The organism is Sunxiuqinia sp. (genome assembly GCF_055140945.1).
In genome coordinates this window covers 1-95,378 of the sequence record NZ_JBSQYS010000017.1, presented here as the reverse complement: position 1 = coordinate 95,378, position 95,378 = coordinate 1, and the positions used below count along the sequence as shown (strand labels likewise).

Here is a 95,378-nt window from a genome sequence, read left to right as displayed (position 1 = left end):
ACGAAGGGCATTAATCAGTTCAACTTCATTAAGAGTGGCATAATCAACCGATTTTCGAGATGGTTTATCTTCAACAGCCGGTTTTTCAGCAAGCTCTTCTTTTTGTTCTTCAGAAGTTTCTTCTACTTTTTGAACTCCCTGATCCTCTTTTTCGCTCGCAACTGGTTCTTCTTCTTTAACCTCCGGAGTTTCCTTTTCTTCGGAAACAACATCTTTTTCTTCAGCTTCTGTTTCTAAAGGTTCGGGATCATCGTTGGGCTGAACGACTTGATCCTCGATAGAAGACTCTGCCTTCTCCGCTTCTTCATCCTGATCATTTTCATCTGATGCAGTGTGATCGGGCTTTTCAGCTGAAGTTTTTTCCGTTTTATCACTTTCCTTTGCTTCAGCTTTTTCTTCAGCAACGGGAGACTCCTTTTTCTTGTCCTCAATATCAGCTTTTTTCTCTGATGGTTGCGGCTTTTCAGTATGGGTCTCCGGGGTCTTTTCAGGCGTATTAGCAGCATCCGAACTATCAGATGTTGCTTTTAACTCATCATTTGAGTTTTTCAGGTCTTCGGGTTTCATGTGTTCAAAATTTAAATTACAAAGTAATTATCAGAGATTTAGGCTCCCTGTAGATGTACGAAAATATAATATTAAGTACGAATACTCAAGGAAAACAGCAATAAAGTAAGAAAAACAAACCGTCAGAAACAACAAATGCCGTTGAAATCAACGGCATTTGTTTATTATCTTCTGAAAATCAGTTTTATCCGATTTCAATTTGGCGTTTTACCGGAACGGCTTCTTCTTTCTTCGCAATCGTAATCCGAAGCACCCCATTGTTCGCTTCAGCTTTAATTTGGTCTTGATTGAGTTTTTCAGAGAGTCTAAATTTTTTCTCAAAATTCTTCTTTTCAAACTCAATACGAGAATACCTTAATTCTTCAGCTTCTTTTTCGTCAGCCTTTGGCTCAACCCCTTCGCTTTCTATCAACAAGATATTATTCTCGACCGATAGCTTAATCTGATCTTTTGAATAACCCGGAACTAAAAGCTCCAGCGTGATATCAGTGTCGGTTTCAAAAACATTCGCTGAAGGAGTGTATTTTAACTCTTCTTTTTCGTAACGATCAGTTGCTGTTTTAGGATTGAAAAAGTCTTTTAACAGTGCATCAACTGGATTGTTGTAATAAGCCGGACGGTTAACATTTACAAGTTTCATAATTTATTTCCTCCTGAAATTTAATTGTTTGTATTTTTAATTGTTTTTAAAATTATTGTTTCTGACCCTCCATTTTCAACTTCCATTCCAAGAAAAGAAATAAGACAAAAAAACCATTACCCAACCATTGAGCATGTCATTGTTTCCGGATTAGGCTACATTGAAATGCCGTATTGGCATCTTATCTAAATTAATGGATATATTTCTGGCTTTTTATTCCTATTCAAATTGCAAAAACTTGTTACTTTTGCAGCACAAATTTCACAACCATGCGCATCGATATTTTAACAGTTGTTCCTGAATTATTGGAAAGTCCGTTTAACCACTCCATCATCAAAAGAGGTCGAGACAAAGGAATGGTAGAAATTTACGTGCACAACATTCGTGATTTTTCAACCGACAAACACAAAAAAACTGACGACTATGCTTTCAGCGGTGGTGCTGGCATGGTGATGACCATTCAACCCGTTGAAGCTGCGATTGAACATTTAAAATCTCAACGGGAGTACGATGAGATCATTTACACGAGCCCCGATGGAGAGCAATTTGCACAAGGAATCGCGAATCAACTGTCACTTAAAAATAACATCATGATTCTTTGTGGGCACTACAAGGGAGTTGATCAGCGGATTCGCGATCATTTTATTACCCGGGAAATTTCAATTGGCGATTATGTACTCACAGGAGGAGAACTGGCCGCCGCTGTCATGACGGACAGCATCGTGCGCTTAATTCCTGGAGTTATTTCGGATGAAACCTCTGCCCTCACCGACTCATTCCAGGATAATTTGCTCAGCCCTCCGGTTTATACCCGACCGGCAGATTATAAAGGACTGAAAGTTCCTGACGTACTTTTGAGTGGCAATGACAAAAAAATAAACGAGTGGAAAGAGAAACAAGCTTACGACCGCACCAAAAAGCTACGTCCGGACTTACTCGATGAAAAGAATTAACCCCGTCGGCAAATGACGTTATATGGGCAGGTTCGGCATTTCCGATCATCTTCTGTTTGTTTATAAACATGATCAGCACCGAACATCTCACTCAATAGTTCATTTAAACTTTGCTGAAAGGGCTCTGCAATCTGCTGATAACTCAGGCGTTCGGCACCATAAATCACTTCGGGATGAAATTCGTCATCAAAGAAATCATCAATCTTATAAATGGCAGGCAATAAATTATTTTTTCCTGTCGATCGTTGAAAAATCTCAGAGTAAATCAGCGTTTGAAAAATTTCTTTCGGACGGCTTGATTTATCGCGCTGGTAAAACTGTTCAACACCTTTGAAATTCAACTTTAAATTGCGGCCGGTTTTATAGTCAATGATACGTGTTCCGCCATCCGTTTCATCAATCCGGTCGATTGTTCCACCAAGCAAAATTTGCTTTTCACCCTCAGGCAAGTCAATGTTAAAGGGGGCTTCGTACTGGCCCTCCAATGCAACAACCTTAAAGGGAGCAAACGCCAAATCGTTCTTCAACAATTGTGTTAAGTATGTTTCCAGATGATCTTTCACCAAAATATTTTTGCCCGATATTTTAATTTCATTCAGGTCTTTGTCTTTATAATACTCCTTTGCAAAAGCAGCTTTCACCACCTGCTCCAACTTGTGTTTATTTAGCAACAGGGCTTTTATATGATCTTTTTGCACTTCAGTGCCAATAAAATCGGCGTACAGCAACTCCATGGCATAGTGAAATAAGTTCCCAAACAGCCGTGGATCAACGTCTTCCGACACTTCCTCCGATTCCTTAATAAATGCAATGTGTTTGAAATAGAACTTTAACTTGCAATCCAAATAGGTATTTAGCGCGCTGGGACTTAATCTTCTGGAACTGTAATTATCCAATAGCTTTTGCTGATGTTCTTTGGTGGCAGAAACCGATATCGGCGCATTTTCAGACGATTTAAAGTTGAAGTCGAAGTAAAACTCTTTAGGGCGAACCTCTGAATCATATTTTAGTTGAAATAAATAGCGGCTCATTTCTCCCGAATTTAACCCATCGCTAGCCGAATTATAAACCAGCACTACTTCTTCAGCACGATGCAGCAACCGATAGAAATAATAGGCGTACATGGCATCGTGTTCTTCGTAGGCGGGCAAACCAAATGCTTTTCGCAAATGATATGGGATAAACGAATGAACGGGCGTAGACTTGGGCATTTTGCCTTCGTTGACCGAAAAGAGCACCACTTTCTTAAAATCCAGAATCCGAGTTTCCAGAAAACCCATCACCTGCAATCCGGTTAAAGGTTCGCCTTCAAAAGGAATGGATACCCGCTGCAAATGCTGAATAAGCAGCCGAAAAAATAATGCAAGAGACAACTTGCCGGTGCTCAGTTTTTCTAATGTGTCGCTCAGCCGCTGAATAGCCAGGTAGGCCTGATACAAATACTCCCCTTCCAGGTTTACAGGAGCATCTTCGTGGCTGGCAAATTGCAATCCGAGCTGCCGAATAACGGCCATCACATATTCAGCACAAGATTTCCAATCCGGCTGAGGTGTGAATATCAAGCGAAGCAATTCGTTCTGTACCAAATCACTTTGACGGACGTGGATCTTGTTTTTGCTCAAAATTTCGACAACCAAGGCTTTGGTTTCGGTGCTGGATATTAATTGATGTTTCAATAAAGCCAATACCGGCCGATGATAAAAAGCAATATGACCATCAAGCTTTCGGATATTTTTTTGTAAATCGATCAGCAAAGAGATTAAGCTGTAAACAGGCGTATCCTGCAAGGCGTAACCCATGGTGATGTTGATTTGCTTAAACTGCGAACCGGCAGCAGAAATAACAGGCACCAGCAAGCTTTCGTCTGATAAAACCAAGGCTGTATCATCAAAACGATCAGCTTTAATTTCATTTTCGAACAACTCCTTATAATTAATCACCTGCGCTTGAGCCACCTGACCGGGAACAGAAACCAAGGTTATTTTCTGCTCTTTTTGCTCTCCGGCATCCAGCTCAAAATGCTTGGGGGCTGGGAATTCAATCCGATTGCGACGGATAAAAAGCCCGGCCTCCATGATCGGATCGTTTAAAAACTGTTCGTCGTAATCCCAAAAGAACAACGCCTTTTCAGCTGTCTGAAAGAAGTTAAACAGCTTGTTTTCACATTTATTCAGGGCATTGAAACCGACAAAAACAAATTGATCGGCATTCAGTTTTTCTATTTTTCCCGCTGTCAAGCCTTCAATCAATTTACGATAAACCAAGCCTGTGTAACCGGCATTCTCCGTCAACAACTCGTTTCGAAAACGCTGATAAATAGCCGGCAGCTTGTTCCACATGGCCATAAATTTATCCTTATTCTCCGATCCGCTTGCTTTCCCAATATTTCCCCAAAATGCTTCAATCGCTTTCTTCTGCTCTGCACTTAAATAATCAAACCGCGTCTCAACTTCTTTTATATCTTTTATATTCTGAAACAGATCACTGGCATCCAATTGATATTTGTCGATATCATTGAAGTCGTTAAGTAGAATTTCGCCCCAAAAGAAAAAATCATCCAAGGACTCATCATGCCCTGTTTCGCTGACATAAACCTGATGCAAATGCAAAATCAGGCTAATCTGGTCTGATATTTGCATTCCCGACATCCGTGCAACTAATTCGTCGATGGTTATTGTTTCGGGTCCAATAATGGGTGATTTTACCAGTTCGTTTAAATAGGCGTTAAAAAACACACTGGCGCGCCGACTTGGAAAAACCAACGCAATGCGATTTAATTCATCGCCAAAAGTACGATACAAATATTGAGCAACCTGAGTTAAAAAAGGGGTCATGAAAAATATTTTTGATAAAGATAATACTTAAATTAAGGGCCTTGTAAAAAGAGTTATCAACGTTCAAAATAAATCAATAAAAAATGAAAACAATACATACAAAGATTAATCCGATGAAAACATTTTTTTTATTCTTTGCCCTGGCACTGGTCTCAACATCAGGCATGGCACAAAGCGAGCTAAACCCATTAAATTCGACCCCGTATATTGAAGTTACCGGAGAAGGTGAAATGGAAGTTATTCCTGATCAAATTTTCCTGCGCTTCACGCTAAAAGAACGCTACGATGGCAAGAAAAAATTCAATATCGAGGATCTGGAAAAGAAAATGAAACAACACCTGAAGGTGAATGATTTTGACTTGAGCAAGCTGTCGCTGGCTGATGCTGACGCTGATTATGTAACAATCAAGCGGAAAAACAAAGACGTACTCGCTTCGAAAGACTATGTGCTTGAAGTAGGCACAACCAACGAATTGGCCGACACGTGGGAGATTTTGGATGAAATTGATGTCTTGAATGCATACATCGAGCGTGTTGACCACACAAAAATGGAAGCATTCAAAAAAGAAGTAAAAATAAAAGCAATACAAGCAGCGAAAGACAAAGCCGGCTATTTACTGGAAGCGGTTGGACAAAATGTGGGATCTGCTTTATTCATTCAGGAACGGGAGAATTATGGACAACCCTATGCCAAAAACATCAGAGTGAGAGGAATGGCTGAGCTACAGGATGTAGCCACAACCGAAGCATCAGAACCTGTAATATCATTTCAGAAAATAAAACTGACTTACAAAGTTTTTGCACGATTTGCGATCAACTAGCACACAAATAAAAACACACCGAGCAGGTTTTTCCCAGACTCGGAAGAAGGAATTGCGAACAAAGACAGTAAAGGTCAAATTTGAATCTCAATTTGCCAGATACAACAAGGCGTTGAGCAACAGCTTTCGATAATTGGGATTTTCATAACTTGATTTGCCATGACCAGGTTGCATATAAATAATTCTTGATGATCGATATGTATGCTCCCAGCCTATGATTTTCGTACTCTCTGGATGATTGGTTCCTAATAGTGGGGTTACTTCGGGCGACACCCAGGTGTTTCCGTATACTTCATCAAACAAGGAAAAATCTGTCAACCCAGCAGTAATCGGATGCGCAGTGGCTAGCAACTGTACGGAAATGTCGGTGTCGTGTAAATAAGTGGAAAAACCATTTGCCGGCGTTTTCGTGTATCTTTTAGAGTCATAATACCGGCCGCCCAAGATATTTTGAAACTCACCCCAAGCTTGATAAGAAACAAGCGCATGATGCAGGAAGAGCATCGGCTTACCCTTTTCAAGTAATTGTAAAAATGCGATCTGCTCGTCTTTCGATATTTCCTGAAACATGTCATAAAATACCAATACGTCATATTTTTCCAGGCCATTTTCTAGCATCACCTTATTCGCTTTGGGCTGAGCAAGTTCCTCCCAAGCTATTTGCTCCATCGAATCAAATAGTTCCGCAAAAGCCTCCCTATCGAAATCATGACCTCCGGTCACCACCAAAACTTGAATTTTCTGACTAAAACCAGTCAAGCTAGTCAGCAAAAGCACACCAACCATTACTATTTTGTTCATGGTACGACTAAAAAAATTAGGATGAAATCTGAAATCGCAAAAAACACCCCACATGAAATCCAAGGTCATTAAATTGAATTTTCCGATCCGTTTCATCATTAGTTTTAGTTTATTCGGACTCAAAAGTAAAAAAAATGAGTTTTAGGATTATTCTAATTAATGCGTTATAAAACACTTTTCATTTTTATCCGTCAGGAAATGAATCAAAAGGAAAGAGCCACGTCCTTAGGGTATTTGCATGTTAAAAGCATACTAAAACGTTCAATATTCTCCATCAATAATTCTTATCAAACTACAAAAAGTTGAATTCGGAAAGTCTATGACCATGCTCTGAGAACGCGGGTTTTCAATTTCCATCAGATTTTACTTTGATTACGCAACTATTTTCACAAAATTGGTCTCTATTATTATTGATACCTGAAATCAGAATCCACATTGAATGACAAAAGAAAGAAAACAGATAGTGAAACACCTGATTAAATGGACACTGCTTGCTTTGTTCGCTTTGATTGTTGTTTTTATTATACTCTCGTTTTTCTTTGCTGAAACACTGATAAAAGATGAATTAGAAAAGCAATTCGCAAAAAAAACGAATGGCGCATACTCACTGAGCTTTGAAGATTTGTCGGTTGACATCTTCAGCCAAAGCCTATCGATTTCACATATCGGTATTCATGATAATAATTCATCGAAAGCTGAATATTTAATAAAGGCTGATTTAATAAAAATAAATAAGGTGCGGCTTTATAAATTATTAGCTAAAAGAAAACTGAAGATTAGAAAACTAAAGATTGAATCGCCTTCATGGGAACTAAAAACAGATACGCTTCAACAAGAAAAGTCGGAAGATCCATTTGCATTTATCCAAAAAATCTCACCGCTTTTTAACAGGTACTTAAGAACAATTTCGATTGAAGAAATTGAGCTTTCGAATGCAGGATTCCTCACCGGTCAACTTCCCATAAACTCGGCAAACAGGTTGACTAACCTGAATTTTAATATCGGAATTTCAAATTTTTACACTGATTCTGTTCACATTAATAGCGAGAAGGATTTTTTTAAAGCTGATGATGTCTACTTTGGTATTGACAATTACCAAAAATCGTTGCCCGACAGCATTCACGAACTGTCTATTCAAAAGATACAATATTCGCTAAAAAATAAAGATATCGTTGGAACTGATATTCAACTTACCCCGGTTGATTCAAGCCAGGTAAAAGGAACACGCTATCATGTTGAAGTTCCAGAGATCAAAATCAAGTCTAATCAATTAAGAGAAATTTTTCAGAATGACAGTGTTCAGATTGATTCGCTATTTTTGATAGATGCACAAATACAAGTATTTCCATTAGAGGGTGCACCAGAGATTAACCTGAAAAAAATTAAAGAGTTTGATTTGTATCAACTCGTAAAAGGCGAAATCGGGCAACTGAAGATAAACCACTTGTCGATGAACGCCGAAAAGCTTAAAATTGAGCGAAAGAAGGAAAACAAAACCGGAATTCAGGAATTCTATGACCTTGACGTTCAATTGGACAGCTTGCTGCTTAGCGAAGATTCGTACACCGATCCGAACAGAATTCTATATTCCACAAACCTATACTTAGAGATTGATAATTACTATTTGCTGATGAATGATGAAATCCATCGATTCGACGCAACAAGTATCATCGTGTGCAGCGAAAATAGCTTTTTAAGTGCCGACCACCTGCAGCTAAAACCAAACCAAAATCCGTCAACCGAAATGACGACAGTTGACATGGAATGTGATAGCATCCGACTAATTGACATCGACCTGAAAAAATTATTTCACAAGCGGGAAATGCCGCTGCAATCAATTTTAGCCTATCGGCCAACATTAATAATTAACAAGGGCGATACCAAACGCAAGACTCAAAAAGAAACAAACAGCCTGCTTTATTTTTTCATCCGTAACTACATTAAGGGTATCTATGCCAACTTGGTTGAATTCGACCAGGGAAAATTCACCATTAACGCCGAAGACAATCCGCAGCAGTCCGGCGTAATCTCATCAGATTTTTCGTTTAGGTTAACCGATTTCTCGCTGGATTCAACAAGTGCAAACAGAACCGACAAACTATTTTTTGCAACGAACATTGATTTAAATTTTTCGAACTACGAAATGAAGCTGGTGGATCAAATCCACCGATTAAAAATTGAGCAGATCAATGTGTCAACCTATCAAAACAGAGCGACTATTCGGAATCTGGAATTGTCGCCCGACAAACCTGAGATGAACGCCCGATTACTCAAAAAACTAAACCGCTCACAGATTTATGATATTCGTGTTCCCTACATGCGCTTGAACAACACAAATATTCACCAGGCATTTTTCAATAAAAAACTACGAATCAATCGTTTCTCTATCGTTGAACCCAACATTTACCTGGAAGTTTTTTCGAGACCAGAAAAACAGAGCGAAAACAAATACTCGTCTCAAGAATTCTACGATCTGTTAAGTAACTATATTGAGAATATTTCGATAAAAAAAATTACGACTACCAACGGTAATATTCAGCTAATTGCGCATAGCAAGAAAGGAAAGACGATTTCGTTCAATAATAAATTTAGTCTTGAACTTGAGAACTTTGCTTTAAGCGAAGTCGAGATCAAAAAGCATAAACTGTTATTTGCCGATGACTTTGAATTGAAAATTGAAGATCATCTTTTTCAATTATCAGACGATGTGCACTACCTGCAAGCCACAGAAATCAACATATCTTCAAAGCAATCAGAAATATTTATTCGAAATGCGATCCTGTACCCCGACATAACGAGCAAAACCAAGGGAGATCTTCCTGTGCATTTTCATATCAACATCCCCGAAATTAAGCTTCGAGGAGTTGACTTGGAAGAAGCCTATTTTAAACAGCGGCTAGCTGTCGACCAATTTGTAATACAAAAGCCAGTAATTGATTTATACCGTACAAGGGGAGCTAAAAGTCAGGTGAATTTTGACAAAGTTGCTGTTCCATTACCAAAAGAAATGCACACGCTTGTCATCAAAAATTTTGATTTAAGTAATGGTCAAATCAATGTCATTGAAACTGATCAGCTTTCCGAAAAGAAAATACTCACAGCCAGCATATCGATGCAGGGAACCAACAATAGCTTAATCAGTCCGGGCGCCAACAAGCCTGCGAACTTCAATTCTGATAATATTTCAACAACACTCAATCAAATTACATTTAAGCCACAAAAAGGGACCGTTAACTTTACAGCAGGACAAGTAAAATTCTCGACTCACAGCCAACAGCTGGAAGTGTTAAATTTGTTATTAAGAAACAGATCTGCATTAAAAAATCGAGGGTTTCAGCAACTACTCGTTCCCAAACTGGTATTCGAACAACTGGATATTGAGCAAGTTATAAACAACAAAAATCTTCATTTTAAATCTATTGTGGCTGAAAATCCGGTTATGACAATCAATTCAGATAAAACCAGTCAAGATAAGCTCAATCTATATCAACTTAAAATTCCGGAAACAATCTCCCCTCTGATTAACCGAATTTCGGCACAAAATATCAAACTAAACCAAGCACAACTAATTCGGTTAATTGACGAAAAAATAAAAGACTACCCCAAAGCGCAGGTAGAACTAACTAATTTTGAATTAGACACAATAGCTTCCAACGATCTACTGGGAGCAAAATCGGTTCGGTTAAATCTACAGAATTACGCATTCACAGGTCCTGATAAATACTATAATTTTCATTTGGGAGACATCAATTTTGACAATCAAGATAATCATTTGACGATATCTGACATTCAAATTATTCCGCGATACTCGAAAGCACAATTTCAGAAAACCATTTCTTTTGAGGCTGATCATTACCAAGGGGATATTGATCGGTTAACCATGCGAAACATTGACCTGAAAAGGTGGTATAACCAAGGGGAATTAGCGGCTTCATCGATTATAGCCAGCGGAGGACAACTTTCAATCTATCGGGATAAAACAACTGCAGATAATCCAAACAGCAAATCGAAACTTCCGCAGGAAATGATTAAGAACGTTGACTTACCTTTTTATTTTGATTCGATAAAGTTAGAGGACTACAACATTTATTACACCGAACAAGCAGAAGAAATGCCTTTACCCGGAAAGGTCGAATTTGAGAAGCTAAATATCAGTGCTCATCCGGTTACCAACCTACCCGATATGCTGAATTCCAATTCAACATTAACCATAAATGCAAACGGCCTACTAATGGGAAAAGCATTGTTGGAAACCACTATGAAATACAACATGCGGTCAGCTGAAAATAGATTTTCAGTAACTGGAAAGCTATCTCCTTTTGATTTAACAATTTTAAACCCAGTTGTGGAGAACACCGCAGGAGTTTCAGTGAGATCGGGACAATTAGATCGTTTTGAATTTGAATTTGAAGCAAATCAGATACACGCGCAAGGTCAGCTCCGATTTGCCTATGACAACTTAAAAGTATCGATACTCGCAACAAAAGACGGAGACACCAGAGAAGCCAAATTTGCCAGTTTTATAGCCAACAGTTTAATGCTAAAATCAAAACATCCGCGAAACCGAATTTTACTACCTGACGAAATTAGTTTTAATCGTGATCCTCAAAAATCGATTGTGAATTATTGGTGGAAATCAATCTTCAGTGGAGCCAAAAATACGTTTGGTATAAAAGAATGAAAAATAAGCTGAGTTTCCATTTTAGTTTGGTCTAAAAAAACTATTTTTACGTGCCATTTGACTAAATAATCTTACCCTAAAATTATACGGTGCAAAAAATAACGACATATTTTATTCTGAGTTTCTTATTATTCACAGTTAGTTATGCGCTAGGTCAAGCGTCTTCAAAAAAAATATTAGTCATTTATTCATACGATGCCACTTTTCATATTTATCAAAAATCAGTGAAAGCTTTGCATGATGTATTTCCGCAGTCAGACAATATTATTGATATTGAATTTCTCGATTCAAAGCGCTATCCCAATAGACAACTAAATACCAGCACCTATGAACAGATTCAGATAAAGCAAAAGGAACATCGTAATTACGACATAGTAATTGCCTGTAACGACAACGCTTTCGAATTTTGTTTGGAGTATCAAACAACGTTATTCCCGGAAATACCCATTGTTTTTTGGGGTGTAAATGATTTAGAGAAAGCATTCGACCAAGATCAAAACGAATGGGTAACAGGCATTGCTCAAAATATTTCTCTCGAAAAAACCTTGCGATTAGTGCAGAAACTACATCCAGAAAGAAATTACCTTCACATGATTACTGATAGTACAACAACCGCTATTGCCGATTTTAAAGTTTTTGAAAAAGCGATTTCCTTATTTCCGACCCTGAATTACGAAACAATAAATGCCAGCAATTACACACGAGAAGAATACCGACAAAAAATCCAACAAATTCCTTCCAATCAAATAATCTTTCTACTGGCCTCTTATCGACTTAAGGACGACTACCTATCTCTTGACCAGATCGCAGAATTGTTATCAACCAATTCGAATAGTCCAATTTACTATGCCTATGATATAGGGGTTGGAAGTGGATACATCGCAGGAACAGCAATCTGTTATTATGAACAAATGTATTCAGCCTGTTTAATCGCAAAACAAATACTGAACGGCACCCCTCTTCAGTCCATAAGAGTAAGATTAGATGTGTCATCAAACAGCATTGTTGATTACAACTTGGTTAAAAAGTTTCACATCAACCCGGAGCTAATTCCTGAATCTGCAATTGTTTTAAATGATCCGAATCGGGAAATCGAAATCTCGACGCATGAATTCTACGAAATATCCAGCGTTATTGTCGGGGTGTTCGTTATTCTTTCTCTTGCTATCTTTTTTATCAATTTAAAACGAAAACGAGAGAAACGCTATCGAATTTTTGCAGAAAACTACTTAAATATTTTTAATGAGAACCATTCGATGATGCTGCTCATTGATGCCAAGTCGCAGGTAATAAAAAATGCGAATAAGGCAGCTGCCAGATTTTACGGCTATTCGCAAACCCAGTTAAAAGGACTGAATTTTAGTGAATTATGTCAGTTACCACAAATCGATCTTGACGCATTTTTTACTCAGTCAGAAAAACAGAATAGTCATTTTGAACAAAAGCATTTGCTAAAAAGCGGACAAATAAAAGATGTTGAGATTCATAGTGGAAAGATTAACATCGATAAAGGTATTTACATTTATGCAATTGTACATGATATTTCGAAACGAATAAAAGCTGAACAAGAATTGATTGATGCAAAAAGGAGAGCAGAGGAAAGCGATCGACTGAAATCTTCATTTTTAGCGAATATGAGTCATGAAATTAGAACTCCGATGAATAGCATTCTTGGCTTTTCGTCGCTATTGGAGGTAGATGATATGGAATTGCCCACACGCAAAGAGTATATCCGGCATATTAACAATAGCGGAGAGCACTTATTGACACTAATCAACGACATTATTGACTTGAGTAAGATTGAGGCCAATCAACTGAAAATTTATAAAACCAACTGCAAAATCAACTTCTTAATGGATGATTTGCAGGTCATGATTAAAAGTCAATTAGAACGTGCCGGAAAAGATATACAGCTGAAACTCGACAAGGGGATTAAAGACAATAGCTTCAATATCAAAACTGATGAAGTCCGGCTGAAGCAAATCTTAATCAACCTACTAAGCAACGCCATAAAATTCACAGAATCAGGCCACATTGAATTTGGCTACAAATATCGCGAGGACAGTGTCTTACAGTTTTTTGTAAAAGACTCGGGGATCGGCATCCATCCTGATAAACAAAAAGACATCTTTTCAGCCTTTAAGCAAGTTGAAGAGTATTCGTCACGCACCTATGGAGGAAATGGTCTTGGATTGTCAATCACCAAATCGCTGGTCGAAAAATTGGGTGGTCATATTTGGGTCATGTCCGAACCAGGTCAGGGGTCGCGTTTCTACTTCACTCTTCCGGCTGAAAACAACCAGCTTGAACTGTAAATTAATACTCGTTGGTCGGTTTTATCTTTTTCACGCGATAAGGCTTTTTATCCTGTCCTTCATAATATGTTCTCATTAGTATTTCAGCCATAATACCAATGGTAATAAACTGAATACCTCCCATTACCAGGATCATTCCAAGAATAAGAATTGGTTTCCCCCAAATGTCGTGACCAAATATTTTCAACATCAGCAAATAAAAATTGATCAGAAAACCCAGTCCTAAGGTTACAATACCAATTCCTCCAAAGAAGTGCATCGGTCGTTGCATGTACTTTTTTAAGAAAACCATCAAAATCAAATCACTAAAAACACGGGTTGTGCGACTCAAGTTATACTTTGATTTTCCGAACTCGCGAGCCCGGTGGTTGACATCAACCTGAGTTAATTTTGTCGAACCTTCCAAGGCTAACAACGCCGGAATAAAACGATGAAGCTCACCGTAAATGTGGATGCTTTTAATAGATTCGTTTGTAAACACCTTCAACGTACAGCCAAGGTCTTTCATTCGAATCCCTGTAGCCTCGCGGATTAAATAGTTCGCAATTTTACTTGGTATTTTTCGCAAGAACGCGCCATCTTTGCGGTTGGCTCGAACACCGGCAACCATGTCCCACGATTCGTCTTTTGCCATTTTCATCATCATCGGAATATCTGCCGGATCATTTTGCAAATCTCCATCAATCAACGCCACATACTCACCAGAAGCTGCATCAATGCCAGCCTGTAATGCCGAACTTTGGCCATAATTCTTCTTCAATTCCAGAAGGAAAAAACGCTCATCATTAATCGCTTTAATTTCTTCCCGTGTTCGGTCGGTTGATCCATCATCTACAAAAATGGCTTCGAAATCAATATCTTTGAGGGCGGCTTTTATTTGTACGCTAAGTGGTTTGATGTTCAACTCTTCGTTGTAAACACAAATGACCAAACTTAATTGCTTCATGATTCTCTGTTTAAGGATATTTTGCCTAAAATTTCGTTATTTAGCGGTGCGAAATTAAGAAAAAGGCTGAAAGTAATCTAATACAATTATCATTAAATAGCAATTTTAGCTCATGCTCAAACGATTAAATAATCCCACCCTTTACCCATGGTTCATCTTTATTTTTGCGATGGGTATTTATACGATCAATCTGGGGGGCAGCAGCATCTATATTTTGGATGAAGCCAAAAATGCCACCTGTGCGTCCGAAATGTTTGAACGTGGCGATTGGATTGTACCAACTTTTAATCAAGAATTGAGAACAGACAAACCTCCCCTACACTACTTTTTTATGATGCTGAGTTATTCTGTTTTCGGAGTAAATGCATTTGCTGCCCGTTTTTTTTCTGCGCTGTTTGGTGCACTCACTATTTTAATCAGTTTTTTATTTGTTCGGAAGTTTCATTCTGAAAAACTCGCTCTATGGACCAGCTTTATCTTGCTGGCCTCTATTCACCTCAGTATTCAATTTCATTTGGCCGTTCCTGACCCGTACCTGATCTTTTTCTTTACGGCAAGTATCTTTAGTTTTTATGCCGCTATTAAAGAGAAAAGAACAATTTATTTGATTCTGCTCTATGTTTCTGTCGGATTAGGCACTTTGTCAAAAGGACCGGTTGCTATTGGTTTGCCCGGCTTAATCTTTCTTTTATTCCTGATTTTCAGTAAACGTTTTAACTGGAAAGCGATTAAACAACTGAAACCTTTTTTAGGTGCTTTAATTGTTGTGGCTATTGCTTTGCCCTGGTATGTTCTGGTTCATCTAAAAACGAACGGACAATGGACTGAGGGGTTCTTTTTCAAACACAACCTGGGACGTTTCTCAAGTGAAATGGAAGGTCATGGAGGTATTTTTTTAATCACCATCTTGTTTGTTTTAATTGGTCTTTTCCCCTTTTCAGTATTTATTGTTCAAGCATTAAAAAACGCATTTAACAATCGAAAAAATCACTTCGTATTGATTAACCTGGTTGCAGGGCTAACAATCGTAACTTTCTTTGCCATATCGAGAACCAAACTTCCCAACTATACTGTTCCGGCATATCCTTACTTTGCAATTTTAATTGGGCTTTGGTTAAGCAATATCGATTTGCAAAAAGCAAAGCCAAAAGTCAGTTTAATTGTACTTCTGGCGATCGGAGTTATTCTGATTCCAGCACTGTATTTTGGTATTAAGTTCGATCCGGCACTGGCTCATCTTAACTATTTGGCTTTGTATTTTCTACCCATCCCCGTAGGCTTTATTATTGCCTATGTTCTATACCACAAAGGTCGATTGAGGCAATCGCTTCAAACAACTGGCCTTGCAACTATTTTAGGTAGCTTGTGTTTTATGGTTTTCGTTTTTCCGAGAATTGATGGGGAAAATCCGGTAGCTCAAAGCCTTCATTTGCTAGCAGGAAAGGAAGTTCGTTATTTCGAAAAATTCAATCCTTCCTATTCGTTCTATTTGCAAAAAGAACTCACGGAAATTAAACCCGACCAATTCAATAGTTTTTTTGAAGAGAATCCGGAAGGCTTAATTATTTCAACAAAAAGAAGGCTTGAAGATGTGCAACTTCCCTCGAATGCTGAAATTTCCTTCTCGGCGAGAGATATTTTCGAAACACCTACAACGGTTTTAATTACACGAAAAAACAACTAGAATATCCGTAAGTTTATCGAATGTCATTTAGTTGTTGTGAAACGATCAATGGCAATACGATGAAACAATTGACGGCTTTGAAGAAGTAGATACTGATGCAGCAATAACGATCAATAAACCGACTACCCTCTACTTAAATTGAATCTGATAGACTGGTTTGTCAAACCATGAGAATCGGTGCAAACGAAGCAATCCATTCAGGACTAAAATAGCTAAAAAAGTGCTAATTATACCAAAAACAGATCCTACGTAAACATCAAGAAAAAAGTGCTGAAGAAGATAAATACGCGAAAAACCAACCACCAGCGCAATCAGAAAAAATAGTATTCCAACCGTCTTTTTTCCAAACATAATTGCTAAGACGCTCATAACCGAAAAAATTGTCATGGTGTGACCTGAAGGAAAGCTAAAATGGTAATTCAACTCGGCAGTATAAATGAAGCGTTGAAAATCGTCGTAATAGAAGTAGTTAAATGGACGCATCCGTTCGGAAAATACTTGTCTCTTTAAAACATTCGTGAAAATTCCGACAAATCCGAGACTAATTAGACCGGTCAGCCCGGCACGAACCTTCCAGAATAGCAAAGCAACCATTAACGAAGCAGCAAAAACACCTGATCCCAAGTCGGTTATCAACCCAACCAAACGATCAAACTCTTCTATCGAATACCGATTAACAAATAATACGACATCGCCATGTTTCGTGCTTGCAAGCACCCAAATGCCAATCAGTAAAAATCCTACACATGCCCATAAAAACGCAACAATTCCTGAATTTGCAAACAGATTTTTAAAAGATCTTTTTATTTCCATCGCCATAAGTAAGCCAGTTTTATGGTTTGATATTCGTAATCCTGAATTCCTTTAATATATTCAAATTTGATGGCATTTTTTTTGATATTTCGCTTTAACGACAGCGTATAAATCATCGGCTGATCCCGTTCATTCTTATAACCGGAGTACCCGCTTAAGGAATTGGAAAGCTCCCAATTATCATTTTCCAGTTGGATCCCAAGACTATACATAAATGCATCATTCTGCAAATTATCTAAATCATTGGTTTGCCAAGAATAAAAGCCAAAGCTCCAGAAAGGCAATCCCCGTAAATTCCCAATGAATTCGGGAATCTCCTTTGAAAAACTCAGATCAAAATAGTAGCCCGGACTATCGGAGTAACGTGCAGCATCGAACCGACCACCGGAAGCTGTTTTTCCGGCCATGCGAAGCATCGTATTCGGAAATTTCCGTCCTTTCACCAACTGCACATAGGTCGCAAAATACAGATCTCCAACAGCAAGTCCTTCCCCATCCCGATCACGGGCCGCACGCTCATCTCTAATCGAGTCAGACATGGAATAGTGTTCCACTATAACACCATACAGTTCTATCGCAATTTTATCTGAAAATGGAAAATAAAATTGTCCTGAGAGGTTTTGCGTTTGATCTCCGGTTCTGATATGAAAATCACTGCTAAGCTCAATGGTTTTGTTTTGTTCGACTATGCCTTTTGCAACCTCCGGAACCGGCAATGCATTGGGACCAAGAAACCCCGGACTGACTGTAATAAAGCTACGCCAATTAGGCATTCCGGCCTCCCAGCCATGCAAATCGTTCCACCATCCCCAATCTTCCTGAGCATGAGATAAACTGTAACTAAACAACAATATAAAACAAAAAATTAGTCGTTTCATTCGCATTGAATCAACGAGAAGCTAAAAATGAAAGCCCAACGTTTATTTATGATGCCAAAGATAAACAGGCAAATCGAATCGATAAGTAAAAGACAAAAAAAAACTCCTCGAGCGGGAGTTTTTTTAAATTATTATAAATTTAATTTCTTTCTTATACTTTTAGGAATCGCATCCTTATGCACCATAATGCTCATGGTCTTATAACCGATATAAGGTTTCGATGCAAAAAAGAAACCATCGTAGTCATTGTATTCTCCCCACGAGTTCTTTACCTTATAATAACTGGTTCCGTTTTGATCTTTTGCCTTACCAACAATTAGCATCCCATGATCATCAGTCGTGGAATAGTTATCGAAAGCCTCTTGCCGAATTTCCTGAGTTATTTCCTTTTCAGGACCTGGTTTTTCTAACTTATATATTTCTTCAACTTTTTCTTTTTCCGATAGATTTTCCCACTTCGCAATTTCAGCATCATCAAAGTATACATCTTTCTCAGGAGTCATATTGCCTCGCTGCCTGTTCTTGGTCAGATTACTGACCGCTGTATCTGCAGACGCTACCAACTCTTGCTCTTTCGTTTCAATCCAATCTACATCGGGAACAACAGCCACCCCCTTCTTGGAAGTACTAAATCCTTTTTCACTTACATCGGCTGCCCAGGCAACAGTATATCCAATTTCAATTGCATTGTCAATAATGGCTTGTAAATCATTCAAGGGCACGTTGTATACCTTATCCCACATCCAATTATCAGGAACCTCAATAATAAACTCAGAATAGTAAGGATGGTGAGAATATGAGCTAATTTCAACATAGTCATCCATATCAAGCCCCACATACTCCTGAGCAAAACTCATGGGTGTATAGGTATTTCCTTCGTATTCAAAAGTTGTTGGAATTTCACCCAGATATGAATCCAATGTTCCTCGGATTGATTCTCGCCAGGCCATACTTAACTTCTTATTTTTATTTTCAATAACACCCTCAACCTGACTTTTCAATAGCCGATCCATCTCGCCATGTACATGCTTGGGCTCGCCGTAGTTCAGGCCATCGTAAACTGTTTCAGGTACAATTCCATAGTTTTTAATCACGTGAGTGACATCATGAAACGCACCCCCTGCAGAAAAATTTAAATTCCCATGTAGGCGAACATATTTCATGGCCTTTTCATCGTAGGTATGCCACACGATAAACATCTCGGAAAGATCAACACTTGGAACGCCTTTTCTTATCATTTCAGCTTCGAGAAAACCTAAACCTGAAAATGACCAACATGTACCGGATCTAAATTGATCCTTCACTGACGTCGTTGGAATTTCTTTTACTATAGAAAAATGATAACCTTCTTTCTTCCCCTTCTCCTGGGCGCTAACCATCTCTACAAAAAGTACAACAACTAGTGTCAGCACCACATTCAATCTAATTCTATTCATAAGTATTTTAAAATATGATCTATAATGGTTTCCAAAGATAATAAAAGATCAATTTACTGTTAAGTGATGATCGTCAACCAGCCTGTTAAAATTAGTTAATAATAACAAATACAATTGAATGGACAAAAAGAAACCCCACAGCTAAACACCTACACAACTGATCTTTAAACAGAAATGTAAGCGTTTGTAGTTTTTTAATGAGAGTGATGATAGAATTAAGAATGAATAGCTAATTTATAAAGAATTCAAATACGACTAGCCTTTGCCTGAACTTCAATAAATAGAAACTGAGCAGCATGGCATGAGTCAGGAAACAGGATTAACAAATGAGCCCGTTATTTTTAACAAACCACCCATTCATTTAACAAATCGCTCCTAACTTTAGGAATCAGATATCATACTAATTATTTCAATTTGAAGTAATTTTGCTTTCATCGAATCGCATGGAAAAACTAAACCAACAATGAAAAAATTCAAATACTACTTTAACGGCCTGATACTACTATTTCTTTTTATTTCGTGTCAATCAGTTGACAAAACACCAAGGGAAATCATCCGATTTACAACAAACTGGAAATTCACACTTTCGGATAATCAAATCTATAAAAGCCGCGATTACATTGACAACCAGTGGCGGTCTCTAAATCTACCTCACGACTGGAGTATTGAAGGTGAATTTAGCGAAGATAATTCGGCAACTCCCGGAGGTGGAGCACTGCCAGGAGGAATAGCCTGGTACCGAAAAACATTTGATGCAGATGCTGCCGATAGCACTAAAAAGTTTTATATCGATTTCGATGGCGTGTACATGAACAGCGAAGTTTATTTGAATGGAAACCTGCTAGGCAAACGCCCGAATGGCTATATTTCGTTTCGATATGATTTGACGCCCTTCCTTAATTTTGGCACAAAAAACACCTTGGCAGTTCGAGTTGACAATAGCAAACAGCCCAATTCACGGTGGTATTCGGGTTCTGGCATCTATCGAAATGTATGGTTGGTCAAAACCAATGCCATTCATGTTGCTCAATGGGGAACCTATATCACAACCCCTGCTGTAACAAAAACCGAAGCTTCCATAAATATCGAAACGACCGTTGAAAACAAGAGCAAGTCCGACGCCTCCATCATTCTTATTACCCGAATTATTGATCAGCATAACAAGGAGGTTCTTCGGGAATCACGAGAGATCGAAATTCATGCGGGAGATACAAACCAGCATATCCAAAAGCTGGACATTAAAAATCCCAACCTTTGGTCAATGGAGGAACCATATCTGTATAAAGCAATTTCCGAAATTACGCAAGACGGAATACTGATCGACCAGTATGAAACAGACTTTGGAATCCGCTCTTTTGAGTTCACTGCCGACAAAGGTTTTTTCCTGAATGGAAAACCGACAAAAATACTTGGAGTCTGCAATCATCACGACTTAGGTTGTTTGGGAACTGCAATAAACAAACGAGCGCTGGAACGTCAATTGGAAATACTCAAAGAGATGGGCTGCAATGCCATCCGCACCTCGCACAATCCGCCAGCTCCCGAACTTTTGCAATTGTGCGATCAAATGGGTTTCATCGTTCAGGATGAAACATTTGATATGTGGCGAAAAAAGAAATCTCCTTACGACTATGCTCGCTATTTTCCGGATTGGCACGAAAGAGACCTAACAGACCACATCAAGCGAGACCGGAACCACGCCTCCGTCTTTATGTGGAGCATTGGCAACGAAGTATTGGAACAATGGACAGATGCGAATGCCGACACCTTGGATTTGAAAGCGGCAAACCTACTACTCAACTTTAAACGAGATACCAGTGCATTGGCGCAAAGTGGGAACGAATTAAGTGTGAACTCTCTGCTTACGCAAAAATTAGCCCGCATTGTTCGCAATCTCGATCCTACACGGCCAATTACCACAGGCAATAACGAGCCTGATCCGAACAATCATATTTATAAAGCCAACACGCTGGATTTAATTGGCTACAATTATCACGATCAGTGGTTCGACGATGTCCCAAAAAACTTTCCCGGCAAGCCTTTCATCGTCACAGAGAGTACTTCGGGATTAATGACTCGCGGCTATTACCGGATGCCGAGCGATAGCATGTTTATCTGGCCTGTTCGCTGGGACGTTCCCTTCCACGATGAATCGCAGGCCTGTTCGTCCTACGACAACTGCCATGTTCCATGGGGAACCACCCACGAGAAAAGTTGGAAAATGGTCAGAGACCGCGACTTTATTTCAGGGCTTTTTGTTTGGACCGGGTTTGATTATCTGGGAGAACCAACGCCTTACTGGTGGCCGTCGCGCAGTTCGTACTTCGGCATTATCGACTTAGCGGGTTTTCCAAAGGATGTTTACTACATGTACCAAAGCGAATGGACCGATAAAGATGTTTTGCACATTTTGCCACACTGGAATTGGGAAGAAGGCCAGAACGTCGATATCTGGGCTTACACCAATGCAGAAGAGGTCGAACTATTCCTGAATGGGAAATCATTGGGAACAAAACAAAGAGGTGCAGACAATCTTCATCTGATGTGGCGGGTTCCTTTTGAACCGGGCACGCTCAAAGCAGTCTCACGAACAGACGGTCATGTTGTGTTGGAAAAAGAAGTTAGAACAGCCGGGGAACCCACTAAAATCAAACTAACTGCTGATCGTTCACAAATAAAAGCAGATGAATACGACCTCTCTTTTATAACTGTAGAAATTTTCGACAAGGATGGAAATTTAGTTCCCAATGCTGATAATCTGGTTCATTTTAAATTGGAAGGGAATGCAGCACTTGCAGGTGTTGACAACGGCGACCAAACAAGCCATTTGTCGTTTAAAGGTTCCAAAATGAATGCTTTCCACGGTAAATGCCTGGCAGTTATTCAGGCAGGCGAACATGCTGACACCATTTCTTTAATTGCTAAATCGGAGGGATTAATCCCTGCATCAATACAAATTCAACTAATTAAGTAAGCTTTTCAAGTTTACAAATCATACGGATTAAACAAACTCATTAAAATGAAAAAGATCTTATTTTTTATGGTGCTGGCTGTTGTAAGCCAGATAGTTTCTGCACAACAGCAAACAGACGCTGCAACAGAACGTAAAATTGACAAAATTATAGAACAGTTGACTTTAAAAGAAAAAGTCAGCATGTGTCATGCTCAATCTAAATTTAGCTCTCCCGGAGTACCTCGATTGGGAATTCCGGAAATCTGGATGTCAGACGGGCCTCACGGGGTTCGTGGCGAAATCAATTGGGACAACTGGGGCTATGCCGGATGGACAAACGATTCGATTACCGCCTTTCCTGCCCTAACTGCTTTAGCAGCCAGTTTCAACCCGGAGTTAGCTTACGAATATGGATTTGCACTGGGAGAAGAAGCTCGCTACCGCAAAAAGGAAATCCTTCTCGGACCTGGGGTCAACATTTATCGCACGCCAATGAATGGCCGGAATTTTGAGTACATGGGCGAAGATCCTTACCTGGCTTCAAAAATGGTTGTTCCATACATCAAAGGTGTTCAAAAAAACGGTGTCGCTGCCTGTGTAAAGCATTATGCATTAAATAATCAGGAAAAATGGCGTGGTCATATCAATGTGAAAGTTGACGACCGGACACTGCATGAGATTTACCTGCCAGCCTTTAAAGCTGCCGTTCAAGAAGGTGATGTGTGGGCATTAATGGGTGCCTACAACAAATACGACGGACAGCACGCCACAACGAACAAGGTTTTAATGAACGACATTTTAAAAGGTGATTGGGGATTTGACGGTGTTGTTGTTAGCGATTGGGGAAGTGCCCATGACACCGATGAATCAGCCCTGAACGGACTTGATATTGAGATGGGTAGCTGGACCAACGGATTAACTGCATCACGTGACTTTGCCTACGATGAGTATTACCTGGCCAATGCCTTTTACAATAAACTGAAAAGCGGTGAAATTGACGAATCGGTTGTCGATGATAAAGTTCGTCGCATTCTTCGGTTGATGTTTCGGACCAACATGAATCCTGAACGTCCAATGGGACGAATGAATAATAAGGAGCACCATGATATCGCCCGCAAAGTAGCAGCAGAAGGAATTGTACTACTAAAAAACGAGGACAACTTCTTCCCGATCGATCCGGAAAAGGGAATTACCATTGCCGTGATTGGAGAAAATGCAACCAAGCAAATGACTATCGGAGGAGGTTCGTCAGAACTAAAAGCACAGTACGAAATTTCACCATTAAAAGGCATCCAAAATCGTTTTACAAACGCCACAATTCTGCATTCCATGGGATATGCCTCCGGTCCGTCAACCTACGGACGAGTAGTTCCTTCGACTTTGAATCAGGACAGTCTGCACCAAGCTGCCGTAGAAACTGCTAGGAAAGCTGACATCGTATTATTTATTGGTGGGTTAAACAAAAACCATCATCAGGATTGTGAGGGTGGAGACCGCCTATCATTTAACCTGCCTTACAACCAGAATAAATTACTGCAAGACGTAACAGAAGCAAACCCAAACACGGGAGTGATTTTGGTAAGTGGCAATGCCGTTGCCATGCCTTGGCTGAAAGACATTAAAGGTTTGATGCAAGCCTGGTATTTGGGCAGTGATGCCGGTTATGCATTGGCGGATGTCATTAGTGGCGATGTGAATCCTTCCGGCAAGCTACCATTTAGTTTTCCAGTTAAATTAGATGATAATGCGGCACATCATTTTGGCGAACTATCCTACCCTGGAGATAGCACTAACCAGTATTACAAAGAAGGAATTCTGGTAGGTTACCGCTGGCACGACACAAAAAATATAAAACCTCTATTTCCTTTTGGCTACGGATTGTCTTATACAACATTCGAATACCGCGATTTGACAACCGACCAGAAATCCTATACGCAAACAGACAAGATCACGCTTACATTCAGTTTAAAAAATACCGGAAATACCGGCGGAGCTGAAGTTGCTCAGCTATATGTATCCGATCCTAAAAGCTCGGTCATGCGTCCAGCAAAAGAGCTCAAAGGGTTCAAAAAAGTATTTCTGCAAGCTGGCGAGTCTACAAAAGTATCAATCACAGTTCCGGTGAATAGCTTCGCCTTTTATTCCGAAGAAGAACAAAACTGGGTAGTCGAACCTGGAAAATTCAACTTGTTAGTCAACAGTTCGTCTGCCGACAACCAGCTATCTCAAATAATTACCGTAAACCAATAAATATTGAATGATGCGCCAACAACTTTTCAGACAAACTTTAAAAACAATGGCAATGCTGATTTTCCTAGCCGGAAGTTGGCAATCCAATGCACAGATGCCTTATGCCAGTGGAGCTTCCAACCAGTATTTACTGAACCAGCCCATTGACATTAGTGAGGATTTCATGAATTTTACCAACACCTATTTTGTTGCTGACCAACTAAATTCATTCGATCCGCAAACCGGATCAGGCCAAGTGACCTGGAAACGACATGTTTACCAAACTCGTCAGGCTTTCAACAATATGCTGGCTTTTTTACAACCTGTCAATGGCAATGAGTTTCCCGGGGTTGAATATGAAGCGGATCCAACACTCCCATTCAGTATTGAATTTGTTTCACCCAAAGCATTCCGTATTCAAATGAAGACAGGTAAAGAATTAAACGAAGACGAACCGTCGTTGATGCTGGTTGATGGCTTTGCTCCAAAAGACGATTCATGGGAATATTCGAAAATGGAAGGTGGTCACCAGTATAAAAGTGAATTTGGAGTGGTTATTATTCGTGAGAATCCCTGGCATCTTGAAATTTACGATGCTGATGGGAAGCTGCTGACCAAAACGCTAAACCGTGAAGACAATGATGTTACCTACACTCCCATCATGCCATTCTCGTATGTCCGTCGTTCTTCTGATTATTCCAGAAGTATGTCAGCGACATTCAGTCTTTCGCCCGGAGAAAAAATATTTGGTTGTGGCGAATCATTTAAAGGACTAAACAAGCGCGGACAAAAAGTGGTTTTGTGGACCGATGATGCTAACGGTGTACAAAACGAAAGCATGTACAAACCCATTCCGTTTTTTATGAGTAGCCGTGGATATGGTATGTTTATGCACACGTCAACCCCAATCACCTGCGACTTTGGGAAATATTACAATGCCGCCACCAACCTGATGATTGGCGACGAAAAACTGGATCTGTTTGTGTTTTTAGGAGAACCAAAAGATATTTTAGATGAATATACGAACCTCACCGGAAAACCCAGTATGCCACCACTTTGGTCGTTTGGATTGTGGATGAGCCGGATTACCTATTTCTCGGAAGAAGATGGCCGACAAGTAGCCAATCAACTGCGCGAAAATAAAATCCCAAGCGATGTGATTCATTTCGATACCGGCTGGTTTGAAAATGATTGGCGTTGTGATTACCAATTTTCAAAATCGCGCTTTGACGACCCTGTTGATATGATTTCAGATTTAAAAGAACAGGGCTTTCAAACTTGCTTATGGCAGCTACCTTATTTTGTTCCAAAAAATGAATTGTTTCAGGAGATTTTGGATAAAGGACTATTTGTGAAAAATGCCAAAGGAAACTTACCTTACGAAGATGCTGTGCTTGACTTCTCAAACCCGGCAACTGTCGACTGGTATCAGGAGAAAATTGCCGGCCTGCTCAAGCAAGGTGTTAGTGTAATTAAAGTTGATTTTGGCGAAGCAGCTCCTGCCAGCGGCATTTACGCATCAGGAAAAACAGGCTTTTACGAACACAACCTTTACCCGCTGCGCTACAACAAAGCTGTAGCAGAAATTACCAAAGAAGTGACTGGCGATGCGATTATTTGGGCACGTTCGACCTGGGCAGGCAGCCAGCGTTACCCACTCCACTGGGGTGGCGATGCTGCCAACACAAACACAGCCATGGCCGGAACGCTTCGCGCCGGCTTAAGCATGGGATTGTCCGGATTTTCGTTTTGGAGTCACGATATTGGCGGTTTTGTGCTCAAAACTCCGGAAGAACTTTATCGCCGATGGACTCCATTCGGCATGTTAACTTCTCACTCTCGTACACACGGAGCTCCGCCAAAAGAGCCCTGGGAATATGGTAAGGATTTTCAGGATGAATTTCGCAAGAGCGTGAATTTGAAATACACCTTGATGCCATACATTATTGCTCAGGCAAAAGAATGCACAGAAAAAGGATTGCCCATGATGCGAGCATTGTTTGTGGAGTACCCGGATGACGCCGGATCGTGGTTGGTTGACAATGAATATCTCTTTGGCTCTGATATCCTTGTTGCACCGCTTTTTGAAGAAATTGCTCCTCGCGATGTTTATTTGCCTGACGGCGAATGGATCGATTACCAAACCGGAGAAACGTACACAAAAGGCTGGCACACCATTGCTCCGGGAGAACTACCCGTTGTTATGCTCGTAAAAAAGGGGACTGTCATTCCGCACATTAAATTAGCCCAATCAACAAAGGACATGGATTGGAGCACCATCGAATTGAAGGTGTTTGGAAAATCTGCGGAGCGCATTCAAACTAAATTATACTTGCCGAATGAAGATTCAATAAAAGCAATAGCATTAAAACGTGATGGCGACACCTATAAAGTTGCTGAAAATCCATACTTGAACGTCAAATTCAAAATTTCATTGGTTGAATAATTGCAATTAGAAGTGAAACGCATTTGTGCTAGTACAAATGCAAAAGAGCTAACTCCATGAGGGGGTTAGCTCTTTCTATTTAGTCGAAAATTAAACTCACAACTTGGGTTCCCAACCTGGTTCGTACTCGCGATCCCAAAGTTTCATCGCATCTCGGTCGTAGATTTTTCCACTTTTAATATCTACGTCATACGATTTTCCAATACGGTAGCCAATGTTGGCATAATGAGTCAACATCTGGCTTTTAGCCCCCATATCGATTGGTGAATTCAACAGGCTCGATTTACCGCGAATATTATCAAAGAAGTTAACAATGTGTGCATCAGTCATATCGCCACCACCACCAAGTGCAGTTCCGGCTTCGTTGCTAGCTGATTTACTGTCGCGGACTAGCTTTCCTCCGCGATCGAATAGTTTATAACCTCCACGATCAACAAACACAGAACCTTCGGTACCGTAAATAATTGTTCCTCGTCCCGAGCCATAAGTGTTATATCCATTACGACTTTTCCCATCCCAAACAATTATTTTATTGTCAGGAAATCGGAAACTGGCATCCATCGTATCGTACATTTCCCAACCATCATCCAGATAATGACGCTTGGCTGCTTGGACTTCAACATGCTCCGGATAATCAACCTGTAAAGCCCAACGAGCAATATCCAGTTCGTGAGTAGCATTATTACCGGTTTCGGCTGTTCCCCATTTCCATCCATACCAGTGCCAGTTATAATCCCAGGTATCATGACGATATTCTTCATGAGGAGCAGGCCCCTGCCACAAATTCCAATCCAGCCCTTCGGGCACCGGTGCAATCTTAGGTACTGGAACTACGCCTCGTGTATTCGAATAAAAAGCAACTGCGCGATAAACATCGCCAATCGCACCTTCATGAATATCCTTTATAATTTCGATTGATTCGGCTGATGAGCGTTGCTGATTTCCCATTTGCACCACCTTGCCATATTTTTTCTGAAAGGCAACAAGCAACTCCCCCTCACGCGGGCTATGACTACATGGTTTTTCAATGTATACATGTTTGCCAGCATCCATCGCCATCCAGGTTCCGGGTGCATGCCAGTGATCTGGTGTTGCATTAAAAACAGCATCTACTTTCTGATCTGCAAATACTTCACGAATGTCATTAATCAGCGCTGCTTTTCCTGTTACTTTGCCGGCTAAATCTTTCGCAACTTTTTCACGCTGACTTTTCATCACATCGCAAATGTATGCCAGATCCACATTATTGTTTTTATCTTTTATTGCGTTATAGTAGGCGCCAACACGCCGTCCGCAGCCCATAATAGCTACGTTTAAACGGTCGTTTGCTCCAATAATCCGCGAATAACTTTTTGCTGACATTCCCATTGCTGATCCGCCCAATGTTATTCCAGCAGTACCGACTGCGGCTTTTCTTAAAAAATCTCTTCTAGTTGTGCTCATATCATTTAGTTTGTTGGTTTATTCAATTGTTGATAATATACCTTTCACATATCCCATCGACTCAGCCATTCCAATGAAAGGGCTATCTCCGTCTTTCTCGAATTCAAGAGCTAACACACCATCATATCCCAGCTCAACTAAGTCATTTAAAAACTGATTAAAATTGATTACACCACGGCCTATTTCACAAGTAGATCCATCAGGAGCTGCTTTAGTCACATCTTTTATGTGGATATCAAATACCCGCTCGAAGTAGTTTTGAACGTCTTCAGACGGATTTCTTCCAATTCGTTTGGTGTGACCAATATCAATGCATAGTCCCATTCGGGGATCCATTTCTTTAATTAAATCATAGGCACTCTCGGCACTCGGATATAGCTTATCGCCGGGACCATGATTGTGGATCGCCAATTTGATATCATATTCTTTTACTTTGCTCTCGACATAAGGAAGCAACTCGTGGTCCGGAACACCAACAATGATATCCATGCCTGCTTTTTGTGCATAATCGAAAGCCTGATCAACCTCTGCCTTTGTGCGCATATAAATCACACCTCCGGCGTATAAATCGAGACCAGCTTCTTTTGTCTTTTTGACCGCTTCTGCAATCTCATTATCGCTGGCATCTAATTTCAAATGAAAGCTTTTAAATGCAATGTAATCAGCTCCTAACTGTTTGGTAAATTCCAAGGTCGTGTCTAAGTCAAACTTTCGTAGCGAGTAGGATGCAACGCCAAGTTTAAACTTCACCTCCTTTTTCTGAACAGGAACAAGGGGTTTCTGCTCAGTTTGGCAAGCACAAAAAATGCTAACCAAAACAAATCCTGCTATTAATTTCCCGATTAGTTTCATAAACTCTAAAGCTTGCGGATTTTAATACTTCTGAAATGAACTTCATTTCCATGATCTTGCAACAGGATATGACCGGATTCCCATCCTCCAAAACCATCCCATTTTGCATATTTACTGCGAGCAACCAAGGCATAAAAGGCTTGTGTTCCACGCTCATATTCAAGTACTTTTCTATTATTCAACCAATGTTCAACACTAGCACCAACAAAATCAGTTGCAATAAAATTGTTACTCTTCAACCATTCTTCATGGCGTGTTCCTTTTACGACTAATCTAGCTTGGTTCCACTCGCCTGGCTTATGAACAATTTTATTTTTGTGAGCAGGAATTAAATCGTACAATGAACCGATTGTCCGGTTGCCATCTGTTCCTTTTTTGGCGTCGGGATGTCTTTCGTCATCCAATATTTGATATTCCAGGCCGATAGCTGACATATCGGAGCCATATTTTTCAGTTATGAAATATTTAATCCCGCTATTTGCTCCTTCTGTTATTTTGAAATCAACTTTGAACTCGAAGGTACTGTATTCATCCAAGGTAACAATATCTCCACCATTTCCAGACTCAGCTCCATCAGCTGATTCAACAATCAATTCGCCATTTTCAACATGCCATCCTTTTTCGGGGAAAGCTTCTTTTCCAACACCACGCCAACCACTGGTTGTTTCACCATTGAATAAAAGTCTCCAACCCTGAGCGCGTTCTTGCGGCGAGAGGTAATTGGGGATTAAATTAACAACAGGGATATCGGTCCACGGTCTGCGTTGCAAATTCTCCGTTTTAATTCGAAGATTGCGCCATTTAATTTGCTTGCCGGCTTCTGACTCATCATGAATACTATGGACTTGCAAGGCGATGAAACCTTTTGCTGTCTCATCATCAATCAAATCAGCACAAGGAATACCATTTACCCATGTGCGAATTGAGTTTCCAATCGCTTCAATATGATAATGATTCCATTCTCCCCGGCGAAAAGCTTCCCGCCCCTTAGGATTCATTTCTAATGGATAAAGCCAACCACGGCGAGCCTCATCATAAATACCGCCGCTCCAAGCTCTGGCTGAAGGATCCACTTCACACTGATAACCATGAACACGGCCATCCATATCGTTCGGATCACTTAAACTACGAAACTGAATACCCGAATTCATCTCGTTGTCAACGAGCAGATCAACTTCAAAAATAAAGTCACCATACACTTTGTCAGTGGTTAAAAAGGAATTTGGCGTATTGGCAACTGTTGTTCCCACAATTTCGCCATCAACTACTTCGTACTTGGCTTTCCCGTTAAGTTGTTTCCAGCCCGACAAATCTTTCCCGTTAAAGAGATCGTTCCATCCATCTGCTTCATTTGCAAATAAAAAAGTAGAAATAAATAAAAAAAGAAAAGAAGTTAGAATTTTCATAGTTCTATTATTCAATTAGGATTAATAATTTAAATTCATTCGTTCGCCTAACGAAGTTATCAAATTACACATATTTGGGTATATTTGCCAGAGCCAAACTCGTTTTATAACTGTTATAAGCTCGCTATAAAACCTAAAATGAATACAAATAAAGCCTTAATCGATAGATATTTGCATAAAGTAATTTCGAGTAAGCAATTCTCTAAGTCGAAAATAAGCTGCGACCTTTTAAGCTACTTGGTTAATGCTTCATTAGAAGGAAAAAAGCCGAAAGAATATACGATTGGAGTTGAATTGTTTGGCAAAAAGTATTCGGATACCGAGAAGCAGGATTCGAATATCCGGGTATATATTCACAATGTTCGAAAAAAACTGACCGAGTATTACGAACATGAAGGAAGTAGAGATCCGGTTGTTTTTGTCGTCGAAAAGGGTAAATATAAAGTCCGGTTTGATTCAGCCAAAGATCACCGAAAACCAAAACCAAAGCCGTATTTAATCCCTTTTATTATTTCTTTGATGGCCTTAGTTGGCGTAGTTTATTTGTTGTTGTCAAACACCAAGCGAACTGAAAATCCATGGAAAGACCTTCCTGTATGGCAAGAATTTGCTGAGAACGAAAAGCCCACCCTGCTGGTTTTAGGAGACTATTTTGTGTTTAATGGGCAAATCCCGACCGGAGAAAACGGAATATTTCGGGATTTCAGTATCAACTCGGAAGTTGATTATGAACATTTACTGGATAAAAATCCGGACTTAGTTAAAACGATCTCAAAGTCGAGCCTAACCTATTTATCGAAAATGGCCGTATTTTGTCAAAGCGAAATTTACAAGGTATTTGCACAAACCGGAGCCTCGATCGATGTCAAATTATCGTCTGATCTTCAACCTGATGATTTGAAAAACAATAACATCATTTTTATCGGAAATTATAAGAATATGGGCTTGTTCGAAAATCTGGTCAAAGAAATGACTTTTTCTTTTGGAGTTTCAAGTGCTTCCAATCAGTTAATTTATTCTTCTGATCCGTGTACTGAAATATTTCGACCGGAAAGTGATAACACCAAGCAGAAAGACTATGCGCTGATGATTAAAACTAAAGAGTTTTCAGGAAATCATATCTTACTATTTCTATCAGCCATGGATATTGGCAATATTTCAATTGTTAATCAGATGACGAATCCTGCATACCTGAAAGATTTCCAGGAAGAACAGCTTCAAAAAGTCGAATCGGAAGATTTCAAAGCTCTTTTCAAAGTCGACGGTATTAACAAAACTGATTTGTCTTTTGAACTCATTAAGGCCGAATAATTTTATGCAAATTGTCATACTGATTATCTACTTTTCTTTCATTATAGGGTTGGGAATTTACTCTTGGTGGAAAATTAAAAAACCGATCGATTATTTTATTGCCGGCAAGCAAACAGGCTTTTGGCAGGTTGCCGGTAGCTTGATGGCTACAATCCTTGGAGGATCAGCGATTCTGGGAACCGTAAACCTCACAAAAGATCAGGGTTGGGCTGCTGCCTGGTATATTTTGGCGGCCTCGCTGGGCTTGTGGTTGTTGGTTCCGCTGGTGGGGAAAGTGAACCGAATGGGAAAATTTACATTGACAAACCTAATCGGGCAATTTTACGGCGAAGCAGCCCGAAAGACCGCATCGGTAATTATTCCATTAGCTTGGATTGGTATTGTTGCCGCCCAAATAATCGCCTCAGCCAAAATCTTGTTTAGTTTCTTTGATCTTCCTTACGAATCTGGCGTGCTGATTTCGGGTGCTGTTTTCATTTTATACACTTTGCTTGGCGGGCAAATGTCAATCATAAAAACTGATTTCTTACAGTCGTTTGTCATCCTGCTGGGAGTTATTCTAACTGCCCTGTTTATATGGGGAACGCCGGAGCACGTTCCTGAATTTAGCAATAGTTTCCCGTTCAACGATCATTTTTCAGGAACCGACCTATTTGTACTAATCCTGACTTTTTCGAGCACCTTTGTCGTTGGTCCCGATATTTATTCACGCGTATTTTGTGCCAGAGATGAAAAGACCGCTAAAAAAAGTGTGCAGTTGGTCGCTTCAATTCTGATTCCTTTTGCCTTTCTTTTGGCGTACGTCGGGGTCTTCGCATTTAGTCATTTATCAAAAGAGAGTTTGGAAGGTTCGGCCGCATTAATCGAAGTCATCAATTTTTATTTGCCTGAATGGATTTCCGGAATTATGGCAGCTGCACTTTTATCGGCCGTTTTATCATCAGCCGACACCACTCTGCTTACTTCATCGATGATTTTAAGCGAACTAATCACTCCGGATATTAATAATGATCGATCGCTGAAAAATACCCGCTATTTCATTGTGGCTTGTGGAATAGTCAGTGTGCTTCTCGCGCTAAAAGTTACTTCGATAATTGGCACATTACTCTTGGCTTTGGCCTTCTATTCCGGAGCTTTTATTGTTCCACTAATCGCTGCACTAACTAACGTGAGAGTAAATAAGCAACTCAGCATTTTAGCGATGTTAGTTGGAGGATTCGTTGCTTTGGGAGGCAAAATATGGGCCAGTTACGCTGAAGCCAATTTCGCCAACTGGCTGATTATTTTAGCGTTTATCATCAATGGGCTCATTCTTTCCATTCCGGAAAAGAAATTGAATGCTTAGTCAGCAACTCCCAGACTCCAATTTGGAACTTGAAACTTTAAACTTGCTACTCACCACCTAACTCAGTTCAACAATGGTAATTCCGGCACCGCCAAATTGAACATGCTCATCGCGGTAAAATTTTACAACCGGATCAGCTCCCAAAAAACTACGGATCATCTCGCGTAAAATACCATTTCCTTTGCCGTGAAGTATGCGAAGCTCCCGCACATCAAGCATTATAGCTTCATCCAGAAATGCTTGAATATTGGTGATCGCCTCTTCTGCACGCTGCCCTCGAACATCAATCTCCGATTTAAATGTATTTCGTTTTTCAAATAGCTTTCGATGTACATTGGGCAATGTCCGGTTCGTTCCGCGCAATTCCTTTTTCGCCTCATTATTGCTTACTTTTTGCAGCTTTTTGCGGCTAATCGAGGTGCGTAGTTGGCCAAATGCCACGACCGCATTTTTTTCTCCCAACTCCAAAATTTCACCAATCGTATTTTGTCCGTCTATTTTTACTTTATCTCCGGGCTCCAGTTCTTCCTTCTTCTTTTTTGGAGGGGCTTTTTGCTTTTCGGGTTTCTCCGGACGACGCTTATCACGACGCTGTTCTTTTTCCTTCAGCTTTTGAATCTTCTTGTTGATCCATTCGTCATCCTCTTTTTCAACCTCTTCAACTTGCTCCTTATAAGTTGAGAGTTGCTTCCGGATTTCCTTTGTCTTTTCCTTATCAGCTTGACTTTCACGAATTTCCCGAATCGTATTCTCCACCTTCTTGTTGGCTTCAGCTAAAACACGGGCAGCTTCTTCTTTGGCTTCGGCCATGATCTGCTTACGCTGTTTCGATAAATCGCCCAAATCATGCTCATACTTTTCGGCCAGCTCATCCAGGCTGCGCTCTACCTTACGAATTCGCTGTCGTTTCGACTCCCAATAACGTTTATCGCGAACAATATCGCGCAAGTGTTTGTCGAAGTTGATATGATCCTTCCCAACCTTATTGGTTGCCTCCTCCAAAATGGATTCGGGCATGCCAATCTTACGGGCTATTTCGAAAGCAAAGGAGCTACCGGGTTTTCCAATCTGCAACTGAAATAAGGGCTCCATCCGGTGATTATCATATAGCATCGCTCCGTTTTCAATTCCATCGGCTGACGAGGCAAAGTGTTTCAGGTTCGTGTAGTGCGTTGTAATCACTCCAAACGTTCGTTCCTGATTTAATTGATCCAAAATGGCTTCCGCAATTGCCCCGCCAATCATAGGCTCAGTTCCGGTTCCAAATTCATCAATCAGCACCAACGTTTTATCATTGGTAAATTTTAGAAAGTGCTTCATGTTCATCAGGTGTGAACTGTAGGTACTCAAATCATTTTCAATCGACTGTTCATCCCCAATATCGATAAACAGCTGATCGAAAATACCTACCCGGCTGGTTTCGTCAATCGGAATCAACAATCCGCATTGAAGCATATACTGCAACAGTCCCACCGTCTTTAAACAAACCGATTTACCGCCTGCATTTGGCCCCGAAATTAGCAAGAGGTGTTTCTCCTCGCTTAATTCAATGTTGAGTGGAGTAACTTTTCTTTTTTCCCGATCCAGCGCAATTTTCAACAGTGGGTGCACTGCTTTTTCCCAAAATAGCAGTGGTTTTCCTTCCATCGCAGGTTTGATTGCCTCCATCTGAATAGCAAGGCGCGCTTTGGCCCGTATAAAATCAATCATTCCCAGGAAATCGTACAAACCAAAAAGCTCATCCAGATAAGGACGAATATCATCGGAAAACTCGATCAATATGCGGACAACTTCACGCTTTTCGGCATACTCCAGCTCTCTAATTTCATTGTTGATTTCGACAACTTCAGCAGGCTCAACATAAGCTGTTTTCCCGGTTGCCGACTCATCGTGCACAATACCATTCAATCGTCGTTTCATTGCCGAAGAGACCGGAATTACAGGCCTTCCATCGCGAATTGAAACCGTTGTATCTTCATCAACCAACCCATCTCGCTGTGCTTGTCTTAAAATACTGTGCAACCGTTTTGAAACATTATTCTGCTTATTGAGCAACTCGCGTCTGATCCGCCCAAGCTCCGGCGAAGCCTGGTCTTTGATCTTTCCATGTTGCGAAATAATCTGGTCGATACGATCCTTGATATACGGGAATACCTGAACAGCTTGCACTAGTTTTTTCAGGTTCGGATAAAGTTCTTCCTTTTGATTGCCTAAAAACCGAACGATAGCGGTAATGGTTTCCAATGATCGTTTCAGGTCAAACAGTTCAAGCACCTCTAAAAAACGACCTTCGGTTTTTATTTTTGATAGTGACTGGCGTAAATCGAAATAATAATTGGTAGGAAAGGCATCGTTCTCTTGAGTCAATTTGGCAAACTCATCAGCATAGGCCAATTCTAATTGAATCGCTTTAAAATCAGTTAGAAATGAAACTTCATCTACACGAGCTTTTCCAAGTTCGCCCAAACAATTGCTTTTTAATAAAGCACGAACCCGATCAAATCCAATCTTCGATTCAAAATTTTGAGGATATATTTTCACCATTATTTTTCAATTGTTCGGCAAAAATAGGAAGTTGCGGGGTGAAATAACAACGATCAACTAAATTCTTTCAGAATATCCAAAAATTGGGTCAACCGAAATGGCTTCAATAGTGAAGCGTTCATTCCTGAATCGATGCAATTTCGTGATTCTTCATCAGTATCACTCCCTGTTAGAGCAATGATCGTAGATTTCTTGTCAATACCTTTTTCAATCTCAAATTGTCTGATCTTCCGGGTTGATTCATATCCATCCATTACCGGCATACGGCCATCCATTATGATGACATCGTATTGCTTTGCACAATATTTTTCAAATGCTTCCAATCCATCATTTGCAACATCAATATCTTCTATGGTATTTCGTAATGATATCGCGACAACCCGTTGATTAATTGAGCTGTCATCAACAACCAGGAGTGATATTTTTTTAAGGTCAGTTTCCATATTTCATTTAAAGAGTAACAAATATAAATAAGTTAAATCAAGAATACTTCTTATCTTCATTAAAAAATTCAGCATATTCTTTCCAGAAGCTTTTTACTTCAGATTTCATCTCTTTGCGCAATAGCAAGATTCCGATTAGGTTAGGAACAGTCATAATGACAATCGTAATCCCTGAAATCGTCCAAATAAGTGTGGTATCAGTAAACGAAGCAAAGAAAAATCCAATAACATAGATGATGCGAAAATAAATTTCACCTTTCATTCCAAATAGAAAGTTGACGGCCCGGTCTCCGTAATATGACCAGGAAATTGCCGTAGAAAAAGCAAAAAGTAATAGTCCAATGGACACGATATAACGTCCGTACGATCCAAACCAACTTTTTGTAAAAGCTTCAGTGGTTAGTGGCGCACTGTGAATAAGTGATTTCCCGTTGAGCACAACCTCTTCAGCGTTCGCAATATTTCCATTAACAACCGCAACAGTTCCTGTAAACTGACTACCATCCTTTGACACCTGAACATCATCGGCAACCGAACGGGAATGCAAAATGGTAACATCGCTTTGAATAACACCATCAGTTACCTCAATACTTCCTGAATACAATGGCAGGTCAGCTTTCTCCTGCAGAAAGTTAGCCAACTTCTCACGATCAGCTATATCATGTTCATTGTATTGACCAGCTAATATCTGAATATCGGCATCCTGAAATTGATTATCGATTTTCTTGCTCCAAACGCCTGACGAAAGAATGACCAAGCCGGTAAGTGTGCAAATAATAATGGTATCAATAAAAGGCCCCAACAAAGCAACTAGTCCTTCGGAAATCGGTTCGTGAGCACGTGCTGTAGCATGAGCAATAGGCGCCGACCCCTGCCCTGCTTCATTTGAAAATAAGCCACGATTTACTCCGCGATTAAATGCAAACGAGAAACCTGCACCCAAAAATCCTCCGGCGGCAGACGTACCTGTAAACAAATCGCTAAAGATTGAGACAAATGAAGGAATGATATTTTCGTAGTTGAAAAGAATAACAGCCATGGCACCCAGAAAATAAACGATGGCCATTAAAGGCACCAAACGGGATGTTACTTTTGCGATTCGTTTTATGCCACCAATAATTACAAAGCCCAGTAGAATAGATAAAACAGCTCCGGTAAGTATCTTATTAATTCCGAACGTAGCGAAAATGGAATTTGAAATGGAATTTATCTGAGGTAGATTCCCTGTTCCGAAAGATGAAAAGATAGTGGCAACCGCGAAAATGACAGCCAACCACTTCATATTTAAGCGGTTTTTCATATAATACATCGGGCCGCCGGCAATTGTGCCATCTTCGGCCTTCTCTCTGTATTTGTGTGAAATACTGACTTCAACAAATTTAAGCGTCATTCCGAGCAAGGCCGTTACCCACATCCAGAAAAGAGCAGCAGGCCCGCCAAGGTGAATCGCCAAGGCTACACCGGCAATATTACCCGTTCCAACCGTTCCCGACAAAGCAGTCATCAGTGCCTGAAAGTGGGAAGTGTCACCAACATCTCCTTCGCGATCGAATTTTCCGCGAACAATGCGGAGAGCAGGTTTTAAATACCGGAATTGTGGAAACCGTAAATAGATGGTGAAAAAGAGTCCTGTGCCTAATAATAAAAACACAAACCACTGACTACCCCCAATATAGCCGTCAATCTGGGTCAGAACCTCGTTAAGTTTATTCATTTTAGCTGCTTATATGAGCAAGCTAAAATAACACTTCAAATCCTTTTGTTAAAATTAAAAAGCAGAATTGCCGCATATTTTTCAAATTGACAGCAGAATGGCAGAATTTCTTTCAAATAATTTAATTGCAAAAACTATTGGGATTCAGCATTTAAATCAGTTTTTTCCATAAATTTGCCATGAAACAATTTAACAGGAAAAGCTATGTTACCAAAATTCTTACTTGCCGACAATTCTCAGGAAACTCCCGACACCATTTTTGTTGTTCACAATGAAGAACCAAAATTTATTGTTGAAAGCGATATTGAAGATTTCTGGTCGAACCAGGTTGTTCACTGGTACAGTGAAAAGCCGGATTCTGACGCGTTAATTAAGCAACTATTAGAAGATGCTGAAGAATACCTGGAAGCTGAATTTGAAAATCAGGAAAATTTGTTTGACGACGAAGAGAACGACTAATGGAAAATTCACCATCTACAAAAAAGCGATTAACGAGATCATCGAATAAGATGATTGCGGGAATTGTTGCCGGATTTGCTGAGTACTTCAACATGGACGCAACTCTTTTGAGGGTTATTTATGTGGTACTATCTGTTGTAAGTGCTGGTTTCCCGGGGCTTCTTGTCTATCTTATTTGCTGGGCGGTTATTCCTGAAAAAAGAGCCTGATTCTTAAGCAACGATTCTGCGTTTTCGTGCCTTTTTGGTTCCCTTTACTTGTTTTTTGAACAAGCAGCTCTCGTAAGCTGTTTTCAACTGCGTCAAAGCTGGAAACCCGAACAGTCATGCACTGTCACGCCGTCATTCCGGACTCGCTTCGGAATCTGCCTGACACATACTCCAATTAAAATACAACCCCGGAAACAAGTTCCGGAAATTGTTTTTATTCTGATCTTCACCACTAATATTGAATCGTTAGGAATTGCTCTTATTCCATAGCGCAGAGGCTTTCTGACACAGCGCAGCAAGACTATTCCATGTAGCAGCAAGACCATTCCAAAGGTCAGCAAGACTATTCTCTTTGGAACCATAGACATTCTCTATGGAATAACTCCAATTCCATAGAGAATGTCTATTATTCTAAGTGGAATTGCTCTTCAGCACAATGGAATTGTCTTTCGGCACGATGGCAGCACGCTTATTCCTTATGGAATTAGGCCTCGGCACGATGGGATCAGGCTTCAGCGCTATACAAAAAGGACGCTGAAATGCCTCTAAATAAAGAAGACTGAGAAAAAGTACTACAAAACTTGTATTCTTTCTCCGATTAAACGAATCCCACTTCAGCCTACTCAACATCTTTCAAGCTCAACTGAATTCGTTTGCGAGCGATATCAACCTCTGTTACCTTCACCTTAACATGCTCGTGTAATTTAACAACCTCATTGGGATCGCTCACAAAACGATTGGCTAATTGCGAAATATGAACCAATCCGTCTTGTTTAACTCCCACATCGACAAAAGCCCCAAACTTGGTAATATTGGTCACAATTCCGGGAAGCACCATGCCCTCCTGCAGGTCTTCCATTTTATAAATCCCCGGGGCAAATTCGAACACTTTGATATTTTTACGAGGATCACGTCCCGGCTTAGCCAGTTCTTTCTGAATATCTTTCAAAGTAGGTAAACCAACCGATTCAGAAATATATTTTTCAAGCACAATCTCTTTTTGCTTCTCTTCGGTTGTGATTAATTCGGCTACCGAACAATTCAGATCTTTAGCCATTTGTTTTACCACGTGGTACGATTCGGGGTGTACAGCGGTGTTATCCAGCGGATTTTTCGCATCAGAAATACGCAGGAAACCGGCGGCTTGTTCAAACGCTTTTGCTCCCATGCGCGGAACTTTCATTAACTCTTTTCTGGAATTGAACGCACCATTTTCTTTGCGGTAATCGACCACATTCTGCGCCAATTGCGGTCCCAAGCCCGAAATGTAGGTCAATAAATGTTTGGACGCTGTATTTACATTTACCCCAACCGAGTTAACAGCCGATTCAACAACCGTATCCAAACTATTTTTGAGTAACTTTTGATCAACATCATGCTGGTACTGCCCCACTCCAATCGATTTCGGGTCAATCTTCACCAGTTCAGCCAGCGGATCCATTAAACGACGGCCAATAGAAACTGACCCGCGCACGGTGACATCGTAACTCGGAAACTCTTCGCGGGCAACTTTTGAAGCAGAATAAACCGATGCTCCATCTTCAGAAACAACAAATACTTTAATATCGCGATCATAACGCAATTTTTTAATGAAGTGCTCGGTCTCGCGACTAGCCGTTCCGTTACCGATGGCAACCGCCTCTATTTGGTAAGCACCCACCAGCGAAGTAATTTTCCGGGCTGCTTGCTTGGTTTGCTCCTGCGGTTTATGCGGATAGATGGTTTCGTTGTGCAACAGGTTTCCCTGTTCATCTAAACAGACCACTTTACAACCGGTACGATATCCGGGATCGACGGCCAATACTCGTTTTTGACCAAGTGGAGCAGCCAACAGCAATTGGCGTAAGTTTTCTGCAAACACCTGAATGGCATCCTGATCGGCTTTCAGCCTGGAGGCTTGTGCAAATTCGGTTTCAATGGCCGACGATAGCAAGCGCTTGTAACTATCTTTTGCGGCTAACTGAATTTGCTCCCCACATTCATTTTGCGAACGTACAAAAAAACGGTTCAACCGCTCCAAAATATCCTCTTCACTTGGAGCAATCGAAATGCGCAAAAAGCCCTCGTGTTCGCCTCTTCGCATAGCGAGCAACCGGTGCGAAGGACATCTTCTCAGTGGTTCTTCCCAATCAAAATAGTCGCGGTATTTTTCACCTTCAAGCTCTTTGCCTTTAACCAGTTTACTCCTGATCGTTGCACCCAATTCGAAAGCCCGGCGCACCATATTCCGGGCCTTTTCATTTTCATTCACCCACTCGGCAATAATATCACGGGCACCGGCCAGCGCATCGTCTACCGAATCGACTTCATCATTAACAAAAGCATTTGCCCGACTCTCTATGTCCCGCTCCTGTTGTTTCATAATGATTTTTGCCAGTGATTCCAACCCTTTTTCGCGAGCCACCGAAGCCTTCGTTTTCCGCTTGGGTTTATAGGGCAAATAAATATCTTCCAACTCGGTTGCATCAAAGCAATTGTCAATCCGGTCTTTCAATTCCGAGCTTAGCAAATCCTGCTCATCAATCGTTTTCAGAATCGTCTCTTTTCGTTTGATCAACTCCTCCAGCCGAGCCTTTTCGTCTTTTATATCACCAATCTGTACTTCATCTAAACTTCCCGTCATCTCTTTCCGGTAGCGCGAAATAAAAGGTACAGTTGCCCCTTCATCCAACAACTTGATGGTGTTTTCTACTTGATTAACCCGAATTTGAAGTTGATCAGCAATACGCTGTATAAGTTGTGCATTCATGTCCTGAAAATTTGGCTAACGAAGATAGTAGTTTTATCCAATTTTGACTGATTTGTGTCCAATGTAATCTTATTCATCAAGGGGTAAACATTAAAGTTTGAATAAATTTTCACCTTCCTGACAGAAAATGATTTTATATCTCGTGGAAATATTGAATTTTTAAGAAACAAAAAACTAAAACACCATGGCTATTAACAATGCAATGAAATTTATCCGCGAGTCGCAGGTTGATCCGGAGCTTCGAAAAGTGGTAAACAAAACCCCTGGAAATAAATTGATTCAGCAATTAACTGAGCTTGGCTACGAGTTTGATGTCGAAGAGTTTGAGGAATCAGTAAACATGATGCATGTGAAATGCCAGTTTGAAGAAGAAGCCAACCGTTTGATGCAGACGGCTATGTGGTTTCGCATGTCATTAAATCAATAACTCTCGTTGGCTTTGAAGCCCGACAAGGCTTTATAAATAAGGCTTTACCAGTTCCCAGTTCAGTCCGTCGTCAACAAATACGGCTTCAACTCCCATGGAGCGAATATCGCTGACATTGCGGTATTCATCATCAAAAAACACGACATCTTTCTTGTGCGTATTCGTCTGTTTCAGAATCCGGGAGAGATGCTTGAATTTATCTCCGGGGTATATCTCCCGGGCATCAAAATAGTGGTCAATACTGAATAAATGAAGTAGTTGCGCTGCCCAATCCGGCGCTTCTGTTCTTGATGCAGCGGCAATCATCCTTCCGCTGCCTTTTAGCTTGTTCAAAATGTCTGGCACATCCTCATACAAACGCAACCTACGCCCCGCCTGATCCAACAAATTACCGTTGCTCCAATAATACGGTGGATTTGTACAGTCGCACCACGTATCGCCGGCATTCCAAAGTGTATAATCTAAATCGAACACGAAAAGTTTCATAAACTCTCTTTTGAGCTGCAAAAATAGTAAAGCTTAACAAACAACAACTTCCCAAACTGATCGTGCGAGTTCCTCCTTGAAAAAGAGAATAATTGGGAACCTTGCAACTACGCTTGCTTCAATATTTTATTCTCCGCTTTAATTCTGATGAACAACATAATTGCATTCAGCACCGAAAAAACGATTGCTGTCACATATAAATGAAAAATCAAAGGTATAACAGCAATTTCGCTTATTACAATGAAGTAGTTTGGGTGTTTAAAATATTTATAAAGTCCTTTTCGAACCAATGGAACGCCGGATATGTGAAGTATTTTGGTATTCCAGTACCTACCCAGGGAATAGATGATGTGCATTTTAACTGCTATCAGTGCCAGAAATAAAGCTAGCAAGAAGTAATCAGGCGTTTCTGTCGGTTTTAACAGATACTCGATGACCAACGACAACATAAACCCAAGGTGAAGCAGCACAATAAATGGATAATGCTTTTTACCGTATTCAACCGCTCCATTTGCCCGAAGCCAGATTTCATTCCTCCTGGCTATCAGTAATTCACTCAGGCGCAACAGGATCAGAAAAGATATGAAGAGGACGAAGGACATGGCTTAAGGATTATTCATTTCAAACAATACCATTTCGCTTGAGAAACCCGGCCCCAATGCCAGCATGAGGCCATAACCGTCTTTAAAACCATCATTTATAAATTTATCCAAGACATACAAAACGGTAGTGCTCGACATATTGCCACAATCGTTCATTATTTCGCGGGTATTTTTCAGAAAATCGCCTTCTAAGGCTAATGCTTCTTTATATGCGGTCAACACTTTTTTACCCCCCGGATGAAAAATGAAATTCTTGATATCACTCAATTCCAGATCATATTTTGCTAAAAAAGCCGATACATCTTCTTTTACATTTTGGTGGATGATGGTCGGAATATCAGAAGAAAAAAGAACCTTGAAACCGGTGTCCAGAAATTCCCACCCCATTACATCCAACGAATCGTAATACAATTTACTTCCTGATCCAACGAATTTAATCTTCTGCTCAGTTTTATGATTGTCGCCTTTGATGATGCAAGCCGCGATCCCGTCAGAAAAAAGGCTCGATGCAATAAAATTACTTTTACTGAAGTCAGTACTCAAAAAAGTCAAGGAACACAACTCGACGGCAACAAGTAGAACGTTGGCATCAGGATTTGCCTGTGCCAGGACACTTGCTTTAGCCATCCCTGAAACTCCTCCGGCACAACCTAATCCGAAAATAGACATGCGGTTGATGTGAGGATTAAGCCTTAACTGATTAACGATTAATGCATCGATACTTGGAGTGGCAAGCCCGGTAGAAGAAACGAAAATTATATCTGTAAGCTCTTCTTTCTTTAGGTTCGCCTTTGTCAGGCATTCTTCAATGGCCTGGATCGAATATTCCAGTGCACAACGAACAAATTCCGTGTTCCTTTTCTGAAAAGTATTGTGTGATACATAGGTTTCTAACGGCTTGCAAAAATTTCGGAACTTGATCTCCGTATTATCGAAAACGCTCATCAATCGTTCTGCCTGAGGGAAGTGAGGCAAGAAAAACTCTTTCGCATATTCTTTCACTTTTTGCTGATCAACTTTATGGGGGAAATCTATTTTGGATACGGTTTCAACAAAAGGCATAATTTTCTCTTTTAAGGTTATTTGAATCTGGCGAAATTTTCCGGTTTCCAGACACTTTTCATCTGAATTTCTTCCGATGTTATTGCTTCTTATCCAACACCCGGACAGGTTAATTGTTTGAGAATTCCATGTTTCGCAGGCAGCAAACGGATATTGTAAAAGAAATTTTGAGATGTAAAACGAAAAGAATTGTGCGTTTCGCCAAGAGGTTAAATTTTCCATCCTTCCCGAGCTGAACTGGGCAGCTAAAACTAAAACCGGACAGACTTTTGCTATTGCTTTTATCACCAGTCATTCCGGTAAAAGCGGGAACTTTTTAGTGTAATAACTCAACTTCTTTTGATTTCAGACTCATCTGAATTGAAAAACCTTGCCGACAAGACAACTTGCTTAACCCGTGACAGATCGTTTTTTTGTCCATTCGTTTTTTACTAACGAGACAATATTCTTCTTATTTCAGACTTATAGATTTCACTATCTGTCATACCATTATGTCCTTGACCGCTTAATGTAATTAAAGTGTCTGATTCCTTAAATTCTCGTTTAAGTTTCAGTGAAGATCCATAATAAATAACCCGGTCTTGATCTCCATGGAAAATAACAACAGGCATTTGACAATCTTTCAAATATTTGTTGGTTTCAAGCTTATATTTTAAAAGAAACCCAGGAATAATCGGATAGGTATACTTCATCATATCTACCAAACTATAATAAGGTGCTTGTAAGATTAAAAGGTTGGGGTTGTTTATCGAGGCAATTTTAGACGCAAGACCTGTTCCAATCGAATATCCCAATACAATTATTTTGTCTTCAGTGTATTGTTTTGTCAGTTCACTATAAACTTCTTTTATATCCTCAAAAAGTTGTTCTTGTCCGTTTATTTTCCCTTCACTTTTACCGTATCCGCGATAATCAATGATAAAAATGTCATAATTTAAATCGGTATAAGTTTTTGCAACACCACCCCATGACCTTAATGAACCAGCATTTCCGTGTAGATAAAAAATCAGTCCTTTCGTACTATCCGCTTTAAACAACAGGCCATTTAAGATCGTTCCATCTGCAGTCTCAATATTTTTTTCTTCATATTTCTGACGAAACTGAAATTGATTACTATAGTAGAGTACATCATATTTTCATATCAAAAACTCTTGTAATATTGAGCATATTCTTATAATAAACTTCTACATTTATGGCTTGTTAAAAAAATTAGAAAAAGTAAAACATATGGATAAAAGCTTAGTGTTGGGAGCCGAAGCCATTGCTTTGGGAGCCATTGATGAAGGTATTTCAGGAGTATATGCTTATCCGGGTACACCCTCAACCGAAATCACAGAATTCATTCAAAAATCAAAAGAAGCTACCGAAATAAAAATACGTTCACAGTGGTCTGTTAATGAAAAAACAGCTTACGAGGCAGCCTTAGGAATGTCGTATGCGGGAAAACGATCGATGGTATGTATGAAGCATGTTGGACTTAATGTAGCAGCCGATGCCTTTATAAACTCAGCGATTACGGGCATAAATGGCGGGTTAGTTTTAGTCGTTGCAGATGATCCTTCCATGCATTCTTCCCAAAATGAGCAAGACACTCGTTTTTATGGAAAATTTTCGTTTCTACCCCTGCTCGAACCTTCGAACCAACAAGAGGCATACGATTGTGTTCGGTATGGCTTCAACTTGTCGGAACAGGTAAAACTTCCTGTCATCATCAGAATAACAACGCGTTTATCACATTCGCGTTCGATTGTTTTACGCCAAACGATGACTGAGCAAAATGAGTATCGTGCCGAAACCGATCAATCAAAGTGGATTTTGCTACCCCATAATGCACGCAAACGTTATTCGGCATTGCTTGACATACAAAAAAAATTAGTTGCTATTTCCGAAGCATCTCCTTATAACCGCATTGAAAAGGGAGAGGGAAAAAATGGGATTATTGCCTGTGGTTTAGCATACAACTATGTTAAAGAAACCCTCAATGCCTATAATCTTAATTATCCAATACTAAAAATTTCGCACTATCCCTTACCCGATTCGCTATTGCGTGAGTTCTTCGCTACCTGCGACAATATTCTTATTGCCGAAGAGGGGTATCCTATTTACGAGGAATTGTTACATGGCTATTTCAAAAATAAAAAGCTTAAAGGTCGATTAGACGGCTCTCTGCCCCGAACAGGTGAACTTACTCCCGATATAATTGCCAGAGCACTGGGACTTAAACCTAATGAATCTGCCAAAACTCCTGAAATTGTTGTTGGCCGCCCACCCGAATTGTGCACAGGATGTAGCCATCGCGATTTGTTTGATGCCATGAACGCTATCTTAAACGAACAGAGCGAGAAACACGTTTTTTCTGATATTGGATGTTATGCCCTTGGTGCTTTGCCACCCTACAATACAATAAATACCTGCGTAGACATGGGAGCTTCAATAACTATGGCCAAAGGAGCGTCTGATGCCGGAATGCATCCTTCTATTGCAGTTATTGGCGATTCAACATTTACCCATTCGGGTATTACAGGCTTGCTCGATGCTGTGAACGACAAGAATGCCGTAACCATAATTATTTCCGACAATGGCACTACCGCTATGACTGGCGGACAAAAATCTGGAGGAACCGGTCGCTTAAAGGAAATTTGTATCGGATTGGGTGTTGATCCTAAGCATTTGAGAAGCATTGTTCCTTTAAAGAAAGATTTCGAGAAAAATGTTAAGATTCTTCGCGAAGAATTTAATTATCAGGGAGTGTCGGTAATTTTAGCCTGTCGTGAATGTATTCAAACCCTTAAACAAAAAAAATAATCGATTTACGAATAGCATGATTAACAGTCAAAATTTCTAAAGAACAATGACAAAAAATATAATTCTTGCAGGTGTTGGAGGACAAGGTATATTGACCATTGCAGCCATTATCGATCAGGCGGCCATGTTTAATAATTTATTTATAAAGCAGGCTGAAGTCCATGGCATGAGCCAACGTGGTGGTGCGGTACAGTCGCATCTTCGAATTTCTGATACTGAAATCTATTCTGACCTTATTTCAATGGGTACAGCCGATATGATTATCTCTCTCGAACCCATGGAAGCACTACGCTATATGCCGTTTTTAAGCGACAAGGGTACTATCATCACCGCTACCAAACCTTTTATCAATATTGGGAATTATCCCGATGAAAACAAGGTAATAGATGAAATCAAGAATAGTGGAACTAATTATCAATTATTAGATATCGAATCCTTAGCTCAAAAAGCAGGAAATTTGCGGACAAGAAATGTAGTGATGGTCGGTGCCGCTTACAAATATTTAGGTATTCCGCAAGATTTGCTCGAAAAAAGTATTCGCCAATTGTTTGCTGCAAAAGGAGATGAAATAGTCAGTCAAAATTTAAAAGCTTTTAAATTAGGACTCGGTGCAAACGCGTAAACATAAACTTATACCTAAATACGATTAGAAGTATCACATAAAATAACGATAACCTATTTATGATTTGGAATGAACATATCGAAGCCGCAAGTCGTGATGAGCTTACAAACATTCAGAATGAGCGGTTGGTAAAAATGATTGAACGCATATACTATAATGTGCCTTTTTATCGTAAAAAATTACAAGAACAAGGTGTTAAACCCGGAGATATTAAAAGCATCGATCAATTAAAGGATTTGCCTTTTACCAATAAAACCGATTTGCGCGACAATTACCCTTTCGGTCTTTTTACAGTGCCTCAAAGCGATATTGTTCGCTTGCATGCTTCGAGTGGAACAACTGGCAAACCAACGGTTGTGGGTTATACACGTGCAGATATTAGCCTCTGGAGTGAGGTGGTAGCTCGTTCGCTATCGATGGCCAATGTAGGCAAAAACGATATAATTCAAATTGCTTACGGTTATGGCTTATTTACCGGAGGATTAGGAGTTCATTACGGAGCTGAAAAAGTTGGTGCTTCGGTGATTCCTATTTCTGGTGGTAATACAAAAAAACAATTACAGCTTATGCAAGATTTTGGTTCAACTGTAATTGCATGTACACCTTCGTATGCCGCTTTTTTAGGCGAAAGCATCCAAAAAGGAGACATTGATAAAAACAACATTAAACTAAAAGCAGGAATATTTGGCGCCGAACCCTGGACCAAAGAATTGCGTTTTCAGGTTGAAGAAATGCTCGGATTAAAAGCCTTTGATATCTACGGACTTAGCGAAATTATTGGGCCAGGGGTTTCTATGGAATGTGAACATCAATGTGGGATGCATATTTTTGAAGATCATTTTATTCCGGAAATCATCAATCCTAAAACCCTCGAAGTATTGCCTTACGGTAAAGTTGGAGAGCTTGTATTTACAACAGTAACCAAAGAAGCAATGCCCTTGTTGCGATACCGGACTCGCGACCTTACTCGTTTGTATACTGATAAATGCGAATGCGGACGCACAATTGTACGAATGGAGAAATGTTTAGGCCGCTCAGATGATATGCTTATTATTCGTGGCGTAAATATTTTCCCTTCTCAAGTTGAGGCTGCTTTGCTTGAAGTAAGCAATACAACCTCGCATTACCAGTTGGTTGTAAATCGCGAGGGTAACCTCGATACCCTTGAAGTGAATGTTGAAGTAGACGAGCAGTTTTGGTCTGATGAGGTAAAAGTACTTGAAGGATTGCGTACTCGTATTCGTAACAGTATGGCCAGCACACTAGGTATTAGTGTAAAAATTAATTTAGTCGAGCCCATGTCTATTGCCAGATCGGAAGGTAAAGCAGTAAGAGTAATCGATAACAGAAAAAAACAATCATCATGATAATAGAACAATTATCCGTTTTTATAGAAGACAAAACTGGTCGTTTAACCGAAATGACTAAAATTTTAGCCGAAAACAATATTAATATCTCGGCATTTAGTATTGCCGATGCAGCCGATTTTGGTATTGTGCGTATGATTGTAAATAATCCGATCAAGGCCAAACAGGTTCTGAAAGAGAACAAGTTTTCAGTGAATATCACTGAAGTAGTTTGTTTGGTAGTTCCTCATGAGTCGGGAGGATTATATAAAGCACTTCAAATATTATCTAAAAACAACGTACCTGTCGACTACATGTATGCTTTTGCATTGGAAAATAAAGCTTCTGTAATTATTCGCTCCCCTTCTAACGATACGATAATAAAAGTTTTGCAAGAACATAAAATAGAATTACTTAAAGCCAGCGACATTTATTCTATATAATATTAAAAAGGTATCTGCGTATCCGTTTTCATGCATAATTGAGCCAATTCTATTCATAAATTTGAAATAGAAATTAAATACGTACTGAATTTTAAGTATTTAAAGCTATGATACTCTATCGCATTTCTAGATTAAAATCCGATATGACAGTTAACGGACATTCGATTTTATAAATCTGTTTTTAAATATTGCGTCATTTTGCTATGTTATTGGTTTTATGGTGGCTATCATTATGATCCAACTAGCTATAAACTGTCAACACCAATTTGCGAGAGCCTCCATGGTCGCGATATTCGCCCAGGTAAATGCCCTGCCAGGTTCCAAGATTCAACCGGCCGTTGGTAATCGGAATCGTCAGTTCAGCACCAATAATTGAGGATTTAAGGTGCGCCGGCATATCATCAGCGCCTTCGTAAGTGTGGGTGTACACGGGATGATTTTCGGGAATAAGTTTATTCACAAACGACTCAAAATCGGCCCGGACTGATGGATCGGCATTTTCATTTAAGGTAATTCCCGCCGAGGTATGCTTGATTAAAACATGTAGCAATCCTTTATCGGGTAAATCAGGCAACTCACGGGTAACTATATCTGTTATCAAGTGAAAGCCTCTTCTAAATTTTGGTAATTGTATTTCTTTCTGTTCAATCATAATTTTTTGGATATTTTGCACCGGATGCTGGATTATTTTGTCTTCTTTACTTCCACATAATCAAGAGGATTGCAGAAGGCTCCCCACCCTGTTTTCACTTGCTGCTCGCTGTGCTATTTTTGCTACCACGCAAGCAATCAATCGAAACACAAATTTACAAAAACAATTAGAAATCCTTAAACCTATTCCGTTTGAAGCCATCTTTTAATATCTTGCGGTGCGCAACCAAATCATCCGGAATAGATTTAGTTGAACCCCTGTTGCTATGAAAGGAAGACGAACTAAGTACCTACTGCTTTTGGCTTTATTTTTTACGTTCCTTGGATTACTGAGTGAATCAGTACAGGCCAAACGAGCACACCTTGTCCGAAATCAAGGATTTTTTTACAGCATTGAAGGAATTTACGGGACTAACTATAAGCTAACGACCAACTACTTAATTGATACGGAAGCTTACAATCCATCGTCCTTTGGCTTAAAATCAACCGTCAATTGGTTTATCAATTATCATCTTTCGGCAGGCGCAGGGCTCGGGTTTCTGCAGTATCAAAGTCCGAGAATGTACACGCTGCCAATTTTTGTCAACACGCAAGCCTATCTGAGCAAAGGCTCAAACACACCTTTTGCTTATGTAGAGGGAGGCTATGGGTTCCGGTTCAATGACGATACACAGGATAAAGGTTTTCTATACGAATATGGACTCGGATTTCGTTACCGCATCAAATGGAATAGTTTTCTGGTTTTTAAGGTTGGCTACCACAACTACAAAAACAACGAATGGCAATGGCAATGGAAGCCGTTGGAAGAACGCACTGCCGAAGATCCTTATCAGTGGTACAATTTAAGAAGGCAAACCATCACCTTCACGTTGGCGCTGTACTTTTCGACCCGTTACTGAGAAACTTCCGGTATAACCTTGCCAATGCAATAGTCGGGAATATCGAACCCCAATAAATTTAGCAGGGTTGGCACAACATCCACCCCGTCAACGGGGTTAATGGTTATTCGCTTTTGAATTCCTTTACCAAACCAAATCAAGGGAATACGGGCATTGTCAGTATAAATCGTTCGTTTGAATTTATATTCTGGCTGCCAACCATCTTCCAGCATAAAAAGCACATCGCCCGATCGCTTCAAATTATACGAATCGGCAATCGTTGCCAGCTGACTTCTTAAGTAGTCACCCCGCTCAAAATCAACCGAGGGCAGCGAAAGTTTTATTCCTTCGAACTGGTTAATAAAGGAGGCTGCTTTTCGCTGAACATCACCCAACTCAAGTCCGTTTTTTTCAATCAGCTCACGATTTAGGTAGATTTGCTGATCGGTAACAAACTCAACCCATTCGCCCTGTCCATAGCTAATATTTAAAAATGATTTTAAAAGAGCTATCATGCTTTCGGGAGCAACAAAACCAACCGGCATATTAAATTCTTCTTTTAAATAAGCAACCGGATAACTTGTTGAACACGCCGAACTCAATACAACCAGATATTGGTCTCTGCCTACTTTTTTATCGAGAAAGTTTAACAGGTGTTCCAGATTTCTATCCAAGCGTAAGTACAAGTCTTCAATTTCAACAGAGTTGGGGCTAAACGAACCTTGCTCATAGTCCATCGATGAAAAATTAAGAGCCAGCAAATCCGGAACATAGTCTTGGCCAAGCCGCTCAGCATCGATTAAAGATAAAGCAAAATCTTTCACCATGGTATTTCCGAATGGTGTTGTCTTCAATACCTTATAATTTCCTGCACGATTTTTTAATTTCTTGAGGTTATACGGAAAAGTGTTCCACTTTTGATAATAGCCGGGCTCCAGGATGTAATCATCTTCCAGACTTTCGGTGTAGCTCGTTGCCGGAAGCAAAGTTGCCCAATCGCGATCCAGATAGAGGTCGGCAAATCGCTTATCGTTGAATGTGCGTGCCCAACCCGGAAATTGATCAACAAAATAAGACGTGCTGATCATGTGGCCGGTTAATTCATCCATCCAGTAAGCACCGTCGGCTGCATGACCAGCTGAAAGAACAGCGCTGCTGGCATTAAGCGCAACAGAAAATACCTTAGCTTCATTTTGCGAATTGAGTTTGAGTACGTCCCCGATGGTTGGCATTAACAGGTTGGCCGACGAAATCTGACCTTCTTCCGAGTCACTTCCTACTGTAATATAATAGTTGTCTTCAAGGGCACTCACTTCCTTTTCGCGCAAGCGGTCGTACCAGCTATCGTTTACAATTCCATGGCGAGCCGGGTACACGCCGGTAAAAAGTGTTGGCACCCCGGTAATGTTCTTTTTGATGTGCAGGTCCATCGATGTATTACTACAAACCGTTCCTTCGTTCATCAACCTGCGAAATCCGCCTTGCTGAAACTGATTCCAAAACCGACTGATGTAATCGGTACGCATTTGCTCCACATTAATCACAACAACCAATCGAGTCTGGTCGGATTGATTAACAGGAATTTTTTGCGAAAAAACAGGAAATGAGCTCAGTATAAAAACCAGTATTAAAAGCGTCTGCAATCGATTCAGCATAGTAAAATTTTTAGGAACCCAAAAATATAAAAAACTTAGCAACACACGAATTAAACGAAGAAGGATCGAAATAATTTCGACGGATAAAAAATTGACTGGGAGAATCGTACGAGAACTCACCGGAACATTGAAAAACAAGTTTTATAGAAAGTACGGATTCATGTAATTTGTGCCAACAAGGTGCGGTTGTCAATTCGTCGATCACTCTGTATTTTGTTTGTTTATTTGTTTCGATGAATGGCGCTCCATAGTGGACAATCTTTTGAGATGATCTGCCCTTTCCGATAACTGTTAAGCAACTGAACTGACCGCTGAGCAAGCTCTCGTCGTACTGCACGCCGCTCCCCTTTTATGCGGGCAATTTTCATGTTATCGTAAGCAGTAGTTTGATGGCGCATCCATGCAATAACAGCGCGTGCAGCACGCTCTTCAACCGGAATGCGCTGTGTGCGGGCAACAGTGCCACTGCCAACAGGAATCGCATGATCAGTAATAGCCTGAGCCATTTTTTGCTCTACTTCTTGGTAAGTTGAATGAAAATTGAGATAGCGAACTACGGCTTCGAAAAACTCACCTTGGTAAACCACTTGCTTTTTCTCGCGGCGAATAATTTCCGACGTCCTTTTCTTCTGATAACGATCTGTTTGTCGGACAGCAGTAACCGTTTGCTTTGCATTTGCAATTGTAGCTGCCGGCGCCCACACTCCTTTCGACATTGTCCGTCGGCCTTTCTTTACCTGAACCCGCCAGTACTTCCCTTGTGCTGTTACTTTGCGGGTAATTCCAGCATCTCCAGCCGGCAAAAACTCCCAACCTTTAGGTGGCGTAAGAGGCTCACCGTACTCGCTGGTCACTTGCCCGTTCTTTCCCGGACTTACGATCAGTATATTTTGGTTACTCATTCTGCTATTTCTTTTTTCGGTTTACCCCACGAACTGCTTTCTCAGCCCATGGATCTTCGGGCCAGGCATGTTTCGGATAACGACGCTTCAGTTCTTTTTTAACTTCAAAATAGATATTGTCCCAAAAACTTCGCAGGTCGGAAGTAATTTGTACTGGTTTAAAACCCGGCGACAGCAAATGCATCAGCACATTCACCTTTCCATCATTTACAGTTGGCGTATCAGTCATTCCAAAAACTTCCTGTAAACGAACGGCCAACACGGGAGCAGCACCGTTGGGTTGATACTCCAAACGGATTGAAGAACCGCTTGGCACTTCGACTTTTTCGGGAGCGAAACGGTTTAGTTGGGTTTGTTGCTCCACAGTCAAATGATAATGAAGAGCTGATTTTAAGTCGATTTTCTTCAGATCAGCAGGTTTGCGAACGCCCTGCAGGTAAGGTGCAAGCCACTCTTCATTGGTCATTAATAGATTGCCTGTTGAAACGTCAGGCCAACTCCCCGTCGGTTGCCACTTTCGCATACTCAGCACCCTGTTTTGCCACTGCTCGACCTGTTTATTGAAGTCAAGCAACTGCTCTCCTTCTTTTTGGACAGCATCAACAATAGCTTGCTGCAAATGACTTTGATCGGGGTTAGGTAGTGGTTTTGATTGTAAAATAATGGAGCCAACACGCAACTCTCGAACTGCATTTAACCCGCCATTTCGGGTATCCCAGGTAATTAGGTCTCGTTCTTTTACCAAAGGAGCCAAATCTCGTGGGTTCAGAGGTGAAGCCAAAAAGATCTTTCCCATTCCTTCGCGTGCATTTAGGTGAGCAACTGCTAACCAGGCTTCATGTGCCAGCTCATCCTGATGACCTGCCATTACTAAACTGCCATTTGACAATTGAAATTGGGCATTATTGCCAACACGTGCATGTCCAATGCGCTCGGGGTAAGCAAATACCAATAACAGCCCTGTTTCGTATGGGTCAACAACTTCATTGCTTTCATCGCAGCCGATCAGTCGGCGATACGACTCAGCAACCTTATCGATGCGACTCATTTTTTTGCTCATCCGGTTTTCAGCGCGCTGCTTTCGCAATGCTTCAATCCGAAGATTTATATCGATACCGGCCTCGCGTCCGAGTGGGTCACGCTCTTCAAGAATGGCTGCCAGATCGGTAGCAAGTTCCAAATTGCCATGTTGCTTTGCCATCAGAAGCATGTGTGCAATGCGCGGGTGGCAGGGCAACCGATGCATGGCTTTCCCATGTTCCGTAATCCGACCGCTGTCCAACGCTTCCAATTGATGTAAGAGTTCTGTGGCCTGCAAATAAGCGCCCTTGGGTGGTGATGTGAGCCAGGAGAGTTGACTTGGATCTGTAATTCCCCATTGAGCTAAATCCAGCACCAGATCAGCAAGATCGGCCTCCATAATTTCTGGCACTCGATGCTCGGCCAATTGATCCTGCGTTGCCCGGGTCCACATCCGAAAGCAGGTTCCGGGTCCCAAACGTCCGGCGCGACCAGCTCGCTGATCAGCTGAGTCGATTGATATCTGCACTGTTTCCAAACGCGAGAGTCCATTGCCCGGATCGAACCGGGAGGTGCGCGCATAGCCACAATCAATCACGACCTGCACTCCTTCAATCGTTAAGCTGGTTTCGGCAATTGAAGTAGCCAAAATGATTTTTCGTTTGCCTTTAGGATTTGGAAAGATGGCTGCTAATTGCTTGTTTTTAGGAAGCATCCCAAACAGCGGATGAATCTCGAAAGGTAAGTTCTCCTTCTTCAACAAACCCTCACATTTTCGAATTTCTCCTTCACCCGGAAGAAATACAAGGATATCGCCTTTCGTTTCCTTAATCGCACGCAATACGGTTTGTGCGGTTAAATCGGGGAGCATGCGAACATCATTTCCTCCAGTATATTGAATATCTACCGGATACTGGCGCCCACTGCATGTAACAGAAGGAGCCTGCAATAAGTCAACCAGCTGGGGCAAATTTAAGGTAGCCGACATCACCACAATGCGCAAATCAGGACGGAGAATTTGCTGGGCTTCGCGGCACAAAGCCAAGGCTACATCGGCATGAATACTGCGCTCGTGAAATTCATCAAAAAAGACTGTCGATATCCCCTCCAGCGAATTGTCGGAGTGCAGCATTCGCGTCAGAATTCCTTCGGTAACCACTTCAATCCGTGTCTTTTCACTCACCCTGTTTTCGAAGCGAATGCGATAGCCAACCGTCTCTCCTACTTTTTCGCCAAGCAACGAAGCCATTCGTTCAGCAATAGAACGCGCTGCCAATCGCCGTGGTTCCAGCACGATGATCTTTCCGGTGCCACTTTCATCCAGCAATGCAAGAGGAACCAAAGTACTTTTACCAGCTCCCGGAGGCGCCTGTATAATAAGAGTATTTTGAAGAGCCAGTTGCTTTTTAATCTCATCCAGGATGGAAACAACCGGCAAATCAATAGTTTCAAAATTTATATTCAACATTAAAATGCTTTTCAGAACACCCTTTAATAGGCAATTCTTAAGAGCGCAAAAGTAGGAAATAAGTTTCACCTAAGCCCCACCCTTAAAGTGAATGGAAGATAAATAGGGAGTCATTGGATTGTTTCTGAAATCTTTTTTCGTTTCCAGTAGTTAGCCAGTATCGAACCTGATATATTCATCCAGGGACTAAAGACAGCTGATGCTAAACCGATTGTAGCCAATTTCCCCATAACGCCAGCTAATCCGGAAGCCATTCCTCCATTTTGGAGACCAACTTCTAACGCCACCGTGCGGCACGAATCTTTATCGAGTCCTAACAAGCGACTGATCGAATAACCAAATGTATATCCCAGTGAATTGTGAATAATCGAAGCCATTAAAATAAAGATTCCGACAGTAAGAATATTTTCGCGGCTGGCAGCTGTTGTAACTGTTGTGAAGTACACAATTCCGAACATTGATATTTTAGGCATAAACCCCTGTATCTTGGGAAGTATTTCAGTCAAATGAAAATACAATTTGCCAACAATTACAGCCCCTAACAAAAAGTTCATCAACTCCATCACCAGCATTGAATCGTTGGATAAAAAGCTAGCCAGAAAGTCCCAAAGAAAGATGTAGGAAGCCAATAGCCATCCAATAGAAATGTAAAAAGCCCAGTTTATTTTCCTGCGGATTGAAGACGAATAGTTTTTATAGGCATCAAACAGCAAAGCGGCACCAACCGGCACAATTACTATTTTTATGATCTGCATGCACATTTCCAAAAAGTTGATTTGCACGTAAGTACTGGCTAGCATTTTCATCAAAAACGGAGTCATTATTGGAGCAACAAGAGTTGCCAAAGTGGTCAGTGTTACCGACAAAGCCAGGTTCGCTTTAGCAATGTAAACCATTACGTTAGAGGCCAAGCCGCTGGAACACGACCCAATTAAAATAATTCCTGCTGCTATTTCGGGGTCAAAATCAAAAATGCGCGTTAGAGCATAGCCTGTCAGGGGCATAATTGAAAACTGACAAATGATTCCGACCAATACGCCTCGCCCCATTGTTCGCAGTCCTGCAAAATCTTTAAGGCTCATTTGAGTTCCCATTCCGAACATGACCAGCTGAACCACGATCAGGATTAGCCATTTGTTTCTTAAATCGAAGCTCCCCCACTGCAAAAAGGCCGAAGGATAAATCATACCACAAACAAAGGCAAGCATGATCCAGGCTGTGTATTGATAGCTTTTTAAAAGAGGAATAGAACCAATGCCAATTGTAATACTAACAGCCGCGATTACGGTCAATGGAGAAATTAAGTTCCCATAACCTGCGCTTAACGAAACGACCAATAAAAGCGCTGCAAGCAACCCCAACCAAAGCATATACCTCTGCAGTTTTTGCATTGGTTATAGAATTTTGGCTAAATATTCCATGGCTATTTTCGGACTTGCCAGAATCGGCACCTTTTTATCTTCTTCCGAAAGTTGGCTCACGACTCGTGCCATGGAGGCCTGAGCCAATAAAATAACATCGACCTGACTCGACAATTCTTTCAAGGCCGAAGCCACCATTTCGTCATGCACTTCAGGTTTTCCTCCCATCAACGCATCAAATGCTCCTTCGCAGAGTTTCGCAGTCAATTCAATTTTCTTTCCCGCAGCTTGGGCTCTTCGCAACACCAGGTCGCTTGTTGGATCCAAAGTTGTAGAAAGTGTGGCGACAACTCCAATCTTGCTGCCCATTTGCACTGCTTGGTCTGCCATTGGTTGATCAACTCGTAATACCGGAACTTTGGTAAGCGATGCAGATGTTTCAACTGCAGATCCAATTGAAGAGCAGGTTACCAAAATATAATCGGCACCCGCTGCTTCAGCAGAACCTATGTAATCAACTACTCTGCGCGAAGTGTCAGCAGTAAGCTCGCCACGTTCAATTGTGTTTTTGATTAAACTATCATCCACGATGTTGAACACTTGAATATCTTTTCCTTTGAGATATTGATCGATTAATTCCTGAAATACCGGAACCAGTGTTGCTGAAGTATGTACTAAACCTAATTTTTTTCCCATAATCGTTTTTCGTTATTGTCGTTAGATTTTCTTTCTGTTTAATTTATATCCTGCCCTTTTGTAAAGCGCCAAAGTAAGTTTCGTCACCGACCTGCCCACCTTTCAAATTCACTTCAATTTGGTCGACCGGGAAACCGGGAGCAAAAGCTCGACACATCGGCGCTCCTGGAAACACTGGTGCAATCATTTCTACCGCTTTAATGCCTAATTCGCGAGCCACATAGCTGGACGTATCTCCCCCTGCAATAATCAATCGCTTTACAGGTACTTGTTTCAATGCTTCGTTGGCTGATTGTCCCAATAGTCGACCAAAACATTTTGCTGTTTGCGAACGAATCATCAATTCATCCCAGCCTTTTTGCCCAAAGAAATTTTTTGTTTCCTGATAACGTGGATCAGTTGGTCCTTTAGAGGTATGTAAAATTACACTCTTTCCTTTTTTCAGAAATTGAACAATTTGTTGCTGATATTCAGCAATTAGTTTTGACTCCTGATCTCCCTCCTCCAATACTTCAGGAGAAATTGCTATTTCTTCAAAACCGTTTTGAACGGCCCAATCGATTTGAGCTCCTGTTATTGGCGACACACTCCCCGAGAGCACCAACATTGGGCTACATTCTTCCAGCCCGATCCATTGGTCTCTGATTTGAAGCACACCAGTCGATGTCCAAAAATCGCCGAGCGCTTTCTCAATGCCTGATGAACCCACCGAGAAAAGTGGCTTTTTAGTATTTGCTTTTGAGTCCAACAATTCACCGATACGAACCATTTGGTTTTCGTACATCGCATCGATAAAGATTATTTTATGTCCTCTGGCAATTTCGCTATTCAGTTTGTCGCTTAATTCATTGCTTGATTTATTTACATCCAACAGATCAACCAACCCCATAGGCTCGTCAATCTGTTTGGTCAAATGATGCCGCAAATCACTTTCGGCAGACGGTGTAATTGGATGTGTCATCATCGAAGGATGTCTGTCCAGCCGATAAATGGAGCCTGCGCTTCCGATTCCCATTCGGGCATAAAGATTTCCAAAGGCCGAATACCGTCCCAAGTTAGGCGCAGCAACCAATATTGGAGTAAAATCATTTTGAAACGACTGGCGACCAGCAACTATTGCGGTGCCAATATTTCCAATTTCGGGTGACGAGTCGAAGGTTGAACATACTTTGTAATGGACATGACGTGGCGACAGCACGTTTAATGAGTTAAAGGCCTCATGCAAGGTTTGAGCCATCTCCTCCGGCTCCATTGCACGGGTCATTCCGGCAACTCCAACGGCATCCAAATCACGAAATTGATCGAGTAAGTCAGCGCTGGGATTTTCTAAAAAAAGAATCGTTTTAGCTCCGGCACGACTTAAAAACTCCAGCGCATCGGTTGATCCGGTGAAATCATCGCCATAAAAAGCAATCAATGTTTTGTTTGTATGCTTCATCGTTACTTAGCTCCCAAACTTTACAACCGACTCGCCAAACTCTTTGTATTGTTTTGCCGCCTCTTCCATCGTCATTCCGTCAACTGCACCTTTCCAGGCCTGATGAAGTGCTTTAACACCACCTTGCGGGCCGGAAGGGTGAGCCATAATTCCGCCACCTGCCATATAAAGCAGATCGGTCGTTTGCGTCCGCCGGTACGTTTCAAAGGCCTGCCCTCCCCACTGCCCGGAGGACACCACCGGAATAACCGATTCATTATTAAGAAATGGAGTACGACACGATTTAATTGAGCGTACTACAGAATCGTCAGATTCCCAGAATTTATTTTTGATGCCGTTTACGTGCATTTGATCAACACCAGCTAACCGCCATATTTTATTGTACGCCGGAAAATTAATGCCCAGCAGCGGATGACGATTGAGCATTCCCCAGCCATTTCGGTGACCATGGATAGAGAGTTCGCCCCAATCGCACACTTGTTTTACACCAGTCCATCCCACGCTGTTAATACTAACCATGGCACAAGTTCCACCGGCTTTTACAACGGTTTCGTAATTTGCTTTCATGGTTTCCAAGTCACCGGTGATATTGAACGCATACATGATTTTTTTACCGGTTTTATTTGCAAATTCATTGATCACTTTCATGATCTTTTCAACACGAATATTGAAGGGAGAGTTTGCTGCTGAGCCCAATAGCTCATCGTCTTTTACAAAATCAATTCCAGCTTCGGCTAATGATTTTACCAAGTTTGCAGTGTATTCGGGAGTCAAACCAACACTCGGCTTTATAATTGTTCCAATCATTGGGCGTTCAGCTTCAACGCCCGCAAGTTGTTTGGTTCCTTTCATTCCGAAATACGGTCCCCTAAAATGGCTGGCAAATGACTCCGGCACTTCAAAATCATCTAGTTTAAGTCCGGTAAACTGTCTTAATTCATAGAGATTCCCTTGCAATGTTGAAATCATTGCTGGAATATTATATCCGAAATTTTCGATAGACCACGAAACCTTGACTTTAGCTCGTTGGTAGTTTTTATTCTCAATAATTTCACCCGGCATGCTTGGTTCCGGCACTTGGTCTAGTAACTCAATATTTTCAACACGAGCTGCAAAGCGGGTCTTTAGTTCATCTGTTTCACCAGGCACCGACACAAAAGTACCGCTGGATTGTTCGCCGGCTAGCACCGCAGCGGCTTTTTCAATCTCAAAGGGGCTTTCGATGAGATAAGTAGCATGAATTCGTTCCATAGCTCGCTAATTTATTAAAATTATTAATGGTAGAACGAACTCTTATTCGGAAAAATGAGTGTTTTATAAACGAAAAAATGCCTTGAAAGATTGTAAATAGTTTGATTTAGAAGATTAGGTTAATATTTCTCCTCTTGCAATTCGAATCCGAAAATGATTATTTCTTGCTTGAAATAACACCAATTATAAAATGAAAATAATCAAGCCTGAATTACATTTCCAAATCAAAAACAAACTCGCAATTTGGATATTCTGATTGAATATTCGTGTGGGTATATTCTTTGATAAGGTCAAGTTGTTTCAGGAAATCAGCGGTTGGTTCCCCGTTAAATTTGGTGATATTCAAAATAATCTTAAATCTCAACCCTTGGTGTTTCTGAACGTTATTAACAGTGTCAAAAATCAATCGTTCTATATCGTGCAACAAGCGCTCTTCATTAAGGTTACCAATGATAAAAACAATGCTTTTACCACCTTCAATTTGCTCATCGGTCTCCATGGCACTGCTGGTGCTTTCTTCAAAGTCGGGAGCCGTGACCGAGAAAAAAACATTTTCCTCGAGGTTGCTGAACTGTAATTCTCCAGTGGGCTCTGAAGTCTCTTCGTTGACAGCCTGAAACCAAACCAATCCTTTTTCAATTTCGCTATGATAGCCTTTGTACAGGAAATAAGTCAGCTTTTGATCTTTGATCATCGTGGCAGCCAAATCAGTAAAAACAAAAGCCTTTGAATTTTTATTTTCTTCGAGTATTGTTTGAAGAAATTCGTTAGAAAACTCCTTCATTTTTATTTCGTGCTGTTCACCACCATCTGATTTCAGCACGATAAAATTTCGTTCTTTCAGAACAGGACAATTCTTATTCAGACACAGCTCGTTTGTTTGTTCTATCAGCTTTTTGAGTTCTATGGAGGCTTTCAGGTACTTCATTTTCGATGTGGTTTTCTACAAAAATATCTAAAAGTTGTCCATTATTATCGAATCAGACAGCTTTCGGAATAAGAGAAAATCAAGAGTTAACATACGCCGGAATAGTAATAATCCAAGTCAGGTATTCTGTGGAGCTAAAACAACATAGGTGTAGAGCAAAGTCCCTTCATTGTTGAATGAGTGGGTCAGCAATTCAACTGATTAAAGGGGGTTTGAATCAAACAACTATTATGGCATGGTTTTTTTAGCTAACGAGGTACAAAATCTATCTGTCATGACTAATCAAGGAAATTCAACAAATAAAAATAAAGTCAATCAAAAAAAACATCCGCAGCATGAAAAATTACCCCACAAACAGCAACATGCCCAGCATGGAAACCAGTCCGATTCGTCAAAAGAATCACCGCAAAAACACGACGATGATCATCCCAAGCATGATCATCAGCAACAAACATCTAAATCCTCCAATCACAAGGAGAAACAACAGGAAGAAGAGAAGCAACACCTTCATTCTCATTCCCACAATAAAAAAGATGATGATCATAGCGGTCATCACGAGCATGACCATGGCTCACATGATCACTCCGGTCATCATGCAATGATGATCAAGGATTTCAGAAAGCGCTTTTGGATTTCCATGGTGTTGACATTACCAGTTCTGGTTTTGTCACCTATGATTCAAGATCTGCTGGATTATAATTTTTCCTTTGGGCAAGACAATTACCTGCTATTTGCTCTTTCAACAGTCATTTTCTTGTATGGAGGCTGGCCATTTTTAACTGGCTTAGCCAATGAGCTAAAGAAAAAGCAGCCCGGAATGATGACCCTAATTGCAGTGGCGATCACTGTTGCCTGGGGATACAGCTCGGCAACGACATTTGGTTTAGAAGGAAAAACATTTTTCTGGGAGCTGGCTACCCTGATTGACATTATGCTTTTAGGACATTGGATTGAGATGAAGTCAGTTATGGGTGCATCCAATTCGTTACAGGAACTGGTTGCCCTCATGCCATCCGAAGCTCACCGCCTGACTGACGGTGATGTGGAAGATGTGAAAGTTGATCAACTTGAAAAAGACGATCTCGTATTGGTTCGCCCGGGAGAGAAAATTCCGGTTGATGGTTTTATTGTTGAAGGAGAAAGCAACATTAACCAATCGATGGTAACAGGAGAATCGCAGCCCGTTAAGAAGTCAAAAAACGATGAAGTTATCGGCGGTACTATTAACGGCAACAGTTCGCTAAAACTTAAAGTGAAAGAAGTTGGCGAAGATGCCTATTTAAATAAGGTCGTGAACATGGTGCGTGAAGCTCAAAATAAAAAATCGAAAACACAACATTTAGCCGATCGCATTGCTTTATGGTTAACGGTTATTGCGCTAACCATTGGTTTTGGTACCCTGGCCGCATGGTTAGCTGTCGGAAAAGATTTTGCCTTTGCACTCGAACGAATGGCAAGCGTCATGGTGATCACCTGTCCTCATGCATTAGGATTAGCGGTACCTTTAGTTGTTGCAATTTCAACCTCCATTTCGGCACAAAACGGGTTACTGATTCGAAACAGAACTGCTTTTGAAAACTCGCGTAAAGTGACACTACTTGCATTTGACAAAACCGGCACACTTACCAAAGGAAACTTCGGAGTCACACGCTATCAATCGGTAACTAAGGATTATGATGACGAGGCTGTTTTAAGACTTGCGGGAGCAGTTGAATCAGAATCGGAACACCCATTAGCAGCCGGAATTATGAAGAAGGTAAATCAGGAAAAAATTGATCTGCCTGAAATAAAAGACTTCAATGCGATAACCGGAAAAGGTATTGAAGCAAAAGTAGAAGACAAACAGGTGAAAGTCGTGAGCCCCGGATATTTAAAAGAAAATGATTTAGGAATACCGGAAGAGGCAAACAAAAATGAACAGGAAACCGTTGTTTATGTTGTCATTAATGAACATTTGATTGGTTTTATTGCCATGGCAGATGAAATTAGAGAAGAATCATACGAGGCAGTAAAAACACTGAAAGAAACTGGATTGAAACTCTATATGATGACCGGGGATAATGAAAAAGTAGCAAAGAGCGTGAGTGATGAACTGAAGCTTGATGGTTACTTTGCAAATATTTTACCCGATGAAAAGCAGGCAAAAGTGAAAGAATTTCAGGAAAATGGAGAATTTGTAGCCATGACTGGTGATGGTATTAACGATGCACCGGCTCTGGCAACTGCCGATGTTGGGATTGCCGTTGGTTCTGGTACCGATGTGGCAGCAGAAACCGCAGATATTATTTTGGTCAACAGTAATCCGAAAGATATCGCGTCTTTAATTTTATTTGGAAAAGAGACATACAAGAAGATGATTCAGAATTTCATATGGGCGACAGCGTATAATGTTGTCGCTATTCCGCTGGCTGCGGGTGTCCTATATCAATCCGGAGTTATTATCAGCCCTGCGCTTGGTGCTGTATTAATGACTTTCAGTACCATTGTCGTTGCCATTAATGCTCAATTACTAAAGAAAAAGCTCAATATAAATAACCACTAATAAAAAAAAATCATGAAGTACTACATTGAAAAAGTAACCGACTACACCTTTGACGAAGCCATTGAAAAAGTAACAGAAGAACTCAAAAAAGAAGGTTTTGGCGTACTGACCACAATTAATATCCAAGAAAAGCTAAAGGAAAAACTGGATGTTGACTTTCGAAAATACACGATACTCGGAGCTTGCAACCCTCCGGCCGCATATCAAGCGTTGCAAGCCGAAGACAAAATTGGAACAATGCTGCCGTGTAATGTCATCGTTCAGGAAACCAGCGACAATAAAGTTGAAGTTGCAGCTGTAAATCCGATAGCCTCGATGATGGCAATTGAAAATAAGGATTTGGGTGGTATCGCCACAGATATTAAAAACAGGCTGGAAAAAGCAATTCAAGCTGTTTAACACATTACACACATGTAAAAAATGAAAGTACATTCTCCAAAATGAGCCTGACGTCGATTGGTAGTTGAAATAAACAACACCAATTCTTTCTTAATTAAAAGAGTATTATTTACTATATTGTGGGCTACAAAGAAGTTTGAGTATTTTAATTCACTCAAAAGTCATGTTAATGCATAAATAATATTCATCCTAACGAATAGAAATAGCTCATTATGGAAAAGAAAATAATCTTGGTTGTGGACGATTCTTTGGTTATGCGTCTGAAAATTGAAGATATTTTAAATGATTTCCCCAACGTTGATGTGATTCAGGCGAAAGATGGAGAGGAGGCACTTCTAATGATTGAAAAAGAGCAACCCGATGGTATGGTCTTAGATTCACTAATGCCCAAACTGGATGGCTATGGTGTTATGGAAAAGCTAAAACTCACCAATAAACACATTCCCGTAATTCTATTAACTGCTGATATTCAGCCTACAACCAGACAGAAATACATTGATCTTGGGGTAAGCCACGTGATGCACAAACCTTTTGGCAATCAAGATTTTATAAAATCGGCATCAACGATTTTTCAATTGTCATCTAAAAATTAGGTTATGGAAGTTAGCGAAAAGCACAAGGATGCTCTGCTTGAGATCATCAATATTGGAATTGGGAGAGGCGCGAATGTGTTGAATCAGATTGTTGAACACCATGTAACTCTCGAAACGCCCAGTTTAGATATATTCGATGAAAAAAGTTTGATGAAATTCTTAGCAACATGGACCGATAAAGATTACGCTGCTGTAGAGATGGGTTTTTCATCAACGTTCTCAGGTTCAGGATTACTTATTTTCCCTACCGAAAAGGCCAATAAATTAGTTAAGTTATTTGTTCGGGATCTTCACTTAAACAACAGCAGTGACATCCTAAATATCAGTGCTCTTACTGAGATTAGCAACATCATCATTAATTCTGTTTTTTCTACCTTAAGCGAACAATTTGAAATTGAATTGAAATATGCCATTCCGGAATATCGGCATGGTTTGATTGACGATATTATTAAGTTTGAACCTGACGAGTATGGTAAAGTTGTCTTGTTATGCAAAACTAGTTTTAAAGTAATCGAACTTGACATTAGTGGCAATTTACTATTAGTCTTTTCAATCAAAACGTTTAATGAACTTTTGTCCATGATTGATCAATACTACGCCAACTTATTTCAAAAAAAATAAAAGCTAAATGACTCGTAAAAAGCTTTTAAATTTTGATGCATTTAATTATATATTCAACGGCATATTCATTGTTGACAAAAGACAAAAAGTAGTTTTTTGGAATAAAACAATGAAAGATTGGACCGGCTATGATTTAGAAGATGTTTATACCAAAAAGCTGGATGAAATTTTTCCATCCTTTATTCAGTTTATCTACCAACACCAAATCAATACAGTTCTCAAATTTGGTACAACGGCTATTTTCTCATCACATCTACATCGAAATCTTTACACGGGTGAAAGAAAGATTGAGAGATATCTCCACACAACGGTCAATTTTCTTCCGATGGAAGACTCACAAGAGCCTTACGCCATTTTTTGCATTGAAGACCAAACACAGCTCACTGAACTCATTTTAGAAAGTAAAAGAAATCAAGATAGGCTTATTACACAAGAAGAACAATTGAGAAATGCTAATTTGGTATTGGAAGAGCGAGTTTTAGAGCGAACGGCCGACCTTGTAACCGCAAATGCAGCATTGAAAAAGGAGATTGAAGAACGCTCGAAGAATGCCCGGCAATTGAAAGAAAGCCGTGAGAAATTAAGCCGACAAAATATTGAGCTTTCACATTTGAACTTAAAATTAACCGAAATAAACAACAAACTAAACCAAACGAACGAAGAATTAAACAAATCCAAGATAAAAGCAGAAGAGAGTGACCAGCTGAAATCGGCATTTTTAGCCAACATGAGCCATGAAATACGGACTCCGATGAATAGTATTCTCGGTTTCTCAGAACTTCTTCAAGACGAGCAACTTTCTGAAGAAACGAGAAGGGTTTATTTAAATATGGTATTGAAATCAGGAAAACAGCTTTTAGCATTGATCAATGACGTTCTGGATATTTCGAAAATTGAATCCGGCCAAATAGTAATTACGAAGAAACTGTTTGTTATCCAACATATATTGGAGGAAATTAGGCTAACGTTTAAACCTGAGATTGAAAATAAATCTCTGACTTTTCATATTTACAATGAGCTTCCGGACAAGTTCGAAGCGTCAATAGATTATGTACGTACCAAACAAGTTTTAAGCAATTTCATAAGCAATGCTATCAAATTCACAGACATTGGGAGCATCGAGATTCGGACCAAGCTACAAGATCAGATGCTTTATTTTCATGTAAAAGATACCGGTATCGGAATTCCAAAAGAATTCCATCATAAAGTGTTCAAACGATTTCATCAGGCAAATCAAGACCTGGTTAAATTATACGGAGGAACCGGCCTTGGATTAGCAATTTCAAAAAACTTAGCGCAGCTTATGGGAGGTGAAGTTTTCATGAAGTCAGAACCGGGTGTTGGATCTACTTTTGGAATGCAATTACCGACCAAATAAGTTTCATTTTTTTTAAGGGGGTGCAAAATATCTGTGTAACTTCGCCTTTTTAAAACAAACACGTTGAAAAGTAAAAAATTAATTCGCGCAGAAGAAATAGCAAATACCATTTCTCATGGAATTGGTATTGCCTTGGCGGTTGCCGGAGTGACGCTTTTAACCGTATTTGGTGCTATTTATGGAAATGTCTGGCACATTATAAGCTTTGCCGTATTTGGGGTGAGTATGATTATTCTTTACCTGGCCTCTACCCTTTATCACAGTGCTAAAAAACCGCGTTTAAAAATCAAATTAAATAAGTTCGACCACTCGGCCATTTATATTTTGATTGCTGGCTCATACACACCCATTTCCTTAATTTCGCTTCGAGGATGGATTGGATGGAGTATTTTTGGTTTGATCTGGACACTTGCCATTGCCGGTATTGTCTTCAAAGTTTGGTTTTACCGTTCGAAATGGCGAAGCCTTTCGGCCTGGCTTTACATCGCCATGGGATGGCTGGTTTTATTGGCTATTGTACCTGTCATTCAGCGAGTACCCAATACTTCGCTCTGGTTTTTGTTGGCGGGAGGACTAAGTTACACCGCCGGTGCGGTATTTTATCTATTTCCTAAAGTGCCATTTTTTCATTTGGTTTTTCACGTATTCATTTTGGGCGGATCAGTTTGCCACTTTTTTGCGTTTTTGTACTTGCTGCCTATTTAGCAGCTACAACCTGCAGCAATTGGTCAAAGTCGCCGGGTAATTCTGCTTCAAATGATAGTCGCTCCCCACTTACCGGATGTGTGAAAGATAGTTTTGAAGCATGCAACATCAATCTTCTAAATCCCCATTCGGCTGTTATCAATTTATTTAAAGTAAAGTCGCCGTGATGCGAATCGCCAACAATGTCGTGTCTGTTTTTGGCAAAGTGCTGGCGAATTTGATGCCAACGTCCGGTTTCCGGAAAAACCTGAGCCAGACTCAGGCAAACATTGGTATGCTCTTTATACGATATGTTTGTTTGAATAAGTCGTTCTCTTTTGTACCGAGTCAGCGCATTCTTTTTAAACTTGCTTTTCTTTTTCACGACAACTTTTTCATCGAATACACCTTCTTCAGGAAGTTCGCCCAGTACAATGGCTGCGTATTGCTTGTCAACTTCTTTTCGCTCGAACTGAAGGGCAAGTTCGTGAGCCACTTCCTTTGAAAAAGCTAACACGATCACTCCCGAAGTTTTGGAGTCCAGCCGATGAACATTGTGTACCCATTGATCATATTGATTTCCAATTAATTTGGTCAAGTACGGAGCATCGTTAGGCATAAAGTCGTTTTTATGCACTGGCAGGTCAACAGGCTTGTTAACCACAATCAAATGTTCATCTTTATATATCGTTGGTATGTCCATGATTTCTGAAAAATTAATGTTCGCAAGATACAGTTCTTTTCAAACAAATCTCCTTACTGGCTGTCTTTAAAAATACGGGCATTTAATAATAGAAAACAATTAAAATTAAGAAGCCATGAAATTCAATCCATTAGATCAATTTGAAGAATATGTTATTCTGAATAAAGGAACTGAGCCGGCATTTTCCGGTAAGTATTATCAGAATAAAGAAAAAGGAACATACCATTGTAAACGTTGCAACGCCCCACTCTATCGGTCATCCGACAAATTTGATTCCGGCTGTGGCTGGCCAAGTTTCGATGATGAAATTGAAGGTGCGATAAAACGAACAACAGATGCTGATGGCCGACGAACTGAAATTACCTGTGCCAATTGTGGTGGCCATTTAGGGCATGTGTTTATTGGTGAAGGATTAACCGATAAAAATACCAGGCATTGCGTGAATTCGGTGTCATTAAGTTTCGATCCGGAAGAAAAATAGCATACAAACCTATTGGAATTCATACAAATGACCGGATTCTTTTTAACGCTATTTCATATCGTTTCTATTAAGAAATGATACGATTTTACTTTTTTTCTTCTCTATTCACACTATTTGATCATTTGTTCACTATATTTGTATTGTAATTTAAATAACAAAACGATGAACATAATTGCAATACCAACAAAAGACAACAAGGTTGATGATCATTTTGGACACTGTGATTTCTTCACGATTATCCGGGTAGACAGTTCAAAAAGAGTAGTTTCAAGAACAAACATGGAATCGTCGAAAGCCTGTGGCTGCAAAACCAACTTAGCCGAAGATTTAGCAAAAGCCGGTGTCAGCATCCTTTTAGCCGGAGGAATTGGACAAGGAGCCATCAATAAATTAAAGGGTCAAAATATTCAAGTATTAGCCGGATTCAAGGGATCGGTTGAAGAAGCTATTGAAAACTGGAAAAACAACAATTTCTTTTTGGATATTCCCATTTGTACCGATCATCACGATTGCGAAAATTAATACTCTGTGTCACCGACAAACTGAGAATGGGTGCTGATTATTTGATATACATCTTCATAAGAGTTGGCACCCATTAATTTTGCTCTCAACTGCGCTGCCCCCTCAAACCCACTGGCATATATTTTATAAAAGCGTTTTAAAATATTGAAATTCTTAACGCCTCCCCAATTTCGTTCAAATAGCTTAGTGTGATTTACCAGCTGTTCCAGTTTCTCATCTCTCCTGGATACTTTCTTTGCCGAATTAAAAAACCAGGGATCATGAAAGATGCCGCGCCCGATCATTACTCCATCTACACCATATTTATTGCAATACTCGACTGATTGAGCATACGACAGAATATCACCATTTCCTAAAACAGGAATTGACGGGTTCAGTTCATTTCTGATAACAACAGCTTTGGCTATTTCATTCCAATCGGCTTCACCATCCGACTGTTGTTTCTGAATACGACCGTGCAGCGTAATGGCAGCCGGTTCTGTTTCAAGCAGCTGAGTCATCCATCGCTCCGTTTCGTGCTGCCGGATTCCGGTTCTTGTTTTTACTGAAACAGGTAAATGAGTGGCCTCTTTCGAAGCTATTATAATCTCCTGAGCTAGTTTCGGCTGATCAATCAGCGCACTGCACGAACCTTGCTTTACCACGTTTTTCACAGGGCAGCCCATGTTGATATCGATCCCGTCAAAATCGTATTCTTCGGTAATCTCACGAGTAATCCGATGAAATACCTCCGGCTTATTGCCCCAAATTTGAGCAACCAACTTGATGCCTTTCTCTTTAAGTAATCGACGTTCAGACTCGCTTACAATCAACCGCTCTGACACCCGCTTCTTCCCTACCGGGTGATTCATTCCATCAACTGCTGTAAACTCAGTAAACAGCAAGTGCAAACATCCGGGCTCCGATATTTGAGCCACCAACTCACGAAAAGAAGTGTCGGTCACATCTTCCATAGGAGCCAATGCCATTATTGGTGTTGCTATTTCCGTCCAAAAATCACTCATTTTAAACTTCTAATTCCCGTTTATCAATCTTAAGTTTGCTGTCTATTCCTTTTCTGAAACTTTTTCGGTTACCAAATTTACGCTTGAAATCCTGAATATACAACAGGCGATCTTCCTCGGGCGCATGGAGTACCGTTTTGCATTCAGCGGTACAGCATCCATCGTATTGTTCAGCGCACTCGCTACATTGAATAAAAAGAATGTGACATAAATCGTTCGCACAATTGGTATGTGTGTCGCATCGTCGCCCGCACTGGTGGCAGCTCGAAATAACTTCACCGTTAACTCTTTCGCCCAACCGCTGGTCGAAAACGAAATTTTTCCCAACAAATTTAGAGTCCAATTTCAATTGTTTAATTTGTTGCGCATATTCAATAATCCCTCCATGCAGTTGGTTGACATCCATAAATCCGTGATGTTTCAAATATGCACTGGCTTTTTCGCAACGTATTCCTCCGGTACAATAAAGTAGGATTTTACGGTCTTTCTGATCTTTCAGATCATTAACCACCATTTCAATTTCTTCGCGAAAAGTATCAGCTTCAGGACAAATGGCGCCTTTGAAGTGACCGATTTCACTTTCATAGTGGTTGCGCATATCAATCACCAAGGTTTCAGGAATATCGACCAAATCGTGAAATTCTCTTGCTGATAAGTGATTCCCAACATTGGTTACATCAAAAGCATCATCCTTTAATCCATCAGCAACAATTTTAGGACGTACTTTTATTGTCAGTTTGTAAAATGATTTACCATCATCTTCAATAGCATATTTGATTGGCATATCCTTTAATTCCTGCATTTCATCCAGTTGTTGCAGGAAGGTTGCCAGATTCTGCTCAGGAACGCTCATTTGAGCGTTAATGCCTTCTCGTGCTACGTAGATTCGGCCAAAGCAATTTAATTCAAACCACTTTTGGTAAAGAGAATTTCGAAATTCACTGGGCTCATCCAGATTTACATATCGGTAGAAAGATATTGTTTTACGCTTAAAAGTCTCACACATGAGGCTTTCCTTTAGCTCATCCTTGCTCAATCGGTTGTACAACTGCATCGTAATATTTTTGTGCAAAGATAAAAAATAACCAATAATAGGAATAGAAGATATCAATATCGTTATAAAGAGGGAGAGATTACGAAATATAACTATCAATTTGAAGTGTTTTCGAATACAGCCCTTTCAAATTCGAACATATTCTATAACATATCTTTATTTTCTATACACTGATTAACAATTATTTACATTTATGCAAAACCGGTGTTATTTCTATTCGTTAAGATTTTTTAAGGTTTTTTTAATATTGGATAAAAATATGCACTATATTAGCAGTGCTTTTGAAAAACAAACGCTTTATAATGAAATAATTATCGATACCTTTTCTCTTTTTAAACCAATATTTATTTTCTGGTCTAACTAAACTAAATTATGAACAACGGGTTATCACGACAGTGATAACCCTTTTTTTTGTATAAATATTCACGTTATCCGGTTCTTGAAAAAGCCTCTTTGTTGTCATACTTAAAAGTCAGTGAAATTCAGCAGGCTCGATCCACGGGAAATACCAGAGGACATGCACAGGCATATTCTGATTGATGAATAATTGAACTTCGCCCAATGCTGTATTAAACTACCTCGCAGCAAAGTTGAGGAGGTCGTTTATTTGCTAGTCTATTCTGATAATATTGAATTCAGTCCAAATCAAATCGATCCAGGTTCATCACCTTGTCCCACGCTGCAACAAAGTCATTCACAAACTTCTCCTGAGCGTCTGCACAAGCGTAAACTTCAGCAAGCGCCCTTAGCTCGGCATTCGATCCAAAAATAAGATCAACACGAGTTCCTGTCCACTTAAGTTCACCAGATGAGCGATCGTGACCTTCAAACAAGTCTTCCTCTTTCGAAGTTGCTTTCCACTTTGTACTCAAATCAAGTAGATTCACAAAAAAATCGTTTGAGAGAGCTTCTTGCTTTTTGGTGAATACGCCATGGTTAGACCGATCGGAATTGGTATTCAGAGCACGCATACCTCCAACGAGAACGGTCATCTCTGGTGCAGTTAGTGTGAGTAACTGTGCCCGGTCAACCAGCATTTCTTCTGCCGTTACCGTATACTTTTTCTTCAGATAATTGCGAAAACCATCAGCTTCCGGCTCAAGATAGGTGAAGCCTTCCACATCCGTTTGCTCCTCCGACGCATCAGTTCTGCCTGGTGTAAACGGCACCTTCACATCATGACCAGCATTCCTAGCAGCTTTTTCAACACCGGCACATCCTGCCAGAATGATCAAGTCGGCTAGTGACACTTTCTTATCATCAGACTGTGCGTTGTTAAAATCTTTTTGGAGCGCTTCGAGTTTTCCGAGTACCTGAGCCAGTTCTGCCGGATTGTTTACCTCCCAATCTTTTTGAGGTGCCAACCGAATCCGAGCACCATTAGCTCCTCCACGTTTATCGGAACCTCGGAATGTTGATGCCGAAGCCCAAGCAGTAGATACCAGTTGGAAAACTGACAATCCAGAATCCAAAACCTTACGCTTCAATTCCCCGATATCCTGATCATCAATCAACTCATGTGTAACCGCTGGGACCGGATCTTGCCAAATCAATTCTTCTTTTGGCACTTCAGGTCCAAGATAGCGACTAATCGGCCCCATATCGCGATGAGTAAGCTTAAACCAAGCCTTTGAGAAGGCTTCAGCAAATTCATCCGGATTTTCATAGAAGTGACGCGATATTTTTTCATATTCAGGATCGAATCGCAGGGAAAGGTCAGTTGTCAACATACTCGGCTGGATACGTTTTTCGGGATCGTGGGCATGAGGAACGCTGCCGGCACCGGCTTGCCCTCTGGGTTTCCATTGGTTAGCGCCAGCTGGGCTTTTGGTCAACTCCCACTCATAATCAAACAAATTCTCGAAAAAGTTATTGCTCCACTTCGTGGGTGACTTAGTCCAGGTAACTTCCAATCCACTACCAATCGTATCTCCTCCTTTGCCGGTTCCATATGTATTTTTCCAGCCCAAGCCTTGTTCTTCAATACTTGCACCTGCTGGTTCCGGACCTACATACTTGTCTGGATCAGCTGCGCCATGAGTCTTTCCAAAAGTATGTCCGCCGGCGATTAGAGCAACTGTTTCATAATCATTCATTGCCATGCGCCCGAATGTCTCCCGAATATCTTTGGCTGCAGCTATTGGATCAGGATTTCCATCAGGACCTTCCGGATTTACATAAATCAACCCCATTTGAACAGCTGCCAGTGGATTTTCCAAATCACGATCGCCTTTGTAACGTTTATCAGCTAGCCACTCTCCTTCCGACCCCCAATATATATCTTGCTCCGGCTCCCAAATATCATCTCGACCTCCGCCAAAACCGAAAGTTTTGAGTCCCATAGAGTCTAACGCACAATTACCGGCAAGTATCATCAGGTCAGCCCAGGAAATTTTTCTGCCATATTTTTGTTTGATTGGCCAGAGCAACAGACGAGCCTTATCCAGGTTTACATTATCAGGCCAGCTGTTCAGCGGCGCAAATCGCTGCGAACCAGAACCGCCTCCTCCGCGTCCATCGGCAACGCGATAAGTACCAGCACTATGCCAAGCCATTCGAATAAAAAATGGACCGTAATGTCCAAAGTCAGCCGGCCACCAGTCTTGTGAGTCAGTCATTAAATCGTAAAGGTCTTTCTTAACCGCTTTCAGGTCAAGCGACTTAAATTCCTCAGCGTAGTTAAATGCTTCTCCCATCGGGTCAGATAAAGAAGAATGCTGACGTAGAATATTTAAATTTAATTGTTTTGGCCACCAATCACTATTTGACGAGCCACCACCCGCACCATGTTGTGCACTATGCCCTGTGAACGGACATTTTCCCTCTTTATTGGTATTGTAAACTGAGGAGCTTGAATGTTTCTTATTTTCCATGTTTAATTAATTTTATCAAGTTAGGATATTAAAGTTACGCCAATCTTTTTGATGTATTTTATAGATACTATTTACGCATTCATTTGACCATGTCTATTTGTGAATGAGTTATCAGTTGTAGTGATAGACAATTTTTCACCCCTTTTTCAATGAATTATTATAAAACCCATCTATAAATTTCTAACGTATAGTAATGCTGAATTGTTGGTTTGTCTTATTGATTCGTTAATTCTGATATTTTCAGCTTGGATTAGGATTTTTTTAAACGTAGAATATTTTTTCTGATTAGTTTTGTACTCCTAAAGGGATACTTATCCCAAAAACAATCGCAATTTTGATGCGTTACTAGCAGTTGAAGGATTTTTTTATGAAAATAGATAAATTTAAAAATTTACGTTACCGTCTCATGGAGACCGAGACATGGCCATTGAAATACATGTTTAAGTTTATTACACCAAACAATGGCGGCAAAGTGGACGAGATTACAGCACTGTTACCAAGCGATGGAGAAATAACCTATAAACACACGGCCAACTTAAAGCATGTTGCCATTACCTGTATTGCCGAAATGGAAAATGCTGACCAAATCATACAGATTACCGAAAAGGTTAATGAAATTGAAGGGGTCATTATTTTATAGTGGACAGTTTGATTGCCTCTGCCAATAAAAACCAGCAACGATAAACTGCCTACAGATCACTATAAAAGACAAAACCCAAAAATTCCTCAGCTTGTTTTCCGGTAGCGCCAAATCGCCAAACTCAGGAACGAAATTCCGATTGCAGTAAGCGAAAAAAATTCTTGAATCAGGTCGCCAAAACCGGAACCTTTGAGGGAAACCATGCGCATGATGCGGATAAAATAATAGATTGGATTGATCCGGTTGAGTTGCTGCGCCCAATGTGGCATACTTTCAACTGGTGTAAATACCCCCCCCATCAAAATAAAAACCATCATAAAAAAGAAGGTAATAAACATGACCTGTTGCTGGGTTTCGGTTACGGTAGAAATAAACAGCCCCAATCCGAGTACTCCAACAAGGTAAAGAGCTCCAAAACCGAACAGCAATACCAGACTCCCTTCAATCGGTAAATTGAAAACCACTCGGGCAATCACGAGGCCAAAAGCCAGATCGAGCAGTGCAATAACGAGGAAAGGCAACAACTTACCAACAATGAACTGCCATTTTTTGATTGGCGTAACATTCAACTGCTCAATGGTTCCCATCTCCTTCTCACGCACCAAGTTCATCCCCGACAGGAACATGCCAATAATTGTGACCAATATCGAAAGAATTCCGGGAGCCATGTACCATTTGTAATCCAGCTCGGGATTAAACCAGTAGCTATCGGAAAATTCAACACGCATGGGTGGGTTAAATTCGGGCAAGCTTTTCCATTTCATAATAACTTCCTTGTTATAGCCCGAAATAATACTGCGGGTGTACTGATAAATCAGCGAAGCTTTATTTCCGTCAATCGCATTAATTAATAACTGTACACCAACTTTATCATCCCGAACCAGTGAACGCTCAAAATCAGGCGGTATAACAAGAATGAAATCCGATTCTTCCTTTTTGAGTTGATTCATGCCATCTTCCAGATCGAATGATGCATCATGAATATTAAAGAAAGGCGACGCCTCGAAATGGTTAACCAATCCGCGACTGGCATCAGACAGATCCTGATCGACCACATAAACATCAACGTCCTTCAGATCATAGGTTGCAGCAAACACCAGCACCAACATCTGCATCAATGGCAGCATGATGATCATCCGCAACATGGTTTTGTTCCGCAAAACCTGAATGAATTCCTTTTGAAGTATGTATTTTATTGTTCTCATTTTCAAGCTACGATTTTTAGCTACAAGCCTCAAGCATTGGCTTTTAGTTTCGATTGTTGATACTGCGTTGAAGTCCGGTAATCATTTTCTGTTCTTCCTGTGAAAAGGATTTTGAAGTTTTATAAATATCAACGACCATCTCAATTCCTTTTTGCCAAATTTTCAATTCCTTTAAATTTTTCATAGAGTCTATTTTGAGGTTAATACGATTCTTTATTCTTGAGGCTTGTATCTCGGAGCCTTAAGCTACTCAAGTCTCGTTTTAAACTTCTTAACCGCAACAGTTACAAACAGTAGTGCCATAAAAACCAGCACCAGTGTTTCTTTCCAGACATAAGCTATGCCCACGCCTTTCAGCATAATATTCCGCAGGATGACGATAAACCAACGTGGCGGAATGATGTGCGAAACCACTTGCAAAGGGAGCGGCATATTCTCGATGGAAAAAATAAACCCCGACAGCAAGATAGTCGGCAACATCAAGGCGATGACAGAAATAAACATCGCCACCATTTGTGTTTTCGACAGCGACGAAATCATGATTCCCAAACACAGTGCCATCAGGATAAACAGCACACTTTCACCCATCAGTAAAACCCAGCTCCCCTTTATTGGCACCCCAAAAATGAAATGCCCAATCCCCAAAATCACAAAGGCATTGATGATCGACAACAGTAGGTAAGGTGTTACTTTTCCAAGGATAATTTGAACCGGGCGTAGTGGTGATACCAGCAAAATCTCCATGGTGCCGAGTTCTTTTTCGCGGGTGATGGAAATCGAGGTCATCATGGCTGAAATCAACATCAGGATCATGGCCATAATGCCCGGTACAAACATGTAAACAGATTGCAAATTTTCATTGTAAATCATCCGCACTTCCGGCTCAATTTGCATGGGAAGATGCAAATCGCCCATTTCCTTAAAAATATAATCGTTGATAATTCCCGTGGTGTACGAAGTCAACATTTTTGCCAGATTTGGATCAGATGCATCGGCAATAATCTGAATATCAGCCTTTCCTTCCCGCTTCAGCTTGCGGCTGAAATCACTACCAAATACCAGAACCTCCTTCACTCTTCCCTTTTTGAGAATGGCTTCAATATCATTGGTCGTTTGTAAGTTCTGATCGAGCAAGAAATAACCTGATGACAACAACTTGGAGGTTATTTCCTGGGTCATCTCATCTTTTGACTGGTCGTAAATAGCAATGCGGGCATCTTTTATCTCGTTGGTAATCACCGTTCCAAACAACATCAATTGAATGATCGGTATTCCGAACAGGATAATCATTGTCCGCCTATCGCGAAAAATGTGAAAGAATTCCTTTTTAACAAAACCGAGGAAACGATCCATAAATTGAATTTTTATATCTTTTAAAATAATTTACCACAGAGTGAAACAGAATTTATCGCAGTGCAACTATGTGATTAAATCAATCGGTTCGAGTCGCTGAACGAGCCAATTGTAAAAATACCCCGTTCATATCGTCTGCATTGAACTGTTTTTTCAAGGCGTCTGGTGTATCCAACGCGGCAATTCGACCATCCACCATAATTGAAACCCGGTTACAATATTCTGCTTCATCCATATAGTGAGTAGTTACAAAAATGGTTTTACCTTCGGCAGCGGCTTCGTAAATCAAGTCCCAAAATTGGCGACGGGTAATCGGGTCAACACCACCAGTTGGCTCATCAAGAAAAATAATCTTTGGATCATGAAGAAGCGCAATTGAAAAAGCTAATTTTTGCTTCCATCCCAATGGTAAAGAAGCAATCAGTTTATCTCGTACCGACTCCAGATTTAGTTTCTGAAGCATCACATGTTCTTTTCCCTTGCGCTGCCTGACCGAGAGCCCATAAATGCCGGCATAGAATCGAATATTTTCCGCAACAGTCATGTCCTCGTACAACGAAAATTTCTGACTCATATAGCCAATGTTTCGTTTGATGAGCTCAGCTTGTTTATAAACATCGTACCCACTAACCATCAATTCTCCCGACGTGGGGCTACTTAACCCACAAAGAATGCGCATCGCGGTCGTCTTTCCGGCACCATTGGCTCCCAGAAATCCAAAGATTTCGCCCTTAAACACATCGAAAGTCAGGTGGTCATTCGCAACGAAGTTCCCAAACTTTTTGACTAAATTTTTAACTGATATGACAGGAGTGCGCTCTGCGGACAAGTTTTCAGTCGCAGTCACAGTATCCGGTTCGCTATTCTCAATTTTTCCTTGTTTCATCAATCTTCTCCTTTACAACCATATTTTGCGGAATGTTGAATCTGTATCTGAACGCCTTTTTATAAACCAATAATTCCTTGAAATCCATAGGTAAACTTTTAACACTTTTTACTGAGCTGTTCACTACGACTGATCCCGGCTCATCAGTGCCATAAAAACATCTTCAATGCCGGGTGCAATTTCGTGTACCTGCAGGTTATTATGCTTTTTACGCATCAGATATTGCTCCAATTCCACAGCTTCCATCTCATCATCTTTGGGAGTCACGTGAGCAAATTGTCCGAAGGCATACGCCGAGTCAATCTTCTCCCAATGACGCAAGTCCACAATCAATCGGTGCATCTCGTCGGAGCGGGCAGCCAACAAGGTACTCGAATAGTTTTCAACAATTCGCGCAGGAGTATCGATGCTTAGCACCTCTCCTTCCTGCATCAGCGCCACCCGATCGCAAAGGCCTGCTTCATCCATATAAGGAGTAGAAACCAGTATCGTAATTCCCTGCTTCTGAAGTTTTTTTAGCATGTCCCAAAACTCTTTGCGCGACACAGCGTCAACTCCGGTAGTTGGCTCATCCAACACCAAAATCTCAGGTTTATGAATCAAAGCACACGACAGCGCCAGTTTTTGTTTCATTCCTCCTGAAAGCTTTCCGGCCAGTCGATTTTTGAAAGGTTCAATCTGAACGTAAATATCCTGGATGAGCTCGTAGTTCTCTTCAATCGTTGTTCCGAACACCGTTGCAAAAAACGATAGGTTCTCCTCCACGGTCAAATCCTGATACAACGAAAAACGCCCGGGCATATAGCCCACCAGTTGTCGAATTTTTTTGTAGTCTTTAACGACATCCAGCCCATTCATTTCCGCCTGTCCTTCATCCTGAATCAACAATGTCATCAGAATCCGCATCAAGGTTGTCTTTCCTGCTCCATCCGGACCAATTAGCCCAAACAACTCGCCATCATTTACCTCTAGTGAGATGCCTTGTAGAGCTTGGGTATTGTTATAGGACTTGCATATGTTGGCTATTTTAATCATCGCTCTATTATTTTAAGTTTTCAGTCGCAGTCACAGTCACAGTTTTTAGAGTTTCTTTCAGTTCAAGTTGACAGTTGTCAAGACAGATTACTGTAATTATTTAACCCGGTAGACCTGAGCCAAATTTACTAGGATTGCTAATCATGTAGTTAATCAGTTTTCCAATTTCAATGCGCTTTTCATGAAGTGGTTGATATTGATTTTCAGTCAAATACCCACATGCTTTCGCGAAATCCAGCCAAACGTCAGTCTCACTATTTTCTCCATCAGAATAAGTCAACTTGGTAATAAAATGTTTAGGGTAAATTCGTTTGCGATACGCTTCAGCAAGATTGGCACAAGTTGAGCGAGATGACCTGCGAATTTGATCTGTTAGAGAATACTTTTCCTCTTTTGGAAACGACTTTGATATCTTAAAAATCTCCATCGCCAACTGAAAAGCTTTTTGATAAGCTATTAATTTTTTAAAATCCATAGTCTTTTTATTTAACTCGTCCTTTATTATTCCGCTTAACTATTCACTGCGACTGTGACTGAAAACTATTCACTGACCAACGCTAAAACCTCACTTCCCCCGGCATCCCTATTTTCAGTCTACCATCGTTTTTCACCTGAACTTTCACGGCATAAACCAGTTTTACCCGTTCTTCTTTGGTTTGAATGATCTTGGGGGTAAACTCAGCTTCAGAAGAAATCCAGGATACCTTTCCCGTTAGTGACTGATTTTCATCCTTATTCTTATCAATCAAAACTTCTACTTGCTGACCAAGTTTGATGTTTGGCAATTGTTCGCCACTAACGAAAACTCGCAAATCGAGCATTGACAAATCACCTAATTTCACAAGAGCTTTCCCCGGAGCAGCCAACTCGCCCAACTCCAGATACTTTTCAAGAACTACTCCATTCATCAAGCTAGAGATAAAACATTTACCCAATTTATCTTTTGCAATAGCCAGCTGCACATCCAATACTCCCAGCTCACTATTTACGGATACAAACCGGCTTTGAGTACTGGTCAATTGCTTTTCCATAATACGCACCTTCCCATCAAGGTCATCTACCTGCTGCTGTGTGGCCGCTTTACCGGCAAACATCTGATGTATCCTTTTCTGTTCTGTCTTCAGGGTTTCAATTTGTTCTTTTTGCACGTCAATCTGAGCATTCAAATTCACTTTTTTACTGGCTACAGCTTTCTTCTGAGCCTCCAGTTGTTTGATTTGTAAGCTCAGCTGAGTGGTATCCACCAAAGCCAGTAATTGCCCTTGTTTTACCTCATCTCCCAGCTCTAACTTACAATTGATAAGCTTTCCGGCTATCTCCGACGAAACAATGATTTCTTCGATTTCGAAATTTCCAAAAGCATCCGATTGATCATCGTTTCCGTTACACGACACTAATGCAATTAATGTCAATATGAATAAGTATTGAAGTTTCATCTCATTAAAATTTTTAGTTTTCAATTGCATTTGATGGAACTCACGATGAATTTTAATATGCTTGTTTACGAATTTTTGCATCTTAAAATTCATGTTCGTTTCATATTATCTGTTTTTATTGTTATTCCCTTTAATTGTTTGGTAATTGATTTTCGCTGCTTCCACTTGTATTTTATGTGTTTCTAAAGTGATTCGGGCAGCTATTTCTGCATTCAAGTCCTGAATATAATCTGATGATGTTAGTGTTCCGTTTTCGAGCTTTGAGGCAGAACTCCGCGTAATGCGTTCCTGCAGTTCAATGAGCTCCCGATCACTTTCAAGGATATTCTCTAGTTGTTTGATCTTGCGATATTCGCCATCCAATGCAACATTCACATTACGCTCAAAATGTTGCTGTTGCGCATTGATCAATTGCTGTTGCAACTGAATTACTTCTCGTTCACGCCGCGTATTTTTCCAATCAAACACTGCCCAGTTCAGGCCAACGCCAACTAATCCGTAAACACCAAAGTCGTTATTAAGCATGTTTAATCCCGGTCGCCCGTAACCTGCTTGCCCGAAACCAAATAACTTAGGATTGCGTTTTTTTCGAAGCAAATCGGATGATGCAGCCAATAAATCCGTTTGTGTTTCAAACAGCTTCAGTTCCGGTCGATGCAAGTCATTGTCAGGACTAAACTCAACGGTTTCAATGGTAAGATTTTGCAAATCATCCAACGGCTTTCCCGTTAAAATTGACAGGGCTGAAAGTACCGTTTCTCGATGTGACCGCAATTCGATTTGCTGCTGCTTTACTTTAATTCGTTCAGCCAAGATCTGATCTAACTCAGAAGCCAGCAGCATACCCTGTTCCACAGCAGTTTCCATTTGGCTCTTACGCGAATCCAGCGCTTCTTGCTTTTTAAGCAGCAACTCCAGGTTTTGCTGAATCAGGAAGCTGGTAAAGAACAAACGATTGACTTGCTCCCTTACTTTATAGAGCTCCACTTCAACCCCTTGAATATTTGCCTTTTCCTTAGCTCGTTCCAGTATTTCATTTGCCTTGGTTAACCCACCATCCCAAATTGTCTGCTTCACATCCAGGTACATTTTATACTGATCTTTCGAAATCTCCGGAATGCTCATATTGGGTAAAGAGATACCAATTTTTGTCACCTCTGATTGATAAGTAGCTTGTGCTTTCAGATCAATTTGTGGCAAATAATTGGTTACATTATTTTCCAATTTCAATGCCGACATTTTTTGGTAAATCTCCTGTTGCTTCAACAACGGATGAAAATCGCGAGCCCACTGCTGACATTGCTCTATCGTCGCCGGTTCCTGCGCCAACAATAATTGAGTTGGCAATAAAAACCAAAGTAAAATAACTAATTTCCTAATTCTCATAACACACTTGTTTATTGTGGTTGAATAGCTCTTATTATAAATTCCTTTACTTCAGATCTGCGCTGTTTTAAAAACTCATTCAGCAAATCATCTTGCCCGTTCAAGACTACATTCTTAATCATCGGCCTCGCTGCAAAGGGAAAAACACACATCCCAAGCACATTTACCACCAAATGCTCCGGCTTCATTTGAATGACTTCTCCCCGATCCATTGCATTCTGGATTTCTTTTAATATTGGCTGAATCGCAAAATATTGCTTTTCTATGAATTTAAATAGCAGAGATCCTTCCCGATTCATTTCTTTAATTAAGAATGCCGGCAACTGTGGATGTTTCAACAAGAGCGTAATGTAAATATCTATGACTTGCTCAACCCGTTCCAGAAAGGGAAGATCAGAAAAGAAAACCTTGCCGATTTGTGGAAACGCCAAGTTCAGCATCTTGGTTAGTATCGCGTCAAACAACTTATCCTTACTTCGAAAATAGTAATGCAATAATGCCTTGTTGATACTTGCTTTATCAGCAATTTCCTGCATTCGTGCTCCTTCCATTCCTTTTACCATAAAGATGTCAGTCGCCGCAGCTAAAATTTTTTCTTCCGTATTATCTTTTTGCGTATTCATTTAATCTTCCAGTTTAACTATTTGGTTAAATCAGTTGGTAAAAATATGACAACCTAAACCAATATCCAAATAAACCAACCAAAAAATTTAACCAATTGGTTAATATAGAATCTATTCTCGATGATTAGGCAAATAATAGAGAAAAAATATTAATTCTAATAACGCCCACACAGAATTATTCAAATTCAAAAAAAGCATTAATTTAACAGGCCATTAAATCACTTATTATGGAAAACATTCAAGTCAGGCTAAAAATCTTCGCGATGTCCTTTATCGCTACCCTACTGTTTTGTTCTTTTCAACCCAAAGAAGAAAAGGGATGGATTCAACTTTTCAACGGAGAAGACTTAAATGATTGGCAAGTAAAAATTACAAAGTATGAGTTAGGAAAAAATTATAAAAATACGTTTCGGGTTGAAGATGGCCTGTTGAAGGTTAGATACGATGAGTACGATACCTTTGATGGCGAATTTGGACACCTATTTTACAAGCACAACTTTTCGCATTATAAAATGCGTGTTGAGTATCGGTTTGTTGGTAAACAGGCTCCTGGAGGACCGCAATGGGCCAATAGAAACAGTGGAATCATGATACACGGACAAAGTCCTGAAAGCATGGAAAAAGACCAGCAATTCCCCGTATGTATCGAAGTTCAACTACTTGGAAGTACTAAAACAGAAGAGCGATCAAACTTAAACCTTTGTACTCCGGGAACCAATGTCGTAATGGACGGAAAACTCGTATTGGATCACTGCATTAGTTCGAATTCAACAACCCGCATTGACAATCAGTGGGTTACCGCCGAAATTGAAGTCAGAGGTGACTCAATCGTCAAGCATATTATTGATGGTGAGGTTGTGATGCAGTATACGAAACCTCAGCTCGACGAACGCGATCCAAGCTATCAAAAGCTGTTGCCGCCTGATGGAAATAAACTATTAAATAGCGGCTCCATCTCGTTACAAGGAGAAAGCCATCCTATTGATTTCAGAAAAGTTGAACTATTAAATTTAGGAGACGATTGCAACTAAGTTGCTCGCTGCAAAACAAGTTCAAAATAAAGTTGTTGAATAGTCCAGTAATCTTGAAAGAAAATCGAAATGAATATTGAAGTCAACAAAAATGCGCCGGCATTTCACGAAGCAAAACTACTCGTCCATGCGTCGGCATATAAAGTCTACAAAGTGTTATCGTCAATCAATGCCTGGCCGACCTGGCAAAGCGAGGTTTCCAGGGCTTCTATAGATGGGCGGGCAGCTGCCGATAAAAAGTTTGTTTGGAAAGCTGGAGGCTTGAAAATCAAATCGGAAATCCACACAGCGAATTCCCCTTCGGAACTTGGATGGACAGGCAAAATGCTGTGGATAAAAGCTGTTCATAACTGGCAACTAACACCGCAAGGAAAATCGACGTTAGTCGTTGTTCAAGAAAGCATGGAAGGCTTTTTGGCCGGGATGCTGCAAAAGACTTTAGCCGATGGAATGACAAAAAGCCTCTACGAACTGAAACTAGAAGCTGAAAAAGAAGATTAACTGCAAAATCAAATGGGTTTGGCATTTTCGCGTTCCAATCTTACAGCTTTTCGGTTCGAATAATTCAAGAGCAACAAAGACGATGCAATGACCGACATACCTGCAATAGAAACCAAATCGGGGGATTCATCGGGTATAATCATCCAACTTAACATTGCACCGGCTACCGGGACTAAAAACTTCCAGGTATTCAGAACCGAGACTTTAACTCCCGGGCGTTGCAACAAACCAAACCAGATGGTAAAAGCTGCTGCCGACAAGAAGCTCAACCACGCTAATGCAACAAAATACTCCGGAGCAAACGATTTTACGCCGTAACCTTCAACTGGGATTGAAATAATGATCAACCCAATTCCTCCAAAAAATAGCGACGATGAACTTAAAACAATTGGAGCCAACCGTGCCGGCTTTTTAGCAACCAACACATTCGAGAAACCCGAAACAAAATTATTCAGCAAAAGCAATGCAATTCCCAGCAGACTTATTTTTACGCCTGAAGGCAATTCGCTTCGTCCAAGACTGATGATTGCTACGCCCACAACTCCCAACAAAATGCTTATGGTTTTCAGCCAATTCATTTTATCATTCTGGAAACTAAAGTGTGAAACCACCGAGATAAACAATGGCGAAGAGCCTATGATTAGTGCTGCTATAGAAGCTGGAAGCAAGTTAATTCCTGAATAAAAAAACATGTATTGAATAACCGTTTGAAGCAATCCGATCAGGGAAATAAACCGCCAATGCTCCTTAATCTGTGCCGTGTAATTATGGTAATTGTTGAAAAAGAAAAACAGCATTAAACCGGAAAGTGTAAACCGGACTCCTGCAAACTGAAATGGCGTGTGATATTGCAAACCGATTTTCACACCGACAAAAGCCGAAGACCACAACAGGCAAGCTACGATAGCCAGAAAAATAGTATTTGAAAAAAGGTTCTTCACGAATCGTTATTATTAAGCACCTGCAATTACGGTGTAAAAATCGTCCTCGTCGAAATATTTTTGTGCCAATAACTGCAAATCTTCCGGTTTAATAGCTTTCAAAAGCTGATAATACTGCTCGTAAAATTCGTAGCCCAAACCAAAATCGTTCACAGCTCTGAATGACTGAGCCTGTGCAAACGGTCCATCAAAATCGCGAACAAATTCGCCTAACAAGTATTGGCAAACCCGACTCAACTCAGCTTCAGGGATTAATTCTTCACGAAGTTTTCTCAGTTCCAGGAATATTTCTGTAATCGTCGCCTCGACATATTTTTTATCCGTTTCGGTAGCAATTACAAAATAGCCGGCTTCATTCAAGCTCATCACCGAAGAACCAATTCCATAGGTATAACCTTTTTCCTCGCGAATATTCATCATTAACCGAGAGCTAAAATATCCGCCCAAAACAGTATTCAAAACCTGTAAACCGACATAATCCGGATGATCCTTTTTTACCATCAAACGACCAACCCGAATTGCTGATTGAATGGCTTCATTTTTAACAACACGGCGTTGCTTTTCCTGCAATTGTTGAATCGTTCTTTTTTGCTGAAACTGCTTCACTCCTCCCCAATTCAAATCACCAAAATGCTTATTTAGTAGTTCTAGCAAACTGACATCCATATTTCCCGAAGCCATAATCTGGCAATTTGCAGCATGATAAGATCTCTGGTAGAAATTTGCCAAATCAGAACTTGCCAAACGATCAAAATCATCAACAGTAACGGTGTGCGAATACGGATGGTCATTGCCAAACAAAACTTCGGAAAACTTCTTTTGGCAAAGTACTTTTACCTTCTCATTCTCTAGCAAAAAACGTTGCTTTCTTCGTTTCGCCAACGTTTCAAATTCATTTGCATCGAATGATGGCCGCTTGATTAAATCTTCGACAATGGGCAACAAATAATGCAAATGCTTATTCAGGCTGATCAAGCTAATTGTTCCCAAATGATGATCGGCAACAAACTGAATGTAGGCTCCTCTAAAATCGAAAATTTCAGCAATCTGTGCTCCTGAATAATTCGCACTTCCTTCTTGCATCATAGCATTCGTAAGTACAGCCTGCAAGGGCTTATCTTCGTACCAAAGGCCAGCATCAAAAATAAACTCTAAGCGGGTTACTTCCTGCGTTCCGGCCTGAAGAAAATGCACCGGAATATCATTATTAAGCTGCGAAGATACGGGCTTAATAATTAGCGGTTTCTTTGTTTCGTAAATGGGTGGTTGTATCGTACGATCTATCATTTTTTTGCTAGATAATTGAGTTGTGAGCAGTTGGATTCTGAAAAGATCCTCTGGGCAGTTATCAACAAGTCGGCACTGGCCACCGAACGATAAATATCAATTTGCTCGTTAATTCGTTCAGCCCGATCAATGTTTTCAAAATTTGCCAGTTCCTGAGCCATATGCAGGTAATTCATCTGCGAATAAATTAGGTTGGCCTCCAACTTATTTTTCACTTTTTCAAGCTCAATAGTTGGCACCAACTCTTGTTGCATGCTTTTCAATTCGATCCAAACTGCTTTTTTCGCTTGCTCAATCGTAACGCCGTTAGCTAACTTACCAGAGACAATAAACAAGCCCGGATCGTGGTCTCCTGAAAGATAAGCATCAAGCTCAATAAACAATTTCTGCTCTTTGATTAACCGCTGATACATGCGCGAGCTGTTTCCGTTGGACAGCACATCTGAGATCAAATCGCAAATATAATACTCGCGCTGAGTCCTGCCAGCCATATGAAAGGCCATATACAAAGCAGTATCCGGCACATCTCGTTCAACAGTCATTTCCCGGAAATTTGCTTGTTCCGGCTCCATTGGAATGGCAGCCTTTTTTACATTTCGGTTCGGAATTGAGCCAAACCACTTATTCGCCAAATGCAGACATTCCTCACGATCCACATTTCCACTTAAAATCAAAGCGGCATTATCGGGCGCATAAAAGCGATAGAAGAAATCTTTAACTTCTTGCAGACTGGCATCTTCAATGTGGCTAATATCCTTTCCGATGGTTTGCCACTGATAAGGATGAACTTTGTAAGCCAATTCGCGTAGTAACGGCCAAACATCACCATACGGTTGATTGAGATTGCGTTGCTTAAACTCTTCGATCACCACGTTTTTCTGAATATCAAGCTTTTCCTGAGAAAAATCCAGTTCCAACATGCGGTCTGATTCCAACCAAAAGCCAATCTCTAAATTTTCTTTAGGAACTGTCAAATAGTAATTCGTCAAATCATTTGTTGTGTAGGCATTATTCTCGCCTCCTGCTTGCTGCAAAGCATCGTCGTAATTCGGAATATTTTTAGTGCCACCAAACATAAGGTGCTCAAACAAGTGAGCAAATCCTGTTCGTTCCGGAGATTCATTTTTAGCTCCAACATGATAACACACATCCAGCGCAACCATTGGTGTTGAGTAATCTGGATAAATAATTAACTGCAGCCCATTTTCAAGCTGTTCGCGGTAAAATTTTACCATATAAATTAACTCGTATTTTGTTTGAATTGATTTTTAAAAATTGAAGCTCGCACCTTCAACAAGTTCTTTTCGTACTTGTTCATATTCGGCAATCAAGCGGGTCATCACATCTCCGGCCGATGGAATATCTTTAAATTGTGCTGCAACCTGCCCTATTTCGAGCTCACCTTGCTCTAAGTCGCCTTCAAACATTCCCCGTTTTGCTCGTCCTTTACCAAGTAAAGTCTTAAGCTCGCCGGCATCGGCACCTCGCAACTCGGCTTCAGCAACCTGCTTGAAAAACTCATTTTTAATCAGTCGAACAGGCGCCAGTTTTTTAAGCGATAGTTTTGTCGCCCCTTCGCCCAGTTCGGCAACCAACTTCTTAAAGTTATCGTGAGCCGACGACTCCTGAGTAAGTGCGAACCGACTTCCAACCTGAACTCCATCTGCTCCAAGTGCCATCGCTGCTAACATCGCTTTACCACTGCCAATACCTCCTGCGGCCATTACGGGTAGTGAAGTTGCTTTTCGCACCGATGGGATTAGGGTCATGGTGGTTGTTTCCTCGCGACCATTATGTCCGCCAGCTTCAAATCCTTCGGCTACAACAGCATCAACACCGGCCTCTTCGCACTTTTTTGCGAAGTACGAACTTGCGATAACGTGAGCTACAATTATGCCTTGTTTCTTCAAAAATCCGGTCCATTTTTTTGGACTTCCTGCCGAAGTGAAAACGATAGGTACTTTCTCCGCAACAATGATTTTCATAAGCTCATCGACCTGCGGATATAATAGAGGGACATTTACCCCAAAAGGCTTATTGGTGGCTTTTTTGATCTTCTGAATGTGTTCAAGTAATGTTTCTGGGTGCATTGAACCGGAACCAATCAATCCAAGTCCACCGTTATTACTGACAGCCGCTGCCAGTTTCCATCCACTGCACCAAACCATTCCACCTGATATAACAGGATATTTTATCCCGAACAGTTCTATAATTCTATTTCGCATACTTAATTACACTTTCAATATATCGTAAACCAACGAGTTGTTTTTCGAAGGTGCAAAGGTAACAGAAATCCTCTTGATAACTTTTTTTTACAACCCTATTTCAGTGATGGACAAGTACAATACAAAAAGAGAGCAACTATAAGTAGCCACTCTCTTTTTATTCTTATAAACTTTGGAAGCTTTTAGTAAGAGCCTTTCAAAATTTTATAAATTTTGAACTAATCCAAATTCGTAATAGGTTTGTATTTTGGTACCAAAGATTTCATTACGACCCAGCCAATGAGGTAAGCAATAGCACATATTCCGAAAATAATAAAATAACCGGCTTCAATACCCACATATCCGAGGAAGTTCATCGGTTCTCTGACAAATTGAGAACCACTCTCAAATAAATCTCTGGTCATTGGTACTTCCAGATCGAGCACCATAGTTGATCCTCGCGAGAAGTCGAATAATAACCCGGAACCTTTATTAATTAATACTGATCCTAAACCACCAGCTAACCCACCAATACCAGTAACTGTTGCTACTGCAGCCTTAGGAAACATATCACTCACGGTGGTAAAGATATTTGCAGACCACGCTTGGTGTGCAGCACCTGCTATACCAATAATAATAACCGGAAACCAGTATGTTAAGTGTCCCAACGGTTGCGCAAATACAGCTAACAATGGGAAAAAGGCAAAAATCAACATTGCTTTCATTCGGCCCGCGTAAGGGTGCATTCCTTTGTTTTCAACAAAATAAGTGGGTAACCAACCACCAATAATTGAAAATAGTGTAATTGCATATAGAACAAACAGAGCTAATTGTGCTGCCGTATCAGAGGTTTCCATTCCATATACCGAGCTCAAGTATGCCGGAGTCCAAAACAAATAGAACCACCATACACCATCAGTCATGAATTTACCAAAAGCGAAAGCCCATGTTTGCCTGTATTTCAACAGTTTAATCATGCTCATCTTCTTACCTTTAGCAGCAATCTCTTCATCCGTTTTTCCAGCATCCGGATCATCGTCATCCAGATTAATGTAAGTCAGCTCAGCTTTATTCACTTTAGGATGCTTATCCGGTTTAGCATAACCAAACTGCCACCATCCCATCCAAATAAAACCGAGACCACCAATCACAATGAAAGCAGCTTCCCATCCAAAATGTTTCGCCAATAATGGGATAGTAACAGGCGCAGCTAACGCACCGACTGTTGCTCCAGCATTAAAAATAGATGTTGCATAAGCACGGTCTTTTTTGGGGAAATATTCAGCAGTTGTCTTAATCGCTGCAGGGAAGTTACCTGCCTCTCCGATTGCCAATACTAAACGAGCGAAAATAAAGAGTACAACACTCACATTTAATACTCTCGCAATATCACCAGTTGTATTAATAAATTGTTCAATGTGTTCACGCGCTTCTCCAAAGCCAACCAACCAATGGCCAGAAACTATTCCGGAGGTAGCAATACCACAAAATGCGTGTAAAACAGCTCCAACCGACCAAACGCCGATGGCCCACATATATCCTTTTTTGGTATCTAACCAATCGACAAATCGACCAGCAAACAAAAGGCCAATAGCATAGAATGCAGAGAACCATGCGGTGATTGTTCCATAATCATTATCTGTCCAGTGGAACTCCGGAGCAATAAAATCTTTCCAGGTTAACGATAGCACCTGGCGGTCTAAGTAGTTTACAGTAGTTGCCATAAACAACATAGCCACAATTGTCCACCGGTACTTGGACACTTTCTCTGTAACTTGATTTAACGCCATAATAAAAAACTTTTATTTATTGGTTTAATTAATATCCAGCCAACTTAGCGTAGTTTTTCCACGATGCTAAGAGCTTCTTTACATTTCGCCGAAATATAGGAAAAATCTTTTTTTGCCAGCACATCTTTAGGAAATAACTGTGATCCCATTCCTACACAATGCACACCAGCTTTAAACCAGCTAGTCAGGTTTTCTTCATCCGGAGAAACCCCTCCAGTAGGCATGATGCTTGCATATGGCATTGGTCCCATTACTCCTTTTACAAAGTCAGGTCCGCCAACCGAAGAACCAGGGAATATTTTTACAACTTCGCAACCGAGCTCGTGTGCGCGACCAATTTCAGTTACTGATCCACAACCTGGACTCCAGGCAATTTTACGTTTGTTACAAACTTTCGCCATTCCTTCGTCAATCAACGGAGAAACAATAAAGTTTGCACCAATAGAAATATATAATGCGGTAGTTGCCTCATCAATAATTGAACCAACTCCCATGATCATTTCAGGGCATTCTTTAGCCGACCATTTTGTTAATTCACCAAAAACCTCAGCAGCAAAATCACCACGGTTTGTAAATTCGAATACCCGAATTCCACCATCGTAACAAGCTTTAATAACTTGTTTACACAATTCAACATCAGCGTGATAAAATACTGGGACAATACCAGTTTCTTTCATCACTTGCGCTACTTGTATTCTCGAAAATCTAGCCATTTTTTTATATCTGTATTAAAAAGAATTATGGAATCCAGAAGTATAAAGACTTCTGAACCCCATCATTCATTATCAACTATTTTATAACTTAACGAGCAACACGTCCTGACGCATCACCACCCATTAATTTCTCTACTTCTTCCAGTGTAGCCTGGTTGTAATCGCCGTAGATCGTGTGCTTCAAACAAGAAGCAGCTACTGCAAATTCCAGTGCATTCTGATCATCGTCCGGATAAGTTAATAATCCGTAGATTAAACCACCCATAAAAGAATCACCACCACCAACACGGTCAACAATGTGAGTAATCTGGTACTGACGAGATTCGAATAGCTTCTTGCCATCCCAAAGAACACCAGCCCAGCTGTTGTGATTTGCATTGATTGAACCACGCAAGGTTGTAATTACTTTTTTACAGCGAGGGAATTTAGCCATAATTTGTTTCGAAACTGATTCATAAGCAGCTCCTTCAACATGACCACCTGTTACATCTACTCCTTCAGGATGGATATCCAAAGCCATAGCGGCGTCTTCTTCGTTACCTAAAACCACGTCGGTTCCGGCAACCAATGCTGGCATTACTTCGCCACATGATTTACCATATTTCCACAAGTTTTTGCGGTAGTTCAAATCACATGATACCGTGATCCCTTTTTCATTTGCTTTCTGAATAGCTTCCAAACAAGCATCGGCAGCACCTTGTGAGATTGCTGGGGTGATACCAGTCCAGTGAAACCAGCCTGCTCCTTCAAATACTTCATCCCAATCAATCATTCCTGGCTTAATTTCAGAAATCGCGGAATGGGCGCGGTCATAAACGACTTTACTACCGCGGCTTACCGCACCAGTTTCAAGGAAGTAAATACCTACACGGTCTCCACCTTCAATAATCTTGTCTACTCCTACTCCATATCCTCTCAAGTCCATTTTACAGGCGCGGGCTATGTCATTTTTAGGAAGACGAGTTACAAAATCAACAGGAATACCGTAGTTAGCCAACGAAACGGCTACATTAGCTTCTCCACCACCAAAAGTGGCGTTCAGACTGTCAGCCTGATTAAACCTTAAATACCCTGGAGTTGCTAAGCGCAACATGATCTCTCCAAACGTTACAACTTTTTTATTCATCTTTTAATTAACTTTAATTTCTGTGTGCAATCGATTGCAAAAATAAAACACATTTCGAAAAGAATCAATACAAATAGTATCTTTCTCGTTCCGAAATGTATGAATTTCACTAAAAATTAAAATAGCTTTTTGCATTGTTGTAACAAATATTCTCAACCATCTCACCCAATAGCTCCATATTCGCTGGAATTTCACCATTCTCAACATCATTACCAAGCAGGTTACACAGTGTTCTGCGGAAATATTCGTGACGTGTATACGACAAGAAACTACGTGAATCTGTTAACATTCCAACGAAGCGGCTCAATAGTCCAAGGTTCGAAAGCGCATTCATTTGCTTTTCCATACCATCTTTCTGATCCAAAAACCACCACCCTGAACCATATTGCATTTTTCCCGGAACCGATCCATCCTGGAAGTTTCCAATCATTGTCGCATACAATTCATTATCGCGAGGATTCAGATTGTATAGAATTGTTTTGCTTAGTTTATCTTCCAAATCTAAGCGATTCAATAATTTAGCCAACGGAGCAGCTACCGGAACATCACCTATCGAGTCGAATCCTGTATCTGGCCCTAGCTTGTTAAACAAGCGTGTATTGTTATTACGTTGTGCTCCAATATGGAATTGCTGGGTCCATCCGCGCGAATTATCCATGATTCCAAATTCGTATAACATGCACGATTTAAACTTCAGGATTTCAGCCGCCGACAAATTTTTCAGTGAACGAATTTTATCAAAAATTGCATTAATCTCAGCCTCTGAATAATCTTCTGCAAAAGCAGTATCCAAGCCGTGATCTGACAATCGACAACCATTATCATGAAAAAACTGATGACGCTTATCCAAGGCAACCATAAAAGCATCGAAACTATCAATCTCTACATTTGCAGCTTCAGCTAACTGATCAACGTAATCGTTGAAGAAATCTTTATCTTCAACCATCATCGCTTTATCAGGACGCCAAGCTGGTAATACTTTTACTTCAAAACCACTTTCTTTAATAGCACGGTGATGCTCCAGGTTATCAACAGGATCATCAGTTGTGCAGATTGTGTCGACATTCGCCATCCGAATAATATCGCGGCAGGAGTAACTACCAGATGTTAATTTGGCATTACACTCATCCCAAATCTCCTTAGCGGTATCAGGACTAAGAACCTTGTCTATTCCAAAGAACTTCTTCAACTCCAGATGAGTCCAGTGGTACAGTGGATTTCTCAAGGTGTGAGGCACCGTCTCGGCCCATTTTTCAAATTTCTCCCAGTCGCTGGCATCTCCGGTACAAAAGCGTTCATCAACACCATTCGTTCGCATAGCGCGCCACTTATAATGATCGCCATACAACCAGATCTGAGTTATATTATCAAATGTTTTATCTTCAGCGATTTCTTTGGGTGAAATGTGACAGTGATAGTCAAAAATCGGCATTTTAGCCGCATGTTCGTGATACAGTTTCTGAGCAGTTTCTGTTTGCAACAGAAAGTTCTCATCCATAAACTTCTTCATCAATACTCGGTTTTTTATTTTTCTATGAATTTACAAATTGAATAATCGTTTTAAATGACGATCAAAAATATTTTCTTCTACGCAGTTTCCAATTACCTCCGCATTATTTTCCAATAAAGTGTAGTAACGCTCTCCCATTTCTGCTGCCACTTTATATCCGACATGAATCAACTGACGGAAATTCGGATTGTAATCGGCATGTCCGGGAATATGACGTAAGGTATTGGCAAATTTTTCGCTATCCCAGCTATTTACTTCCTCAGCCGTTGGCAACTCATTGTCTTTAATATCAATCACATCAGCGTATGGCGCGCACAATTCCTCTTTACGTCCAAGTGCTGTCGCATAAACTTCTTTCGCTGCCTCCAATGCCTCTCCACCAGACAGGGCTAACCCAATAACTTCTTCTAACCAAGTTGTTCCTGCTGTTTTTATGTGTAGGCCTTTATCATGCTTCTTGATAATGTCGGCCATAATCGGATAAATTGAAAACTTATCGCTACCTGAGTGCACACTCAACTTAAGATCTGAAGGAAGTCCGAATTCTTTAACTGCATATGCAATCACCATTAAGTCCTCTTCAAACTCCTTGGCAAACTGATCTAAATCACCAACATAGTCGACTCCTTTGTTGAAGCGACCGGTAAATTTCGGCGCAATTGTTTGAACAGGCACACCTTTATCAGCCAACATTTTCAGAATAAAGAACAACTCCACCGGAGTCTGTGGATTTTCAACTTCATCCATCGACACCTCAGCAATGAAATTTCCCTGTCCTTTCTTTTCAACTAAGTATTTATAAATAGCTGCAGCTTCTTCGGTTGCGGCTAAAAAGTTCTCAACAACCTTTGCCAGCAAACTATCATCTACCTGAATGTCATCTTTGATACCCGGAATCTTCAGCGCTCCTTTATACTTTTCACACGAAGACAAAAAAGCATCAACTGATTCTTTTGAGCTTTCGTTGCCAATATAAGCGGCCACATCAAGAGTAAAAAAGTCAGCACCTTTCACAAACGGAGCTACAGTGGTTAAGTTAATATGATCCGCATCTACATAATAGGGCAATTCATACCCCAATGCTTTCACCGCTGCATCTGCTTCGGCCCGAACATCGTCCGGTTTGGTCTTCACATTGCTGTGCTCCCGATTGGATTTATTCCATACCGGACTGACATTAACACCAGCCTGATTAGCCTTAACAATTGCTCTCAACTGAGCTTCTCCTTGGTGGGAAAAACGATCACCCACTCCAAAACTGTACTTACTTAATTCCATGGTATATATTTATTTAGTTATCAATCAATCTCATCAAAACATGTCAAACATGCCTCCATCCCGTGT

Annotated in this window: 80 protein-coding genes; 30 read left to right on the top strand and 50 right to left on the bottom strand. The window is 40.5% G+C overall.

Features of this window, described 5'->3' with window-relative positions:
- Together ACTB00_RS10180 and ACTB00_RS10175 are read right to left on the bottom strand one after the other, a co-directional pair.
- On the bottom strand, nt 1-567 hold a 567-nt coding region (locus ACTB00_RS10180), incomplete at its 3' end, for a hypothetical protein (RefSeq protein WP_463299812.1).
- Between the two features lie 184 nt (nt 568-751).
- Entirely contained in the window at nt 752-1,207 is a 456-nt protein-coding gene (locus ACTB00_RS10175) for an Hsp20/alpha crystallin family protein (protein WP_463299811.1), read from the bottom strand.
- 269 nt (nt 1,208-1,476) lie between these two features.
- On the opposite strand from ACTB00_RS10175, the gene trmD reads away from it, so the two are divergent.
- Complete coding sequence (gene trmD, locus ACTB00_RS10170; protein ID WP_463299810.1) at nt 1,477-2,160, top strand: tRNA (guanosine(37)-N1)-methyltransferase TrmD; 684 nt, start codon at nt 1,477-1,479, stop codon at nt 2,158-2,160.
- Here the strand turns inward: trmD and ACTB00_RS10165 are convergent.
- Nucleotides 2,157-4,994 (bottom strand): PD-(D/E)XK nuclease family protein, encoded by a 2,838-nt coding sequence (locus tag ACTB00_RS10165; protein ID WP_463299809.1) that lies wholly within the window; start codon nt 4,992-4,994, stop codon nt 2,157-2,159. The two genes, trmD and ACTB00_RS10165, sit on opposite strands and share 4 nt — an antisense overlap.
- 83 nt (nt 4,995-5,077) lie before the next feature.
- On the opposite strand from ACTB00_RS10165, the gene ACTB00_RS10160 reads away from it, so the two are divergent.
- Nucleotides 5,078-5,815 carry an SIMPL domain-containing protein gene (locus ACTB00_RS10160; RefSeq protein ID WP_463299808.1) on the top strand — a complete coding sequence of 246 codons (738 nt, stop codon included), beginning with the start codon at nt 5,078-5,080 and terminating at the stop codon, nt 5,813-5,815.
- 87 nt (nt 5,816-5,902) lie between these two features.
- Here the strand turns inward: ACTB00_RS10160 and ACTB00_RS10155 are convergent, their stop codons facing one another.
- Nucleotides 5,903-6,715, bottom strand: coding sequence for a ThuA domain-containing protein (locus tag ACTB00_RS10155; protein ID WP_463299807.1), 813 nt, complete (start codon nt 6,713-6,715; stop codon nt 5,903-5,905).
- A 340-nt stretch (nt 6,716-7,055) separates the two neighbouring features.
- Between ACTB00_RS10155 and ACTB00_RS10150 the strand changes: the two genes are divergently transcribed.
- Together ACTB00_RS10150 and ACTB00_RS10145 are read left to right on the top strand one after the other, a co-directional pair.
- On the top strand, nt 7,056-11,297 hold the full coding sequence (locus ACTB00_RS10150) for a hypothetical protein (RefSeq protein ID WP_463299806.1): 4,242 nt from the start codon (nt 7,056-7,058) through the stop codon (nt 11,295-11,297).
- 89 nt (nt 11,298-11,386) lie between these two features.
- Entirely contained in the window at nt 11,387-13,612 is a 2,226-nt protein-coding gene (locus ACTB00_RS10145) for an ABC transporter substrate binding protein (protein WP_463299805.1), read from the top strand.
- A gap of 1 nt (nt 13,613) precedes the next feature.
- On the opposite strand, the gene ACTB00_RS10140 is transcribed toward ACTB00_RS10145, so the two are convergent.
- Complete coding sequence (locus tag ACTB00_RS10140) at nt 13,614-14,558, bottom strand: glycosyltransferase family 2 protein (RefSeq protein WP_463299804.1); 945 nt, start codon at nt 14,556-14,558, stop codon at nt 13,614-13,616.
- A 112-nt stretch (nt 14,559-14,670) separates the two neighbouring features.
- Here ACTB00_RS10140 and ACTB00_RS10135 point away from each other — a divergent pair, with 112 nt between their 5' ends.
- Nucleotides 14,671-16,242, top strand: a complete 1,572-nt coding sequence (locus tag ACTB00_RS10135) for an ArnT family glycosyltransferase (protein WP_463299803.1) — start codon at nt 14,671-14,673, stop codon at nt 16,240-16,242.
- 129 nt (nt 16,243-16,371) lie between these two features.
- Here ACTB00_RS10135 and ACTB00_RS10130 read toward each other — a convergent pair whose 3' ends face one another.
- From ACTB00_RS10130 to ACTB00_RS10120, 3 genes are all read right to left on the bottom strand, one after another.
- Nucleotides 16,372-17,061 (bottom strand): phosphatase PAP2 family protein, encoded by a 690-nt coding sequence (locus tag ACTB00_RS10130; RefSeq protein WP_463299802.1) that lies wholly within the window; start codon nt 17,059-17,061, stop codon nt 16,372-16,374.
- Nucleotides 17,046-17,933 carry a hypothetical protein gene (locus ACTB00_RS10125; RefSeq protein WP_463299801.1) on the bottom strand — a complete coding sequence of 296 codons (888 nt, stop codon included), beginning with the start codon at nt 17,931-17,933 and terminating at the stop codon, nt 17,046-17,048. The genes ACTB00_RS10130 and ACTB00_RS10125 overlap by 16 nt, the downstream gene beginning before the upstream one ends.
- A 131-nt stretch (nt 17,934-18,064) precedes the next feature.
- On the bottom strand, nt 18,065-19,369 hold the full coding sequence (locus ACTB00_RS10120; protein ID WP_463299800.1) for a C1 family peptidase: 1,305 nt from the start codon (nt 19,367-19,369) through the stop codon (nt 18,065-18,067).
- 463 nt (nt 19,370-19,832) lie between these two features.
- Between ACTB00_RS10120 and ACTB00_RS10115 the strand changes: the two genes are divergently transcribed.
- Genes ACTB00_RS10115 through ACTB00_RS10105 form a run of 3 tightly spaced genes read left to right on the top strand, consistent with a single transcriptional unit; the run spans nt 19,833 to nt 26,997 of the window.
- Nucleotides 19,833-22,343 carry a glycoside hydrolase family 2 TIM barrel-domain containing protein gene (locus tag ACTB00_RS10115; RefSeq protein WP_463299799.1) on the top strand — a complete coding sequence of 837 codons (2,511 nt, stop codon included), beginning with the start codon at nt 19,833-19,835 and terminating at the stop codon, nt 22,341-22,343.
- A gap of 45 nt (nt 22,344-22,388) precedes the next feature.
- Complete coding sequence (locus ACTB00_RS10110; RefSeq protein ID WP_463299798.1) at nt 22,389-24,572, top strand: glycoside hydrolase family 3 C-terminal domain-containing protein; 2,184 nt, start codon at nt 22,389-22,391, stop codon at nt 24,570-24,572.
- Between the two features lie 52 nt (nt 24,573-24,624).
- Nucleotides 24,625-26,997, top strand: a complete 2,373-nt coding sequence (locus ACTB00_RS10105; protein WP_463299797.1) for a glycoside hydrolase family 31 protein — start codon at nt 24,625-24,627, stop codon at nt 26,995-26,997.
- A gap of 96 nt (nt 26,998-27,093) precedes the next feature.
- On the opposite strand, the gene ACTB00_RS10100 is transcribed toward ACTB00_RS10105, so the two are convergent.
- Genes ACTB00_RS10100 through ACTB00_RS10090 form a run of 3 tightly spaced genes read right to left on the bottom strand, consistent with a single transcriptional unit; the run spans nt 27,094 to nt 30,698 of the window.
- Nucleotides 27,094-28,440, bottom strand: coding sequence for a Gfo/Idh/MocA family oxidoreductase (locus tag ACTB00_RS10100; protein ID WP_463299796.1), 1,347 nt, complete (start codon nt 28,438-28,440; stop codon nt 27,094-27,096).
- An 18-nt stretch (nt 28,441-28,458) separates the two neighbouring features.
- A complete protein-coding gene (locus tag ACTB00_RS10095; RefSeq protein WP_463299795.1) occupies nt 28,459-29,292 on the bottom strand; it encodes a sugar phosphate isomerase/epimerase family protein in 834 nt (277 codons plus the stop codon).
- Between the two features lie 5 nt (nt 29,293-29,297).
- Nucleotides 29,298-30,698 carry a 3-keto-disaccharide hydrolase gene (locus tag ACTB00_RS10090; protein ID WP_463299794.1) on the bottom strand — a complete coding sequence of 467 codons (1,401 nt, stop codon included), beginning with the start codon at nt 30,696-30,698 and terminating at the stop codon, nt 29,298-29,300.
- Nucleotides 30,699-30,836: 138 nt separating this feature from the next.
- Between ACTB00_RS10090 and ACTB00_RS10085 the strand changes: the two genes are divergently transcribed.
- Both ACTB00_RS10085 and ACTB00_RS10080 read left to right on the top strand, forming a co-directional pair.
- A complete protein-coding gene (locus ACTB00_RS10085; protein WP_463299793.1) occupies nt 30,837-32,009 on the top strand; it encodes a hypothetical protein in 1,173 nt (390 codons plus the stop codon).
- Between the two features lie 4 nt (nt 32,010-32,013).
- Nucleotides 32,014-33,354 (top strand): sodium:solute symporter family protein, encoded by a 1,341-nt coding sequence (locus tag ACTB00_RS10080; protein WP_463299792.1) that lies wholly within the window; start codon nt 32,014-32,016, stop codon nt 33,352-33,354.
- A 57-nt stretch (nt 33,355-33,411) separates the two neighbouring features.
- Here ACTB00_RS10080 and ACTB00_RS10075 read toward each other — a convergent pair whose 3' ends face one another.
- The 3 genes from ACTB00_RS10075 to ACTB00_RS10065 are packed head-to-tail and all read right to left on the bottom strand — an operon-like array spanning nt 33,412 to nt 38,055.
- Entirely contained in the window at nt 33,412-35,898 is a 2,487-nt protein-coding gene (locus tag ACTB00_RS10075) for an endonuclease MutS2 (RefSeq protein ID WP_463299791.1), read from the bottom strand.
- A gap of 53 nt (nt 35,899-35,951) precedes the next feature.
- Nucleotides 35,952-36,341: a response regulator gene (locus ACTB00_RS10070; RefSeq protein WP_463299790.1), complete on the bottom strand. Its 390-nt coding sequence runs from the start codon at nt 36,339-36,341 to the stop codon at nt 35,952-35,954.
- 37 nt (nt 36,342-36,378) lie between these two features.
- Nucleotides 36,379-38,055: an alanine/glycine:cation symporter family protein gene (locus ACTB00_RS10065; protein WP_463299789.1), complete on the bottom strand. Its 1,677-nt coding sequence runs from the start codon at nt 38,053-38,055 to the stop codon at nt 36,379-36,381.
- A gap of 204 nt (nt 38,056-38,259) precedes the next feature.
- Here ACTB00_RS10065 and ACTB00_RS10060 point away from each other — a divergent pair, with 204 nt between their 5' ends.
- From ACTB00_RS10060 to ACTB00_RS10050, 3 genes are all read left to right on the top strand, one after another.
- Nucleotides 38,260-38,514, top strand: coding sequence for a hypothetical protein (locus tag ACTB00_RS10060; protein ID WP_463299788.1), 255 nt, complete (start codon nt 38,260-38,262; stop codon nt 38,512-38,514).
- Nucleotides 38,514-38,723 (top strand): PspC domain-containing protein, encoded by a 210-nt coding sequence (locus tag ACTB00_RS10055; RefSeq protein ID WP_463299787.1) that lies wholly within the window; start codon nt 38,514-38,516, stop codon nt 38,721-38,723. Before ACTB00_RS10060 ends, ACTB00_RS10055 begins: the two co-directional genes overlap by 1 nt.
- Nucleotides 38,724-39,122: 399 nt before the next feature.
- Nucleotides 39,123-39,272: a hypothetical protein gene (locus ACTB00_RS10050; protein ID WP_463299786.1), complete on the top strand. Its 150-nt coding sequence runs from the start codon at nt 39,123-39,125 to the stop codon at nt 39,270-39,272.
- A 70-nt stretch (nt 39,273-39,342) separates the two neighbouring features.
- Here the strand turns inward: ACTB00_RS10050 and ACTB00_RS10045 are convergent, their stop codons facing one another.
- Nucleotides 39,343-41,472 (bottom strand): Tex family protein, encoded by a 2,130-nt coding sequence (locus ACTB00_RS10045; RefSeq protein WP_463299785.1) that lies wholly within the window; start codon nt 41,470-41,472, stop codon nt 39,343-39,345.
- A 184-nt stretch (nt 41,473-41,656) separates the two neighbouring features.
- Here ACTB00_RS10045 and ACTB00_RS10040 point away from each other — a divergent pair, with 184 nt between their 5' ends.
- The gene (locus tag ACTB00_RS10040) at nt 41,657-41,899 is read left to right on the top strand and encodes a Nif11-like leader peptide family natural product precursor (RefSeq protein WP_463299784.1); all 243 of its coding nucleotides are present in this window, start codon (nt 41,657-41,659) and stop codon (nt 41,897-41,899) included.
- Between the two features lie 30 nt (nt 41,900-41,929).
- On the opposite strand, the gene ACTB00_RS10035 is transcribed toward ACTB00_RS10040, so the two are convergent.
- The 4 genes from ACTB00_RS10035 to ACTB00_RS10020 all read right to left on the bottom strand — a co-directional run bounded on the left by ACTB00_RS10035 (nt 41,930) and on the right by ACTB00_RS10020 (nt 45,086).
- On the bottom strand, nt 41,930-42,385 hold the full coding sequence (locus ACTB00_RS10035; protein ID WP_463299783.1) for a magnesium-dependent phosphatase-1: 456 nt from the start codon (nt 42,383-42,385) through the stop codon (nt 41,930-41,932).
- A gap of 107 nt (nt 42,386-42,492) precedes the next feature.
- Nucleotides 42,493-42,987 (bottom strand): isoprenylcysteine carboxyl methyltransferase family protein, encoded by a 495-nt coding sequence (locus ACTB00_RS10030; protein WP_463299782.1) that lies wholly within the window; start codon nt 42,985-42,987, stop codon nt 42,493-42,495.
- Nucleotides 42,988-42,990: 3 nt separating this feature from the next.
- Entirely contained in the window at nt 42,991-44,049 is a 1,059-nt protein-coding gene (locus tag ACTB00_RS10025) for a type III polyketide synthase (protein ID WP_463299781.1), read from the bottom strand.
- A gap of 431 nt (nt 44,050-44,480) precedes the next feature.
- On the bottom strand, nt 44,481-45,086 hold the full coding sequence (locus tag ACTB00_RS10020; protein ID WP_463299780.1) for an alpha/beta hydrolase: 606 nt from the start codon (nt 45,084-45,086) through the stop codon (nt 44,481-44,483).
- Nucleotides 45,087-45,276: 190 nt separating this feature from the next.
- Between ACTB00_RS10020 and ACTB00_RS10015 the strand changes: the two genes are divergently transcribed.
- From ACTB00_RS10015 to ACTB00_RS10000, 4 genes are read left to right on the top strand one after another with little or no spacing between them, the layout of a single operon-like run.
- The gene (locus tag ACTB00_RS10015) at nt 45,277-46,854 is read left to right on the top strand and encodes a thiamine pyrophosphate-dependent enzyme (RefSeq protein ID WP_463299779.1); all 1,578 of its coding nucleotides are present in this window, start codon (nt 45,277-45,279) and stop codon (nt 46,852-46,854) included.
- A 46-nt stretch (nt 46,855-46,900) separates the two neighbouring features.
- Nucleotides 46,901-47,476 (top strand): indolepyruvate oxidoreductase subunit beta, encoded by a 576-nt coding sequence (locus ACTB00_RS10010; RefSeq protein WP_463299778.1) that lies wholly within the window; start codon nt 46,901-46,903, stop codon nt 47,474-47,476.
- Between the two features lie 59 nt (nt 47,477-47,535).
- Nucleotides 47,536-48,843, top strand: a complete 1,308-nt coding sequence (locus ACTB00_RS10005; protein WP_463299777.1) for a phenylacetate--CoA ligase family protein — start codon at nt 47,536-47,538, stop codon at nt 48,841-48,843.
- The gene (locus tag ACTB00_RS10000; RefSeq protein ID WP_463299776.1) at nt 48,840-49,265 is read left to right on the top strand and encodes an ACT domain-containing protein; all 426 of its coding nucleotides are present in this window, start codon (nt 48,840-48,842) and stop codon (nt 49,263-49,265) included. Before ACTB00_RS10005 ends, ACTB00_RS10000 begins: the two co-directional genes overlap by 4 nt.
- A gap of 241 nt (nt 49,266-49,506) precedes the next feature.
- On the opposite strand, the gene ACTB00_RS09995 is transcribed toward ACTB00_RS10000, so the two are convergent.
- A complete protein-coding gene (locus ACTB00_RS09995; RefSeq protein WP_463299775.1) occupies nt 49,507-49,917 on the bottom strand; it encodes a secondary thiamine-phosphate synthase enzyme YjbQ in 411 nt (136 codons plus the stop codon).
- Between the two features lie 265 nt (nt 49,918-50,182).
- On the opposite strand from ACTB00_RS09995, the gene ACTB00_RS09990 reads away from it, so the two are divergent.
- Nucleotides 50,183-50,815, top strand: coding sequence for a hypothetical protein (locus tag ACTB00_RS09990; protein WP_463299774.1), 633 nt, complete (start codon nt 50,183-50,185; stop codon nt 50,813-50,815).
- Here the strand turns inward: ACTB00_RS09990 and ACTB00_RS09985 are convergent.
- From ACTB00_RS09985 to ACTB00_RS09950, 8 genes are all read right to left on the bottom strand, one after another.
- On the bottom strand, nt 50,809-52,449 hold the full coding sequence (locus ACTB00_RS09985; RefSeq protein WP_463299773.1) for an alkaline phosphatase family protein: 1,641 nt from the start codon (nt 52,447-52,449) through the stop codon (nt 50,809-50,811). The two genes, ACTB00_RS09990 and ACTB00_RS09985, sit on opposite strands and share 7 nt — an antisense overlap.
- A gap of 221 nt (nt 52,450-52,670) precedes the next feature.
- Nucleotides 52,671-53,351: a DUF2293 domain-containing protein gene (locus tag ACTB00_RS09980; protein ID WP_463299772.1), complete on the bottom strand. Its 681-nt coding sequence runs from the start codon at nt 53,349-53,351 to the stop codon at nt 52,671-52,673.
- Between the two features lie 4 nt (nt 53,352-53,355).
- Entirely contained in the window at nt 53,356-55,839 is a 2,484-nt protein-coding gene (gene hrpB / locus ACTB00_RS09975) for an ATP-dependent helicase HrpB (RefSeq protein ID WP_463299771.1), read from the bottom strand.
- A gap of 110 nt (nt 55,840-55,949) precedes the next feature.
- Complete coding sequence (locus ACTB00_RS09970) at nt 55,950-57,230, bottom strand: bile acid:sodium symporter family protein (RefSeq protein ID WP_463299770.1); 1,281 nt, start codon at nt 57,228-57,230, stop codon at nt 55,950-55,952.
- A gap of 3 nt (nt 57,231-57,233) precedes the next feature.
- Entirely contained in the window at nt 57,234-57,896 is a 663-nt protein-coding gene (locus ACTB00_RS09965; protein ID WP_463299769.1) for an aspartate/glutamate racemase family protein, read from the bottom strand.
- Nucleotides 57,897-57,939: 43 nt separating this feature from the next.
- On the bottom strand, nt 57,940-59,334 hold the full coding sequence (locus ACTB00_RS09960) for a four-carbon acid sugar kinase family protein (protein ID WP_463299768.1): 1,395 nt from the start codon (nt 59,332-59,334) through the stop codon (nt 57,940-57,942).
- Between the two features lie 6 nt (nt 59,335-59,340).
- Entirely contained in the window at nt 59,341-60,585 is a 1,245-nt protein-coding gene (locus ACTB00_RS09955) for a ribulose-bisphosphate carboxylase large subunit family protein (RefSeq protein WP_463299767.1), read from the bottom strand.
- 211 nt (nt 60,586-60,796) lie between these two features.
- Nucleotides 60,797-61,513, bottom strand: a complete 717-nt coding sequence (locus ACTB00_RS09950; protein WP_463299766.1) for a hypothetical protein — start codon at nt 61,511-61,513, stop codon at nt 60,797-60,799.
- A 274-nt stretch (nt 61,514-61,787) separates the two neighbouring features.
- Between ACTB00_RS09950 and ACTB00_RS09945 the strand changes: the two genes are divergently transcribed.
- From ACTB00_RS09945 to trhA, 6 genes are all read left to right on the top strand, one after another.
- Nucleotides 61,788-64,055: a copper-translocating P-type ATPase gene (locus ACTB00_RS09945; protein ID WP_463299765.1), complete on the top strand. Its 2,268-nt coding sequence runs from the start codon at nt 61,788-61,790 to the stop codon at nt 64,053-64,055.
- Between the two features lie 12 nt (nt 64,056-64,067).
- Nucleotides 64,068-64,454, top strand: coding sequence for a DUF302 domain-containing protein (locus ACTB00_RS09940; protein ID WP_463299764.1), 387 nt, complete (start codon nt 64,068-64,070; stop codon nt 64,452-64,454).
- Nucleotides 64,455-64,666: 212 nt separating this feature from the next.
- A complete protein-coding gene (locus ACTB00_RS09935) occupies nt 64,667-65,047 on the top strand; it encodes a response regulator (RefSeq protein WP_463299763.1) in 381 nt (126 codons plus the stop codon).
- A gap of 3 nt (nt 65,048-65,050) precedes the next feature.
- Nucleotides 65,051-65,668, top strand: coding sequence for a hypothetical protein (locus tag ACTB00_RS09930; RefSeq protein WP_463299762.1), 618 nt, complete (start codon nt 65,051-65,053; stop codon nt 65,666-65,668).
- Nucleotides 65,669-65,675: 7 nt separating this feature from the next.
- Nucleotides 65,676-67,046: a sensor histidine kinase gene (locus tag ACTB00_RS09925; protein WP_463299761.1), complete on the top strand. Its 1,371-nt coding sequence runs from the start codon at nt 65,676-65,678 to the stop codon at nt 67,044-67,046.
- Between the two features lie 63 nt (nt 67,047-67,109).
- Complete coding sequence (gene trhA / locus ACTB00_RS09920; protein ID WP_463299760.1) at nt 67,110-67,751, top strand: PAQR family membrane homeostasis protein TrhA; 642 nt, start codon at nt 67,110-67,112, stop codon at nt 67,749-67,751.
- Here the strand turns inward: trhA and ACTB00_RS09915 are convergent.
- A complete protein-coding gene (locus ACTB00_RS09915) occupies nt 67,744-68,433 on the bottom strand; it encodes an RluA family pseudouridine synthase (protein WP_463299759.1) in 690 nt (229 codons plus the stop codon). The two genes, trhA and ACTB00_RS09915, sit on opposite strands and share 8 nt — an antisense overlap.
- Nucleotides 68,434-68,548: 115 nt before the next feature.
- On the opposite strand from ACTB00_RS09915, the gene ACTB00_RS09910 reads away from it, so the two are divergent.
- Both ACTB00_RS09910 and ACTB00_RS09905 read left to right on the top strand, forming a co-directional pair.
- Nucleotides 68,549-68,914: a methionine-R-sulfoxide reductase gene (locus tag ACTB00_RS09910; protein ID WP_463299758.1), complete on the top strand. Its 366-nt coding sequence runs from the start codon at nt 68,549-68,551 to the stop codon at nt 68,912-68,914.
- A gap of 162 nt (nt 68,915-69,076) precedes the next feature.
- Nucleotides 69,077-69,436, top strand: a complete 360-nt coding sequence (locus tag ACTB00_RS09905) for a NifB/NifX family molybdenum-iron cluster-binding protein (protein WP_463299757.1) — start codon at nt 69,077-69,079, stop codon at nt 69,434-69,436.
- On the opposite strand, the gene ACTB00_RS09900 is transcribed toward ACTB00_RS09905, so the two are convergent.
- The 3 genes from ACTB00_RS09900 to katG all read right to left on the bottom strand — a co-directional run bounded on the left by ACTB00_RS09900 (nt 69,433) and on the right by katG (nt 74,367).
- Nucleotides 69,433-70,440 (bottom strand): tRNA dihydrouridine synthase, encoded by a 1,008-nt coding sequence (locus tag ACTB00_RS09900; RefSeq protein WP_463299756.1) that lies wholly within the window; start codon nt 70,438-70,440, stop codon nt 69,433-69,435. The two genes, ACTB00_RS09905 and ACTB00_RS09900, sit on opposite strands and share 4 nt — an antisense overlap.
- Before the next feature lies 1 nt (nt 70,441).
- On the bottom strand, nt 70,442-71,494 hold the full coding sequence (gene trhO, locus ACTB00_RS09895; protein ID WP_463299755.1) for an oxygen-dependent tRNA uridine(34) hydroxylase TrhO: 1,053 nt from the start codon (nt 71,492-71,494) through the stop codon (nt 70,442-70,444).
- A gap of 635 nt (nt 71,495-72,129) precedes the next feature.
- Entirely contained in the window at nt 72,130-74,367 is a 2,238-nt protein-coding gene (katG, locus tag ACTB00_RS09890) for a catalase/peroxidase HPI (RefSeq protein ID WP_463299754.1), read from the bottom strand.
- 367 nt (nt 74,368-74,734) lie between these two features.
- On the opposite strand from katG, the gene ACTB00_RS09885 reads away from it, so the two are divergent.
- Nucleotides 74,735-75,007 carry a hypothetical protein gene (locus tag ACTB00_RS09885; RefSeq protein WP_463299753.1) on the top strand — a complete coding sequence of 91 codons (273 nt, stop codon included), beginning with the start codon at nt 74,735-74,737 and terminating at the stop codon, nt 75,005-75,007.
- A gap of 86 nt (nt 75,008-75,093) precedes the next feature.
- Here the strand turns inward: ACTB00_RS09885 and ACTB00_RS09880 are convergent, their stop codons facing one another.
- From ACTB00_RS09880 to ACTB00_RS09840, 9 genes are all read right to left on the bottom strand, one after another.
- A complete protein-coding gene (locus tag ACTB00_RS09880; protein WP_463299752.1) occupies nt 75,094-76,212 on the bottom strand; it encodes an ABC transporter permease in 1,119 nt (372 codons plus the stop codon).
- Nucleotides 76,213-76,255: 43 nt separating this feature from the next.
- Nucleotides 76,256-76,396, bottom strand: coding sequence for a four helix bundle protein (locus tag ACTB00_RS09875; protein WP_463299750.1), 141 nt, complete (start codon nt 76,394-76,396; stop codon nt 76,256-76,258).
- A 62-nt stretch (nt 76,397-76,458) separates the two neighbouring features.
- Nucleotides 76,459-77,565 carry an ABC transporter permease gene (locus ACTB00_RS09870; RefSeq protein ID WP_463299749.1) on the bottom strand — a complete coding sequence of 369 codons (1,107 nt, stop codon included), beginning with the start codon at nt 77,563-77,565 and terminating at the stop codon, nt 76,459-76,461.
- A 79-nt stretch (nt 77,566-77,644) separates the two neighbouring features.
- Entirely contained in the window at nt 77,645-78,451 is an 807-nt protein-coding gene (locus ACTB00_RS09865; protein ID WP_463299748.1) for an ABC transporter ATP-binding protein, read from the bottom strand.
- A gap of 123 nt (nt 78,452-78,574) precedes the next feature.
- A complete protein-coding gene (locus tag ACTB00_RS09860) occupies nt 78,575-79,486 on the bottom strand; it encodes an ABC transporter ATP-binding protein (protein ID WP_463299747.1) in 912 nt (303 codons plus the stop codon).
- A 100-nt stretch (nt 79,487-79,586) separates the two neighbouring features.
- Nucleotides 79,587-79,961 carry a four helix bundle protein gene (locus ACTB00_RS09855; RefSeq protein ID WP_463299746.1) on the bottom strand — a complete coding sequence of 125 codons (375 nt, stop codon included), beginning with the start codon at nt 79,959-79,961 and terminating at the stop codon, nt 79,587-79,589.
- Nucleotides 79,962-80,043: 82 nt separating this feature from the next.
- On the bottom strand, nt 80,044-80,922 hold the full coding sequence (locus ACTB00_RS09850) for an HlyD family secretion protein (RefSeq protein WP_463299745.1): 879 nt from the start codon (nt 80,920-80,922) through the stop codon (nt 80,044-80,046).
- Between the two features lie 105 nt (nt 80,923-81,027).
- A complete protein-coding gene (locus ACTB00_RS09845) occupies nt 81,028-82,308 on the bottom strand; it encodes a TolC family protein (RefSeq protein WP_463299744.1) in 1,281 nt (426 codons plus the stop codon).
- 11 nt (nt 82,309-82,319) lie between these two features.
- Nucleotides 82,320-82,931: a TetR/AcrR family transcriptional regulator gene (locus ACTB00_RS09840; protein ID WP_463299743.1), complete on the bottom strand. Its 612-nt coding sequence runs from the start codon at nt 82,929-82,931 to the stop codon at nt 82,320-82,322.
- 227 nt (nt 82,932-83,158) lie between these two features.
- Between ACTB00_RS09840 and ACTB00_RS09835 the strand changes: the two genes are divergently transcribed.
- Together ACTB00_RS09835 and ACTB00_RS09830 are read left to right on the top strand one after the other, a co-directional pair.
- On the top strand, nt 83,159-83,962 hold the full coding sequence (locus tag ACTB00_RS09835; protein WP_463299742.1) for a 3-keto-disaccharide hydrolase: 804 nt from the start codon (nt 83,159-83,161) through the stop codon (nt 83,960-83,962).
- Between the two features lie 69 nt (nt 83,963-84,031).
- A complete protein-coding gene (locus tag ACTB00_RS09830; RefSeq protein WP_463299741.1) occupies nt 84,032-84,463 on the top strand; it encodes an SRPBCC family protein in 432 nt (143 codons plus the stop codon).
- Between the two features lie 8 nt (nt 84,464-84,471).
- Here the strand turns inward: ACTB00_RS09830 and ACTB00_RS09825 are convergent, their stop codons facing one another.
- The 9 genes from ACTB00_RS09825 to ACTB00_RS09785 all read right to left on the bottom strand — a co-directional run bounded on the left by ACTB00_RS09825 (nt 84,472) and on the right by ACTB00_RS09785 (nt 95,312).
- Nucleotides 84,472-85,404 carry a DMT family transporter gene (locus tag ACTB00_RS09825; RefSeq protein ID WP_463299740.1) on the bottom strand — a complete coding sequence of 311 codons (933 nt, stop codon included), beginning with the start codon at nt 85,402-85,404 and terminating at the stop codon, nt 84,472-84,474.
- A 12-nt stretch (nt 85,405-85,416) separates the two neighbouring features.
- Nucleotides 85,417-86,691, bottom strand: a complete 1,275-nt coding sequence (locus tag ACTB00_RS09820; protein ID WP_463299739.1) for a M16 family metallopeptidase — start codon at nt 86,689-86,691, stop codon at nt 85,417-85,419.
- A complete protein-coding gene (locus ACTB00_RS09815) occupies nt 86,688-87,926 on the bottom strand; it encodes a M16 family metallopeptidase (RefSeq protein ID WP_463299738.1) in 1,239 nt (412 codons plus the stop codon). The genes ACTB00_RS09820 and ACTB00_RS09815 overlap by 4 nt, the downstream gene beginning before the upstream one ends.
- A 33-nt stretch (nt 87,927-87,959) precedes the next feature.
- Nucleotides 87,960-88,916, bottom strand: a complete 957-nt coding sequence (locus ACTB00_RS09810; RefSeq protein WP_463299737.1) for an NAD(P)H-dependent flavin oxidoreductase — start codon at nt 88,914-88,916, stop codon at nt 87,960-87,962.
- 218 nt (nt 88,917-89,134) lie between these two features.
- Nucleotides 89,135-90,685, bottom strand: coding sequence for an MFS transporter (locus ACTB00_RS09805; RefSeq protein ID WP_463299736.1), 1,551 nt, complete (start codon nt 90,683-90,685; stop codon nt 89,135-89,137).
- Between the two features lie 44 nt (nt 90,686-90,729).
- Entirely contained in the window at nt 90,730-91,398 is a 669-nt protein-coding gene (locus ACTB00_RS09800) for a bifunctional 4-hydroxy-2-oxoglutarate aldolase/2-dehydro-3-deoxy-phosphogluconate aldolase (protein ID WP_463299735.1), read from the bottom strand.
- A gap of 88 nt (nt 91,399-91,486) precedes the next feature.
- Complete coding sequence (locus ACTB00_RS09795) at nt 91,487-92,524, bottom strand: PfkB family carbohydrate kinase (RefSeq protein WP_463299734.1); 1,038 nt, start codon at nt 92,522-92,524, stop codon at nt 91,487-91,489.
- 109 nt (nt 92,525-92,633) lie between these two features.
- Nucleotides 92,634-94,034 (bottom strand): glucuronate isomerase, encoded by a 1,401-nt coding sequence (uxaC, locus tag ACTB00_RS09790; protein ID WP_463299733.1) that lies wholly within the window; start codon nt 94,032-94,034, stop codon nt 92,634-92,636.
- 30 nt (nt 94,035-94,064) lie between these two features.
- On the bottom strand, nt 94,065-95,312 hold the full coding sequence (locus ACTB00_RS09785; RefSeq protein WP_463299732.1) for a tagaturonate epimerase family protein: 1,248 nt from the start codon (nt 95,310-95,312) through the stop codon (nt 94,065-94,067).
- Between the last annotated feature and the right edge of the window lie 66 nt (nt 95,313-95,378).

Bases quoted from the DNA above. Each gene is read 5' to 3' on its own strand.
- ACTB00_RS10175 (WP_463299811.1), bottom strand. From the start codon at position 1,207: ATGAAACTTGTAAATGTTAACCGTCCGGCTTATTACAACAATCCAGTT.
- trmD (WP_463299810.1), top strand. From the start codon at position 1,477: ATGCGCATCGATATTTTAACAGTTGTTCCTGAATTATTGGAAAGTCCG.
- ACTB00_RS10165 (WP_463299809.1), bottom strand. From the start codon at position 4,994: ATGACCCCTTTTTTAACTCAGGTTGCTCAATATTTGTATCGTACTTTT.
- ACTB00_RS10160 (WP_463299808.1), top strand. From the start codon at position 5,078: ATGAAAACAATACATACAAAGATTAATCCGATGAAAACATTTTTTTTA.
- ACTB00_RS10155 (WP_463299807.1), bottom strand. From the start codon at position 6,715: ATGATGAAACGGATCGGAAAATTCAATTTAATGACCTTGGATTTCATG.
- ACTB00_RS10150 (WP_463299806.1), top strand. From the start codon at position 7,056: ATGACAAAAGAAAGAAAACAGATAGTGAAACACCTGATTAAATGGACA.
- ACTB00_RS10140 (WP_463299804.1), bottom strand. From the start codon at position 14,558: ATGAAGCAATTAAGTTTGGTCATTTGTGTTTACAACGAAGAGTTGAAC.
- ACTB00_RS10135 (WP_463299803.1), top strand. From the start codon at position 14,671: ATGCTCAAACGATTAAATAATCCCACCCTTTACCCATGGTTCATCTTT.
- ACTB00_RS10130 (WP_463299802.1), bottom strand. From the start codon at position 17,061: ATGGCGATGGAAATAAAAAGATCTTTTAAAAATCTGTTTGCAAATTCA.
- ACTB00_RS10125 (WP_463299801.1), bottom strand. From the start codon at position 17,933: ATGAAACGACTAATTTTTTGTTTTATATTGTTGTTTAGTTACAGTTTA.
- ACTB00_RS10120 (WP_463299800.1), bottom strand. From the start codon at position 19,369: ATGAATAGAATTAGATTGAATGTGGTGCTGACACTAGTTGTTGTACTT.
- ACTB00_RS10115 (WP_463299799.1), top strand. From the start codon at position 19,833: ATGAAAAAATTCAAATACTACTTTAACGGCCTGATACTACTATTTCTT.
- ACTB00_RS10110 (WP_463299798.1), top strand. From the start codon at position 22,389: ATGAAAAAGATCTTATTTTTTATGGTGCTGGCTGTTGTAAGCCAGATA.
- ACTB00_RS10105 (WP_463299797.1), top strand. From the start codon at position 24,625: ATGCTGATTTTCCTAGCCGGAAGTTGGCAATCCAATGCACAGATGCCT.
- ACTB00_RS10100 (WP_463299796.1), bottom strand. From the start codon at position 28,440: ATGAGCACAACTAGAAGAGATTTTTTAAGAAAAGCCGCAGTCGGTACT.
- ACTB00_RS10095 (WP_463299795.1), bottom strand. From the start codon at position 29,292: ATGAAACTAATCGGGAAATTAATAGCAGGATTTGTTTTGGTTAGCATT.
- ACTB00_RS10090 (WP_463299794.1), bottom strand. From the start codon at position 30,698: ATGAAAATTCTAACTTCTTTTCTTTTTTTATTTATTTCTACTTTTTTA.
- ACTB00_RS10085 (WP_463299793.1), top strand. From the start codon at position 30,837: ATGAATACAAATAAAGCCTTAATCGATAGATATTTGCATAAAGTAATT.
- ACTB00_RS10080 (WP_463299792.1), top strand. From the start codon at position 32,014: ATGCAAATTGTCATACTGATTATCTACTTTTCTTTCATTATAGGGTTG.
- ACTB00_RS10075 (WP_463299791.1), bottom strand. From the start codon at position 35,898: ATGGTGAAAATATATCCTCAAAATTTTGAATCGAAGATTGGATTTGAT.
- ACTB00_RS10070 (WP_463299790.1), bottom strand. From the start codon at position 36,341: ATGGAAACTGACCTTAAAAAAATATCACTCCTGGTTGTTGATGACAGC.
- ACTB00_RS10065 (WP_463299789.1), bottom strand. From the start codon at position 38,055: ATGAATAAACTTAACGAGGTTCTGACCCAGATTGACGGCTATATTGGG.
- ACTB00_RS10060 (WP_463299788.1), top strand. From the start codon at position 38,260: ATGTTACCAAAATTCTTACTTGCCGACAATTCTCAGGAAACTCCCGAC.
- ACTB00_RS10055 (WP_463299787.1), top strand. From the start codon at position 38,514: ATGGAAAATTCACCATCTACAAAAAAGCGATTAACGAGATCATCGAAT.
- ACTB00_RS10050 (WP_463299786.1), top strand. From the start codon at position 39,123: ATGTCTATTATTCTAAGTGGAATTGCTCTTCAGCACAATGGAATTGTC.
- ACTB00_RS10045 (WP_463299785.1), bottom strand. From the start codon at position 41,472: ATGAATGCACAACTTATACAGCGTATTGCTGATCAACTTCAAATTCGG.
- ACTB00_RS10040 (WP_463299784.1), top strand. From the start codon at position 41,657: ATGGCTATTAACAATGCAATGAAATTTATCCGCGAGTCGCAGGTTGAT.
- ACTB00_RS10035 (WP_463299783.1), bottom strand. From the start codon at position 42,385: ATGAAACTTTTCGTGTTCGATTTAGATTATACACTTTGGAATGCCGGC.
- ACTB00_RS10030 (WP_463299782.1), bottom strand. From the start codon at position 42,987: ATGTCCTTCGTCCTCTTCATATCTTTTCTGATCCTGTTGCGCCTGAGT.
- ACTB00_RS10025 (WP_463299781.1), bottom strand. From the start codon at position 44,049: ATGCCTTTTGTTGAAACCGTATCCAAAATAGATTTCCCCCATAAAGTT.
- ACTB00_RS10015 (WP_463299779.1), top strand. From the start codon at position 45,277: ATGGATAAAAGCTTAGTGTTGGGAGCCGAAGCCATTGCTTTGGGAGCC.
- ACTB00_RS10010 (WP_463299778.1), top strand. From the start codon at position 46,901: ATGACAAAAAATATAATTCTTGCAGGTGTTGGAGGACAAGGTATATTG.
- ACTB00_RS10005 (WP_463299777.1), top strand. From the start codon at position 47,536: ATGATTTGGAATGAACATATCGAAGCCGCAAGTCGTGATGAGCTTACA.
- ACTB00_RS10000 (WP_463299776.1), top strand. From the start codon at position 48,840: ATGATAATAGAACAATTATCCGTTTTTATAGAAGACAAAACTGGTCGT.
- ACTB00_RS09995 (WP_463299775.1), bottom strand. From the start codon at position 49,917: ATGATTGAACAGAAAGAAATACAATTACCAAAATTTAGAAGAGGCTTT.
- ACTB00_RS09990 (WP_463299774.1), top strand. From the start codon at position 50,183: ATGAAAGGAAGACGAACTAAGTACCTACTGCTTTTGGCTTTATTTTTT.
- ACTB00_RS09985 (WP_463299773.1), bottom strand. From the start codon at position 52,449: ATGCTGAATCGATTGCAGACGCTTTTAATACTGGTTTTTATACTGAGC.
- ACTB00_RS09980 (WP_463299772.1), bottom strand. From the start codon at position 53,351: ATGAGTAACCAAAATATACTGATCGTAAGTCCGGGAAAGAACGGGCAA.
- hrpB (WP_463299771.1), bottom strand. From the start codon at position 55,839: ATGTTGAATATAAATTTTGAAACTATTGATTTGCCGGTTGTTTCCATC.
- ACTB00_RS09970 (WP_463299770.1), bottom strand. From the start codon at position 57,230: ATGCAAAAACTGCAGAGGTATATGCTTTGGTTGGGGTTGCTTGCAGCG.
- ACTB00_RS09965 (WP_463299769.1), bottom strand. From the start codon at position 57,896: ATGGGAAAAAAATTAGGTTTAGTACATACTTCAGCAACACTGGTTCCG.
- ACTB00_RS09960 (WP_463299768.1), bottom strand. From the start codon at position 59,334: ATGAAGCATACAAACAAAACATTGATTGCTTTTTATGGCGATGATTTC.
- ACTB00_RS09955 (WP_463299767.1), bottom strand. From the start codon at position 60,585: ATGGAACGAATTCATGCTACTTATCTCATCGAAAGCCCCTTTGAGATT.
- ACTB00_RS09950 (WP_463299766.1), bottom strand. From the start codon at position 61,513: ATGAAGTACCTGAAAGCCTCCATAGAACTCAAAAAGCTGATAGAACAA.
- ACTB00_RS09945 (WP_463299765.1), top strand. From the start codon at position 61,788: ATGACTAATCAAGGAAATTCAACAAATAAAAATAAAGTCAATCAAAAA.
- ACTB00_RS09940 (WP_463299764.1), top strand. From the start codon at position 64,068: ATGAAGTACTACATTGAAAAAGTAACCGACTACACCTTTGACGAAGCC.
- ACTB00_RS09935 (WP_463299763.1), top strand. From the start codon at position 64,667: ATGGAAAAGAAAATAATCTTGGTTGTGGACGATTCTTTGGTTATGCGT.
- ACTB00_RS09930 (WP_463299762.1), top strand. From the start codon at position 65,051: ATGGAAGTTAGCGAAAAGCACAAGGATGCTCTGCTTGAGATCATCAAT.
- ACTB00_RS09925 (WP_463299761.1), top strand. From the start codon at position 65,676: ATGACTCGTAAAAAGCTTTTAAATTTTGATGCATTTAATTATATATTC.
- ACTB00_RS09915 (WP_463299759.1), bottom strand. From the start codon at position 68,433: ATGGACATACCAACGATATATAAAGATGAACATTTGATTGTGGTTAAC.
- ACTB00_RS09910 (WP_463299758.1), top strand. From the start codon at position 68,549: ATGAAATTCAATCCATTAGATCAATTTGAAGAATATGTTATTCTGAAT.
- ACTB00_RS09905 (WP_463299757.1), top strand. From the start codon at position 69,077: ATGAACATAATTGCAATACCAACAAAAGACAACAAGGTTGATGATCAT.
- ACTB00_RS09900 (WP_463299756.1), bottom strand. From the start codon at position 70,440: ATGAGTGATTTTTGGACGGAAATAGCAACACCAATAATGGCATTGGCT.
- trhO (WP_463299755.1), bottom strand. From the start codon at position 71,494: ATGCAGTTGTACAACCGATTGAGCAAGGATGAGCTAAAGGAAAGCCTC.
- katG (WP_463299754.1), bottom strand. From the start codon at position 74,367: ATGGAAAATAAGAAACATTCAAGCTCCTCAGTTTACAATACCAATAAA.
- ACTB00_RS09885 (WP_463299753.1), top strand. From the start codon at position 74,735: ATGAAAATAGATAAATTTAAAAATTTACGTTACCGTCTCATGGAGACC.
- ACTB00_RS09880 (WP_463299752.1), bottom strand. From the start codon at position 76,212: ATGAGAACAATAAAATACATACTTCAAAAGGAATTCATTCAGGTTTTG.
- ACTB00_RS09875 (WP_463299750.1), bottom strand. From the start codon at position 76,396: ATGAAAAATTTAAAGGAATTGAAAATTTGGCAAAAAGGAATTGAGATG.
- ACTB00_RS09870 (WP_463299749.1), bottom strand. From the start codon at position 77,565: ATGGATCGTTTCCTCGGTTTTGTTAAAAAGGAATTCTTTCACATTTTT.
- ACTB00_RS09865 (WP_463299748.1), bottom strand. From the start codon at position 78,451: ATGAAACAAGGAAAAATTGAGAATAGCGAACCGGATACTGTGACTGCG.
- ACTB00_RS09860 (WP_463299747.1), bottom strand. From the start codon at position 79,486: ATGATTAAAATAGCCAACATATGCAAGTCCTATAACAATACCCAAGCT.
- ACTB00_RS09855 (WP_463299746.1), bottom strand. From the start codon at position 79,961: ATGGATTTTAAAAAATTAATAGCTTATCAAAAAGCTTTTCAGTTGGCG.
- ACTB00_RS09850 (WP_463299745.1), bottom strand. From the start codon at position 80,922: ATGAAACTTCAATACTTATTCATATTGACATTAATTGCATTAGTGTCG.
- ACTB00_RS09845 (WP_463299744.1), bottom strand. From the start codon at position 82,308: ATGAGAATTAGGAAATTAGTTATTTTACTTTGGTTTTTATTGCCAACT.
- ACTB00_RS09840 (WP_463299743.1), bottom strand. From the start codon at position 82,931: ATGAATACGCAAAAAGATAATACGGAAGAAAAAATTTTAGCTGCGGCG.
- ACTB00_RS09835 (WP_463299742.1), top strand. From the start codon at position 83,159: ATGGAAAACATTCAAGTCAGGCTAAAAATCTTCGCGATGTCCTTTATC.
- ACTB00_RS09830 (WP_463299741.1), top strand. From the start codon at position 84,032: ATGAATATTGAAGTCAACAAAAATGCGCCGGCATTTCACGAAGCAAAA.
- ACTB00_RS09820 (WP_463299739.1), bottom strand. From the start codon at position 86,691: ATGATAGATCGTACGATACAACCACCCATTTACGAAACAAAGAAACCG.
- ACTB00_RS09815 (WP_463299738.1), bottom strand. From the start codon at position 87,926: ATGGTAAAATTTTACCGCGAACAGCTTGAAAATGGGCTGCAGTTAATT.
- ACTB00_RS09810 (WP_463299737.1), bottom strand. From the start codon at position 88,916: ATGCGAAATAGAATTATAGAACTGTTCGGGATAAAATATCCTGTTATA.
- ACTB00_RS09805 (WP_463299736.1), bottom strand. From the start codon at position 90,685: ATGGCGTTAAATCAAGTTACAGAGAAAGTGTCCAAGTACCGGTGGACA.
- ACTB00_RS09800 (WP_463299735.1), bottom strand. From the start codon at position 91,398: ATGGCTAGATTTTCGAGAATACAAGTAGCGCAAGTGATGAAAGAAACT.
- ACTB00_RS09795 (WP_463299734.1), bottom strand. From the start codon at position 92,524: ATGAATAAAAAAGTTGTAACGTTTGGAGAGATCATGTTGCGCTTAGCA.
- uxaC (WP_463299733.1), bottom strand. From the start codon at position 94,034: ATGAAGAAGTTTATGGATGAGAACTTTCTGTTGCAAACAGAAACTGCT.
- ACTB00_RS09785 (WP_463299732.1), bottom strand. From the start codon at position 95,312: ATGGAATTAAGTAAGTACAGTTTTGGAGTGGGTGATCGTTTTTCCCAC.